The organism is Streptomyces sp. NBC_01314 (genome assembly GCF_041435215.1).
GTDB lineage: Bacteria > Actinomycetota > Actinomycetes > Streptomycetales > Streptomycetaceae > Streptomyces.
In genome coordinates this window covers 516261-631603 of record NZ_CP108394.1, presented here as the reverse complement: position 1 = coordinate 631603, position 115343 = coordinate 516261, and the positions used below count along the sequence as shown (strand labels likewise).

General features: G+C 70.1%; 102 protein-coding genes and 11 pseudogenes (2 of these 113 cut by a window edge). 61 read left to right on the top strand and 52 right to left on the bottom strand.

Going from position 1 to position 115343, the window contains the following annotated elements:
- The 3 genes in view from OG622_RS02920 to OG622_RS02910 are tightly spaced (at most 25 nt apart) and all read left to right on the top strand, a layout consistent with a single transcriptional unit that may run on beyond the window.
- Positions 1-49, top strand: the 3' portion of a protein-coding gene (locus OG622_RS02920) for an amidohydrolase family protein (protein WP_371572976.1). It extends 1115 nt beyond the left edge of the window; the window shows 49 of its 1164 coding nt (coding positions 1116-1164); its start codon lies beyond the left edge, outside the window; its stop codon occupies positions 47-49.
- 25 nt (positions 50-74) lie between these two features.
- The gene (locus tag OG622_RS02915; RefSeq protein WP_371572974.1) at positions 75-848 is read left to right on the top strand and encodes an HpcH/HpaI aldolase/citrate lyase family protein; all 774 of its coding nucleotides are present in this window, start codon (positions 75-77) and stop codon (positions 846-848) included.
- Positions 845-1201 (top strand): cupin domain-containing protein, encoded by a 357-nt coding sequence (locus OG622_RS02910; RefSeq protein WP_371572972.1) that lies wholly within the window; start codon positions 845-847, stop codon positions 1199-1201. Before OG622_RS02915 ends, OG622_RS02910 begins: the two co-directional genes overlap by 4 nt.
- 277 nt (positions 1202-1478) lie before the next feature.
- Here OG622_RS02910 and OG622_RS02905 read toward each other — a convergent pair whose 3' ends face one another.
- The 3 genes from OG622_RS02905 to fdxA form a co-directional block, all read right to left on the bottom strand.
- The gene (locus OG622_RS02905; RefSeq protein ID WP_371572970.1) at positions 1479-2276 is read right to left on the bottom strand and encodes an IclR family transcriptional regulator; all 798 of its coding nucleotides are present in this window, start codon (positions 2274-2276) and stop codon (positions 1479-1481) included.
- A 223-nt stretch (positions 2277-2499) separates the two neighbouring features.
- Positions 2500-3501: an NAD(P)/FAD-dependent oxidoreductase gene (locus tag OG622_RS02900; protein WP_371572969.1), complete on the bottom strand. Its 1002-nt coding sequence runs from the start codon at positions 3499-3501 to the stop codon at positions 2500-2502.
- The gene (gene fdxA / locus OG622_RS02895; RefSeq protein WP_371572968.1) at positions 3498-3839 is read right to left on the bottom strand and encodes a ferredoxin; all 342 of its coding nucleotides are present in this window, start codon (positions 3837-3839) and stop codon (positions 3498-3500) included. The genes OG622_RS02900 and fdxA overlap by 4 nt, the downstream gene beginning before the upstream one ends.
- A gap of 188 nt (positions 3840-4027) precedes the next feature.
- Here fdxA and OG622_RS02890 point away from each other — a divergent pair, with 188 nt between their 5' ends.
- The 6 genes from OG622_RS02890 (at position 4028) to OG622_RS02865 (ending at position 9838) form a co-directional block, all read left to right on the top strand.
- Positions 4028-5380 carry an SRPBCC family protein gene (locus OG622_RS02890; protein ID WP_371572967.1) on the top strand — a complete coding sequence of 451 codons (1353 nt, stop codon included), beginning with the start codon at positions 4028-4030 and terminating at the stop codon, positions 5378-5380.
- A complete protein-coding gene (locus tag OG622_RS02885) occupies positions 5377-5901 on the top strand; it encodes an aromatic-ring-hydroxylating dioxygenase subunit beta (RefSeq protein ID WP_371572966.1) in 525 nt (174 codons plus the stop codon). The genes OG622_RS02890 and OG622_RS02885 overlap by 4 nt, the downstream gene beginning before the upstream one ends.
- 21 nt (positions 5902-5922) lie before the next feature.
- Positions 5923-7134 carry a Dabb family protein gene (locus tag OG622_RS02880; RefSeq protein WP_371572965.1) on the top strand — a complete coding sequence of 404 codons (1212 nt, stop codon included), beginning with the start codon at positions 5923-5925 and terminating at the stop codon, positions 7132-7134.
- Entirely contained in the window at positions 7131-8294 is a 1164-nt protein-coding gene (locus OG622_RS02875; RefSeq protein WP_371572964.1) for a hypothetical protein, read from the top strand. The genes OG622_RS02880 and OG622_RS02875 overlap by 4 nt, the downstream gene beginning before the upstream one ends.
- Before the next feature lie 126 nt (positions 8295-8420).
- Complete coding sequence (locus OG622_RS02870) at positions 8421-9191, top strand: CoA transferase subunit A (RefSeq protein WP_371572963.1); 771 nt, start codon at positions 8421-8423, stop codon at positions 9189-9191.
- Positions 9191-9838, top strand: coding sequence for a CoA transferase subunit B (locus OG622_RS02865; protein ID WP_371572961.1), 648 nt, complete (start codon positions 9191-9193; stop codon positions 9836-9838). Before OG622_RS02870 ends, OG622_RS02865 begins: the two co-directional genes overlap by 1 nt.
- 453 nt (positions 9839-10291) lie before the next feature.
- Here OG622_RS02865 and OG622_RS02860 read toward each other — a convergent pair whose 3' ends face one another.
- The 4 genes from OG622_RS02860 to OG622_RS02845 all read right to left on the bottom strand — a co-directional run bounded on the left by OG622_RS02860 (position 10292) and on the right by OG622_RS02845 (position 14489).
- Entirely contained in the window at positions 10292-11365 is a 1074-nt protein-coding gene (locus OG622_RS02860; protein ID WP_371572958.1) for a TauD/TfdA family dioxygenase, read from the bottom strand.
- A 123-nt stretch (positions 11366-11488) separates the two neighbouring features.
- On the bottom strand, positions 11489-11629 hold the full coding sequence (locus OG622_RS02855; RefSeq protein WP_371572955.1) for a hypothetical protein: 141 nt from the start codon (positions 11627-11629) through the stop codon (positions 11489-11491).
- A gap of 1242 nt (positions 11630-12871) precedes the next feature.
- Entirely contained in the window at positions 12872-14146 is a 1275-nt protein-coding gene (locus OG622_RS02850) for an FAD-dependent oxidoreductase (RefSeq protein WP_371572953.1), read from the bottom strand.
- A 64-nt stretch (positions 14147-14210) separates the two neighbouring features.
- A complete protein-coding gene (locus tag OG622_RS02845; protein WP_371572951.1) occupies positions 14211-14489 on the bottom strand; it encodes a hypothetical protein in 279 nt (92 codons plus the stop codon).
- A 40-nt stretch (positions 14490-14529) separates the two neighbouring features.
- Between OG622_RS02845 and OG622_RS02840 the strand changes: the two genes are divergently transcribed.
- The 4 genes from OG622_RS02840 to OG622_RS02825 all read left to right on the top strand — a co-directional run bounded on the left by OG622_RS02840 (position 14530) and on the right by OG622_RS02825 (position 16556).
- Complete coding sequence (locus tag OG622_RS02840; RefSeq protein ID WP_371572949.1) at positions 14530-14850, top strand: SDR family oxidoreductase; 321 nt, start codon at positions 14530-14532, stop codon at positions 14848-14850.
- 34 nt (positions 14851-14884) lie between these two features.
- Positions 14885-15103: a ferredoxin gene (locus OG622_RS02835; protein ID WP_371572948.1), complete on the top strand. Its 219-nt coding sequence runs from the start codon at positions 14885-14887 to the stop codon at positions 15101-15103.
- Complete coding sequence (locus OG622_RS02830; RefSeq protein ID WP_371572945.1) at positions 15100-15822, top strand: class II aldolase/adducin family protein; 723 nt, start codon at positions 15100-15102, stop codon at positions 15820-15822. The genes OG622_RS02835 and OG622_RS02830 overlap by 4 nt, the downstream gene beginning before the upstream one ends.
- A gap of 299 nt (positions 15823-16121) precedes the next feature.
- Complete coding sequence (locus OG622_RS02825; RefSeq protein ID WP_371572943.1) at positions 16122-16556, top strand: hypothetical protein; 435 nt, start codon at positions 16122-16124, stop codon at positions 16554-16556.
- Positions 16557-17057: 501 nt separating this feature from the next.
- Here OG622_RS02825 and OG622_RS02820 read toward each other — a convergent pair.
- Both OG622_RS02820 and OG622_RS02815 read right to left on the bottom strand, forming a co-directional pair.
- Complete coding sequence (locus OG622_RS02820) at positions 17058-17957, bottom strand: alpha/beta hydrolase (protein ID WP_371572941.1); 900 nt, start codon at positions 17955-17957, stop codon at positions 17058-17060.
- 152 nt (positions 17958-18109) lie between these two features.
- Positions 18110-19093, bottom strand: a complete 984-nt coding sequence (locus OG622_RS02815) for an aldo/keto reductase (protein WP_371572940.1) — start codon at positions 19091-19093, stop codon at positions 18110-18112.
- 274 nt (positions 19094-19367) lie between these two features.
- Here OG622_RS02815 and OG622_RS02810 point away from each other — a divergent pair, with 274 nt between their 5' ends.
- Positions 19368-20249: a helix-turn-helix transcriptional regulator gene (locus OG622_RS02810; RefSeq protein WP_371572939.1), complete on the top strand. Its 882-nt coding sequence runs from the start codon at positions 19368-19370 to the stop codon at positions 20247-20249.
- A gap of 24 nt (positions 20250-20273) precedes the next feature.
- Positions 20274-20762 carry a recombinase family protein gene (locus OG622_RS02805; protein ID WP_371572937.1) on the top strand — a complete coding sequence of 163 codons (489 nt, stop codon included), beginning with the start codon at positions 20274-20276 and terminating at the stop codon, positions 20760-20762.
- A gap of 125 nt (positions 20763-20887) precedes the next feature.
- Here OG622_RS02805 and OG622_RS02800 read toward each other — a convergent pair whose 3' ends face one another.
- The 8 genes from OG622_RS02800 to OG622_RS02765 all read right to left on the bottom strand — a co-directional run bounded on the left by OG622_RS02800 (position 20888) and on the right by OG622_RS02765 (position 29985).
- Positions 20888-21895 (bottom strand): hypothetical protein, encoded by a 1008-nt coding sequence (locus OG622_RS02800; protein ID WP_371572935.1) that lies wholly within the window; start codon positions 21893-21895, stop codon positions 20888-20890.
- 854 nt (positions 21896-22749) lie between these two features.
- Complete coding sequence (locus OG622_RS02795) at positions 22750-23715, bottom strand: ADP-ribosylglycohydrolase family protein (RefSeq protein ID WP_371572933.1); 966 nt, start codon at positions 23713-23715, stop codon at positions 22750-22752.
- Between the two features lie 376 nt (positions 23716-24091).
- Entirely contained in the window at positions 24092-25333 is a 1242-nt protein-coding gene (locus OG622_RS02790; RefSeq protein WP_371572931.1) for an NAD(P)/FAD-dependent oxidoreductase, read from the bottom strand.
- A 171-nt stretch (positions 25334-25504) separates the two neighbouring features.
- Entirely contained in the window at positions 25505-26449 is a 945-nt protein-coding gene (locus tag OG622_RS02785; RefSeq protein ID WP_371572929.1) for an RNA polymerase sigma-70 factor, read from the bottom strand.
- 360 nt (positions 26450-26809) lie between these two features.
- Positions 26810-27406, bottom strand: coding sequence for a hypothetical protein (locus OG622_RS02780; RefSeq protein ID WP_371572928.1), 597 nt, complete (start codon positions 27404-27406; stop codon positions 26810-26812).
- Between the two features lie 185 nt (positions 27407-27591).
- Positions 27592-27981: a fic family toxin-antitoxin system, toxin component gene (locus OG622_RS02775; RefSeq protein WP_371572926.1), complete on the bottom strand. Its 390-nt coding sequence runs from the start codon at positions 27979-27981 to the stop codon at positions 27592-27594.
- Entirely contained in the window at positions 27978-28274 is a 297-nt protein-coding gene (locus OG622_RS02770; RefSeq protein ID WP_371572924.1) for a DUF1778 domain-containing protein, read from the bottom strand. The genes OG622_RS02775 and OG622_RS02770 overlap by 4 nt, the downstream gene beginning before the upstream one ends.
- A gap of 1006 nt (positions 28275-29280) precedes the next feature.
- A complete protein-coding gene (locus OG622_RS02765) occupies positions 29281-29985 on the bottom strand; it encodes a DUF4386 domain-containing protein (RefSeq protein WP_371572922.1) in 705 nt (234 codons plus the stop codon).
- Positions 29986-30107: 122 nt separating this feature from the next.
- Here OG622_RS02765 and OG622_RS02760 point away from each other — a divergent pair, with 122 nt between their 5' ends.
- Positions 30108-30791, top strand: coding sequence for a TetR/AcrR family transcriptional regulator C-terminal domain-containing protein (locus OG622_RS02760; protein WP_371572921.1), 684 nt, complete (start codon positions 30108-30110; stop codon positions 30789-30791).
- A gap of 746 nt (positions 30792-31537) precedes the next feature.
- Positions 31538-33001 (top strand): FG-GAP-like repeat-containing protein, encoded by a 1464-nt coding sequence (locus tag OG622_RS02755; RefSeq protein WP_371572919.1) that lies wholly within the window; start codon positions 31538-31540, stop codon positions 32999-33001.
- 91 nt (positions 33002-33092) lie between these two features.
- Here OG622_RS02755 and OG622_RS02750 read toward each other — a convergent pair whose 3' ends face one another.
- Positions 33093-34562, bottom strand: a complete 1470-nt coding sequence (locus OG622_RS02750; RefSeq protein ID WP_371572917.1) for a hypothetical protein — start codon at positions 34560-34562, stop codon at positions 33093-33095.
- 17 nt (positions 34563-34579) lie between these two features.
- Positions 34580-35236 (bottom strand): hypothetical protein, encoded by a 657-nt coding sequence (locus tag OG622_RS02745; RefSeq protein WP_371572915.1) that lies wholly within the window; start codon positions 35234-35236, stop codon positions 34580-34582.
- A gap of 423 nt (positions 35237-35659) precedes the next feature.
- Here OG622_RS02745 and OG622_RS02740 point away from each other — a divergent pair, with 423 nt between their 5' ends.
- Entirely contained in the window at positions 35660-36559 is a 900-nt protein-coding gene (locus tag OG622_RS02740) for a nuclease (RefSeq protein ID WP_371572913.1), read from the top strand.
- 12 nt (positions 36560-36571) lie between these two features.
- Here the strand turns inward: OG622_RS02740 and OG622_RS02735 are convergent, their stop codons facing one another.
- Both OG622_RS02735 and OG622_RS02730 read right to left on the bottom strand, forming a co-directional pair.
- Complete coding sequence (locus OG622_RS02735) at positions 36572-36958, bottom strand: fic family toxin-antitoxin system, toxin component (RefSeq protein ID WP_371572911.1); 387 nt, start codon at positions 36956-36958, stop codon at positions 36572-36574.
- Entirely contained in the window at positions 36958-37170 is a 213-nt protein-coding gene (locus OG622_RS02730; protein WP_371572909.1) for a hypothetical protein, read from the bottom strand. Before OG622_RS02730 ends, OG622_RS02735 begins: the two co-directional genes overlap by 1 nt.
- Positions 37171-37587: 417 nt before the next feature.
- Between OG622_RS02730 and OG622_RS02725 the strand changes: the two are divergent.
- From OG622_RS02725 to OG622_RS02710, 4 genes and pseudogenes are all read left to right on the top strand, one after another.
- Positions 37588-37818 (top strand): annotated as a pseudogene (locus OG622_RS02725) (hypothetical protein); the annotation flags it as partial.
- Between the two features lie 237 nt (positions 37819-38055).
- Positions 38056-41301: an FtsX-like permease family protein gene (locus OG622_RS02720; RefSeq protein WP_371572907.1), complete on the top strand. Its 3246-nt coding sequence runs from the start codon at positions 38056-38058 to the stop codon at positions 41299-41301.
- Positions 41298-44072, top strand: a complete 2775-nt coding sequence (locus tag OG622_RS02715) for an FtsX-like permease family protein (RefSeq protein WP_371572905.1) — start codon at positions 41298-41300, stop codon at positions 44070-44072. The genes OG622_RS02720 and OG622_RS02715 overlap by 4 nt, the downstream gene beginning before the upstream one ends.
- A gap of 290 nt (positions 44073-44362) precedes the next feature.
- A complete protein-coding gene (locus OG622_RS02710) occupies positions 44363-45358 on the top strand; it encodes an ABC transporter ATP-binding protein (protein ID WP_371572904.1) in 996 nt (331 codons plus the stop codon).
- A gap of 83 nt (positions 45359-45441) precedes the next feature.
- On the opposite strand, the gene OG622_RS02705 is transcribed toward OG622_RS02710, so the two are convergent.
- Both OG622_RS02705 and OG622_RS02700 read right to left on the bottom strand, forming a co-directional pair.
- Entirely contained in the window at positions 45442-46134 is a 693-nt protein-coding gene (locus tag OG622_RS02705; protein WP_371572902.1) for an ABC transporter ATP-binding protein, read from the bottom strand.
- Between the two features lie 686 nt (positions 46135-46820).
- On the bottom strand, positions 46821-47711 hold the full coding sequence (locus tag OG622_RS02700) for a LysR family transcriptional regulator (protein ID WP_371572901.1): 891 nt from the start codon (positions 47709-47711) through the stop codon (positions 46821-46823).
- A 149-nt stretch (positions 47712-47860) separates the two neighbouring features.
- On the opposite strand from OG622_RS02700, the gene OG622_RS02695 reads away from it, so the two are divergent.
- From OG622_RS02695 to OG622_RS02665, 7 genes and pseudogenes are all read left to right on the top strand, one after another.
- Positions 47861-48307 (top strand): nuclear transport factor 2 family protein, encoded by a 447-nt coding sequence (locus OG622_RS02695; RefSeq protein WP_371572899.1) that lies wholly within the window; start codon positions 47861-47863, stop codon positions 48305-48307.
- Positions 48308-48382: 75 nt separating this feature from the next.
- Positions 48383-49579: an NAD(P)/FAD-dependent oxidoreductase gene (locus OG622_RS02690; protein ID WP_371572897.1), complete on the top strand. Its 1197-nt coding sequence runs from the start codon at positions 48383-48385 to the stop codon at positions 49577-49579.
- Between the two features lie 151 nt (positions 49580-49730).
- Positions 49731-50564 carry an NAD(P)H-binding protein gene (locus tag OG622_RS02685; RefSeq protein WP_371572896.1) on the top strand — a complete coding sequence of 278 codons (834 nt, stop codon included), beginning with the start codon at positions 49731-49733 and terminating at the stop codon, positions 50562-50564.
- On the top strand, positions 50561-51229 hold the full coding sequence (locus OG622_RS02680; protein ID WP_371572894.1) for an NAD(P)-dependent oxidoreductase: 669 nt from the start codon (positions 50561-50563) through the stop codon (positions 51227-51229). Before OG622_RS02685 ends, OG622_RS02680 begins: the two co-directional genes overlap by 4 nt.
- A gap of 147 nt (positions 51230-51376) precedes the next feature.
- On the top strand, positions 51377-51889 hold the full coding sequence (locus tag OG622_RS02675; protein ID WP_371572892.1) for an anthrone oxygenase family protein: 513 nt from the start codon (positions 51377-51379) through the stop codon (positions 51887-51889).
- A gap of 700 nt (positions 51890-52589) precedes the next feature.
- The gene (locus OG622_RS02670; RefSeq protein ID WP_371572890.1) at positions 52590-52742 is read left to right on the top strand and encodes a hypothetical protein; all 153 of its coding nucleotides are present in this window, start codon (positions 52590-52592) and stop codon (positions 52740-52742) included.
- Positions 52743-52890: 148 nt separating this feature from the next.
- Positions 52891-53179, top strand: a pseudogene (locus OG622_RS02665) (hypothetical protein); the annotation flags it as partial.
- Between the two features lie 932 nt (positions 53180-54111).
- Here OG622_RS02665 and OG622_RS02660 read toward each other — a convergent pair.
- The gene (locus OG622_RS02660) at positions 54112-55665 is read right to left on the bottom strand and encodes an MFS transporter (RefSeq protein ID WP_371572888.1); all 1554 of its coding nucleotides are present in this window, start codon (positions 55663-55665) and stop codon (positions 54112-54114) included.
- A 93-nt stretch (positions 55666-55758) separates the two neighbouring features.
- On the opposite strand from OG622_RS02660, the gene OG622_RS02655 reads away from it, so the two are divergent.
- Both OG622_RS02655 and OG622_RS02650 read left to right on the top strand, forming a co-directional pair.
- Positions 55759-56424 (top strand): TetR/AcrR family transcriptional regulator, encoded by a 666-nt coding sequence (locus OG622_RS02655; protein WP_371572886.1) that lies wholly within the window; start codon positions 55759-55761, stop codon positions 56422-56424.
- 283 nt (positions 56425-56707) lie between these two features.
- On the top strand, positions 56708-57886 hold the full coding sequence (locus OG622_RS02650; protein ID WP_371572884.1) for a hypothetical protein: 1179 nt from the start codon (positions 56708-56710) through the stop codon (positions 57884-57886).
- Positions 57887-57997: 111 nt separating this feature from the next.
- Here the strand turns inward: OG622_RS02650 and OG622_RS02645 are convergent, their stop codons facing one another.
- From OG622_RS02645 to OG622_RS02620, 6 genes are all read right to left on the bottom strand, one after another.
- On the bottom strand, positions 57998-58501 hold the full coding sequence (locus OG622_RS02645) for a transposase family protein (protein ID WP_371572882.1): 504 nt from the start codon (positions 58499-58501) through the stop codon (positions 57998-58000).
- A gap of 434 nt (positions 58502-58935) precedes the next feature.
- Positions 58936-59817 carry a dioxygenase gene (locus OG622_RS02640; protein WP_371572881.1) on the bottom strand — a complete coding sequence of 294 codons (882 nt, stop codon included), beginning with the start codon at positions 59815-59817 and terminating at the stop codon, positions 58936-58938.
- 44 nt (positions 59818-59861) lie between these two features.
- Positions 59862-60977: a maleylacetate reductase gene (locus OG622_RS02635; protein WP_371572879.1), complete on the bottom strand. Its 1116-nt coding sequence runs from the start codon at positions 60975-60977 to the stop codon at positions 59862-59864.
- Positions 60974-62266 carry an MFS transporter gene (locus OG622_RS02630; RefSeq protein WP_371572877.1) on the bottom strand — a complete coding sequence of 431 codons (1293 nt, stop codon included), beginning with the start codon at positions 62264-62266 and terminating at the stop codon, positions 60974-60976. The genes OG622_RS02635 and OG622_RS02630 overlap by 4 nt, the downstream gene beginning before the upstream one ends.
- On the bottom strand, positions 62263-63813 hold the full coding sequence (locus OG622_RS02625) for a bifunctional 3-(3-hydroxy-phenyl)propionate/3-hydroxycinnamic acid hydroxylase (protein ID WP_371572875.1): 1551 nt from the start codon (positions 63811-63813) through the stop codon (positions 62263-62265). Before OG622_RS02625 ends, OG622_RS02630 begins: the two co-directional genes overlap by 4 nt.
- Before the next feature lie 16 nt (positions 63814-63829).
- Positions 63830-64816 (bottom strand): amidohydrolase family protein, encoded by a 987-nt coding sequence (locus tag OG622_RS02620; RefSeq protein WP_371572874.1) that lies wholly within the window; start codon positions 64814-64816, stop codon positions 63830-63832.
- Between the two features lie 342 nt (positions 64817-65158).
- Between OG622_RS02620 and OG622_RS02615 the strand changes: the two genes are divergently transcribed.
- Positions 65159-65941: an IclR family transcriptional regulator gene (locus tag OG622_RS02615; RefSeq protein WP_371572872.1), complete on the top strand. Its 783-nt coding sequence runs from the start codon at positions 65159-65161 to the stop codon at positions 65939-65941.
- 4 nt (positions 65942-65945) lie between these two features.
- On the opposite strand, the gene OG622_RS02610 is transcribed toward OG622_RS02615, so the two are convergent.
- A complete protein-coding gene (locus OG622_RS02610) occupies positions 65946-66107 on the bottom strand; it encodes a hypothetical protein (protein ID WP_371572870.1) in 162 nt (53 codons plus the stop codon).
- A gap of 294 nt (positions 66108-66401) precedes the next feature.
- Entirely contained in the window at positions 66402-66920 is a 519-nt protein-coding gene (locus OG622_RS02605) for a hypothetical protein (protein ID WP_371572869.1), read from the bottom strand.
- A gap of 120 nt (positions 66921-67040) precedes the next feature.
- Here OG622_RS02605 and OG622_RS02600 point away from each other — a divergent pair, with 120 nt between their 5' ends.
- Positions 67041-67778, top strand: a complete 738-nt coding sequence (locus tag OG622_RS02600; protein WP_371572866.1) for a TetR/AcrR family transcriptional regulator — start codon at positions 67041-67043, stop codon at positions 67776-67778.
- Positions 67779-68184: 406 nt separating this feature from the next.
- On the opposite strand, the pseudogene OG622_RS02595 reads toward OG622_RS02600, so the two are convergent.
- Positions 68185-68373, bottom strand: a pseudogene (locus tag OG622_RS02595) (ACT domain-containing protein); the annotation flags it as partial.
- Between the two features lie 127 nt (positions 68374-68500).
- On the opposite strand from OG622_RS02595, the gene OG622_RS02590 reads away from it, so the two are divergent.
- The 12 genes and pseudogenes from OG622_RS02590 (at position 68501) to OG622_RS02535 (ending at position 77585) form a co-directional block, all read left to right on the top strand.
- Positions 68501-68686 carry a hypothetical protein gene (locus tag OG622_RS02590; protein ID WP_371572865.1) on the top strand — a complete coding sequence of 62 codons (186 nt, stop codon included), beginning with the start codon at positions 68501-68503 and terminating at the stop codon, positions 68684-68686.
- A gap of 138 nt (positions 68687-68824) precedes the next feature.
- On the top strand, positions 68825-69709 hold the full coding sequence (locus OG622_RS02585) for a hypothetical protein (RefSeq protein WP_371572863.1): 885 nt from the start codon (positions 68825-68827) through the stop codon (positions 69707-69709).
- 318 nt (positions 69710-70027) lie between these two features.
- The gene (locus OG622_RS02580) at positions 70028-70588 is read left to right on the top strand and encodes a hypothetical protein (RefSeq protein WP_371572862.1); all 561 of its coding nucleotides are present in this window, start codon (positions 70028-70030) and stop codon (positions 70586-70588) included.
- A 20-nt stretch (positions 70589-70608) separates the two neighbouring features.
- Positions 70609-71115, top strand: coding sequence for a hypothetical protein (locus OG622_RS02575; protein ID WP_371572860.1), 507 nt, complete (start codon positions 70609-70611; stop codon positions 71113-71115).
- A 24-nt stretch (positions 71116-71139) separates the two neighbouring features.
- Complete coding sequence (locus OG622_RS02570) at positions 71140-71499, top strand: 4a-hydroxytetrahydrobiopterin dehydratase (RefSeq protein WP_371583987.1); 360 nt, start codon at positions 71140-71142, stop codon at positions 71497-71499.
- Positions 71445-71888, top strand: a pseudogene (locus OG622_RS02565) (XRE family transcriptional regulator); the annotation flags it as partial. The gene OG622_RS02570 and the pseudogene OG622_RS02565, both read left to right, overlap by 55 nt.
- Before the next feature lie 414 nt (positions 71889-72302).
- A complete protein-coding gene (locus tag OG622_RS02560; RefSeq protein WP_371572858.1) occupies positions 72303-72848 on the top strand; it encodes an AAA family ATPase in 546 nt (181 codons plus the stop codon).
- A 420-nt stretch (positions 72849-73268) separates the two neighbouring features.
- Positions 73269-73970 carry a hypothetical protein gene (locus OG622_RS02555; RefSeq protein WP_371572857.1) on the top strand — a complete coding sequence of 234 codons (702 nt, stop codon included), beginning with the start codon at positions 73269-73271 and terminating at the stop codon, positions 73968-73970.
- Positions 73967-74647 carry a DUF4166 domain-containing protein gene (locus tag OG622_RS02550; RefSeq protein WP_371572855.1) on the top strand — a complete coding sequence of 227 codons (681 nt, stop codon included), beginning with the start codon at positions 73967-73969 and terminating at the stop codon, positions 74645-74647. Before OG622_RS02555 ends, OG622_RS02550 begins: the two co-directional genes overlap by 4 nt.
- Complete coding sequence (locus OG622_RS02545; RefSeq protein WP_371572852.1) at positions 74644-75285, top strand: TetR/AcrR family transcriptional regulator; 642 nt, start codon at positions 74644-74646, stop codon at positions 75283-75285. The genes OG622_RS02550 and OG622_RS02545 overlap by 4 nt, the downstream gene beginning before the upstream one ends.
- 320 nt (positions 75286-75605) lie before the next feature.
- Complete coding sequence (locus OG622_RS02540; protein WP_371572850.1) at positions 75606-76001, top strand: transposase domain-containing protein; 396 nt, start codon at positions 75606-75608, stop codon at positions 75999-76001.
- 225 nt (positions 76002-76226) lie between these two features.
- Complete coding sequence (locus OG622_RS02535) at positions 76227-77585, top strand: DUF4157 domain-containing protein (RefSeq protein ID WP_371572848.1); 1359 nt, start codon at positions 76227-76229, stop codon at positions 77583-77585.
- 41 nt (positions 77586-77626) lie between these two features.
- Here the strand turns inward: OG622_RS02535 and OG622_RS02530 are convergent.
- From OG622_RS02530 to OG622_RS02520, 3 genes and pseudogenes are all read right to left on the bottom strand, one after another.
- A pseudogene (locus OG622_RS02530) lies at positions 77627-77999 on the bottom strand (DUF1684 domain-containing protein); the annotation flags it as partial.
- A gap of 334 nt (positions 78000-78333) precedes the next feature.
- On the bottom strand, positions 78334-78501 hold the full coding sequence (locus tag OG622_RS02525) for a hypothetical protein (protein ID WP_371572847.1): 168 nt from the start codon (positions 78499-78501) through the stop codon (positions 78334-78336).
- 326 nt (positions 78502-78827) lie between these two features.
- Positions 78828-80009 carry an FAD-dependent monooxygenase gene (locus tag OG622_RS02520; protein WP_371572846.1) on the bottom strand — a complete coding sequence of 394 codons (1182 nt, stop codon included), beginning with the start codon at positions 80007-80009 and terminating at the stop codon, positions 78828-78830.
- 234 nt (positions 80010-80243) lie between these two features.
- Between OG622_RS02520 and OG622_RS02515 the strand changes: the two genes are divergently transcribed.
- Positions 80244-80510 carry a hypothetical protein gene (locus OG622_RS02515; RefSeq protein WP_371572844.1) on the top strand — a complete coding sequence of 89 codons (267 nt, stop codon included), beginning with the start codon at positions 80244-80246 and terminating at the stop codon, positions 80508-80510.
- 437 nt (positions 80511-80947) lie between these two features.
- Positions 80948-81164: pseudogene (locus OG622_RS02510) on the top strand ((2Fe-2S)-binding protein); the annotation flags it as partial.
- Positions 81165-81670: 506 nt separating this feature from the next.
- On the opposite strand, the gene OG622_RS02505 reads toward OG622_RS02510, so the two are convergent.
- Positions 81671-82303, bottom strand: a complete 633-nt coding sequence (locus OG622_RS02505) for a DUF2461 family protein (RefSeq protein WP_371572842.1) — start codon at positions 82301-82303, stop codon at positions 81671-81673.
- Positions 82304-82330: 27 nt separating this feature from the next.
- On the opposite strand from OG622_RS02505, the gene OG622_RS02500 reads away from it, so the two are divergent.
- Entirely contained in the window at positions 82331-83524 is a 1194-nt protein-coding gene (locus OG622_RS02500) for an RHS repeat-associated core domain-containing protein (protein ID WP_371572841.1), read from the top strand.
- Positions 83525-83724: 200 nt separating this feature from the next.
- A pseudogene (locus OG622_RS02495) lies at positions 83725-84688 on the top strand (transposase); the annotation flags it as partial.
- Between the two features lie 18 nt (positions 84689-84706).
- On the opposite strand, the gene OG622_RS02490 reads toward OG622_RS02495, so the two are convergent.
- From OG622_RS02490 to OG622_RS02480, 3 genes are read right to left on the bottom strand one after another with little or no spacing between them, the layout of a single operon-like run.
- The gene (locus OG622_RS02490; RefSeq protein WP_371572839.1) at positions 84707-86944 is read right to left on the bottom strand and encodes a bifunctional serine/threonine-protein kinase/ABC transporter substrate-binding protein; all 2238 of its coding nucleotides are present in this window, start codon (positions 86942-86944) and stop codon (positions 84707-84709) included.
- Between the two features lie 45 nt (positions 86945-86989).
- On the bottom strand, positions 86990-89134 hold the full coding sequence (locus OG622_RS02485) for a bifunctional serine/threonine-protein kinase/ABC transporter substrate-binding protein (RefSeq protein ID WP_371572837.1): 2145 nt from the start codon (positions 89132-89134) through the stop codon (positions 86990-86992).
- On the bottom strand, positions 89134-90006 hold the full coding sequence (locus OG622_RS02480) for a hypothetical protein (RefSeq protein WP_371572834.1): 873 nt from the start codon (positions 90004-90006) through the stop codon (positions 89134-89136). Before OG622_RS02480 ends, OG622_RS02485 begins: the two co-directional genes overlap by 1 nt.
- A gap of 423 nt (positions 90007-90429) precedes the next feature.
- Between OG622_RS02480 and OG622_RS02475 the strand changes: the two are divergent.
- Positions 90430-91160, top strand: a pseudogene (locus OG622_RS02475) (ISKra4 family transposase); the annotation flags it as partial.
- 196 nt (positions 91161-91356) lie between these two features.
- Here OG622_RS02475 and OG622_RS02470 read toward each other — a convergent pair.
- Positions 91357-91752 carry a hypothetical protein gene (locus tag OG622_RS02470; protein ID WP_371572832.1) on the bottom strand — a complete coding sequence of 132 codons (396 nt, stop codon included), beginning with the start codon at positions 91750-91752 and terminating at the stop codon, positions 91357-91359.
- A 91-nt stretch (positions 91753-91843) separates the two neighbouring features.
- Here OG622_RS02470 and OG622_RS02465 point away from each other — a divergent pair.
- Positions 91844-92128: pseudogene (locus OG622_RS02465) on the top strand (transposase); the annotation flags it as partial.
- Positions 92129-92592: 464 nt separating this feature from the next.
- The gene (locus tag OG622_RS02460; protein WP_371572830.1) at positions 92593-93198 is read left to right on the top strand and encodes a dihydrofolate reductase family protein; all 606 of its coding nucleotides are present in this window, start codon (positions 92593-92595) and stop codon (positions 93196-93198) included.
- Positions 93199-93634: 436 nt separating this feature from the next.
- On the opposite strand, the pseudogene OG622_RS02455 reads toward OG622_RS02460, so the two are convergent.
- From OG622_RS02455 to OG622_RS02430, 6 genes and pseudogenes are all read right to left on the bottom strand, one after another.
- Positions 93635-93997, bottom strand: a pseudogene (locus OG622_RS02455) (TetR/AcrR family transcriptional regulator); the annotation flags it as partial.
- Positions 93998-94102: 105 nt separating this feature from the next.
- Complete coding sequence (locus OG622_RS02450; RefSeq protein WP_371572829.1) at positions 94103-94918, bottom strand: oxidoreductase; 816 nt, start codon at positions 94916-94918, stop codon at positions 94103-94105.
- 650 nt (positions 94919-95568) lie between these two features.
- Positions 95569-95802 (bottom strand): hypothetical protein, encoded by a 234-nt coding sequence (locus OG622_RS02445; RefSeq protein WP_371572827.1) that lies wholly within the window; start codon positions 95800-95802, stop codon positions 95569-95571.
- A 107-nt stretch (positions 95803-95909) separates the two neighbouring features.
- Positions 95910-98024: an NACHT domain-containing protein gene (locus OG622_RS02440; protein ID WP_371572825.1), complete on the bottom strand. Its 2115-nt coding sequence runs from the start codon at positions 98022-98024 to the stop codon at positions 95910-95912.
- Between the two features lie 189 nt (positions 98025-98213).
- On the bottom strand, positions 98214-99485 hold the full coding sequence (locus OG622_RS02435; RefSeq protein WP_371583971.1) for an IS256 family transposase: 1272 nt from the start codon (positions 99483-99485) through the stop codon (positions 98214-98216).
- A gap of 305 nt (positions 99486-99790) precedes the next feature.
- A complete protein-coding gene (locus tag OG622_RS02430; protein WP_371572824.1) occupies positions 99791-101242 on the bottom strand; it encodes an MFS transporter in 1452 nt (483 codons plus the stop codon).
- 132 nt (positions 101243-101374) lie between these two features.
- On the opposite strand from OG622_RS02430, the gene OG622_RS02425 reads away from it, so the two are divergent.
- Together OG622_RS02425 and OG622_RS02420 are read left to right on the top strand one after the other, a co-directional pair.
- On the top strand, positions 101375-102316 hold the full coding sequence (locus tag OG622_RS02425; protein ID WP_371572822.1) for a LysR family transcriptional regulator: 942 nt from the start codon (positions 101375-101377) through the stop codon (positions 102314-102316).
- Between the two features lie 757 nt (positions 102317-103073).
- Positions 103074-104051: a replication-relaxation family protein gene (locus tag OG622_RS02420; RefSeq protein WP_371572820.1), complete on the top strand. Its 978-nt coding sequence runs from the start codon at positions 103074-103076 to the stop codon at positions 104049-104051.
- Positions 104052-104205: 154 nt separating this feature from the next.
- On the opposite strand, the gene OG622_RS02415 is transcribed toward OG622_RS02420, so the two are convergent.
- The 3 genes from OG622_RS02415 to OG622_RS02405 form a co-directional block, all read right to left on the bottom strand.
- Complete coding sequence (locus OG622_RS02415) at positions 104206-104883, bottom strand: HAD-IA family hydrolase (protein ID WP_371572818.1); 678 nt, start codon at positions 104881-104883, stop codon at positions 104206-104208.
- An 11-nt stretch (positions 104884-104894) separates the two neighbouring features.
- Complete coding sequence (locus OG622_RS02410) at positions 104895-105932, bottom strand: hydroxyacid dehydrogenase (RefSeq protein WP_371572816.1); 1038 nt, start codon at positions 105930-105932, stop codon at positions 104895-104897.
- Between the two features lie 466 nt (positions 105933-106398).
- Positions 106399-107268 carry an aldo/keto reductase gene (locus tag OG622_RS02405; protein WP_371572814.1) on the bottom strand — a complete coding sequence of 290 codons (870 nt, stop codon included), beginning with the start codon at positions 107266-107268 and terminating at the stop codon, positions 106399-106401.
- A gap of 302 nt (positions 107269-107570) precedes the next feature.
- Here OG622_RS02405 and OG622_RS02400 point away from each other — a divergent pair, with 302 nt between their 5' ends.
- From OG622_RS02400 to OG622_RS02385, 4 genes and pseudogenes are all read left to right on the top strand, one after another.
- Positions 107571-108452, top strand: a complete 882-nt coding sequence (locus OG622_RS02400; RefSeq protein WP_371572812.1) for a helix-turn-helix transcriptional regulator — start codon at positions 107571-107573, stop codon at positions 108450-108452.
- Positions 108427-108930, top strand: coding sequence for a JmjC domain-containing protein (locus OG622_RS02395; RefSeq protein WP_371572810.1), 504 nt, complete (start codon positions 108427-108429; stop codon positions 108928-108930). The genes OG622_RS02400 and OG622_RS02395 overlap by 26 nt, the downstream gene beginning before the upstream one ends.
- On the top strand, positions 108867-109163 hold the full coding sequence (locus OG622_RS02390; RefSeq protein WP_371572808.1) for a winged helix domain-containing protein: 297 nt from the start codon (positions 108867-108869) through the stop codon (positions 109161-109163). Before OG622_RS02395 ends, OG622_RS02390 begins: the two co-directional genes overlap by 64 nt.
- A 1094-nt stretch (positions 109164-110257) precedes the next feature.
- Positions 110258-110314 (top strand): annotated as a pseudogene (locus OG622_RS02385) (hypothetical protein); the annotation flags it as partial.
- Between the two features lie 250 nt (positions 110315-110564).
- On the opposite strand, the gene OG622_RS02380 reads toward OG622_RS02385, so the two are convergent.
- Positions 110565-111179 carry a TetR/AcrR family transcriptional regulator gene (locus tag OG622_RS02380; protein WP_371572807.1) on the bottom strand — a complete coding sequence of 205 codons (615 nt, stop codon included), beginning with the start codon at positions 111177-111179 and terminating at the stop codon, positions 110565-110567.
- Positions 111180-111334: 155 nt separating this feature from the next.
- Here OG622_RS02380 and OG622_RS02375 point away from each other — a divergent pair, with 155 nt between their 5' ends.
- Both OG622_RS02375 and OG622_RS02370 read left to right on the top strand, forming a co-directional pair.
- A complete protein-coding gene (locus tag OG622_RS02375; protein WP_371572806.1) occupies positions 111335-112174 on the top strand; it encodes an alpha/beta fold hydrolase in 840 nt (279 codons plus the stop codon).
- Between the two features lie 508 nt (positions 112175-112682).
- A complete protein-coding gene (locus tag OG622_RS02370; RefSeq protein WP_371572804.1) occupies positions 112683-113516 on the top strand; it encodes an enoyl-CoA hydratase/isomerase family protein in 834 nt (277 codons plus the stop codon).
- Positions 113517-113734: 218 nt separating this feature from the next.
- Here OG622_RS02370 and OG622_RS02365 read toward each other — a convergent pair whose 3' ends face one another.
- Positions 113735-114097, bottom strand: a complete 363-nt coding sequence (locus tag OG622_RS02365; protein WP_371572802.1) for a hypothetical protein — start codon at positions 114095-114097, stop codon at positions 113735-113737.
- Positions 114098-114295: 198 nt separating this feature from the next.
- On the opposite strand from OG622_RS02365, the gene OG622_RS02360 reads away from it, so the two are divergent.
- Positions 114296-115343, top strand: partial view of an MMPL family transporter gene (locus OG622_RS02360; protein WP_371572800.1) — the 5' end (the start) only. 1157 nt of this gene lie beyond the right edge of the window; the window shows 1048 of its 2205 coding nt (coding positions 1-1048); its start codon is at positions 114296-114298; its stop codon lies beyond the right edge, outside the window.

Here is a 115343-nt window from a genome sequence, read left to right as displayed (position 1 = left end):
CGGCGCCGAGGTCGACATCGTGCCGTGGCGCGGTCTGCCGTCGGCATGAGACACCGGCCCGCTCGGAGGACGCGATGACCGTCGTCGACGTCCACCTGCTGCGGCGCCGACTGCGCGCGGCCGTGACAGCGGCGGACCCCGCCATCGGCACGTTCGTCAAGCTGGCGTCCCCCGACGTGGTGGAGCTGGCTGCGGCGGCCGGGTTCGCGTTCGTGGTCGTCGACCTCGAACACTCCGCCCTCACCGAGCAGAACGCCGTCGACCTGGTGCGCCACGCGCACATGTGCGGCCTGCCGGCCCTCGTCCGCGTGCCCGAGGTGGACGCCGCCGCCGTCAACCGGCTGCTGGAGGCCGGGGCGGCGGGGATCCAGCTGTCCATGCTCACCCGCGTCGCCCAGGTCGAGGCGCTCGTGGCGGCGGCCCGGTTCGCGCCTGCCGGCCGCCGGTCGGTCAGTCTGGCCAACAGGGCCGCCCTGTTCGGTGCGGTCCCGCTGGCCGGGTTCCTGCGTGCCGAGCAGGACGACCCGCCGGTGCTGGTCGGCCAGATAGAGACGGCCCGGACGGATCCTCTGCCGGATCTGCTCGCCCCGCTCGACGTGTGCTTCGTCGGCAGCACCGACCTCGCCGTCGACCTGGGCCTGCCGGCCGACCCCGCGGTGCTGCGCGCCGCGGTGGACCGGGTGCGTGAGGCCGCCCGTTCGGCGGCCGTGGCGTTCGGCGGCTGGGTGCCGACCCGGGATGCCACAGCACCCCTGGGCCTCGGTGACGCCGACTACCTGGTCGTCGGCTCGGACCTGCAGATGTTGGCGGCCGCCCTGCGCGCGGCCGCCGGAGAGGAGAACCAGTGACCACACGCAACGCAGCACTGTTCAGCACCGTCCTCAACTGGGACGAGCTGCCGGTGACCCAGGTGCGGCCGGGGGTGCGCCGTCGCGTCTACGCGACGGACGAGATGATGATCTGCCACCACGAACTCGACGTCGGCATGACGCTCAACCCGCACCGGCACGAGGACTTCGACCAGCTGGTCCATATCGCCCAGGGGCGTGCGAACTACTACGTGGACGGTGTCGCGCACGACATGCGTGAGGGGTCGTTCCTGCTCGTCCCCCGAGGCAGCGAGCACTACGTGGAGCCGACGGAGGCCCCCTGCGTGAACATCGACTTCTTCGTCCCGCCGCGGGCCGACCTGCTTCCCTGACCGAAGGGTGGGCTCGCCGCGGCACCCGGGGCGTGCGGCAACCCGTGCCAGGACAGGAACCGTCCCTCCACGCACGGCTTGCGCAAGCACCTTGGTGAACCGGCTGTTGGAGCGGGGCAACGCAGGCATGAGCCGACGAGGGCCTCCGGGCGCGAGTGCCAGACACATCCACTCCGCCCGGAGGCCCTGACCATCTGTCACACCGTCAGCAACGTACAGGTCACAACAGCCGGCCCACCGCCCGTGCGATGAGTCGGCTGTCGCGTCGGCACATGGGTCAGCCGCCGTTGGGTTCGCCGTCCGAGGGACCCAGCCGCTGCGACAGCGCGCGGGCGGTCTCCAGCAATGCCTGGGCCATCGGCGCCTTGACGTCGTCGGGGACCGTCGCCGTCGTGCCGACGACCGCGAGGGTCCCGCTGATCTTGTCGCCCTCGAAGATCGGTGCCGCGATGGTGCGGACCCCGTTGACCGCGGGGGAGTTGACCGACAGCCCGTGGTGCCGGATGGCGGCGAGTTCCTCGGCGAGCTCGGCCGACATGCGGATCGAGCGCGGCAGCGTCGGTACCTGGTCCGGGGGCAGGAAGGTGAGGAAGATCCGTCCCTGTGCCGAGGATGTGAGGTCGAGCCGCGAGCCGACCCGGACGCTGATGCGCACCATGTGGTCGGTGTTGTCCACCGAGCGCACCACGGTTGCCGACTCGCCGTCCCAGACCGACAACACGATCGTCTCGTCGATGCGCCGGACCAGAGCCTCCATGTACGGCTCGGCGGCGGCGACGATCGGCAGGCCGGCCCGCGCGGCCGCAGCGAGCGTGAGCACCTGGGAACCGAGGGAGTAGAGCGAGGTGCGCTCGTCGTACCGCAGCAGGTTCGCCGCCCGCAGTGCCTTCGTGTACCGGTGCGCGGTCGCCTTGCTCGCCCCGAGACGTGCGGTGATCTCGTTGAGAGTCATGTGCGGCTTGCCGACCGTGAACGAGCCGAGGATCAGCGCCGCACGCTGCACCGTCTGGATGGTCGGCGCGGTCGTCTCGGGACCGCTTCGTTCACCGGTGCCGGGCTGCGCCTTCGTGGCCATGAAATCTTGCTCCTGTCCCGTACTTAGTAAGGTGGTAAGACGTTGAATGGAACGCCGTATCGAATAGCGTAACGGTGAGGGTCGGGTAAATGTGCGGGAAGAGCCGAGGTGCTCCGCCACCACCGCGAGCTGCGCCGTCGGGACCGGCCGTCGGGACCGGCCGTCCGCGCGGGAATCCCACGCGGACGGCCGGCGTCAGGTCTGCCGGCTTGGTGCGACGACCTCACATGTCGGAGGAGTGCCCCGGTGTGAGAGAGCGTGCCGGGTCGAGCAGGGAGGCGATGTGGTTGACGGCGAGGGCCGCCTCGCCGAAGCCGATCGAGATCAGACTGACCTTGCCGTCGTGGTCGGCGATGTCGCCGGCCGCGAAGACACGTTCCCGGTTTGTGCGCATCGTGCGGTCGACGAGGATGCGCCGGCGGCGCAGCTCCAGTCCCCACTGTTCCATGGGGCCGAGATCGGCGATGAAACCGAGCGCGGCGACCACGCATTGGGCGGGCAGGCTGATCCGGTCGCCGTCGGAGCCCGTGACCACGACCTCCGACACCGCCCCGTCGCCGGAGATCTTCTCGACCTCGTAGGGCGTCAGGACCCGCACGGAGGACGCGTGCACCTGCTCGACGGTGCGTTCGTGCGCCCGGAACCGCGTACGCCGGTGCACCAGTGTCACCGACGAGGCGATCGGCTCCAGCGACAGCGCCCAGTCCAGCGCGGAGTCCCCACCGCCGACCACCACGACGTCCTGTCCGGCGAGTTCGTCCAGCCGCGGCACGAAGTACCGCAGCCCCCGGCCCAGGTAATCGGAGCCCACGGGGAGCTCGCGGGGGACGAAGTTGCCGATCCCGCCGCAGACGAGTACCGCGCCCGCGGTGATCCGCGCGCCGGCGTCGGTGATGGCGACGATGCCCTCGCCCGCGTCGTCGAGGTGGGTGACCCCGTGCCCGAGCAGGTAGGTCGGGTTCCACCGCCCGGCCTGCTCGGCCAGCCGGTCCACCAGGTCCTGGCCGCGGACGGCGGGGAAGCCGGCCACGTCGTAGACGAGCTTCTCGGGGTACAACGCGGTGATCTGTCCGCCCACCTCGGGCAGGGCGTCGGCGACCGCGACGCTCAGGCCGCGGAAGCCGGCGTAGTACGCGCCGTACAGCCCGGCCGGGCCGGCGCCGATGACGAGCAGGTCGACGGACACCTCCGGGCCGACGCCGGTGCCACTCTGGAAGCCACTCACGCTCCCACCTCGGGGTGGTCGTGGCCGACCCGGCCGACCTTGCGCGCGCCGCCGGGTGACCCGAGCGGCTCGGCTCCGACGATTCCGAGGGTGAAGAATTCGGCGTTGATGCGCTCGGCCTGCTGGGACTCGGCGGGTAGGTCCTCGTGGTGGAAGATCGAGATCTGCGGGCAGACGGGTTCGCAGCGCCCGCACTCGACGCATTCGTCGGGCTGGATGTAGAGCATCCGGTCGCCCTCGTAGATGCAGTCGGCCGGGCACTCCTCCATGCACGACTTGTCCATGATGTCGAGACATGCCTGAGTGATGACGTACGGCACGGGCTTCTTGCCCTTCACACGGTCGCACGGAATGCGAGATGGTGTCTTCTAATGTGGAATGGATGATGGCGGCGTAGGCCCAGAGTGTCAACCATCAGGCAATTGCTTGACACTGTCGCCTGTGCTAGGAGAAGCTGATGCGACATACGAGATGGCGTCTCGCAGCACGCCACTCGGGTCGGGACTTGTGAGAGGCATACGCCGTAATGGGAAGCAACCCCCGGACCGTCCCAGCACCGATGATCGTCGAGGACTGGGACCAACTCACCTTCCGGGTCAACCGCGAGGCCTACCGCAGCGCGGAGATCTTCACCCGGGAACGCGGCTGGGTATGGACACACACCTGGCTCTACCTCGGCCACGAGACCGAGATCCCCAACCCCAACGACTTCAAGGTCCGCACCCTCGGCGGCCGACCGCTGATCTTCTGCCGGGACACCGCCGGCGAGGTGCACGCCTTCCTGAACTCCTGCCCGCACCGCGGCACCGTGCTCTGCCGTGAGAGCGAGGGCTCGACCAGGCTCTTCCAGTGCTTCTACCACGCCTGGACGTTCCGCAACAACGGTGACCTCGCCGCGATCCCCGACGCCGACGCGTACGAGTCGAGCGACGAGTTCAAGGCCTCCATGGGGCTGCGGAGTGTCCCGCGCCTGGAGATCCACGAGGGGTACGTCTTCGTCGCCTTCGACCCCGACGTCCCGCCGTTGCTGGAGCACCTCGGCGACGCGGCCGACTACATGACGATGATCGAACAGCAGCACGTCGGCGGCATGACCACGCTGCCCGGCACGCAGCAGTACAGCGTGCGCGGCAACTGGAAACTCGCCGTCGAGAACGCGATGGACGGCTACCACTTCGCGCCGACCCACAACACGTTCGTGGGCTACCTGCGGGAGAGCGGCTTCGCCGTCACCGACGACAACCAGTACGCGTACAACCTCGGCAACGGCCACGGGCTGCTGGTCCTGACCGGGCACGGCGGGCGGATCAGCATGCTCTGGGAACCGCGCTTCGGCGAGGACGAGCGGGTGCGCACCGAGCAGCACCGGGCCGAGATGACGCAGCGGCTGGGCGAGAAGCGGGCGCACTACGTGGCCGACGAGAGCCACATCCTGTTCGTGTTCCCCAACCTGCTCCTGTTCGACATCGAAGGGCTGTCGATCCGGCAGCTGGAGCCGGTGGCGCCCGACCAGACCGACGTGCGCGCCTGGCAGCTGGTCCCACGCGACGAGGACCCCGCCGCGCGCGCCCTGCGCATGAAGACGGTCGTCAGCTTCGTCGGCCCGGGCGGGCTCGCCACGCCGGACGACATCGAGGCGTACGAGGCGGTCCAGCGCGGCATCCAGGCCACGGCCGGCACCGCTGCGCCCGAGCTGGACTACAGCGACATGTCGCGCGGCATGGCCGACGAGGTCAAGGGCGCACAGGGCAGGTCGACCGACGAAGGCGCGATGCGGGGCTTCTGGCGGCACTGGGTCGACGCCGTCGGTATCGATGACGGCCTCGCCGTCCACGGCGAGCGGCCGACGACCTTCCTCGAAGGCAGGGACGTGCGATGACCGCGATCACCGGCACCCACTCCGTACATTGCGGGGGACGCACCATCACCCGGCCGGAGGTGGAGGACTTCCTCTACTCCGAGGCGGACATCCTTGATCGCTGGGACTACGACGGCTGGCTGGCCCTCTTCGAGCCCGGCGCCCGCTACGAGATCCCGACCACCGACTACCGTCCCGGCTGGTCGCCGCACGAGACCGGATCGTTTGTCGACGACGACTGGGACCTGATCCTTGCCCGGGTCAAGCGCCTGAAGTCCCGCAAGGCACACGCCGAGAACCCGCACTCGCGTACCCACCGGCTGGTGTCCAACGTGCGGCTGTCCGAGCACACGGAGGATTCCTTCCGGGTGGCGGCGTCCTTCGTGGTGCACCGCGCCCGCGACGGACGCTTCGACGCCTACGTCGGCTGGTACGAGCATGTGCTGGTGCCGACCGGGGACGGACTGCGTTTCCGGTTGCGTCGCTCGATCCTGGGCCACGAGTCGCTGGCGGCAGGCGCCCGGCTCAGCTTCATCCTCTGAACGGCGACGGACGGTGACCCGATGATCCGACACACCCTCTCCTTCCGCTTCGCCGACGGAATCGACCAGGCCACACGCGAGTCAGTGCTGGCCGAGCTGCGTACCTTCCCAGGCCGGTACACGGCCATGCGCGGCTTCGTCCTCGGCGAGAACGTCAGCACGCGCGACCAGACCTTCACCCACACCATGGCCGTCGACTTCGACAACCTGGACGACCTGTTGGCCTATCTCGGCAGCGAGTCCCACGAGCGCTTCGTGCACACGCGCTGGCGACCGGTCATCGGCCGACAGGCCATCACCTCGTTCGAGTACGCCGAGCATCCGTCGCTCGCCCCCGGAAGGACAGCGCCCGTGAGCACCCGCCCGCACGGCCCGTACGGCATGGAGTACGCCCGGATCGAGGTTCCGGACATGCAGGCCACGATCGACTTCCTCGAGTACCACGTAGGACTGCAGCTGGAGCAGCGTACGGACGAGTACGCCTACCTGCGCGCGGACATCGAGCACCACGCGATCGAGCTGATCCACGCGCCCGAGCGCACCGACGGGTGGACGACCGCGGTCGGCTACAGCGTGGCGAGCGAGGAGGTCCTCGACCAGCTGCGCAAGAGCGTCGCGGACGCCGGCCTCGAAGCCCTTGAGCTGCAGGAGCGGCAGCAGGCGCTGTGCGAGAACGGCTTCGCCGTGAAGGACCCGAACGGTCTCATCATCGAGCTGTTCACCGAGTTCCAGGAGTACGCCGAGCCGCCGCACATCGAGATCCGGCCGCTCGACCTGGTGCACCCCTTCATCGCCACCGCGAAGTACGAGGAGTCGCTGGACTTCTACCAGAACGTCCTGAAGTTCGTGCCCTCGGACTACGTCGTCGGCTCGACCACGTTCCTCCGCGGCGAGGACCGTTACCACCACAGCCTCGCGATCCAGAACAACAAGGAGTACTTCACCGCGCACCTGTGCTTCGCGATGAAGAGCCTCGACCACGTCATGCGGATGCGCGCCCGCGCGCTGTACAAGGGCGCGCCGATCGCCTCCGACATCGTCAACCACTCGGCGTCGACGTCGATCGCGTTCTACCTGCACGACACGCGCTTCGGCCCGCGTTTCGAACTGTGCGACCGGCACCGGGTGTTCACGCCGGAGGAGCACGAGACGCACCGGGCCCGCAGGATGCCGGCCGACCCGCGCAACATCGACGTGTGGCGTCCGGCGTCCGACGACTGGGGACGTTTTTGAGACAGCAGTTGCTTGACGTCCTGCACCTGCTCGACGTGACCCCCGCTCCACGTGGCGAGGAGCGGACGGCGGCCCACCGGCTGCGCGCCTGGTGCGCCGACCGGTGGCCGCGCGTCGAGTGGCAGGTGGTGGAGCACGGCCCCGCGGGCGGCAGCCTGATCGCCGCGCACGGGGCCGGGCCGCTGCTGTACTCCCACCTCGACACGTCGCTGGACGACGCCGGGGCGTACAACCGGCTCGTCACCGGCGACGCCGCGCCCATCGCTCCGCTCGGCGTGGACGGCGACGTGGTGACCGGCTTCGGTCTCGGGGTCGCCCGCGGGCCGGTGGCGGCCGCGCTGGTCGCGTTCGCCGAGGCGGGTGCCGGACGGCTGCTGCTCGCCGGCTCCGGTACGCACCGCCGCGCCGGCGGGGCCACCGGCCTGGAGGCCTACGCCGACACGTATCAGCTGCCGCGGTCGGCGATCGTCGCCAAGTGCGGCCCGCCCACGTTGCTGTGGCACGAGCCGGGCGCGCTCTACCTGAGCGTCCGGGTGACCGGTCGCTCCGGGGCCGCGATGACGGCGGAGTCGGCCACACCACCCGGGGGAGTCGTCGCCGGGGCCGGCGTCGTCCTGGACGAGCTGGCCCGCTGGCGCACGGACTACCTGGCCGCCGACCCGCGGGAGGGGCAGACCGGCCGGGCGTGCGGCATCGGCGCGATCAGCGGGGGGTGGCCCGACAAGCCGGACCTGCTGCCGGCCCAGCTGCGGATCGATCTCTACGTCGTCGCAGGTGACCGGGTCGAACCGACGGCGCTGGCGTCCGAGCTGGCCGACCGGCTGCGGGCACGGTGTGCGCGGTCGGTGCTGCGCGACTGCGCGGTCGAGGTGGAGGCCGAGCCGGTCGCGGCAGCCGCGGCCACGCCGGCCGACGCCCCGGTGGTGACAGCCGCGCGGGCGGCCTGGCTCGACGAGTTCGGTGCGCAGCCGCCGCCGATCACCGGCTGGACGGGATCGACCGACGGCGTCGTACTGCGCGCCCGCGGCGTCGAGACCGTGCGCCTCGGCCCGCAGGCGAAGCCGGCCGCCGACGATCCCCGTCGAGATGCCCTGTCGTTGGGGCAGCTGACCGCCTACGCGCGCATCTACCGCCGGCTGTTGACCGAGCTGCCGGCGTAACGCCGCAGATCCCGGTGCCGACCGGACCTTTCATTTCAATCAGCGAACAGCCACTCAGCGAACAACTGCTGAGCGAACAGCCAATCAGCGCAGGGCGCCTCGCCCTGCAGAAAAGTGGGCAGGCGGATGGACAAGGTGGTCGCTTCCGCGGCCGAGGCGGTGGCGGACGTCCCGGACGGGGCGTCCCTCGCCGTCGGCGGCTTCGGGCTCAGTGGAATTCCGGGAGCCCTGATCCAGGCCCTGCACGACCACGGCGTCACGGGACTCGACGTCGTCTCCAACAACTGCGGGGCGGGGGAATCCGGCCTCGCCGTGCTGCTCGCCGCGGGCCGGATATCCCGGGTCACCGGCAGCTACATCGGCGGCAACAAGGAGTTCGCCCGCCAGTACCTGGGCGGCGAGATCGAGCTGGAGCTGATCCCGCAGGGCACCCTCGCCGAACGGCTGCGGGCCGGGGGCTGCGGCATCCCGGCCTTCTACACCCCGGCCGGGGTCGGCACCCAGGTCGCCGACGGCGGTCTGCCCTGGCGCTACGACGGCGGGGGCGGCGTCGCCGTCGCCTCACCGGCCAAGGAGGTCCGCGACTTCGACGGCGCCGCCCACGTCCTGGAACGCGGGATCACCACCGACTTCGCCCTGGTGCGGGCGGCGAAGGGCGACCGGCACGGCAACCTCGTGTTCAACAAGTCCGCCCGCAACTTCAACCCCCTCGCCGCCATGGCCGGCCGTATCACGATCGCCGAGGTGGAGGAGCTCGTCGAACCGGGCACGATCGACCCCGACCACGTCCATCTGCCGGGCATCTTCGTCCAGCGCGTGGTGGTCCTCAGCCCCGCACAGGCTGCCGACAAGAAGATCGAGAACCTCACGGTGACGCAGAGGGAGGTGCGGGTCTGATGGCCTGGACACGCGACGAGATGGCGGCCCGCGCGGCCCGCGAACTGCGCGACGGCGAGTACGTCAACCTGGGTATCGGGCTGCCGACGCTGATCCCCAACCACCTGCCCGAGGGTGTCCACGTCGTGCTGGAGTCGGAGAACGGCATCCTGGGCACCGGTCGTTTCCCGTACGAGGACGAGGTCGACCCGGACCTGATCAACGCGGGCAAGGAGACCGTCACCGTCCTGCCGGGCGCGGCCTTCTTCGACTCCGCCCTGTCGTTCGGCATGATCCGCGGCGGCCACATCGACGCGGCCGTACTCGGCGCCATGCAGGTCTCCGAACGGGGCGACCTCGCCAACTGGGCGATCCCCGGCAAGATGGTGACCGGTATCGGCGGAGCCATGGACCTCGTGCACGGTGCCCGCCGAGTGATCGTCACCATGACCCACACCGCCAAGGACGGCACCCCGAAGATCGTGCGGGAGTGCGATCTGCCGCTCACCGGAAAAGGCTGCGTGGAGCGGATCATCACCGACCTCGGCGTCCTCGACGTCACCGACGACGGCCTGGTCCTGGTCGAGACCGCCCCCGGCGTCACCGCCGAGGAGATCACTGTGAAGACGGCGGCGAAGGTGCTCATCCCTGACGAACCCCGCTCGTAGCCCTCCGCGACGCGTCGAAGCGGGCCCGCATGCCCGTGTCTGCCTGCCGGTCACCGTCCCCGTTGTGGACGGCGCCGATCGCGCCCGGTGCGAGTTGTCCGCGACAACCCTCCGCTGAGTCGCCGACCAGGATCAAGGCCGTGTGCACACGGCCCATGTCCGTCGGCGACCGGTGCACATCGCCCCGCTCGCGCCCACATCCAGGCCCGGCGCGTGGAGATCACCGGCCCGTCGGCCGTGAGCTGACGGGCCGCTCGGCGTGCTCGACTCGGCTGCGTGGGTGCGCTCGTGGACTTCTCCTCGGGGATAGACGACCGCCGCAGCCATAGGTCGCTATGGCTGCGGCGGTCGGGACTTCTTCAGGGCGGCACCACGACGGTCAGCGGCGCTGGTCGAGCGACGGGCGTCCGAGGGGCGTCCGAGGGGCGCCGCCCTCACCGACAGGGCGCGGGGTCACACTCCCCAGTCGTCGTTGACGGTGACGGCATCGGTGATGCGGAACCGGCCGCCGGGCACCAGGGGTGTGGTGGGCTCACCCATCACGACCACATGCTTGCCGAACCGGGGAGCCAGCGGTCGGCCGACGTCGCGCTTGAGCCACAGACGCAGCAGGTGCCGGCGGCGCTCCGGTTCCGGGTGGTCGAGGTAGCTGGTGCGCGAGTGCAGTGCGGCGTAGTTGAGCAGCCACTGCACGTCCCCCGGCTGGAAATCCATGTCGATCGGCAGGCCGGGCTCCTGCGAGATCTCGTCGAAGAGGGTGATGGCCGCGGCCTGGTCGGGCGTGAGTTGGGGGACGCCGGGGTACTCCTGGGCGCTGAAGATCATCGAATTGCCCGCGTAGGTGCTGAAGACGCCGTTGACGTGGCTGATGATCGGCGAGGTGTACGTGAGTTCGGGGGAGTCGGGGTCCTGACGCCGCCAGTCCCAGTGGTAGGTGTCGAAGAGCCGCGCGGCGAGGTCCGGCCGGCGGCGCAGCATCTCGTTGTAGATCGTGGTGCCGCTGACCAGGCTGGAGGCTCCGCCCTCCTTGGCGCCGCGCAGGCACATGAGGGCGACGACGTCGGAGCTGTCCGAGTGGAACGGGAGCCGGTCCCGTATACGAGAGGGCAGCGCGCCCTCGTCGGACATCGTCTTGTTCGACGTGGCGATCACGTGGTCGAGCAGGTCGCCCCTCTGGTTCTGCCCGATCGGCTGGCCGAGGTGCAGGCCCATGATGACGAAGATGGCCCCGGCCATGGGGCCGCCGTACTCCTCGGTGCGCAGCCCACGCACGAGGATGAAGCCCCGGCCGGCGTCCATCTGGTGGGCGCACTCCTCGTTGAGGGCGCGACAGGCCTCGAACGGGTAGTCGGCGGCGGTGACGGTGCGCAGGTCGGGGTTGTCGGCGACGAAGCGCCGTCCCAGGTCTTCCAGCTCGGTGCGTTCGGCGTCGCTGAGTACGTAGATCCAGTCAGTGGACTTCGACAACTCGTCGCCGCGCCATGCGGAAGGCCCGGAGATCGGCTGAAGGCCGACAGTGGTGGTCACGATGATGCACTCCTCGAGAGTGTGATGGAAAGGCCCGTCGGCGAAGACACGACGGACGACGAACGTTGACGGACGACGAACGTTCAGTGTGGCGGGGGCTCGTCGCGCGGCGACGAACCGCACTCAGAAGGGAGTCTGAGGCACGCCGACAGCCGTGCCGGGGCGCAGTCCCTCCCGGGGAGGGAAGTGGCTGAGCGGCTCGTCGTAGGTCCGGCGGCCGGCGCATGACACGAGCAGGACGCCGATCAGAGCGACTGGCCTCATGCTGGTCCCGTCCTTTCGAGAAGTACCCCAACCATAGGAGACGGCTGAGGCGAGGTCAATATGCGAGATGTCGTCTCGTGATGCATTACGGCAAGGTGTATGGGTGCCTGTGTGGAGCTTGCAGGACGGCAGGGGACCTGACGGCCGCAGCGCCGGCAGATGTGCTGCGGCTGCGCGGACAGGTCCGCGAAACGCTGCGCCGCGACGCGACCCACGGACACGACGAGTCGTTGGGGAACAGGCTTGAGCTTGCTGACGATCTCCCGCCCGTCTGCCATCGAGGGATGGAGCTCGCCAGCAGATACTTCGCCTGCTGGCGGTAAAGCTCTGTCCTGCACCTGACCTGTATGAACACCGCGACCAAGGGGAGTGACGCTCCGCTTGCCCGTGGTTGGTCCGGATCTTGGCTGGGCACCTATGGACCGGCGCGTCCGTGCGTCGGCGCACGGCACAGCAACGTTGTGGTGCCGACCCGTTCGGTGGGCGATCAGCTGGCGTGCTGTTCTGTCCGACGGTAGGAGCGTTGACCGGCTCTGGTTGCAGTGAATTGGCGTGCCGTCGCGGCCCACGGGTTTGGCGGGGGCTGATCTGACACTGGTGATAGGAGGCCCCGCGATTGTTGCCTGACCAGCTGCCCCTGGCCCGACCGGTGCTCCAACGAGGGAGGCCGCCTTTCACGAGCGCGCCCGACGCGTCCAAGGCGTGAACTACCGGCTCACCGTGGCGACCACGACCCTGCAACAGCTCACCACGCACGGGCCTGCCCGCGCCTCGTTGCCGGACGCGGGCACTGTCCGCACCTGGTGGGCCTGGGGATCGTCACCTATTAGGTACCTTCCATGTGCCTAGCGTCACATGCGTGCGAAGATCGCCGTCAGCTCGCCAGGAAGGCGGCGGGGGCTATGACGGCCAAGGACGATCAGTTCGAAGCATCTGCTTCAGCGCGTGGGTACCTCTACCAGTCGCCAAGGCGCTGCAACTGTGTATTGAGCAGTAGGTGGGCCAACTCATCGAGAAGCGTGCTGGCTCCCTGACAGAGCTGCTTCAGTGCAAGCAGTGCAAGCAGTGCAAGCAGTGAGCAGAGGGAATCCGTCCGGCTGACCGACTCCGCCACCGATTTGTGGAAGACACTCCGGAGGTGATGTGAGGCGGCCAAGACCGGGCGACCGACACGGCCGGCGCGGGTTTCCACAGGTGCGTGCGCCGCGGGTCTTGCCTCCCGCGGCGCACGCACCATGTGAGTCAGATCGGTCGCAGTGTCACGGAGCCCAGTGGAATCGACGGATACATCTCGGGCTCCTGGTCGGGCGTCAGTGCCGTGGGACCGTAGATCCAGTCCATGAAGGAGTAGTCGTACGTGTCGCGGGCGCGCATCACCGCGTTGCGCTGCTCCCGCTCGACCCCGACGTGGTGCCACAGTTCGCCCCAGGCGCGTGCGGTGAGCACCACCCGGCGGCAGTGTTCGGGACGTACGGCCTCGTATGCGGCGAGCGTCACCTCCCAGTCGACCCCGGAGCCGTCCTCGGATCGCTTCGCGTGCTGCGCGCCCACGTGCTCGCCCAGCACCCAGCCGTCCTCGATGGCCATGACGGCACCCTGGGCCATGTACTGCAGCGGCGGGTGGGCCGCGTCGCCGAGCAGGGCGATGCGGCCGGTGACCCACTTCATGAGCGGCTCGCGGTCGAACATCCGCCACCAGCGGTCGCGCCACATCAACGGCAGGCCCTTCTGGACCTGCTGGCACGTTCCCTCGAAGGCGCGGTCGAGCTCGTCCGGGGTGCCCCAGTCGTCCTCGCCGGCCAGTGCCTTCGGCGACTGGAACACCGCGACCTGGTTGAACATGTCGCCGCCGCGGAGCGGGTACTGGACGAAATGGCAGCGCGGGCCGACGTACAGCACCACGTCCTTCTCGTGTACGGCGTTGGCGCGCACCTGCTCGAAGGGGACCGCGCCACGGTAGGCGACGTACGCCGAGTTGACGGGCTCGTCTTCGACGAGGAGCTTGCGTGCGATCGAGTGCAGCCCGTCCGCGGCGATGACGATCTCGGCTTCGTCCGTTCCGCCGCCGTCGAAAGTGACCCGCGCGCCGCCCTCGATGTTCTCGTACGCCACACAGCGCGCGCCGGTCATCAGTTCCACGCCCGCCCGCTCGCAGCCGCGCAGGAGGACTCCATGCAGGTCGCTGCGGTGGATGACCATGTACGGGAAGCCGTAGCGGCGTTCCATGTCCTTGAGGTCCAGTCGGGTCAGCTCGGCTGCGTCGAGGGCGTCCTTCATGATCATGTGCTTGGGTAGCACACCGAGCTGGACGGCCTCGTCCAGGAGCCCGTACTCGTGCAGGATACGTGTGCAGTTCGGTGCGATCTGCAGGCCCGCGCCGACCTCGCCGAACTGGGACGCCTGCTCGTAGAGGCGGACTCGAAGTCCCTGCCGTGTGAGAGTCAGCGCGGCCGAGAGCCCGCCGATTCCGCCGCCGACGACGAGGACGTCGGGGCGGTGGGTGTCTGTGGTCTTCATGCCACTCTCCTGCGTGGTCACAGCCACGGAGTCAGGGGCTCGGCCGCGGAGCCGTCCCGGGTTGTCACACCCGTGTACGGGCGGCCCGCCAGGTAGGCGGTGATGTCGGCGTCGCTGCCCCGGACGGTGGGACGGTGTCGCTGCCGCGCTGGCCGACGATGTCGTGGCGGAGCTCGGCGAGGAACTCCTCGGGCAGGTCCGCGAACTGGATACCGGTGTCGAGGTCGACGGCATGGACCATGACTTCCCTGGTGCGCATCCACGGAACCTCACTCGCCGGCACGGTCCGCCCCTGCGCGGTCACCACCGGCGCCCGCCACTGCTCCTCGGTCAGTTCGGCCATCGCGTAGGCCAGCAGCTGCGCCGACCCCTCGAACCAGGAGGTGAGCCAGCCTCAGTTCGCCGTACGCGGAATGGTCACCTCCCTCGCCCACGAACTCGCCCCGGACGTCCGCGTCAACGCGGTCGCCCCCGGCGGCACCCTCGGCACCGACCTGCGCGGGCTCGACAGCCTCGGGCTGGCAGGGCGCAGCCTGGGTGACACGCCGGGCCGGGCCGGCGAACTCGCCGCCCGGGTCCCGCTCCGAACGGCTCTCTCCGCGACCGACCACGCCTGGAGCTATGTCTTCCTCGCCTCCGACCGGTCGCGGGGCATCACCGGCCGTGCCGTCCACCCGGACGGCGGTATCGGCGTCAAAGCCTGAGCCTCATCCGATCTCATGTGAAAGGACAGCACCCGTGCCTCTCCTCAAGGCCGACCTCGCGGCCTGCCAGGGATACGCGAACTGCGTCATCGCAGCACCTGACACCTACGACCTGGACGACGACGGCGTCGTCGTGCTCCTCAAGACCGAGATCACCGACCAGGAGCTGCCCCGCATCCGGGAAGCGGCCCGCACCTGCCCCGCCTCCGCCCTCACTGTCGTCGAGGGTCCGCCCCCCGGAGCCGCCTCGTGACGACACGGAATTTGGGTGCCCAGCGCCGACTCGTCTCGGACGCCTGTCGCGTACTCGCGGCACGCGGGCTCGCCGACGGCATTCTCGGCCACGTCAGCCTGCGCGTCGACGAACGTACCCTGCTCGTGCGATGCCGCGGGCCGCAGGAACGCGGCCTGCTGTACACCGAGCCGGACGACATCCGCCTCGTCGACCTCGACGGAGCTGCAGCGGGAGCCGGGGAGTTGGACGGATGGACAGTTCCGAACGAACTCCCCTTGCACACCGAGATCCTGCGCACTCGGCCGGAGGTGGCGTCCGTCGTCCACGCACATCCCCCGGCGGTCGTCGCCGCCGATCTGGCAGGGCTGGGAATCCGCCCCGTGGTAGGCGCCTTCGACATCCCCGGCACACGGCTGGCCGCCCGCAGCGTACCGGTCTATCCGCGTGGGGTTCTGATCAGCGAGCGTCGACTCGCGGCCGAAATGGTGGCCGCGCTCGGTGACCAGGACGCCGTCGTACTCCGCGGCCACGGACTGACCAGCACCGGCACCGGCGTCCCCGAAGCCGTCCTGCGCGCCATCTCCGTCGACACGATCGCTCGCGTCTCCCTGGACGTCGTCACGGCGGGCGGGACTCTGAGAGATCTTCCGGAAGAGGACATGCGCGAACTCCCCGACCTGGGCGGTTCGTTCAACAACGACACGGCCTGGCGACACGAGATGGCACGGCTCGGGTGACGTAGCGACGCCCGGCCCTGTCACCCACCGCATCGGGTCCCCGAAGTTTCGTGGCGCCCGCCGCGAGCCACGGCAGCCCGTTGGTTTGGTACGCGGGATCGCGGCAAGGTGCGAAGCTCTGTGTGCAACGCGATCCGAACCTGGATGAACCGGGGGATTTCCTCAAAGCGCGCCGTGCACGGGTTCGCTGACCTACCGGCAGGGCATCGCCGCCGACGCCCCCGAGGCCTTGCACGTCAGCGACCGCTTCCACATGTGGCAGGGGCTGTCACTTCGCGTTCAGGACATGGCAGGAGGTCGTGCGTCGCCCACCCCGCAAGCCCTCCACCCTGGATCCCTACCACGACTCCCTGCAACAACGCTGGGACGAGGGTGAACACAATGCGATGGTCCTCCACGAGGAGCTCAGCACCAAGGGCTACCTCGGGCATTACCAGCGCGTGAAGATGGCCATCGCGCCCCTGCGACGCGGGCTGCCGCTGGACCAGCCCCGCGAGCGCCCGGCGTCCCACGCGAGACCGCCCGCTGGATCGCCACCCACCCGGACCGCCGCGGCCTTACACGTCACCCATCGCCTGCACCGGCTCCTCGAGCACTGTCCGGAACTCAAGCACGCCCACGACCTGGTCCGCCGGTTCGCCGCCATGCTGGACAACCGTGACGCCGCACCCCTGCCGTCCTGGCTCGACGAGCTCTCCCACAGTGGACTGCCACCACTTGCCGGTATCGCCTGAGCCCTGCGCGAAGACCAGCATGCCGTCGCCCAGGAAATCTCCACCACCTACAACTCCGGCGTCAACGAAGGCCGCATCACCGACGCCAAACTGCCAAAACGCCTGATGGCAGGACGCGCCGGCGTTCCGCTCCTACGCCACCGCGTCGTCCTGATCGCCCACCTCCGCCGCCGATGCACGGACCGGCCGACCACGGCACCCAGATGATCTCCGCCCACGAAAATCTTGCCAGAGCCAGACCAGGTTCGTCCGGCCTTCCCCGACCTCCCGCCCGCCGTCGTCGCCCTGACCCTGCGCATTTGGGGCCACCTGCACAGCCTGACCAGCCTGGAGGTCTACGGGCACCTCCCCACCCGCACCACCCTCTTCGACAAGCCCTACGACGACGAAATCACCCAGCTTGTGTGCTCCTTGAATCTCGACCGGCACCCCGCGGCGAGCGGCGGTCCGGACGGTCGGTGGGGCGGTCGGCGAGACCGGGCCGCGTCAGCGTGGACCGGCTCAGTTCTTGAGGTGGGTGCCGTAGAAATCGGCGAGCCGGTCCACGGCCTGGGAGACGTACGCGTCGCGGTGGTAGAGGTCGAAGTGGGTCGCCCCGGTGATGTCGAACAGCTCCGCGCTCTCGCCGGCCAGGGCCACGCCGTTCTCGCTGAAGACGCGGGTGTCGGCCTTGCTCCCGACGATCATCAGCAGCGGGCGCGGTGCGAGCCAGCTGTTGTTGCGGTAGGGCTCGAACTGGGCGATCAGATCGAAACGGGCCACGGCCCAGCCGGAGGAACGGGGGTGCTGTCCGGTCGGTGTGCGGTAGTAGCCGTAGCTCTGGCCGAACATGCTGCCCGCCGGGAGGGCGTCCGCTTCGGCCTGCGTACTGGGGAGCAGGTTGGTGGCGTAGGCGCTGCCTTCGCGGGCCTCAAGGGTGCGGAACACCGCTGCCTGGTCGAGCAGGTGGTCGCGGACCGCGGGCTCGGCGAGGAGCTCGGCGCCGGGGTCGACGGCGCTGACGGTGGCGACGGCCTTGATGCGCCGGTCGGTCTGGGCGGCGTAGGGGACGTAGGCGCCCGAAGCGCAGATGCCCAGGGCGCCGATGCGCCGTGGGTCGACCTCGCTGCGGGTGCTGAGGAACGACACTGCGGAGCGGACGTCCTCGGCGTGCTGGAAGGGGTCTTCCAGACCGCGCGGCTCTCCCTCGCTCTCGCCTTGGTAGGCCGCGTCGTAGGCCAGGGCCGCGAATCCCTTGTGGGATAGCTCCTCGGCGTAGCGGCCGGCGGTCTGTTCCTTCACGCCGCCGGCCGGGTGCCCCACCACGATGGCGGGTCGCGGGCTGCCGTTGTAGTCGTCGGGCAGGTACAGCACGCCGGAGATGGCCAGGTTGTTGCTCTTGAACGTGACAGGAGTGCGCATAGGAATCCTCTGACGGGTCGCTACTCACCGAGGCTGAACCGGCCTGCAGGTGAAGGGTCTGTGTGAGGCCGGCCACCGTGGCCGGCGGTGATGGGCGGCACGATCGGTACGGTCCGTGCCGTGGACCGGTGTGGAGGACGCCGCTGGGCGGGTCAGCGTTCGATCGTCTGCCGCTCGGCCTCGTTGTGGTCGTGGCCTGAGGCCGGGGGCAGGCTGTCGAGCCGGGTCAGCTGCTCGGCGCTCAGCAAGACCGCGTCGGCGGCGGTGTTCTCCTCCACGCGGGCCACACGCTTGGTGCCGGGGATCGGGACGATGTGCTCGCCGCGGGTCAGCAGCCAGGCCAGCGCGATCTGGGCCGGGGTGACGTCGCCCTCGTCGGCGATGGCCCGCACCTCGTCGGCCAGGGCCAGGTTGCGCTGGAAGTTCTCGCCCTGGAAGCGCGGACTGGTCCTGCGCCAGTCACCCTCGTCGAACTGCTCGGGCGAGCGGAGAGTGCCGGTGAGGAAGCCGTGGCCGAGCGGCGCGTACGGCACGAAGCCGATGCCAAGCTCGCGCAGCGCGGGCAGTACCCGCTCCTCGACTTCGCGGGTCCACAGCGAGTACGACGACTGCACCGCCGAGACCGGGTGCACGGCGTGGGCGCGGCGGATCGTGTCAGGTCCGGCCTCGGACAGGCCGAACGCGCGGACCTTGCCCTCGGCCACCAGCTCGCCGACCGCACCCGCCACGTCCTCGATCGGCGTGCCCGGGTCGATGCGGTGCTGGTAGTACAGGTCGATGTGGTCGGTCCCGAGGCGTTTGAGCGAGCCTTCGACGGCGGCGCGGATCGTGGTCGGGCCGCTGTCCAGGACGCCCATGCCGCCGTTCGGGGCTCCGTGCGAGATCAAGCCGAACTTGGTCGCCAGGACGACCTCGTCACGGCGGCCCTTCAGCGCCCGGCCGAGAAGTTCCTCGTTGGTGTAGGGGCCGCAGACCTCGGCGGTGTCGATGAGCGTGACGCCCAGGTCGATCGCCCGCTGGACGGTGCGCACGGACTCGGCATCGTCGCTGCCGGCGCCGGTGTAGAAGACCGACATGCCCATCGCGCCCAGGCCGATGCGGGAGACATCCAGATCTCCCAGAGTGGTGTGCTTCAAGTGATCATTCCTCGGGTCGGAGCTCGGTCGGCACGGCGCGCGACTGACGGCGTCGCCGACGCTGCCAGCAGGGATCAGAGCCGGGTCGGCCACGTCCTGCACGTCGTCATCGCTGCTCAGGTGCCTCAGGCGGGACGGGGCCCCAGGTGGGGCCCGGCCGTCGTGAACGGCACGTCCTCAGGAAACGCCGTTTCGTCCGGCGGGGGCAGTGACGGGTTTTCCGGGTAACGCCAGTACCTCCCTCATTCCAGGGCCCTCGCCTACCGTTGAAGGCATGGACGACCGCGCCGAGATCAGGGAATTCCTCGCCTCCCGCCGCGCCCGCATCACCCCTGAGCAGGCCGGACTGCCCGCCTGGGGCGGTCACCGGCGAGTCAGGGGGCTGCGGCGCGAGGAGGCCGCGACGCTGGCCGGCATCTCGGTCGACTACTACGTACGCATGGAGCGCGGCAACCTGTCCGGGATCTCCGACAGAGTCCTGGACGCCGTCGCCCGCGCCCTGCAGTTCGACGACGCCGAACGCCGACACCTGTACGACCTGGCCCGGCGCGCCCCCGCCCCCGCCGCCTCCCGCCGCCGTGCTCCCACCCACCGTCTGCGGCCCGCTGTGCAGTACATGCTGGACGCCGTCCGCGACGCCCCCGCCTGGATCCACAACGGGCGCCAGGACCTGGTGGCCACCAACCATCTGGCCCGCGCCCTGTACGCGCCCCTCCTGGCCGACCCGCGCCGCCCCGCCAACGCGGCCCGGTTCATCTACCTCGACCCCGCCGCCCACGACTTCTTCCCCGACTGGGAGCAGACCGCCGACGGCATCACCGCCATGCTCCGCACCGAAGCCGGCCGCAACCCCCACGACAAGGACCTCACCGACCTCATCGGGGAACTGTCCACCCGCAGCGAGACCTTCCGCAGTCACTGGGCCGACCACAACGTCCGCCGACACCGCACCGGCAGCAAGAAGCTCCACCACCCGGTCGTCGGCGACCTGGAACTGAACTTCGAGGCAATGGCCCTGGCCTCCGACCCTGACCTCACCTTCGTGATCTACACCGCCACCCCCGACACCCCCAGCGCCGACTCCCTCCACCTCCTTGCCACCTGGGCAGCCACCCAAGACCAGCCCGAGCCCGATCTCCAGAACCATCAACTCTGACCAGCCACAGCCAAATCTCCGCCGATGAAGCGCCTTGGCCGCGACGCCGCCGAACTCACCTCGCTCGCCGACCACCTCACCGCCCACGGGCTGGTCCTGGAGACGCTCGCCGGCCCCCTGCCCGGGATGTACGACCCCAGCGACCCCAGCGGGCCCGGCTGCCCGCTGTTCGTATTCTTCGCAGCGATGGCGGAGACCGAACGGAAGAACATACGCGAGTCGACCCTCGAAGGACTCGGAGCCGCGTCTCGCAAGGGAGAGCACGGCGGCCTGCCACCCGTCATCACCGGGGACACGCTGCACACCGCGCTCCGCCGTCGCGCGAACGGCGAGTGGGTCGAGCAGATCCAGCCCGACTTGATCATTCCGGCCGGCAAACGCAAAGGGCAGGCCCCCGCTTCCGTGGTCGCCCGCATGCTCGGCTGCCACGACGACACCACCGCCCAGCTCGCCGCTGAGGCTGGCGGAACCTGGCGGAACTATGCCCCAGGCGACCACTCATGGTCACCGTGAGCCCTCGCCGACTGGTGAATACGCGACTCCGTATCACTCGAGGTCGCCAGTTCGATCCCCCGTTACGGGCCCCACCGCTCGCGCGCGAGCGGTGGGGCAGGAGGAGAGCGTGGCGGTCGGGGCGATCAGTAGAAGCGGCGGATGAAAACGTCCGACTTGCCGTTGGTGTCGCCGGGCACGATGTCGTCGGCCGTGGAATGGAAGACCACGTCGCGCCCACCGGCGCTGACCGCGTCGGTACCGGCCGAGGCGGGCTGGTTCGAGACGATCTCGTCGGTGCCCGTCTCCAGGTCGCGCAGCGTGAGCGACGGTCCGTTCGTGTCGTGTGGGGCGTACAGCAGATAGCGGCCGGTGGGATCGATGGCCACGCCCCGCACGTTCGGCACCAGTTGGTCGGTGCCCGAGCGCTCGTCGTGGATGTAGGTGTCGGAGCCCGAGAGGTAGACGACCTTGCTGCCGTCCTTGCTGAGCTGGACGAGTGTCGCCGCCTTGGACGGGCCCTCGATCGGGCCGGAGGAGGTGTCGTCGGTCCGGTCCCACACGAAGACGTCCTCCGCCCGGCCGTCCTGGTAGGCGACAAAGCGGCCGTCGCCGCTGATGGACGGCCGGGCCGAGACGGCGTGGCCGAACTCGGCGACGGTCTCCATGGTGTCGGCCTGCCAGTCCCGTACCTCGATGCGCTGCCGGGACGGCGGTCGAGTGAAGGTGGCGACGTGGGCGATGTAGCGGCCGTCCGCGCTCAGCGACGGCTGGCTGCAGCTGAGGCCCGAGCAGTTGATGCCGATCGTGCTTCCCGAGCTCACCTGGGACAGGAGGACCTTCGTGTCTCTGAACAACTGCCCCCACCAGGCAACGTATTGCCCGTCACCACTGATCAACGGGCGCTGGTTCGGGGAAGTGTTGGAGCTCATCAGCGTGGTCTGGCGCGTCCGCTGGTCGCGGACGAACACCCTTTCCCCTGTCACCGGGTGGGCGGGTATGAGGTTCTGCGCCAACGACGAGAAGGCGATACGCCGGCCGTCGGTCGTGATCGTGGCACCGGCGGAGTCGCCGTCGCCCTGGGTGCCGTCGGTCGCGACACTGATCCGCTCGACCCCGGCTCCGCTGTCACTCGCGACGCCCGGCACGGTCATGGGCTCAGCCGAAGCGGCTCCGGGCAGCACGGTCGTGACCGCGCAGACCACGACCGTGGCGCTTAAGGCGACCCGCACACGTCTGGTGGCGCTCCGATTCGCGTTGCCCCTCATTTTCCCCCTAAGACAGGACATGGTCCTTCTCCCCGGTTGCCCACCGGAGGGCCACAAGCATGCAACCGCGATGGCGCTGTGGGGTCAATGCGTCGCATGACTATTGAGAGGCGCGGTTCCGGTCAGGTGAGCGCGGTCGGCTTCGCAGCGCGCAGGGCCAAAGGGTCACAGGGGCCCGATGAGACGCCGGGTGGGAAGGCCGAGCAGGGACATGGAGCGACGAGCGGAGACGACATGGCGAGTGGATGTCCGCGCGAGGACCTCAGCCCTCCCCGTAGCAGCTGAAGAATCCGACCAGCATCTGGTGGTCCGACAGTCCTTCGGGGCTGTGGACGCCGACGGTTTCGCTGAATACGTCGGCCTCCAAGCGTCCGCACCGTGCCCTCGGGTCCACCGGGCGCTCCTCGACCGATGCCAGCCTCTCAACAGTGCCCCTGCCACCTCGGCGATCCCGGCACGCGAAAGGCCCAGCTCGAGTACGAGCACCGCGTCAACGCGCTCACGACTGACCCCCGACGCTCGGTGGCTCTTTCCCTGCCGCCGGGCCGGACAGCCCATGACCTCGCACGCCCTCGAACTTCGCCCCCGCCGCGTGGGCTTCCCCACCCGGAGAGGACGCACGGCGGCGATCCGCCACCTCGTGCTTCATGCCCCCGCTTCCGTGGTCGCCCGCATGCTCGGCTACCACCACGACACCATCGCCCAACTCGCCGTTCATGCGGGCTGCCACCCCTGTCTCGTCAACAGCCCCTGTCTGTCAGCGGATCATCGGCGTGAGTGGTTTCGAGGCGGTGTGCAAGATGGAGCAGATCCGCCAGGTGCAGCACCCGTTCGTTGAATCCTGGGAGGGGGACATGGAGCGGCTGGGTCCAGCGGGCGGGGATTGCATCCAATCCGTAGTGCGCCCCCGCGAGGCCTCCGGTCACCGCGGCGACGGTGTCGGTGTCACCGCCGAGGTCGATCGCCGTGCGTATCGCGTCCTCGAAGCTCGTGGTGGTGCGCAGGGCCCAGACGGCGGAGCCCAGGCAGGGCCAGACGGCACCGTTGAACTCGGTCGCCTGATCGGGGTGCCAGTCGGGCGCGAGGACTGTGGCGTAGCGGCCGCGGTGGTCGGGGTGGACAAGAGCCAGGATGTCCGGGAGTGCGGTGAGGGGGTCGGTGTCCTCGAACGTGACGCGGATGAGTTCGTGGAGGATCGCGGTGCCTTCCCAGGCCGCGCGGTCACCGTGGGTGAGAGCAGCGATGCGGCGGGCCGCGTCCATGGTGGCTTCTTGGCCGGCGGCCGCGAAGTGGACCGCGGAGGCCGATGCCCGCATCAAGGAGCCGTTTCCCGCCGCTCGTTGGTTGACCTGGAAATGGATCGCGGCGGCGAGGTCCCAGGGCGCGCCGTTGGTCAGGACGTCCTCGGTCTGCAGGCCGATGTCCTTCGGTTCTGATGCCGCCCATCGCTGGAAGCGGGCGAAGATGTCCGGCAGATCCAGTCCGCCCCGCTCCAACAGCGACTCCGCAACCAGGACAGCCATCTGCGTATCGTCAGTGGCCTCGCCGGGGTCCCAGCCACCACCTCCGCACATCTCGCCACCGACACCAGGCGCCGGAAACCGCGCGGAGAACGCTCCCTGGGGACCGAACTCGAAAGGACCGCCCAGGGCGTCACCCACCGCTGAACCGACGACCGCGCCGGCGGCCCGCTGAATCCGCTTCATTCGCGCAGGCTATCTGCGCCCCGCCGACGGCCACGCGGCCCTGTTCCTTCTTCAACTCCCCGAACCATGGGCGGCGAACGCGTCCCTCTACGGAGGCGCGCAGCCTGAGGCGGGGATGTGAGGGCGACTCGGCAGGGAGGGGGTGGGCAGACAGCCTCTTGGGCTCTTCGCCGTCCATGGTCGGTGAAGAGCCCCTCCCGCACCCATGTGATCTTCGCACCGCACTGAGTTTCAGCGCGGTTCCGTTGGCGCGGACCGTCTCGCCAGAGGGCGGAGGCGGGGCTGGACCCTCTTGTCGAGGGCCCGTTCCGTTGTACGGCCAGGCCGCGCCGTACGGGTCGAGCCACGTTGTCCGGGGCCACCCGCACCGTAAGGCTCAAGCCGCGGCCTTCACCGCCGAGTCCGCCTGCTCCGCCGGGCTCCCCGCGCCCGTCCGACCCACCTGGTCTGCCCGGCCCGCCGGCTGTACCGTTCGGCGGCGGACCGGCATGCCCACTGTCGGGTGGGCGACGGTCCAGGCCGCGCCCTTGCAGATGAGTTCCTTGTAGACGGCGGCGAGGCGGCCGGTGAGGGCCTTGGGGACGGCCTGGTCGTCCGCGGTGACGAACTGGATCAGGCCCTCCTTGCGGCCGAGCGAGATGCACTGCTGGAAGTAGCGGATCGGAACCTTCGGGAGCTTTCCGCCGGTCAGGCGGGCCGCGATGGCGTCGGCGGCCTGCCACGCGGTGGGGACGCCAGAGGCGCACGACATCCGCAGCGGCTTGTCGCCGGGGCCCGTTACGAGGGCCGCGTCGCCGACGGCGTACACCTCGGGGTGCGAGACCGAGCGCATGGTCCCGTCGACCACGATCTGGCCCGTGCCGGAGACCTCCAGCGTGCTGGCCTCGGCGATCGGGTGGACGGCGAAGCCGGTGGCCCACACGGTGACCGCGGCCGGGACGGACGTACCGTCGGTCAGGACGCGGTCGGCCTCGACGGCGGTGACGGCGGTGTGCTCGTGCACGGTGATGCCGAGCCTGGCGAAGACCTTCCGCAGATGTCCTCGGCCCTTGTCGGAGAGCCAGTCGCCGAAGCCGCCGCGGGCCACGAGGGCGACGTCCAGGTCAGGGCGGGTCTCGGCGATCTCGGTCGCGGCCTCCAGGCCGGTGAGTCCGCCGCCGACGACCACCACGGGCTGTCCCGCGTCCAGTCGGGCCAGCCGCTCGCGCAGCCGGAGTGCTCCTGGGCGGCCGGAGATCTCGTGGGCGTGCTCGGCGGTGCCGGGGACGCTCTGGGGGTTCCAGCCGCTGCCGAGGGCGTAGACGAGGGTGTCGTACTCCAGTTCCTGCTCCCCGGCGTCGTGCGCGTCGACGACGGTGACGGTCCTGCGGTCGGCGTCGATACCGGCGACCTTGGCGAGTTTCACCTCGACGCCCGTGCCCGCGAACATCTCGTCGAAGGGGCGGGGCTTGAGCTCCTGGCCGACCGCGAGCTGGTGCATCCGGACGCGTTCGACGAAGTCGGGCTCGGCGTTGACGAGGGTGATGGCGACGTCTGCGCGGTGCAGCCGCTTGGCGAGGCGCCCGGCGGCGGTGGCTCCGGTGTAGCCGGCTCCGAGGACGATGATGCGGTGCTGCATTTTCCTGCTCCTGTCTGCGCGGTCCGACGCTTGCCCTTGCTCGGTCACGCCCCTTGAACCGGGCAGCCCGCGCTTTCCTGACAGCAACAGGATGTGATCCAGGTCACAGTCTCGCTGGAAAATGTGACCTGGTTCAGCGAGGGCGTCGAGAAGGCCCTCGGACGGCGTTCGTCAGAAGGCGTGGAACAGGGGTTCCCCGTGCTCGGTGGCCGCCCACACCTCGGTCGCGCGTTCCAGCTTGTCGGGGTTGACCTGAGTGCGGAACGCGACGATGCCGTCGGCGCCGATCTCGAGGCAGATGACCCCGACGACCCGGCCGTCGACGACTGCCAGGATCGCGGGGCCGCCGTTGGCCGTCGAGATGTGGATCTCGGGTGAGCCGCCGACCATGGCCCGCTTGACCGGAGCCGGCTTGAACAGGCCCCGCATGAACTTCGCGACCGCCAGGGCGCCCTCGAACGCCTTGGCGCGGGCCGGGACCTTTCCGCCGCCGTCGCCGACCGCGATGGCATCCGAGGTGAGCAGCTTGACCAGCGGCTCGGTCTTCCCGCTGGTGGCCGCCGCGAGGAACTCCTCGACGATCCGCCGGGCCGCCGCCGTGTCGATCTCCGTACGGGCCTTGCCCGCCGCCACGTGCTTCTTCCCGCGGTGGAAGATCTGCTGGCTGGCGGCCTCGCTGAGGTCGAGGATCTCGGCGATCTCCCGATGCGGGTAGTCGAAGGCCTCCTTCAGCACGTACACCGCCCGCTCGTTGGGGGTGAGGCGCTCCAGCAGGGTGAGGACCGCGTACGAGACGGATTCGCGCTGTTCGGCAGTGTCGGCCGGGCCGAGCATCGGGTCGCCGGTGAGCAGCGGCTCGGGCAGCCACTGGCCCACATAGGTCTCCCGGCGTGCGCGGGCCGAGGTGAGCTGGTTGAGGCACAGGTTGGTGAGCACCTTCGTCAGCCAGGCCTCGGGCACCTCGATCCGGTCGACGTCGGCCGCCTGCCAGCGCAGGAACGTCTCCTGCACGGCGTCCTCCGCCTCGCTCGCCGAGCCGAGGAGGCGGTAGGCGATCGCCTCCAGACGGGGCCTCGTCGCCTCGAACCGGTCCACGTCGTGCGTTGTCAGCGCCATGCCCTGGATTTTAGACGCAGCACTCGGGCGACCTTCCGTGCGAGCGTCACGAGACGTGGAGCGGCAAGTAGCTGTCCAGCGCGTCGACGTCGTCTCACCCAACTCACTTCGTCTGTGGGCTACTACGACAATTCAACGGAGCCTCGCCTCTCGGCGGGGCCGGATACGCCCCCAACCAGGACGAGCTCGACTTCTGCCGCCAGTTCGTCATCACGGTGGCGCTCCGCTTCACCGAGAGCAACGCACGGGTTGAACCACCGCCTTGGCGGTGACCCGCCACCCGAGGACGCGGTGCGCACCGAACCGATGAACGGCATCGTGTGCACCGAGGCGCGCCACGATGAACTCAGACGTCGCTTCCTATGGTGCAGGTGAGGGCTCGGCGGCCTGAGGGAAGCCCAACTCGTCGAGCAGTGTGCTGAAGAGGTCTTCCACGGGGGTCTCGTGTGAGCGAAGCAGCTCTTCGATCCTGACTGTCTGTGGCGTCGCGGGAACGTCGGCGGCCGCGGCCCATACGACTGCGCCCTCGGCGTCGGTGGGAATCTCCGCGTCGAGCTCCGCGTGCTTGTGTCCGACTGCGTCATGGAACTCCGGTGTGTCCAGCCACAGGAGCTGATCTTCGAGCTCTTCGGGCTCCTCGGCCAGAAGCCTGGCGGCGATGTCCAGGTTGAGCCATGTCTGCCAACGCCGGCCGGTGACGTTCAGCCCGGTCACGAGAGCGAGGTCACTGTCGGAGACCTCGGCGACGCAGGCCGGTGCCCTGCTCCACTCAACCAGGGCGGGTAGGTCGGCGTCGTCCCATGTCCCGGAATCGAACTGGAGCGTCTGCCAGCCTCCCGGCCGTGACTCCCATGTGCCCACGGTGGTCTTGAGTTCTTCGTCGAGGCTGTCGAACACGGGAGCTGCCAGCAGAGGCCGGCTACTGCGAGCAAAGACCAGGTGACCCGAGAATCCCACGGCAGTTTCTCCTTCGAGATGTTGGGCGCACCTTATGAGCCGCCGCTGACAACGCAGGCGCGGCTGGCATCTGCTCGCGGTCAGTCCGGCTCATCTGCTGCAACGGCGATACCCGATGAAGGCTGCGGCGATGGCAACGAACGCGAGGAAGTGCTCGGCCTTGCGCTCACAGGTTCTGGGGAGGGTCAGGTGGCAGTGGTCCAGTCGCGCAGTTGCCGGGCGATCCGGGCGACGCCGAGCACACCGGAGGCAGCATCGCGTACCAGTGAGACGGCCGCCTTGGGCGGGTAGTCCAGGGCGGCCGCGTTGAGGATCAGGTAGGCCTCGGTCGCGTGCCAGGCGAAGGCCTCGTTCGAGTGCTCCAGGCACGGCAGCTTCGCCAAGGTCTGCAGCAGGGCGGCGGCCTTGAGGTACATCGATCCGTAGATGTCCCGCTCCATCGCCCGGGCGTTGACCCGGGCGACGGCCGCATACAGCGGCCCGTAGTCGTCGACCTGTGGATCACCGTCGAGCAGCTCGGCGGCGTGCAGCAGGAACGTGACGTCGACGGGGTGGAGAGGTTCCTGCTCGCTCACGCGGCGTGGCCCTGCTCCTGCTGCTCAAGCTCCCGCAGCGCCTCCTGCTCGATCGCCCGCTGCTCCGCGCCGGCGTCGATGCTGCTGGGCTCGGCCGCGAAAGCCGCGCCGCTGCGGGCCATGGACACCTTGAAGCCTTCCAGGAACCGCTGCTCCACCGCGGTTGCCCGGTCGTAGGCGGCCGAGAGGATGTACTCCTGCATGCTGACCCCCGCCTGCTTGGCGGCCGCTGCGATGGCCGCCCGCTGCGCGGGGTCGGGGAAGCGCAGATTCATCGCTTTGGGATCCGACATGACACCTACGGTACCATCGGTACCATCCGCGGCCGACGCGGAACGGCACGACGCCAGGCCGAACGGGATGGAAGACCGCGGCCTGCTATCAGAAGCCGGATGATCCCCGTGCCGCTGGACAGGCGCGTCATCGACCTGACCACTCCTCACCCGGCCGGGAACCGGCCGCTCGGCGTGCCGGAGACGGCGGCGTCGAGGCGTCACCCCCAGGCGACCGTCGGTGGGCGGGCCCAGGGTGCGCGCCCGGTCGCCCTCCGGGCTCGGCTTGCCCCGCCTGCCGTGCTCGGTGGACCTTCACCCAGACGGTTCAGCTCCTTAAGCGCTTCCTCCACCGCGAAGGCCGCACCCCCCGCCGCCCTTGGAACCTCTTCCCGGCCTCCAGTCGGAGCCTCTCGCACGCAGCCCGCCACTCAGCCGTCAGGCCCCCGCCCTCCGCACACCGCAAAACACCGGCATACCGCAGGGATCGCCATCGTCCCCACCCGAAGCCAAACCGAAAAGGTCAGTAACCGGTGTGGTACTGGTCGGCCCGCAAGGCTGGCGGATCGACCCGTCGCGCGGCGACGCGCGCGGACCGTGATCGAAGCCGAGTGGCGGCCTCGGGGCCGAGTCATACGCGGCTGCGGCAGCCGCCTACAAGCAGCACGCGCTGGTGTCGGCCCTGCAGACCACCCCAGCAGCTTCGGATCGTCCGCGGGAGGCGGCTGTATCGGCATTCCCGCTGATCGCCGGCCGCGACGCGGTCCGGCCCTCAGGAGGCGTGCCCGCCGGCACTCCTCGCCCGACGCGGCGCGGTTACGTCATGGACGCCTTCCTGCGGTGGCTGTTCGACACCACCGGCGACCAGTCGCCGACGACCCCGCCGTGCTCCAGCGCCGCGCGACCTCGTGGAACGCCTCCTTGGCTCTGCTGACACCGTCGCCGCCACACCCCACCCACACGGTCCCGGCCGGGCAGCGCCGACGCGTTGCCCCGGACGGCTCCGCCGGTCGAGCTCGGGTCGGCCTCACTGGCGGACACCTGCCGGATCAGCCACCTCTCCATCCGCCCGGGACGCGACGTCTGAGCCGGGCCCGAACCCCCTGACGATCAGCCACCCGGCCAGCCCCAGCTCCCAGGCGAACACCGGGAGCGCGGCGGCCGACCCCGCCACGGAGAGCTGCGCATAGGCCCCGAACATCACGGCGACGGCCGAGGCGCAGATCAGCGGCCCGCCGACCAGCCCGAGCACGGCGATGAAGCGCGGCACCAGTCGTGCGCGGTACGCCAGGTACGCAAGCAGGACGGTGTTCAGGCCGAGGGCGATGTTGGGCCCGAGCAGGAACGTCCAGTCGTGCACGGCCGTCAGCGCGACGTCGGCGCCGGCCGCCGCCCCCGCGTCCCGCCGCAGGGTGACGAGCGCCAGGACGGCGACGATCCCGAGGGCGATGACGGCCGCCTCCATCAGCCGCCCGAAGGCGTACCCGAGCGCGAGCCCCTCGCCGTGGCGCCGCAGGACGGGGAACAGCGCCGCCCCGCTACCGGCCACCGCCACCACCAGCACCACCTCACAGAGCACCCCGAGCAGTGCCCGTGTGTCGGCACCCTGCGTGAGCCGGCCGTCCGCCGCGCCCAGCAAGGGGCGGTACAGAACCGCCCCGGCTATCGCGGCGGCCTCGGTCAGCAGGAACAGCGACCCGGCGGCCACCGCGGTTCTCCGGTCCGGACTCATCTTCTCGTACCCCTCACTCGATGCTAGGTGTACGCCGTACACCTAGCATCGGACCATAGGTGTACGGCGTACACTCGTCAAGGAGAGGGAGCGCTGTCGAGGAGGGAAGGGGCCGAACCGGAATGACCCGGCAGGAAGCCACGCACACGCAACGGATCCCCCTGAACAGGGACCGCGTCCTGCGCGCCGCCGTCGCGCTCGCCGACGCCACCGGCATCGACGCGCTCAGCATGCGCAGGCTCGCGCAGGAGCTGGACGTCGTACCGATGGCCCTTTACAAGCACCTGGCCAACAAGGAGGAGCTCCTCGACGGCATGGCCGATGCCGTCATCGGCGAGATCGACCCGCCGGCCGCGGCCCCCGACTGGCAGCGCGTGGTCCGCGGGCGGATCCTCTCGGCCCGGCGGGTCCTGCTGCGCCACCCCTGGGCGGCCCGGGTCATCGAGTCGCGGACCGGCCCCACCCCGGCCGTGCTGGCGTACCTGGACTCGATGGCCGGGAGCTTCCGGGTCGGCGGCCTCTCCGCCGACCTTACGCACCACGTCATGCACGCGATGGGCAGCCGCCTGCTCGGCTTCAGCCAGGAACTGTTCGACACCTCGGGCCCCTCCGGCCCGCCGGACCCCGGGCTGGCGGCGCGCTACCCGCACATCGCGGAACTGGCCGCGACGGCCGCACACGACGAGGGCTCCGCGGTCGGTGGCGGCTGCGACGACCAGTTTGAGTTCGAATTCGCCCTGGACCTCCTCCTGGACGGCTTCGAAAGCCTCCGCCGCCAGGGCTGGACGTCCGCGCGGAAGGCGTAGCGGGTGCGGGGGCGGGGGCTGATCCAGCGTCGAAGGGGGGAGCAGCACCGAGGGAAACCCAACCGGGCCGGGGCCAGTGGTTGCACGCGGGCCCGCGTGCGCTCGGTGCCGTTCCCACGCGGATTCGGCAACACTCAGCTCCCGGGCCGTGCGACGATCCCGGCGAGCGGGTACGCCCCATGCGCACGTCCATCCGTATCGCAGGTGTCCTCACCGGCCTGACCCTCGCGCTCGGTGGTGTGGCCGTCACGGCCCCCACCACCCGCGCGAATCGGAGAGGCGGCAGGTACCGGTCGACCGGCTCGGCGGCAAAGGTTCCGTCATACAGGCGCACGTCGGTGAGCTCGAACCGCTCCGGCTGTCCCCCGACCGGCCAGGCAATGCAGGTTCGGGCGGGGCGAGTCAGCGCCGTCTTCGCCATCCGGCACGTGCCCACCCTGCTGTCCTTCACCGGCTTCAGGGACCGATGGATTTGTTCACGGGTCATGACTCGTCAACAAACGCTGTCGCAGAAGGTGATCTCGAAGCCACGCTGCCCGTACTTCGCGTCCACCGCGTGCGGGGGGTGAGAGTGGTGGTGCGGCCGGTGTGCTGCAGGCGGCCGTGGTCGTCGAACGTCGCGTTACCCGGCCGCAGCGGTGTTTCCCGGTCCTGACCGACGGCACCGACGGTGCAGGGCAACCATCCAGCCGCCCCAGGAGTCACCTGTGCGATCACAGTCCCAACTTGAGGTGAAGAGGGTAGACGTGCGCAGAAGAGTTCTGGCAGCCACTGCCGTGGCCGTGCTCGCGGCAGGCGGCCTGGCCCTGCCGCTCGCGATTCCCGCCTCCGCCGTCGGCGCCACATCCGACGACTTCAACGGCGACGGCTACAAGGACCTGGTGGTCGCCACTCCCAAGGCCAAGGTGAACGGACAGACACAGGCGGGGCAGCTGACCGTCCTGTACGGCTCGGCCTCCGGCGTCTCGACCAGCCGTTCCGCACTGATCAGCCAGAACACCGCAGGAGTTCCGGGTACGGCGGAGGCGTACGACAAGTTCGGCACGTCCTACGCCGTGGGCGACCTTGACGGCGACGGCTACACCGACCTGGCTGTCGGCGCGCCGTCGGAGAAGGCGTCGGCCGCTCCCGACTTTGGCATCGTCCAGATCCTGTGGGGTGGCTCCGGAGGACTCGTCAACGGTGCGCTGACCGTGTACGCGGCGTCGGACTCGTCCTCCCGCTACTTGTACGGCTCCAACCTCGCGGTCGGCGACTTCGACGGCGACGGCCACGACCAGCTCGCCGTCACCGGCCACTCCGGCCTCTCGGTGTTCGACGACGGATTCACGCGGACCACGGCTCCCGCCCAGACCGAGCTGTCGACCGGCCCCTCCGGGGCGACCCGGGCGACCGGATCGATCGTGGCGGGCGACTTCGACGGCAACGGCGCCGACGATCTGGCCGTCTCGGGGGACGACGACTACGAGGACGACGAGCACGGGGAAACGGGCGTGTGGCTCGGCTACTACGCGGGCGGCGCCGACGGCATGACGTTCACCGACAATCCCGCGAGCGTGCCGCTCGCCGCCGCGCACGCACGGGCGGCCGGCGACTTCGACAAGGACGGATACGACGACCTGGTCACCTACGGGCAGGGGGCCTCGGGAGCAGGCACCATCGCTGTCCATTACGGCGGCCCCGGTGGAGTCCCGGGGAGCACGCGCAGCCGGCTGATCGACCAGGACACCGAGGGGGTCCCGGGCGTGAACGAGACGGGCGACGGCTTCGGCGGCCCCGTTTCGGTCGGCGACGTCAACGGCGACGGCTACGCGGATGCGGCAGTGGGCGCGTCCGCCGAGGCTGTCGGCACCCTTGAGTACGCCGGAGCGGTCTGGCTGCTCAAGGGTTCGGCCGTCGGACTGACCGGCACCGGTGCCCAGTCCTTCACGCAGAACACCACGGGTGTGCCCGGCACCGCCGAGTTCACGGACCAAATGGGATCGGGCCTCCGGCTTCAGGACCTGAACGGCGATGGCCGCGCGGACCTCACCGCCGCCGCCCGCGGCGAGGACGTCTTCGACGACGACGTCCACTACTCCGACGGTGCCGACTGGATCCTGCGCGGCAGCGCCTCGGGGCTCACGACGTCCGGCGCGGTGTCGTTCAGCGAGAAGGCGTTCGGCCTGACCTACCGCAACAAGTCCTTCGGATCGGTGCTCGGAGACTGACCGGAACGGCGGTCGGCCGGCCCTCCCGGGGTAGGCGTCGGGCCGCCCGGAGTTCTCGCTCCGGGCGGCCCGACCGTGTGGCGTTGGCCGGTCAGCGCAGGAAGCTGCCGAACAGGGCGTTCGTGTAGGGGGCCGACAGGTCCTTCGGGCCGAAGGCCTGGGCCGACTTGGTGGTGAGGCCGGACGCGGTGCCGCGCAGCAGCCAGACGGCGCCGTTGGATGTGTTCTCCGCCGTGGACGCGGCGGCCAGGTCGCGGTGGCCGTCGCCGTTGACGTCGAGCAGGGCGGTCGTGGCGCCGAACTGGTCGTTCTTCTCGGCCGCTCCCGGGACACCCGCCGTGTTCTGGTGGAAGACCTGGGCCCCAATACCGGTGAGCCCCGCAGCGCTGCCGTGCAGCAGGGCGACCGACCCGGCGTCGGCGACGCTGCCGACGTCCTCGCCCTCGATGCCGAGCGCGACGTCCGCGTAACCGTCGCCCGTGACGTCGGCGACGGACACGGCGGAGCCGACGTTGTCGCCCTCCTCCTGGGCGCCGGGGAAGCCCGGCAGGTCCTGGTCGAAGGCGTGGGTGTTCTCGGCGGTGAGGCCGGCCGCCGAGCCGTAAGTGATATGGGCCTTCCCACCGCCGGAGCCGGCCACCAGGTCGTCGTAGCCGTCGCCGTTCACGTCCCCGGCGGCGGTGTCGCTGTCCTCGCCGATGCGGAGGCGGGACGCGTCGTCCTGGGTGAAGCCCGTCGCGCCGCCGCCCATGAGCAGACGGTTCCCCCAGTTGCCGTCGCCGGCGTAGGCAAACTGGAGGATGTCGTCGCGGCCGTCGCCGTTGAAGTCGCCGACCTCGCCGGAGGCGATGGGGCCGGTGATCGACGCGGGGCCGTCCGCGCAGCCGCCGCCCGTCTCGCAGGAGTCGTCCTCCTCGGACCAGCCCCACCACAGGGACCTGTCCAGGAGCGGCAGTACGGCGGTGGGCTTGCCGTCGCGCTTGATCGGGCCCTTCCACAGCGCGGCCGGGGCACCCGACGGGTCGTCGCCGCTCACCCGCTGAGCGGAGAACAGCGCCAGGTCGGTCTTGCCGTCGCCGTCGAAGTCACCGGCCTGGGGCACGGCCCCGTACGCGATGCCCGTGCCGCCGGTCAGGCCGGACGCGGAACCCCACAGGATCACCGAGCCCTCCTTGCCGCCCGCGATCACGAGGTCGCCGTAGCCGTCGCGGTCCAGGTCGGCCCTGGCGAACGAGGCGCCGAAGAACTGGTTCGCGGTGGCGGCCCCCGGGATCCCGGCGGTCGAACGGCTGACGATTTTTTTGTTCGCCGTCGACAGCCCCTTGGCCGAGCCGTACGTCACGGCCACATACCCGGCCTTCGACTTGCCGGACACGGTCGCGTTCGGCGCGCCGACGACCAGGTCGGCGTAGCCGTCCCCGTTGAAGTCGTCCGCAGCGGGGACGGACGCGGGGGCGGCCGACGACGAGCCGGAGCCGGTCAGCACCACCGAGGCGGCCAGGGGTACGGCCAGGAGGGCGCTGCTGATCCTGCGTCGGGTGGCTCGGGGCGTTCGGGGCATGGGCGGTGCCTTTCGAGTCAGTCGTGAGAGCTGCTGCTCAGGAAGTGCGACTCGAACGGAGGGGCGAGGGTTGTACGGGACGCGTGTGGCGATCCGGCTCTGGCGTGATCAGTGGCCTGTGGCCGGATAGCCCCGCCCGCACCGATGTCGGTCAGGGCTTCAGGTGAGCCGCCAGTCCTTCGAAGCAGCCGCGGTGCACGGCGGTCAGGTCGACCTCGTCCGGGTCCAGGAGCCACAGCAGGTGGGCGCCCTCGATGAAAGCGGCCACCTGCTGTGGCCAGCACCGCCGGGTCCAGGTCGGACCGGGCCGTGCCGTCGGCCGCAGCCCGTGCGAACAGGGCGTTCAGATGGGCCCGCAGGGCCCGGCCGCGGTCGCGGTCGCGGAACCAGGTGTGCTGGGCCGAACCCGGCTCAAGGTTCTCGGCGGTGAGGGTGGTGTGCAGGGCGGCCGGCTCGCGTTCGGCGGCCGCGGTGTGCTCGGCGTCCCGTACGAACCAGTCGAAGGCCTGGTCGAGGGTGGTCTCGGCGTCCGGGGGGACGGACAGCCGCTCCAGGGCGCGCCGGTCGGCCTCCTCCAGGACGGCCTGGACGAGGCCGTCCTTGCTGCCGAAGTGGTGGATCAGGGCGGAGGGGGGCGCCGGCCCGCTCGGCGATGGCGGCGACGCCCGTGCCACGGACGCCCTGCGCGAAGAGCTTGATCGCCGCGTCGACCATCGCGCGACGGCGTGCCACGCCCCGATGGGGCACGCGCTACATGGCCCGAGACAAGGTCATCTGGACACGAACAGCCCACCCAGGGCCCGACGACCGACTCCGGCGAAATCTCGGCCGACGCTCTGCTGGACCAGTGGGAGGACGCAGCCTGGTGATCCAAGGACGCGGCTTCGCGCTCGCCCTGCGCCGAGCCACCCCGCCCCACTCCACCGATCGGCACACCCCTGGGTAGCGCGACTGCGGCGACCAGCCTGCTCACCCTTTCGCGCGCGTGGCCACCTTCCCGCTCGCGCGCCCCCTGGCCGTTCCCGCATTTCATGGTCCTGCGGAATAACAATGGCGTCCGAGGCTCTCCCTCGCCCCCCACGCCACTGGAGACATCCATGCCCACGCCAACGCCCACGCCCATGCTGGCCATCAAAGGGACGTATCGAATCATCAGCACTCGGCCGGACGGCGACACCGTCTCCTTCCTGCCCCAGGATGCGGGCTTCTGGTGCGACGTCCCCGGCAGGAACCGGGTCAAGCGCAACAGCCGCGGCGGCGGCACGGTCCGGATGGACGCCATCGACGCGCTGGAGACCCACTACAAGGGAGTTGGCCCCGAAGAGGTACACCAGCCACTGAACCTCGGAGCGCGCGCCGCCCGTGACGAGTTGCTGTCCTGGCTGGGCTTCCACAACATCCTCATGGACGAGAGGGAGAAGGTCACTGCCTCGACCCCGGAGACCGTGCCCGGCTTCGTCCTCGCGAGCGGTGCCGACATCTTCGGCCGCTGTGTCGCTCTGGTCGGCCGCGGCGACCTGCCGCCGGGCGTCAAGAACGGCAGGCGCACCATCGTGACCACCGACCACCTGCGCCAGACCGCCAACCACCGACTGCTCGAACTCGGCCTGGTCTACCCGACCTTCTACAGCAAACTCCCCGAAGAGCTGCGCGAGGACATGGCCGAGACCACCCGGCGGGCACGCGCCGCCAATGCCCCCAACAGCGTGTGGGCCAAGGACGTGACCTTCGAGGACGGCGCCAAGATCGAGGACCTCACTTCCATCACCGCGCACCAGGTGATCCTGCCGAAGCTGTTCCGCCGACTCGCGGACTACATCCGCCTCTTCGGTCCGTCCCTGACCTGCTTCCCCGCCTATCTGGCCGGCGAATACGAAGAGTTCCGCCTTGCCGGGCAGGAAGATTCCGTCCATGGGCTGCAGCACGTCATCGAGATCAACGACAACACCATCAGGATGACCCGGCCGATCGAGGACATCACCATCGTCGAGAAGTGACGTCTGCGGGCGTCAGGTGGCGGTGGGCCAGGTCCGCAGCGGAGCGGCGATCTTCCCGGCGGTGCGGGCGAGGTCGAGGAGCAGGTCCTTGAGGGCGACGGCGTCTTCGCGGGCGGACTTGACGTGAACCCCCGCGGCTTCGAGGTACATGACGCCGGAGGCGGCGGCGACAGCCATGTTGGAGCGCTCCAGCCAGTGGCAGCGGTCCAGTGTGTGCACCAGGGCGGCGGCTTTGGCGTAAGGGCCGTCCCAGACGGACTGCTCGAACAGTGCGGCGCGATGGCGGGCGGCCGCCGAGACGGGAACGCCGTAGTCGTCCGGGGCGAAATCGTCCGCCCCGGCGGCCCCGGAAGCCCCGGCGACCTGGAGGATCCAGGGAACGTCGATGTGCAGATCCATCAGGCCGCGCGCACTCCCCGAGCCGTCTGCTGGGCTTCCTCGGCCTCGTCGAAGACCGTCTGGTGTTCGGCCAGGAAGCGGGCTGCCGCGTCCACCGCACGGGCGCGCAGGCCGCCGGCATCGTCCTGCACCAGCCGGGCGAGGTAGTCCCCGATGCTCAGCCCCAGGTCCGCGGCGCGTCGCTTCGTGAGTTCGGCAACGTCCTCATCCACGCGCGCGCCCAGCTGTGTCTTCGCCATATATCAGCGCGGGAACAGCTGTTGCCGAGGTGAGGGGGCTGCCGTCGCAGGAGCGGCGGCCTCGGTCGTCGGCCGGGCTTGCCGGCCTCGGCCGCCAAGCCCCGCCGAACAGGGCAACACCAAGATCCGCAACATGAGCAAGGCCCCGCATCCAGACCCGACCACGACCGGCCGGGCACCTTCCTGCCCAACGGGGCCGCCGCCAAAGCCGGGCTCAACAAGTCGGTCAACGACGCCGGACGGGGGGTGTTCCTGACGATCCTGCACGCCAGGGCTGAAAGCGCCGGACGGGAAGTGATCGCCGTGGACCCCCGCAACACCTCCCGCACCTGCCCCGAATGAGGGCACACCGCCAAGGAGAATCGGCCCACACAGGAAAAGTTCCACTGCGTCGCCTGCCGACACCATGCGCACGCCGACACCGTGGCAGCCACCAATGTTCTACGGGCCGGGCTGGTCCCGTCGCAACGCCAACCCGGCATAGCGAGAAGCCCCCAGCTTCAGCCGGGGGAGGAGTCACGGGCCACCGCAGCCGTCGCCGACCACGCCCCGCCGAGGCCGCCCGACACCCTGCTGACCCGAACCACCATGAAGGGGCACGTTGTTTGCGGAACGGCATGACAGTGCGTCGCGTGTGATCGGTCTCCTGCTCAACGGGCCACGGTGCCGCGCCGCTTCCGACTGAGCATCTGTATCGGGCCTGTCCGGATTGAGACGACCCTCAAGGCCTGACGACTTTCGATCACAAGGCGACCAAGGTCAGTCCTAGAATGCTCTCTTGCACCCGCACGTTGCCGACGCCGCGTCGCATTCCGGTCCGTGTGGTTGGAAACGGGGGGCTTGGTGGGGGAACGAGCTGTGCCGACGGGCGTGTTGCGGTTCATCGCGCTGCGGGCGTGGGTGTATCGCGCGCTTCTCGGTGCCGTGCTGCTGACCGTGCTGCTGACCACGGCTGTGCTGGCCGCGCTCACCTCCTACTCGGGTGCGATAGGCGATGCGGCGCTGCGGCGGTCACTCGCCGAGCAGCGCACCGCTGCCGAGGCCGCTTTGGTGGTCAAGGCCAACGTGCCGGCCGACGAGCGGCAGGAGGCCGACGACGCCGTGCGGGCGGGGGCCCGCACCATCTTCGCCGGCCTGCCCGTGCGGGTGCGTACTCTGCTGCGGTCCGGCCCCTACGCCCTGCCGCTCGCGCTGCGGCCGGCCTCCGAGCGGGACGGGAACCCGAACCTCACGTATTTCGCGGCCCTGGATCGCACGCAGGTGCGGATCGTCGCCGGGCGGCCTCCCCGTGAAACGGTGACCGACGGGTCCATCGAGGCCGCACTGCCGCAGAGCGCCGCCCAGCGGCTCGGGGTGGCGCCCGGCGCCCGGCTGACCGTCACCGACCAGATGGACGGCCCGGCGGTGCGGGTGCTGATCACCGGCGTGTACCGGCCGGTGGACGTCCGGGCACCCTACTGGCAGTTGGACGATCTGGGCGGCCGCGGCGAGAAGGCGTCGAGCTTCACGACGTACGGTCCCCTGCTCACCGCTGCGGGCGTGCCGACGTCGGGCCGGGTGAGCGTCGGCGCGTCGGGCTGGTTGGTGTCGGCCGACTACTCCTCGCTGACGACGGAGCGGATCGGCGCGCTGCGCGAGGCTGCCCGCTCGGGGCGCGCGGAACTGCGCGAGCGGCCCGCGCTCAGCAGTGCGACCGCAGCGGACACCGCGTTGCCCGAGGTACTGGACCGCATCGAGCGCTCCCTGCTCGTCACGCGGTCCAGCATGCTGATCGTCGCTGCTCAGCTCGGACTGCTCGCGGCCTGCGCCCTGTTGCTCGTCGCGCGGTTGCTCAACTCCGAGCGCACGGCCGAGACCGGGTTGCTGCGTGCGCGCGGTGCCACCCGGGCACGGCTGGCGGGCCTGGCCGCGTTGGAGGCCTTGCTGATCTCCGTGCCGGCGGTGGTGGTGGCACCACTGTCGTCGGGGCCGTTGACGCGGCTGCTGGTCGGGCAGGGTGCGCTGGGCCGGACGGGGGTGCGCGTCGACACGCCGGTCGGGGGCCGGCCCGAGGCGTGGGCGGTCGCCGCGGGGGTGGCTGCGCTGTGTGCGCTGGCGGTTGCTGTCCCGGCGTGGCGGGCGTCCTTCGCGAACACCGTCGCGGTGCGGGCGAGGGCGCTGCCCGCACCGCTGCGCGCCGGGGCGGATGTCGGGTTGCTCGCCGTGGCCGGTGTCGCTTTCTGGCTGCTCGGCAGCCGGCGCTCCGGTGCTGTCACCGCCGACCGCGAGGGGGTCCTCGGCGTCGACCCGCTGCTGGTGGCGGCGCCCGCTCTGCTGCTGCTCGCCGGAACGGTTCTGGCGCTGCGGCTGCTGCCCTTACTGGCCCGTGTCGGCGAGCGGCTTCTGGCCCGCGGGCACGGGCTGACAGCGGCCATGGTCGGCTGGCAGTTCAGTCGCCGACCGATGCGGGGGGCAGGTCCGGTGCTGCTCCTGGTCATCTCCGTGGCGCTGGGTGTGGTGGCGATCGGACAGGGCGCATCGTGGCACCGTTCCCAGGCCGACCAGGCCGACTTCCGCGCGGGTGCCGAGGTGCGCGTCCTGACCTCCGGGGGCGGCGATGTGGGCCGCACGGACGTCTACGCGGACCTCCCGCACGTCGATGCGGTCGCCCCCGCGGTCCGTGGCACAGTGTCGCTCTCCGGCAGCCGTACCGCGACCGTTGTGGCCCTGAACACGGCGGAGGCGGCCGGGGCGGTGCTGGCGCGGCGCGACCTGACGGACGGTCCGCTGCTCGCCGGGCTCGCGCCGCGTGGAGCGCCCGCGGGCATGGAGATACCGAAGGGCACCGCGCGGCTCACACTGACCGCTGCCCTGCACAGCACCACGCCAGGGCCGGGAGCGGACGTCACACTCACGGTGCGGGACCGTCACGGCACCACCTACGACATACCGTCCGGCCACCTCGCCTCCGACGGCCGCTCTCACCGGCTGACCCCGGATCTGAACGGCGCCCGGGGCCCGTTGGCGCTGACCGGGCTTGAACTGAGTACGCCGCAGCCGATCAGCCGTCCACACCGGCACCGCCTGGTCCTCGGCGCGTTCACGGCGACAGCGGGTGACGGCGACATCCGGCAGTTGACCTTGCCGACGAGGTGGGCGACCGCCGTCGAGGCCGACCCGGTCGCCGTCCCCGACGACAGCGCCCGGCCGACTCGCCCCCGGCTCACGTCGACGACGCCCGTCACCATGACGTACAGCACCGGGTACCAGCCGCCGGACATCTCGCCGCCCGCCTCGCCGCTGGAGGTCCGGCTGAACGTCGCCCAGCCCGCGGCGCCCGAGATCGCCGCGGTCGCCACCGACCGGTTCCTCACCGCGTCCGGTGCGCGCGAAGGCCAGCGCGTGGAGGTGACGTTCGACGGCCGTTCCGTGCCTGTACGCATCGTCCGCACCGCGAGCGCCCTGCCCACGACGGAAGCCACCGCGCAGGACGGCGGGGCCCTGCTGGTCGATCTCCGGGCCGTCAACCGGGTGCTGCAGGCCCGCTACGGAACCAGCCTCAAGCCCACCGAGTGGTGGCTGCGCACCGCCGAGCCCGGTGCCGCGGCAGCGGCCGTACGCGCCCTGCCCGACGTCGATCCGGAGCAGGTGATGGTGCGCGACGAGATAGCGGCGGAGCTGCGCGACGACCCGTTCGGGGCGGCCCCGGAAGCAGCGCTGGTCGGGGCAGCCGTGGTGACGGTGCTCTTCGCCTCGCTCGGCTTCGCTGTGAGCGCGGCAGGGGCGATGCGGGCCCGGGACGGAGAGTTCGCCGTGCTGCGCGCGCTGGGGACACCACGCCGTCGGCTGGCCCGGCTGGTCGCCGTGGAGCACGGCGTACTGGTGGCCCTGGCGCTGCTGGTCGGCACGGCCCTGGGCACGGTGCTGACGCACGCGATGGTTCCCCTCGTCGTCCTGACCGGGCAGGCCACCCGGCCGCTCCCACCGGTGCTGGTCGAACTCCCGCTCCCGCGCCTGGCCGCCCTGCTGGCGGCCCTCGCGGCGGGACCCGCCCTCGTGACCGTGGCCCTCGCCCTTCGACGGGCGAAACCCGTGATGGCTCTCAGGGACGAGGTGACGCAGTGACCGCGAAGCCGGTACCCCCTCAGGACGGGGGGACGAGGGCGGTGCCGCCGCACGCACGGGCCGGGTTGCGGACCCGGCTCAGGGCCTTCGCCGCCACGTCCGTGGCCCTCGCGCTGCTGGTGGCCGTGACCGCGGCGCTGGCCGCCGCGTACCCGCGTGCCGTCGACCGGTACGGGGACGCGGGGCTGCGCCGGGCGGTCGAGCAGGCCCTGCCCGACCAGACGACCGTGGAGGTGCAAGTCCCACTGCCCCATATGGACACGGTCGAGGAGATGGAGGCTGCCCTGCGTGTCGGTCCGCTGACCGCCGCGCGGGCCGAGATTCTCGCCACCGCCAAGGCGCCGCTGGTTCCCGACCCCGCGCAGTCGTCGTACGGCGTGCGCACGACCGTCGCCCTCGAGGCGTCCGACCCCTGGCTTCCCCGGCCCGCCGGCCTGCCCGCCCAACTGGTGCTCGCCGCCCAGCAGGACCTGGCCTCCCACGCCCGGCTCAGCGCGGGCCGGTTGCCGCGCACCACGGGCGCACCGGTGACCGCGGCGACCGCGCAGGTCGAGGCCGCCGTCACCGTGGACACCGCCCGCACGCTCGACATCCGGGTGGGCTCGGTGATCCACGTACCAGGCTCGGCACGCGACCCGCTCGCCGTCCGGGTCACCGGAATCGTCGTCCCGCGCGCCCCCGAGGGCGCCTACTGGTCGGCACTGCCGGTGCTGCGCACCCCCGCGCTCAGCCGCCGACCCGACCTCTTGCCGACGGACGTCAACTGGCTCGGTGGCCTGCTTCTCGCCCCCGATGCCGGCCCGGCCCTCCTGGGCACACCCGGCCGCCCGGACCGGTACTGGAATGTGGCCCCCGATGTCGCCACCCTGCGCGGCCACGACCTCGACCGTCTGGCGTCCGCCGTAGCCGCCCTCGAGTCGGGGCCGGGAGTGCAGCGACTGCGGGCGGTCGTGGACGAGAGCCTGGAAGCCCAGACGAATCTCGACGAGATCCTCGCGGACCATGCCCGACTACGGTCGGGGATCGAACCGCTGCTTCTCCTCGCCGCCGTCGGGACCGGCAGCCTCGCTGTGATCGTCCTGGCCATGGCCGGCGGCGTGGCAGCCGATCGCCGACACAGCGAGCTGGCCCTGCTGCGTGCCCGCGGCGCCTCACTGCCCGGCCTGGCCGTACGGCTGCTGGCGGAGACGGCGGTGGTGTCCGTGCCGGCCGGCGCCCTCGGACTGACCGCCGCACTGCTCGTCCTGCCCGGTGCCCGCACCGCGCCCGCCCTCGCCGCCGCCCTCGCCGTCACCCTGCTCGCCTGCGTCGCGCTCCCCCTGCGCGCCGTGGTGGCGCACCGCACGGTACGGATGCACGCCGGGCGGGAGGACCTCACTGCCGTCCGGCCGTCGCGGCGCCGAACCGTGGCGGAACTGACCGTCCTGGTGATCGCATCGGGGGCGATCGCCGCACTGCGCCGACAGGGATCCGGCAGCACCGGTCTGGTGGCCGCCGCTCCGCTGCTGACGGGCGTGGTCGCGGCTCTGCTGCTGGCACGCCTCCACCCCCTCCCGCTGCGTGCGCTGAGCAAAGCGACCACTCGCATGCGCGGCCTGGTGATTCCCCTGTCGCTGGCCCATGTGGCCCGCGCCCCCGGCTTCGCCGTGCTGCCCCTGCTCGCCCTGCTCAGCGCCCTGACCACGGCCGCGTTCGGCGGCTCGGTCCTGGCAGGGGTCACGGCGGCCCGCGACCAGGCCGCGCTCCTCGAAGTGGGCGCTGACGGCCGCGTCGAGACCATCACCGGTGAACTCCCTCGAGCCCTGCCCGACCGCGTACGCCGACTGCCCGGCGTACGGGACATGACGCAAGCGAGCGTCACCTACGACGCGAAGCCAGAACAAGGCAGTCAGCCGGTACCGCTGGCCGGTGTGGACCCCGACGCCTATGCGCACCTGTCCCACCACACGGGTCTGGGGCCGTTCGACGCGGCGAGCCTTGGGCAGGAGGGCGCCGGTACGACGGGCAGCGCCGACCGGCCCCTGCCCGCGCTGGCCTCACCTCGCGTGGCCGACGAGTACGGCACCGGCCCCTACTCCGTCCTGCTCCCGGACGGCACCTCTGTCACTGTCCGGATCGTCCTGGTCCGAGACCGCACCCCGGCCGTGTTCGGTGACGACTTCCTGATCGTGGACCGTGCCGGCCTTCCCCGCGGCGCAGCGCGTACGACCACCCTGCTGCTGACCGGCGACGCCCTGAACGGCCGGGCGCTGCGCTCGGTTGCCGAAGGCACAGCGGCAGCCGTCCGGCTGCGCACCGAGGAACGCACACGGCACGTCGAATCACCGCTGCAGTCCGGCGCGGAACGCCTGTACGGTGTCGCGGTCGCCGCGGGCGCCGGGTACGCGATCCTCGCCCTCGTGCTGACCGTGCTGCGCACCACACCCGAACGCAGGGCCCTGCTCGCCCGGTTGCGCACCATGGGCATGACCCGGTCCCAGGGCCGCCGACTGCTGATCCTCACAGCCCTCCCGCAGGCGTTCCTGGCCACGGCCGGTGGCATGCTGACCGGCTGGATCGGCATTCACCTGCTGTCGCCCGGCGTCGACCTCACGACCATCGCCCTGGCCTCCCCGTCCGCTCTCGAGGGGGCCGCGCTGCGCACCGATCCGCTCTCGCTGGTGGTTCCGGCGCTCACCGTGCTGTTGCTGGCCGTCGGTGTGCCCGCCGGCCAGGCCTGGTGGACCAGCCGACGTGGCTCGGTGCGCGAACTGAGGCTGGGTGACAACTAGACAGTGAGCAGACCCTTGAGACCTGGGACCTGTCGTTCGGATCACGCCGGCTTCGGAATCGGCGCCGTCCGGCCGCCGGTGAGCGGGGCGCGGGGCGTGCGACCGCACGGCGGAGGAGAGTGTGAACGCGGAGCGCCGGCAACCGACGACAACGCCGCCGGGGATCCCTCCACGCCTTCAAGGCAATGGGGGAGTGATGCCACGCCCCACGTCCCAGGCGTGATCCGAACGACAGGTCCCAGCCCCCTCCGGCACCGGCCCGTGTCCCTCCGTCCGCCAAGGAGCAGCCGATGACCAGCAGCCCGACCTTCCACGAGCTCGCCGACCGTGCCCTCGCCACGCGCGACGCCGCTGTCTACGGGCACGACGCCCTGATCACCTGCGACCGGCTGGTACGGATCTTCTCTGGCGACGGCGTGGAGGTCCAGGCACTGCAGGGCCTCGATCTCCTCGTTCGCAAGGGCGAGCTCATGGCCCTGGTCGGTGCCTCCGGCAGCGGCAAGTCCACCCTCATGAACATCCTGGCCGGACTGGACAGACCCACCGCCGGCGCTGCCCGAGTCGCCGGCCACGACCTGGTCACGATGTCTTCCAAGGAACGCCTCGCCTACCGTCGCAGGACCGTCGGCTTCGTCTGGCAGCAGACCTCCCGCAATCTCCTGCCCTATCTCACCGCCGCGCAGAACGTCGCCCTGCCCCTGCAGTTGGCTCGCGCCCGAGACCGGCGCCGAACCCGGGCCGACCGCGCCATGGAACTCCTCGGCCTGCTGAAGGTCGCCGAGTGCCGCGATCGTCGGCCGCAGCAGATGTCCGGCGGCCAGCAGCAGCGCGTCGCCCTGGCGGTCGCCCTCGCCAACGATCCCGCGGTCCTTCTCGCCGACGAGCCCACCGGTGAACTCGACTCCCACACCGCCGAACAGGTCTTCGCCGCGTTCCGCACCGCGAACGAGGAGCTGGGGACCACCATCGTGATCGTCACCCACGATCAGTCCGTCGCCGGTGAGGTCCGCCGTACGGTCGCCATCCGGGACGGCCGCACGTCGACGGAAGTCCTGCGCCACAGCGAAGTCGACTCCGCCACCGGCCAGGAGAACCTGGTCGCCCGTGAATACGCCATGCTCGACCGGGCCGGCCGCCTTCAGCTTCCCGCCGAGTACACCCGGGTCCTGGGAATGCGCGACCGTGTCGCCCTGGAACTGGAACCCGACCACATCGCCGTCCGCCCGGACGACGCACGGAACGACCGTCACGGCCAGGGCTCAGCCGCGGAACAGTCGGGGCTCTGAACCGAACCAGGTGTTGCTCCTGCCGCCTGACGCTTGGATCAGGCCGCAGGAAAAGCGACGTGGCCTGATCGCTGCCGGTCGCTTCAAGACTCGGTGATCTCGCCGTCCTTCAGCTCCAGCACACGATCGGCGAGGTCGAGAAGCGTCGTGTCATGGGTGGCCACGAGAGCCGTGATCCGTTCGCTGCGGACGACCGCGCGCAGCAGTTCCATCACGGAGTGACCGGTGTCCGCGTCCAACTGGCCGGTCGGCTCGTCGGCGATGAGAATCGAGGGACTGTTGGCCAGGGCGCGGGCGATGGCGACGCGCTGGCGCTGCCCGCCCGACAACTCGCTCGGGCGCTGCGCGGCATGGTCGGCGAGCCCCACGAGGGACAGCAGCAGTTCGACGCGCTCCCGGCGCTCGCGCGGGTCCGCCTTTCGCAACCGCAGCGGTATGCCCACGTTCTCGGCAGCCGTGAGGATGGGGATGAGCCCGAACGACTGGAAGACGAAGCCGATACGCTCCCGGCGCAGCGCGAGGAGGGCGTCCTCACTCTGGTCCCGCAGGTGCAGCCCATCGACGGTGACGCGTCCGCTGTCCGGCTCGTCCAGACCACCGATGATGTTGAGCAGAGTGGTCTTGCCCGAGCCCGAGCGTCCCTTGAGAGCAACGAGTTCCCCCCGAGGGACCTCGAAGGAAACGCCACGCAGGGCATGAACGGCGCCGGCGCCTCGACCGTACGACTTGCGCACATCCGCCACCTGCAGCATGGCTGCGGTCACCGCCTGGCCCATCGCGCCCCCGTATGCTCGCTGATCCTGCGGCGCGCCATCATCTCATCGGGCACCACAACCGGCAAAGCGTGGTGCGCCGAGGCGTTTCCGTTCCCACGCGTCGGACCTCCGGCGGGTGACGGTGTATCAAAGGCAGCGCCCCTCGGGCCTCCACCCCGCCCGCTTCCCTACCTGCCCGGTGCGTCGCGGCATACTTCCCGACGCCTCGCGACACGACCGATGGCGGGTGCGACGCATTGCCATCCGCGCCTCGACGGGACAGCCGCCGTTCGAACTGCCGCCGGGGTGACCGGAACCATGCCCGTAGGTGAACGACGTCGAGCCGTGCCCAAGTCGGCTCATCCCCGATGCAGTGCCGCGGCACGCTGATGGACATGCTTGAGCGTGGCTCGCCGGGGAGTTTCGAGCAGGGAACCCTGGCCGTGATCGCACCCCCTCGGGCGCCGATGCGGGCGCCGCCGCACGACTTCATGGACTACCTGGGCGACCGAGCCCGAGCGACCCGGGGTGCCGACCAGGCCTGGAGCGCATGTGCGGCACAGAGAAGCGGATCCTCCGCATCGCGCCGTAGAGCACTCGCGGTGTCGGCTCTCCCCAGTCGCCCGGAGCGGGGCCAGGCCGGCGCAGGCGACTCCGGTCGGACCGACGGGGCCTGTGCCATCCGATCAACTGCCCGTCATCCGCTGTCACATGGAGATGGGGCCGAGGTCGGCGGCGGTCTGGGCCAGTGCGCGGAGGGTGGGGCTGTCGGCGCTGGATCGCCACGTGAGGGCAAAGTGGATGGTCGGGGCGTCGTGAACGGGGAGGAAGACGATGCCGGGGGGACGGTTGTAGCGGGCGGCGATCTCGCCCAGCGGGTGGACATACCGTCCGGAGGCGACCAGGGAGAGGATCTCGTGGAACGTCCGCGCGACGGGCCCGCGCGGGATTCGGCGGCCGAGCGGCGTACGCGTGGGGACCATGGTCGTGACCCAGTACTCGGGGGCGTCGGGGCCGAAGTCGACGACATGGTTGTCGCCGAGGTCTTCCAGTGACGCGGTGCCGCGCTCGGCCAGCGGATGGTCTGCCGCCACGGCGAGTACGCGGCCTCCGGTCAGCACGGTCGGGCCGACGGTGAGGTCCGGTTCGGCCACCGGAAGCCACAGCACGTGCGCGTCGTGCGCTCCGGTGCGCAGCGCGCCGAACGGGTCGCAGCCGTTGATCTCGCCGAACTGGACATCGCTGCCGGGGTGGCGGGAGCGGAAGGCCTCGATGAGGGGGCGCAGTTCGTGGCCGGCATGGCCGAACACACCCAGATGCAGGGTCTGCCCCGTCCCCGCGCCGGCCGCTTCGGCGCGGGCGAGCCCCTCCCGGAGAAGGTCGACGGCCTGCTGGAGGTCCTCGCGCAGACGTCGGCCGACCGGGGTCAGGGCGACGCGTCGGCTGGTGCGGTCGAACAGGACGACGCCGAGACGCCGTTCCTGTTTGGCGATGGCCTGACTGACGCGGGCCTGGGACACATGGAGCCGTTCCGCGGTGCGGCCGAAGTGCAGTTCCTCGGCCAAGGTCAGGAAGATCTCGATGTCACGCAGCTCCATGCACAACCCCCGTCCATGCATAACTGCCACATTATGAATAGCCCAAGGAACCTTACATTGTTCCGCCTGCCCACCCCACCGATGCTGGATCCATCACCACCGGACAGGCGGCACACGCCTGACGCACACATGGATGGGGAGGGAAACCGATGGGCGACATGCGGGCCATCGCCGATCGCGTCGAGATAGAGGCGCTGCGAGCCGAGCTCACGGACGCGGTGATGATGCGTGACTTCGACCGAGCCGTCTCGCTGTTCACACCCGAGGGCGCCATGCGCTGGCCGCACATCGACAAGGAGTTCGTGGGCCGCGAGGAGATCCGCGAGGGGATCGAGTGGGGCCAGTCGCTCTGGGAGTTCTTCGTACAGAACGCCCACCCGGGCGTCATCCGGCTGGACGGCGACACCGCGGCCGGCCGGGCGCACATCCAGGAGTTCGGCCGGATGCGCGACGGCAGCTCGCACCTGAACTACGCCGTGTACCACGACCGTTACGAGCGAACCACCGACGGCTGGAAGTTCAGCGAACGCGTCTACGAGGTCCGGTACCTGGACTCCACCCCGCTCCGCGGCTCGGCGCCGGAGCGCCTCGGCTGATCCGTCCCGCACGCCGCCACGGAGTGCCAAGTCGACATCCTGCATGCGAATCCCTGAAGACGGAGGAAAGAAACCATGGCTGAGAACACCGAAGTCGTCGTGATCGGCGGCGGTTACGCCGGGGTCATGGCGGCCAACCGGCTGACGCAGCGCGACGACGTGACCGTGACGCTGATCAACTGCCGCCCGGACTTCGTCGAGCGGATCCGACTGCACCAGCTGGCGGGCGGAACGCACGAGGCCGTCAGCGACTACCGGAAGGTCCTGGGCGAGCGCATCCGGCTGGTGGTCGACACCGTGACCCGGATCGACGCGACGGGGCGCCGGGTGGAGCTGGCGAGCGGCGACACGGCCGGCTACGACTACCTGATCTACGCGGTGGGCAGCGGCAGCGCCGACCCGGGCGTGCCCGGAGCCGGCGAGTTCGCCCACCCGATCGCCACGTTCGAGGAGGCGCAGCGCCTGCGGTCGGTCCTCGACGCCGCTCCCGCCACGGCCCCGGTGACGGTGGTCGGAGCCGGTCCGACAGGCATCGAGACCGCCGCCGAACTGGCGGAGGCGGGCCGCACCGTGACCCTGGTCTGCGGCGGGCTGCTCGGCCCCTACCTGCACCCGAACGGCCGCCGCTCGGTCGCCGAGCGGCTGGCCGGCCTCGGTGTGACCGTGCTGCAGGGCTCCAACACGAAGGTCACGGAGGTGACCGGCGACACCGTGCGGCTCGGCGACGGCCGTGAGCTGCCGAGCGAGGTCACCATCTGGACCGCCGGGTTCGGCGTGCCGGACCTGGCCGCCCGCAGCGGGCTCAGCACCGACACCCTGGGCCGCCTGCTCACCGACGAGACCCTGACGAGCATCGACGACGAACGGATCGTCGCCGCCGGGGACTCGGCGGCACCGTCGGACATGCCGTTCCGGATGAGCTGCCAGGCCGCCGGCCCGCTGGGCGCACACGCCGCCGACACGGTGCTCAGCCGCATCGCGAGCAAGCGGCCCGCACCGATCGACCTGGGGTTCGCCGGCCAGTGCATCAGCCTGGGGCGCCGCGCAGGCACTTTCCAGTTCGCCCACAAGGACGACACCGCCACGCGGCTCCACCTCGGCGGCCGAACAGGCGCGAAGGTGAAGGAACTCGTGTGCAGGCTCACCATCAAGCAGCTGGTGAAGGAGGCACGCAAACCCGGCTCACACACCTGGGCCAAGGGCGAGCAGGGCCGCCGACTGCTGCGGGCCCAGCGCCGCGAGACGACGGCCACCGCCGAACAGTCCGCCTGAACCACACACCGGCAGCCGACGTGCGGCCGCATACCGATGGTCCTGGCACCCGGCTCGCCCGTGACGTCTTCCCGCGATACGAACCGCGATACGAACCGCGATCATCCACCGCGCAAGATCGACTTCGACACACCCACTTAGGGGTTCAGTCATGATCCTGATTACCGGGGCCACCGGCGTCGTCGGCCGGGAAACCGTCCGCCTCCTGGTCGAGGGGGGAGCGAAAGTCGCCGCTGTCACCCGCGACCCGCACGCCGAATTCCCCACGGGTACACAGCTCGTCCACCCCGCGAAGGTTCCCACCATCGACGGCGTGGAGGCCATCCTGCTCAGCCCGCGTGCCGCCGGAACCACCGCTGTCGACCTGTTGGCCCGCGCCCGCGAGACGGGCGCGGCAAGGGTGGTCGTGCTGTCCGCCGTGACCGTACAGTACCCGGCTGGGCACGCACGCTTCCGGCAGCAGTTCCACGCGGTCGAGGAGCTCGCCAAGGGGAGCGGCCTGGACTGGACGATCCTGCGCTGCGCCGATTTCGCCGCCAACACCCTGGCCTGGGCCGGGCAGATCCAGGCGACCGGGACCGTACGGGGGGCGTACTCGCACGCGAGGACCTCGACCGTCGACGAGCGTGACATCGCCGCGGTGGCCGCCCTCGCCCTGACCCACCCGCAGCACCGCGGTCAGACGCACCTGCTCACCGGAGAGCAGTCGCTGAGCCAGCCGGAGAAGGTCGCCGCGCTCGGCGCGGCGCTCGACCGGACACTGTCGTTCGTCGAGGCCGCACCGGACGAGATCCGCCGCGGCATGCTCGCCGCCGGCCTGCCCGACGAGGTGCCCGACCGGCTGCTCGGCTCGCTGGCCGACTACGCCCGTGAAGCCGGGCCCACCACCGACACCGTACGGCGACTGCTGGGCCGCCCGGCACGCACGTACGCCACCTGGGCGCAGGACCACCGTGCCGCCTTCACCGCAGGAGGACCCCGATGAAACTCACGATCGTTGCCGCCACCGGCGGTATCGGACGGCACCTGGTCGAGCAGGCGGTAGCCGGCGGGCATGACGTCACCGCCGTGGCCCGCCGCCCACGTGAGCTGCCGGGCGGCGTCCGGGCGGTCGCCGTCGACCTCACCCGACCCGACATGCGGACGCTCGCCGCGGCGGTACGCGGCGCCGACGCCGTACTGTCCGCGCTCGGCCCGCGAAACCCGCGCGCGGACGCGGGCATCACCTCGCTCGGCACCCGCGCGATCGTCGCGGCGATGCATGCCGAGCACGTCCGGCGGATCATCATCGTCAGCGCCGCACCCGTCGGGCCGGTGCCGGTGCCGGGCCGGCCGACACCACCCAGGCACGATCCCGGCGACGGCTTCTTCATGCGCCACCTGGGAGTCCCGTTGACCCGGGCGATGTTCGGCCGGCACTACGCCGACCTCGCCGTCACCGAGCAGACCCTGCGCGACAGCGGACTGGAATGGACGGTGTCGCGCCCGCCCAAGCTCACCGACAAGCCCCTGACCGGCACGTACCGGACCGCGTGGAACCGCAACATCCGGGGCGGGTTCTCCGTGCCACGCGCCGACGTCGCCCACCACATGCTCGCCCTGGTGAACCAGCCGGACACCATCGAGCAGGTCGTGGGAATCGCGACCTGACGAATACCAGCCACGCACGCGACCCGGGCTGCGGGTGAGAAAGCGAGCGACGACCCTGGGACGGAAACCAACAAGGTCAGGAAGATGCCTCGGCCGTCCCGCCCGCCCCTTCGCCGCCCGGGTCACCCATCACGAAGGAACGTGATCATGACGAAGTACGCCCGTTTCGTCAGCCTCGTGTTCGCGGGGCTGTTCGCCGGATTCCTCACGTCGGTCCTTGTCCTGGAACTCTCGCTGCGCGGCTTCGACAGCACCGTCTACACCCAGGTCCGGCTGGTCGAACTCGACTCACTCGACAAACTCGCCGTCGCCACACTCCTGCCGGCGCTGATCGCCACAGCGGTACTGGTTCACCAGACCTACCGAACAAACACCCGATGGTCGACCGTGGCCGCACTCGCCCTCCTGGTCCTCGTTCTCGGTCTCACGCTCATCGTCAACCTGCCCATCAACTCCGACCAGCTCCACTGGAACGCCCAGTCCCCGCCCTCCAACTGGACCAACGTACGAGACCGCTGGCAGATCGCCCACGCCGTTCGGACGGTGGCCGCGGTCCTCGCCTTCGCGGTCCTCACCTTTGCGGCGCCGTTGCCTCGTACACGTCGTTCAAGCTCGCCGAACACCTCGGTGCGGGAGGGATCGGCTGCGCGCATGAGGTGAGGGAGTCCAACGTCAGTGTGTGAAGGCAGAGTTGGACTCCCTCGCGACCGCACTCCATGTGAAGCCTGAGGATCTACCAAGGGACTCGCCGCATCTCGCTCCCTGGCGGCCGACGGTGGGGATCACCGCGCTGCTGAGCGACGCCGTGCTGGTCACGCTCGCGACGGTGCAGGCCATGCTCGGTTTCATCTCCGAGCCAGGTGGCTCTGCCACGCCCCCGCTCCCACCTGCGGCGTCCCTTCCCGTAGCTTCCCAAACAGTCCGGCTACAACAAGTGGCTGCGCAAGGCTGCCGAGCTGCTGCGTCGGGTCACCCGGCTACTGGTCGGCGACACCTCCGTGTGGAGCGACGACGTGTGGATCGTGGACTCCACACCGGTGGAGAGGACGACCCGGTCGGCGCCAGCGTCGGCGGCCGCTGACGCGAGACCGTGAAACGTTCCGACCTGGCCGGGCCCGGTACGGGTACTGCGCCCCAGCCAAAGCCGCTTCTTCTGGGGCCTGCGGCTGCCTCTGGTGTGCACCCTCCAGGGCCTGCCCGTCGCTTTCGCCCTGACCGGGGCCAAGGCCGACGAGCGCGAGACCCTGCTGGACCTGCTTGCGGCCGAACCGGGCCTCGTCGCCACCCGGCCTGGACAGACGCTGCGGGCGCGCCTGATCTTCCCGCAAACCTGGGCGGCGACGAGGTCCGGAGGCGGCGCATGGAGTGGATGGCCTTCCAGGGCCGCCACGACGAGACGGACACGCAGTCGCTCGTGCTCATGGTCGACGATGCGGCCCACGCAAATCACCTCCCGCAGTTGCACGCCCGGGCGGAGCAGTTCGCCTGCATCAACCCGACCGCCCTTCAGTGAGGAACTGACCGTCGAGGACGGCGAGACCGTGCGGTTCCGTTACGGGGTGGGTATCGCCGATGCCGATGCCGATGCCGATGCGAGCGCGGCTCCAGCGATGCGGTCGCCCACCCCCCTCTGGACACGGCCCAATCGCGGGAAATCACCGATGTACTCGCCTCCCCCTGACCCGGACACCGAACAGCGCATGCGCGCCCGCCACGCCCGCGCCGCCCGGGCATTGGACGGTGCAGACCGAGCCGGGCGGGGAGTTCTGGGGTTGGGCCGGGCGCACTCTGGATGCCCCGGCCCGCACCGCCGCCGGGCAATCTGCGTGGCTGCGGCTCGTGTCCTCCCTGCAAGAGGGCCTGCCGCTCTGCCTCATCGGCGACTCCGGCACGGGCAAGTCCCACCTGCTGATCGCGCTCGACACCGAGGCTGCCATGACGGCTTTCCGGGGCTGCTGCGCGAAGTGGTGCCGACGTTCCACAGGTTCCGCCTGCGCTCGGCGGTCCGATGCTGCCGTACGGAGGACGGCTCTGGCATGCTGTTCCCATGCAGCGATTCAGAAAGGGCGATGCCGCGTAGACGGCCGTCACAGCTCCGCGCCGCTAGCCGTTTCTCCCGGCAGCAGTCGTATGGAGCGTCAGAGCCTGGGTTCGCGCGCGGCTCCGGCAAGCTCGCAGCCGCAGCCGCTCGTCTTGAACGAGACCGGCTGTGGCCCGGCGCGATAGCTCAAGCCCTTCGGCAGTGGTCACGGATAGCCCATCGTTCGGGGCTTGCCCTTTCGGGTGGTTGCGGATGCCCGCTATGCCATCCCTTCCAGACGATCGATGAACGCGCAGTCCTCGAACTCGCCCTCCACGCTCTGCCTCCGCGAGTCGCCCGTGAACTGCGAGACATGGTCGAACCGCTCGATGAGCTCTATATCGCCAGCAGTTGGCCCGACCCGACTGCTTCACCGGACGACGGTTGGTGGGCACGCCGCTGCTGGGGGTGACAGTTGGACGTCACCTGTTTCTTGCGAGGAGGCCCCGGCGTTCACGCCGGGGAGGAATCGCATCCGGGTGTCGCGACGCGGAGCGTCGCCGCATCCGGTTCAGGGCGCGGAGCGCCCGTACCGCTGTCGGTGTCGCCGTGGTGATGCGAACGTGTGTTCTTGTGGTCGCTGGTGGGGTGGTGGTGGCGGGATCGGGGGGCGTTGTGCGGCTGTCGTACATATGGTCCTTCGCAGGGTTCGAGACGGCACTGTCCCGGCCGGGGAGCGTGAGGGGGCGAGATGGCGCAGGTGACGGCGGCTGCGGAGGCCGGGCAGGCCCGGTACACGTACCGGCTGCGCGTGTCATGCAGGATGCCATCCGTACGCCGAGCATCGCCCCGGCTTGAACTGTCAGTCGAGAACCCGTTCCTTGTTCGTCGTCACCTTGCTCGGGGCGGGAGGCTGCGGCCGGTCCAGCCAAACCAGGGCCGCGGCGGCGCCGAGGGCCGCGATGAAGGCGCAGACCAGCGTTGCTGTGTTCATGGCCGTGGTGAAGGACTGATGGGAGGCGTGGATGAGTTCTGAGGCCCGCCCCGGCTCCAGGCCGTCGGCTGCGACGTGGGCGGAGGTCAGGTCGTCGGCCGCCGTTGCGGGTGCGTCGGGGAGCGCATCGAGCAGGTGGGAGCGGTAGCCGGCGGAGACGACGGTTCCGATGACCGCGATGCCGAGTACGCCGCCCAGTTCGCGGACCACACTGTTCATCGCGGAGACCATCGGCGACTTCTCCCGGGGCAGCGCGGCCACGCTCGCGGTACTGGCCGGAGCCATGATCAGACCCATACCCGCACCGACCACGGCCATGATCAGAGCAAGCGGGACGAACCCGGTTCCCACGGTGGCCAACGACATGCAGGCGAGGCCGAGGGCCATGATGGCCAACCCCCCGGCGATCGTGTAACGGGTACCGAGGCGGGCGACGACTCGGTCGCTGGTGCCGGCGGTCAGAGCCATCGCCAGTGCGAACGGCAAGGCGCCGGATCCGGCCTTGAGCGGACTGTATGCGTGTACGAGCTGCAGGTACTGCGTGTAGACGAAGAGCAGACCGAACAGGGCGAAGAAGGTGACGGCGAGCAGCGCGGTGGTGACGGTGAACGCGCCGCGGGTGAACATCCGCAGGTCGATCATCGGCTGGTCCGTGCGCAGCTCCCACGCGGTGAACACGGCCAGGAGCACGGTCGCGGCGCCGGCCTCGGTCAGTGACCGCGGGGTGAGCCAGCCGCGTTCGGGACCTTGCACGATGACGTCGACGAGGGCGGCGAGTCCGGCCGCGGAGAGTAGCAGGCCCGGGATGTCGAAGCGGCCGGTCGGGTGGCCGGGAAGTGCGGGGATGACCGCCAGGGCGGCGGCGAGCACGGCGACGATCAGTGGGATGTTGACGTAGAAGACGCTGCCCCAGGCGAAGTGCTCCAGAAGTAGGCCGCCGGTGACGGGGCCCAGGACGATGCCGATGCCCGCGGAGGCGGACCAGACGGCGATGGCCCGGGCGCGGTCACGGCCGTCGAAGAGCGCGATGATGATCGACAGCGTGGCCGGCATGACGAAGGCGGCGCCCATGCCCATCACCGCCCGCCAGGCGATGAGCTGCCCGGCCGCGTCGGCCGTCGCGGCGGCGGCCGACGCGGCAGCCAGTACCACCAGGCCGCCGGTCAGTGCCCGGCGCTGGCCGAAGCGGGCTCCGAGGCTTCCCGCGGGGATCAACAGCGAGGCGAAGACGAGTGTGTAGGCGTTGTTTATCCACTGGAGGTCGGCGGTGGATGCGTGCAGCGCCCCGGCGAGCGCAGGCAGGGCGGTGTTGAGCATCGTGTTGTCGAGGGTGGTGACCACGAGCGCGGCGCAGAGCGCGGCCAGCGCGGACCAGGGCCTGGGGTGTTTCGTTTCCGGGTCTGTCGGGGTGTTCTTATGCACGTCCACGCAATCCTTACGGTCGTAAACTTACAGGCGTAGCCCTGAGGAGTGGGACGCTACGACACTCGACTAACAGCTGTAAAGTCAGGGGGTATGACGAAGGCTTCCGCAGCCCCTGGCGGCCGCTCCACCGGCCTGGGCGAACCAGTGTCCGCACGGCCCCGCAACCCCAGAGGCCAGGGCTCCCGCCTGCGGGAGGACATCATCCGCGCGGCGACCGCGATGATCGAACGCACCGGCTCGGACCAGAGTGTGACCCTGCGCTCCGTGGCGCGCGAGATCGGCATCTCCGCACCGTCGATCTACGCCCACTTCGAAGACCGGGACGCCATCGTCGAGGCGGTGGTCCTGGAAGCGATCGCGCAGCTGCACGAGTCGGTTGCCTCGGCCGTCGCCGCCCACGACGATCCCGTCGAAGGGCTGCTCGCCGGGTGCGCCGCCTACGTCGATTTCGGCACCCGCGAACCGGCGCGCTACCACGTGCTCTTCGACTGGGCCCGCCCCAAGCCCGAATCCGCCGGACATGACCTCTCCCGGACACGCGGGCTGAACGCGTTCCAGACCCTCGTCGACAACCTTGACGCATGTGTACGAGCCGGACGCTCAACCAGCGCGGACCCGTTCGGCGACGCGGTAGCTCTGTGGACGGCTCTGCACGGACAGGTCTCGCTCCGCGCGAGCCTGCCCGACTTCCCCTGGCCCCCGGCCAACACCGTCGAGCAAATGGTCTTCCGCCTCGGACACATCACTTCCGGTTGACCAGAGGCACCGAAGCTTTGGTGGGCGTCCTGGAGTCGCGCGGTCTGCCGGGGTGGACACCATGGTCGTTACGCATGGCGCCTGAAACCAGACCTGGCCCGCGGGTACGCAATACGGACGGGCGCCGACCGCCGACCGCCGGATACGCAATGCGGCGGGTGATCACGAAGGGGTAAGCACCGGTGCGGCAGAATCCCGCTACCCCGAAAAGACAGAGGACCTGACGACTGGCTGGCTGCGTCCCATCGATAACCTCCCTGCTGTGCGAGACATTGCAGCAACCTTGGGCAGGGTCCAAGCCGAGCACCGCGGCGACCTGGTCATCGGCCCGGCCTCGGAGAATCCCGATGTTGTCGTCGAGAGCGACGAGGCGGTGGACTGGTCGGTCTTCGAGGGAATGACCACTCCCTCAGGCGGCTTGTGGCCCCGGTGGATCCACTACGTCGGCAACGACACCTCGGTGTTCGCGTGGGCGGTTGAGCGTCCCATCGAGGCGTTGAGGTTCCAGCCTGAGACCCCGGGCTTGGTGATTGACGCCTCCGCCTCCCGCATCAACACGTTGAACATCACCCACGGCGAGCTCCCGGTCACGGTCAAGCCGCCGCCCGGGACCGGATCCAACGAGGTAATCTTCGCGGGGGATCCCTCCGTACTGACCGTGGTTCCCGCGCCCGGGCCGCTCCCACGGGTCGCGCTACGGCTTCCCAGCCAGCCGACACCGGGCAGGGTCCCGGCACCGGCTGACGGATCCGCCGGCGCACGGGCACTACCGCCGTTGACGGGCCTGGCTGATGCCGAATCCCTGGAGATCGCCGCCGGGCCGCTGGACGTACCACTGGACCTACGATCACTGACGCAGCTCCACAGTCTGCGGAAGCTGCGCCTGCAGGGCGGTGTGGCGCACCCGGAGGCGCTGGCGGACCTGCCACTGCACACGCTGGAGCTGCGGATGGTCCCAGACCTGACAGGGCTGCCGCCCCTGACAGCCTGGCCCGAACTGGCATCGTTCCTCGGCTGGAACATCGACGCCACCGTCGGCAAGCGCCTGCGAGCAGACCTCAAGAAGCGCGGCCTGGCCACTCGATGGGAGACAACGGCCCACGGGGGACGGACCACCTCGGCCGTGTGGCAAGTCAGCCACCTACGCACAGCCCCCTGGTTCGTGACCCAGTCCGGGCTTCCCTTCACAGTCTGGCCTCGAAGGACTGCCAAGCAGGCTGTGACCGCGTTCAAGACCGCCGCCAAGATCCTCGACCGCACCGACACAGCCGGCACCGACGGGCACACCGCCGCCCAACAGGCCATCGAGGAGTTCACCCGCGCGCTCAACCAGATCGACGGCATCTACACGGCCGAGCGTGAGGACGCCGCCACCGCCGTACTCCAGCTGGCCCGACTCGCCACCCCGCCGATCCCCGAACACGACGCTCTTGCCTGGTTCGACCGCAGCCGCGAGTTCTGACGCCAACGGGCACTCACCGTCCCCGAGCCCGTCATCACCGCCTCCGCGGACGAGCACGTGTGACGGTGTGTGGCCACGCTCATCGAAGCACCCCGCGGCCTCTACTCGAGATCATTCACGATAGAGCGGCCAGAGCCCTGAAAACGGCCGACGATGCTCTTTGATCAACCCGGCGATCATCCCACCCGCCCAGCCAACGTGACAGCGCCCCTTGAAAGCATCCGTCATGAGGGCGCCTGCCCGGCCTGCCGGCGCGAGACCGACCGGCACCAGCGTCGATCGCAACCGCTCGGTCCGTCGTCCGAACCGGCGCGTGAGCCCAGGGACTTGCTCAGCGAAAGTCTTGCGCGTGCAGGAGTCCTCCGCGCAGACGAGCCGCCGCACTCGTAACGACACCACGACCAGCTTGCCCGCTGTCGGAAGATCACGCGGAAAACGCAGGTAGGAGCCATGTATTCGCCCCGACCAGTATCCGCACTCCGGACAGTCCGCCCATCGTGCGGTCGTACGAGCCTCGACCCGGACGACCGTGTCGGTCACCTCGACCGACTCCACCAATACGCCCTCGACCGACGAGAACAGCAGCTCATCCAGCTGCGGCAGCACTTCGTTCACGGCGAAGGACTGTCGACCACACCACCTTCCAGCCGGGCGATTTTCGGGCGAACTGCGCAGCAACTCGCAGCGCTTCGCGGCCGGCAACGCGGCGCTCCGAGCCTGCTGCCCGAGCCGTCGACGCCCCGCCAACTGGACCCTGTCGCTCGCTACCTGGCGAAAATATCCGTTGAGTAGATGGAGAAGGCGAAGCGGACGCTGGACCAGGACCAATGCAGTGACTCTGCTGGTGACGCCGGTGGGGTCGGGGCGGCGGTGCGCAGAGCACGGGCGGTGATGTCGAGCCGGCCGAGCGTGGGGCTCGCGGGCCGCCGCTGCAACCAGCGGGAACACGGCGAAGGAAGAACGTAAGTTTTGCGTACGAAGACGAGGGACGGTCCGGGCAGCCTGAGCTTCAGGGCAGGTGAGTTCCAGAACGGCAGCGGCCGTGCGTCCTACTCCTTTCTGAGGACGATGTCGAAGCTTGCCGACGTCCACGGCCCTTCCAGCCGGCGGCTGTCCGGTGTCGGCGTTCCCGGTCGGTGGCGGTCGAAGGGGCGTACCAGTGACTCCTTCACGCCGAATACGGAGTCGCTGTCCAGAGTGGGGTCGCCAGCGACGAACATGTGCGTGATGAGCGGCTGGAAGCCGGGTGCCGTCACCTTGAAGTGGAGGTGCGGTGCCCGCATCGGGGAACGGCCGGCGTGCTGGAGGAGTCGGCCGACGGGGCCGTCGTCGGGGATCGGGTAAGGCGTGGGGGTGAGCGCCCAGAACCGGTAGCGGCCCTCGGGGTCGGCGAACAGGTGCGCGCGCCCGGCGAGGGCACCGTCGTCGTACTGGACGTCGTACATGCCGTCGTCGTCGGCCTCCCACACCTCGATGCGGGCCCCGGGGACCGGGTTGCCGTCGGTGTCCGTGACCGCGCCGGCGACCCACGACGGCTCGCCTTTCGCGCCGCCCGCGATGTCTCCGCCGAGTTCGATCTCGGGCGAGTCCTGGACGAAGAAGGGGCCGAGGACCGTGGACTCCGTCGACGCGCCGAGGCCCGGTTCGTTGACCGCGACGGTGAGCATGGAGATGCCGAGGACATCGGAGAGGAGGACGAATTCCTGGCGGGTGTCGGTCGTGATGTGACCGGCCGCGGTGAGGAACCCGATCGCCGCGGACCATTCGGCCTCGGTGAGCCGGGTCTCGCGCACGAACGCGTGGGCGTGCCGCACGAGCGCCTGCATGACCTCGCGGAACCGTTCGTCCTTGGCGGTGTCGAAGCTCGCGACGACGTTGTCGGTCAGCTCCTGTTCAGTCGTCCCCCTTGTCTCAGTCCCAGTCCCCGTCATCCCAGTCCCCGTCGTCCCAGTCCTGGTCGTCTCAGTCGTTTCAGTCATCGGGGTGGCTCTTTCGTACGGAGGGCGTTGAGCGGGACCGTCACCGGGGTGTCGCCTCGGTACGCGCGTCCCAGCAGGTCGCGCATCTCGTCGTGGGTGACCCGGCGCGGGTTGGAGTCCGGCACCTGTGGCATGACCAGGTCGGCGGCCCGGTCGAGTTCCTCCTCGGCGAGCCCCAACTCGCGCAGCGAATGCGGGGGGTCGAGCCGCGCGTAGAGGTCGAGCAACGCGGCGAACGGGTCGGTGCGTACGTCGAGCGCGGCTGCGAGGTGCCTGGCCGCGTCGGGTGCCATGGCGAGGTTGAGGCCGACCACATGTGGCAGGACCACCGAGTGCAGCGCGGCGTGTTCGAGGTCGTACGCGCCGCCCAGGACGTGACACACCCTGTGGTGCAGCCCGGAGCCGGCGCCGGCGAAGGCGACCGCCCCGAGGTAGGTGCCGAAGAGGATGTCACGGCGGGCGGCGACGTCCTGGCCGTCGGCGACGATGCGCGGCAGTGCGGACGCCAGCGAGCGGGCGCCCTCGACGGCCAGCGCGGAGCTGATCGGGTTGTGCCGGGGCGCCCACCACGCGTCGACGCAGTGGGCGAGAGCGTTGAGGCCGGACGTCACCGACAGCCGGGTGGGCAGCGACAGCATGAGCGTGGCGTCGTAGACGACGACGCGGGGGAGCACCTTCGGGTCGACGCCCGTGCGCTTGTGGCCGTCCTCGGTGAGGCCCCAGACGGGGGTGGCCTCGGAGCCGGCGTAGGTGGTGGGGACGGCGAGGATCGGCAGTCCGGTGGTGAGAGCCGCCGCTTTGGCCGTGCCCGTCGTCGACCCTCCGCCGACGCTCAGCAGCAGGTCGGCCGCGTGTTCGCGGGCCGCGGCCCGCACGGCCTGTGCCACTTCGGCCGGTACGTGCGGCCGGACGCCGCCGAAGACCGCTACGACCGGGAGGTCCTTGCAGATGTCCTCGGCCAGGGCCCGCTCCCCGTCGGCCGCGATCACCAGGACCCGGCTCGCGCCGAGCCCCGCGACCGCGGCCGCCACGTCCGCCCGAACCGTGCCCGAGCCGAAGACGACCCGCTGGCCCCAGGACTCGTAGACGACCGGCGATGGGACGACGGTCATGCCTTCACCTCTCGCGCCCGGGGCACGGCACCCGCCGCGAACGCTCCGACGAGGGCGGGGACGGCGAAGGCGTAGAAAGCCCACTTGACGTCGGCGCCCGAGGTGAGGACGAACGCGCCCAGGGACGGGCCGGCGATCGCACCGAAGCGGCCGATGGACAGGGCCCAGGCGAGGCCGTTGCCGCGCACGGCGTCCGGGTACCTGGTCACGATGAACGCGTTGCCGAGGATCTGCGAACCGATGAACCCGAACCCGCTGATGAACATGAGTACGAACATGACGGGCGTCGGCGGGCGGGTGCTCATCGCGATCAGGCTGACCGTGCCGACCAGGAAGGCGACGACCACGACACGCTTGGCGCCGAGCGCGTCCGCGACCCGGCCGCCGACGATGGCCCCGACACCGACGCCCAGCCACATCGCCGCCGTCTGGAGCAGCGCCGAGCCGAGGGAGAAGCCGGCGGCCTGCATGATGCTGGGCAGCCAGGTGCTGATGCCGAAGACGAGCAGGAGTCCGCAGAAGGACATCGCCCAGAAGAGCAGGGTCGAGACCGCGAGGCCGCCCGTGAGTAGCGATCCGAGGCCGAGCATGCGGCCCGGGTCCGACGTCGGCGCGGCCTCCGAGGGGGCGAGACCGAGCTGCTCCTCCACCGCTCTCGCCTCGGCCGTGCGGCCCGTGCGGTTGAGGTGGAACGGGCTCTCCGGGAGCCGCAGCACGAGCGGTATGGCCAGGAACACGGGGACCACACCGATCACGTACAGCCAGCGGTACGAGACGTCGGGCAGCAGGGCGGTGCCGAGCAGCGGGGACATCAGGGCGCCGGCCGCGTAACCGCTCATGATCAGGGCGACGTTGCGGCTGCGGCGGCCCGGCTCGCTGAGGTCGGCGACGTAGGCGTTGATGGTCGGCAGTACGACGCCGAGGCCGAGGCCGACGACAAGGCGTCCGGCGCCGAACGAGGGGACTCCACCGGCGAACGTGCAGACCGCCATCCCGAGCGAGAACACGGTGGTGCCGACGAGCAGGAGCCGACGCGGGCCGGTGCGGTGGAGCAGGGCTCCGGCGAGGGCCGCGCCGATCAGCATTCCGATGCCGACGAGGGAGCCGATGGTGCCGGCCTCGGCCTTGTCGATGCCGAGCGAGGGGTCGCCGAGGATCGCCGGGACGCTGACGCCGTACACGGCGAGGTCGTATCCCTCAAGGGATGCGACGACCCAGGCGGCGATCAGCATGAACGTGGTCGCGGACACTCTGCGGGCCTGCGGACGGACGGCGGACTGTGTGGTCATGGCCGGATCCCTTCTCCAGCTGTGGCAGGAGCCTGCACCGGCTCGACTGCTGTGGCAAGTGTGGTGAGAAGTGCCGGGATGTCCGAGAGGACTCCCGTGGTGCCGAGGATGTAGAAGTCGGGCCGCCACAGCACGGCTGCGCGGCCGGTCTCGTCGAACCAGCGCCCGTAGACGCCGCCGACATCGGTGACCCCCTCCGTGGTGAGGCGGCGGTCGGTGAGGTGGTGGACGGCCACGCCGAGCCGGGCGGCCGTTTCGGTGGTCGAGGCGTCGAGCGAGGCGCCGGTCCGGCCGTCGACGAGGAGCACGAATCCGCGGCCGAGGACCTCGTCGAAGAGTCCTTCGGCGCCGTGCGACTCCACCCGGCCCTGCGGCATCAGATGCCCGGCCTGCGGAGAATCGTCGCGCAGACCGGGGCCGAGGCCGGGGAAGCGCATCTTCTCGGGGCGCCCGTCCGCCTCGCGCAGGGCGATCAGGCGGGCGTCCCGCTCGGCGGCGGCCACCGGATCGCGCATGGTCTGTACCCGGCCCAGCTCGATGCCCTTGGCGATGATGGCCCGCACATGCGGCTCGCGTTCGCTCTGGTAGGTGTCGAGGAGCGCGTCGTCGGCGCCGCGCAGTACGGCGTCGAGCTTGAAGGCGATGTTCTGGGCGTCGCGGATGCCCGAGCACATGCCCTGCCCGAGGAACGGCGGCATCTGATGGGCCGCGTCCCCGGCGAGCAGGACCCGACCGCTGCGCCAGCGCTCCGCGACGAGCGAGCGGAACGTGTACGTGGCGACGCGGACGAGTTCGGCCTGCGAGCGGCCGACATGGTCGGCGACCCGTGCCCACACCCGGTCGGGCTCCCGCTCGACGGGGAAGGAGTCCGCCGAGTCGAGCATGAAGCTGAACCGGTGGTGCCGGGGGCCCAGCGAGATGATCGACACGGGCTGCTTCGGGTCGCACACCTGACGGGCCTTGGGAATGTCCGTGGGGCCGGTCAGGCGGAAGTCGCAGACCATCCACGGCTCGGAGAACCCGTAGTCGTCCTGCCCGACGCCCAGCCAGGTGCGGGTGAAGCTGTTGCCGCCGTCGCAGGCGACGACGTACCGGGCCGAGACGGCCGTGTCGCTTCCCTCGACCTGGATGTCCACGCCGTGGTGCGTGTTCCGCAGGCCGGTGACCGGGGAGTCCATCCGGATCTCGACGTTCTCGAGACCGCGGACCAGGCTGTCGAGGGTGTCCTCCAGATAGGGCTGGTACATCATGTACCACTCGGCCCAGCCCTGGCCGCCGACGGCGGCGAAGTCGTGCTCGATGAGGAGCTCGCCCGCGCCGTTGCGCCACTCGTAGTTCCGCTGGACATGCAGGGTGGGCAGCAGATCGCCTGAGATACCGAGGCGGTCGAAGGTCCGCATCGTCTCGTCGTCGAAGATGGCGGCGCGCGGAAGGTTGTAGAGGGTCGGGTAGCGCTCCAGCACGACCACGTCGTGGCCTGCCTGACCGAGCAGCGCCGCGGTGGCCATGCCGACGGGCCCGTACCCGATGACGGCGACGTCGTACACGTGCGTTCCCCTCCGCTCAGACACCCGCGAGCGCGGGCGTGGTGGCGAGGCCGAGCAGCTTCTCGGCGTTCTGGTGGCCGATCTTGAGCCGGTCGGCGTCGCTGATCGGGGCGTCCTTCAGGAACTTCGTGGCCGTCTCGATGTCCTCGAAGGGGTAGTCGGTGCCGAAGAGGATGTGGTCGGCGCCCATCGACAGCAGGGCGGTGAGCAGCGGGGCGGGGGAGCAGACGCCGCTGGTGGTGATGTAGAGGTTGTGCCGGATGTACTCCGAGGGGCGCCCGCGCTTGAGTTCGATGCCGTGGTGCGCGTGGAACTCCCAGCGGGAGTCCATCCGCCACATCACGTAGGGCAGTCCCTCTCCCATGTGGCCGAGGAGCAGTTTGGCGTTCGGGAAGTCGTCGAAGACGCCGCCGAAGATCAGTCGCAGGGCGTGGGTGGCGGTGTCGATCCCCCAGCTCCACATCGGTCCGACGAGTTCGGGGTGCCCGGAGAGCACGTGCGCGGTGTCGACGCCGTTGGCCGGGTGCAGATAGAGCGGTACGTCGAGGTGCTCGGCGCGTTCCCAGACGACGCGCAGGGCGGGGTCGTCCAGGTACCTGCCGTGGGTGTGCGCGTTGACGAGGGCGCCGCGCAGGCCGAGCTGGGTGACCGCGCGCTCCAGCTCGTCGGCCGCGGCCTTGGGGTCCTGGAGTGGCAGGGCGGCGAAGCCGGAGAAGCGGTCGGGGTGCTCGGCGATGACGCCGGTGAGGAAGTCGTTGACGGTGATCGCCTGACGTACGGCGGAGGCCGGGTCCTTTTCCGCCTGGAGGCCGGGGGAGTTGAGTGAGAGCACCTGCATGTCGAGGCCGGAGGCGTCCATGGTGTCGAGGCGTTCCTCGGTGAGGTCGAGGAGCCGCCGGGAGGCCTCGGCCCACGCATGGGGCTGGGCGATGGAGGCGGTGGAGGCGCCGTGGCCCACCAGGTCAGGGGTCACGAAGTGTTCTTCGAGGCCGATCAGCTTCATCGCGGAGTTCTCCTCGGAGGGATCTTGTATGCGGGATCTCGTACGCGGGCCTCGTTCTGCCGTTGAGGTCCCGTCTGCAAGGCGGGGTGCGGCGGCGCCCGGCTCGGTGTGAGTGGCCGGGGCGGATGGGATGCGCGGGTGTGTGCGCCGAAGGACGAGTGGCTCGGGGCGGCTGCGAGACGGGCAGCCGGTGGGGCGGGGCAGCTGAGGGAGGTGACCGCCACTGCTCCCGCAGTTCACCAGAACGTAATGCGTTCCGCAATAGTGAATGTAAGATCGGTTGTATCGGCCCTCTCGATAGGCTGACCGCGTTCGTCCACCGGCAGGGGAGAAGGCTGAGCTGTGACCACGACTGACCCCAGGGAGAGCGGGGAGCGGCAGGGCATCCAGTCCGTCGAGATGGCGATGAAGGTTCTGCTGGCGCTGGAGAGCGGCGGCGGTGCGCTGAGCCTGTCGGCGATCGCGCAGGCCAGCGGCATGCAGCCCAGCAAAGTGCACCGCTACCTCGTCAGCCTCGGCCGTATCGGTCTGACCTCGCAGGATCCCGCCTCGGGTCTCTACGACTTCGGGGCCGCCATGCGCCGTATGGGGGCCGAGTCGCTGCGCCGCACCAACGAGGTGGCGGTGGTGAGCGGCCACGCGATACAGCTCCGTGACCGCACGGGCCACTCGGTGAACCTCGCGGTCTGGGGCGACCGCGGCCCGATCGTGGTGAGCTGGGCGTACGGCACCCGCCCGCTGCCCCTGACGGTGCGCGTCGGCGCCACGCTTCCCCTGCTCACGTCCTCCGTGGGTCAGGTCTTCCTGGCCCACCTGCCCGAGAGCCTCACCGGCGAGGTGCTGGGCGGAGAGCTCCACGGCAGGGAGGGGGAGTGGACGAGCGAGCGCATCGCCGCCACCCGGGCGCGGATCCGCGACGACGGACACGTCGTGACGCACAGCGGCGTCATCCCGGGCATCATCTCGGTCGCCGCGCCCGTCTTCGCGGCAGGCGACCCGCTGCCGCTCGCCGTCTCCGTCGTGCTGCCCGAGAGCCTCGGCACACCGGACCACCTCGCCGAGGTGACCCGCGAACTGTGCGACACCGTGGCCGCGGCCTCGCGCGAGCTGGGTTACCTGTCATAGAGCCCTACGCGAAGGGGCGCGGGCCGACCGCCTCGTCGTAGTAGGCCTCGGCCGAGGGGCCGAGGACCTCCAGGAACAGTGCCGTCACCTCCCTGCGGGCCTGGTCGTCCGGCAGTTGCGCCATGACCTCGACCGCGAGTTCCTCCACCACCACGCTGTACCGCATCCCGCGCCCCCGTGTGATCGACTTGGGCAGCAGCGTACGAAGGAACCGCCGATCGCGTTTGGCCTGTGGATAACCCGGATCGGAGTCGGGAGCGCGGCGGGGCCTACTGCGTGTGACTGTTCGCGACAGCCGGCGGATGTTCATGCAGTTGGCGAGCCGGGCAGCGGACGAGTGGGGCCGGTGTGCGGGTTGTGGGCAGCGGCCTCCTCGTCGGTCTGGGCGCATGCGGCCGGAGAACGGCGCAGGCCTTCGCTGCGACCACATCGCCGCGAAGGCCGTACTCCATACGCGTTGTCAGATAAGGGAGACGGCGACCAGCGCGACGGCGGAGCCGCCGAAGACCACGGTGTTGCGCAGGTAGGTCTGGGCGCGCACCCAGTGGGGGAAGGCGTCCTCGGCGGCCTGGAGGAAAGGCTCGACTTCGACGCGTGCCAGCTCCGGGTCGTCCTTGCGGCGGAAGGCGGCCTCCACGGACTTCACCGCGGTGAGGTTGCTGTAGACGATCACCGCGTTCATCAGCAGCACCAGCGAGGAGAATATCCAGGTCAGCAGCTGGGCCAGGTCGGCGCCCGCGAAGTTCACGGCGGCGGTGGCGGTCATCACGGCGGCCACGGCCACCGGTGCCGCGGTCTCGTGACCGCCGGCGTCGAACCGGAGCCTGTTCTCCTCCAGCACCTCCGGGCGGACGTTCTGGCGGCGGAGCTCGGCCACTGCGGCGGCCTTCGCGGCAGGGCCGAAACGGTGGCGGACCAGCGGGATGCTGATGAAGGCGGCGGCGACGAGCAACTGCATGACGGCGGCGAAGGTGTTCACGGGGCTCTCCCTGGACTTGCACTTAGTTCAACTGGCTGGCTTGGGAGACGTTAAGCCCAGACTTGAACAGCGTGCAAGTGCTTTCTTGAACTTTGTGCAAGTGCTGAGTACGGTGGAGCCATGGCACGCGACACCCTCACCCGGGACCAGATCGTCCGCACCGCCGTCGAGCTCCTGGACGCCGAGGGCCTCGAGGGGCTCAACATGCGCGCCTTGGGCAACCGGCTCAACTCCGCCGCCACGGCCATGTACTGGCACGTCAAGAACAAGGACAACCTCGTCCTGCTCGCCACCGACCAGGTGTGGAGCGAGCTCACGCTGCCCGACCTTGATGCGGTCGACTGGCGCACCGCGGCCACCGCCATGGCCACCGACCTGTACGCGATGTTCACCCGGCACCCATGGCTGGTGCAGGTCTTCGCCGCACACGTCGTCTACGGCGAGGGCAAGGCCCGCCACGACGACCACAGCCTCGCCGTCTACGAATTTGCCGGCTTCACCGGCGCCCAGGCCGACCAGGCCGCGGCCGCCGTCTTCACCTACGTCCTCGGCAACGCGGCCGGCGTCGCCGCGACCGCCTCACTCACACGCAAACTCAACGAGGCCCACAGCACCGCCGAAGAGCAGTTCCAACACGCCATGACCAAGGCGCAGGAGATCGCCATGCGCTATCCGCGCCTGCGCGCCCGGCTGGACACCCAGGCGGCTGCCGACTACGCCGCCGCTCCCGACAAGACCTTCGAGTTCGGCCTCCAAGCCCTCCTCGACGGCCTGGAGCAGGAACTCGCCGTACAGACCGACCCGAATCCCCATCGGTCAAGTCGGTCAGCAGCAGCCCACGGGCCCTGTCCTCGGTGAAGGGGCGTCGTACGGCATCGCACGCGACGCCTTCACCGAGCATCTCCCGCCCAGACCTCGCGGAACCGGCTGCTTCGGCCACGGACTCGCCAACTACCGTGAACTGCACTCGCCAACTGCGGTGAACACAAACGCCGTGACCAGCCAGGCGCACCCGCTCAACCGCCAACATCGCGAACAGTCACAAACCAGACCACGGCCCCGCTGATCGAGCCGTGCTGCCTGAGCCGGGGCAGCAGCTATGGAGGGGCCGACAAGCTAGGCGCGCCTCAGGGGCAGGCACCGTGAAGTCGGTGATGATGTCGGCGGATGCGGTCGGCCAGTCGGTGCCGAAGAGGATCCGGTCGGCACCGGCGGTGGCCACCAGAGTGCGCGCGCCGGAACGGAGACGCGGCGGGGCCGGGCCTCAAACGGAGCGCCGCGCGAGATCCTCCAGGAGGGCCACCGCCCGGTCGGTGTGCTGGTACGGAACGAACAGGTGGTCGTGGTGGAAACCGGCGACGACATTGCAGCTCAGGTCGGCTTCGTCGAGTTCCCGTGCGACCGACGCGGTCAGCCCGACCGCGTCGAGCGCGGAGTGCACGCGCAAGGTGATCCGCGCTGTCAGTGCCCCGCCATAGGGTGCCGGGTGTGGCCCGCTATCGGCCTCGACCCGCAGTTGTAACCCACCCACCGGCCCGCACCGCTGCCCGGAAGTCCCGACAGAGAGAGCAGATCCCGCCGTGTTCCAGGAGACACCCATCTTCAGCCGACTCGTCGCCGAGCGCGGCGACGTCCCCGCCCAGGTACGGGGCGAAGCCGAACGCATACGACACGACTTGGCCCGCGTCCTGCGCCAGGCGCCCGAATCCTCCCTGAGCACACCGCGCAACGTCCCGGGCCCGACGGCTCCCTCCACCGCCCTGTAAGGGTGCGAAGGGCCGACCGCTTGCCGTGATCCCGCGCAGCACGCCTCGCCCCTTCGGTCCTGGCCGCGCTGATGGCGTCCTGCGGCCCTGCGCCTGGAACGGCCCTTGCTGTCAAGGCCGCCTGGCATGGTTCGGATCATGTTCGAGGGACTTGAGGACATCGACTGGGCATCGATGGAGCACGCGTATGGCACCGCCGAGGAGGTGCCAGCACTGCTGTGGGCGCTGCGCTCCCCGCACACCGAGGAACGCCGCAAGGCCCTCGACCGCTTCTACGGCGCGGTCCACCACCAGGGCAGCGTGTACCCGTCGACGGCAGCCAGCCTGCCCTTCCTGTTCGAGCTGGCTGCCGACGGCACCACGCCTGAGCGGGCCGCCGTCGTCGCGCTGCTGGTCAGCATCGGCCGGGAGTCCCTCGACCTGGGCTTCGAGGACGACGGCACCGAGATCGAGTACTACCCACCGATGGGCTGCGGGCAGGCCGTCGCCTTCCTGCGCGAGCGGGGAGCGCAGTTCGCCGAACTCGCCCGCGACCCCGACCCGGACGTGCGCCTGGCCGCGATCGGCGGGCTCGGACTCTTCCTCGACGATGACGCCGACCTGGCCGCCGCCGTGCTGCGCGAGCGGCTGGCCGCCGAGCGCGACATCGAGGCGCGGCTGAGGATCATGGAGGCGGCGGCCACCCTGGCAATGCGCCTGCCAGCGGCCTCGCAACAGGTGATGGGCTGGCTCTCCGGGCTCGCCGCCGACCCGGCCCGGGGCCCGGTGACCCGGCTCGCAGCCGTGGTCCAGCGGGCCCGTTGCACCCCGGATGAGATCGGTGAGGACGCCGTGCCGGTCGCCGTCGGCCTGCTGCGCGAGACTGCCCACGCCCTACCCGTGCGGCCGATCGCACCGACCCCGCCGGTATCCACGGTCACCGCCGACGCTTCCGGCGGGCCGGGTGGTGGTTGCGGATCTCCACGTTGCGGTCCGAGACCCGCGACCCGTCACCCCGGCCCTTGGCCTCGGTCCGCTCCTTGACCAGCGCGACGCACACTCCGCAGTCGTAGGGTGGTGTCGGCTGATCGCCCCGCCCGCTCCGGCGAGGGCGCCCCAGATGCCGAGGGCCAGGGGGAGACCGACAGTGACCGGCGGCTCGGGCATCGTCTGTTGCCTCATCCGCCCGACCTCCACCAGCCTCCCCGATGGGAGGCTTACCGTCGCGTTCCGTGTACGTGCCGTCATCACAGTTGGATGATGGGCTGACACGCACAGACGCAAATAGGTCGTGCCGTGGCCATCCGTGGCCACGTGGCGGCCATGGCCGGGAGACGACGCGATGACACCCAGACTGGACAGGTGGGCCGCAACGATGCGCTGAGGGCCGCACGGCTACGGACGGGCTGGCGGACCATGGAGCAAGCCGCCGCCCGGCTCACCGAGCACGGGCAACGGCTCCTCGACGACCCCCACTTCACGGTGTCCCCGCGCACGTGGCGACGGTGGGAGGGCGACCGCCCCGGCTGGCCTCCGGAGGAGACCGCCATCGTCATCCACGACGCGCTCGGCAGTTGGCCCGAAGACCTCGGATTCACCACCCCGCCCGGATGGATCCGACCCGAGCACCACGAAGAGGAGCAGGTGAAGCGCCGCGCATTCGCCTCGGTCACCGCGTCAGCTCTCGTCGCGGGCCCGGTCGCGCCGCAGCACGTCGACCCTGCCCTGATCGACTACTTCCAGACCCAGTTGGAAGGCCACTACCGGGCGGACATGTTCCTCGGCCCGCACGACCTGATCGGCACCGTCTCCGCGCAGTATCAGCTGCTCGACAAGCTCGTGCGCTCCGTGAAGGGGGAGACCCGCCGCGGCCTCCTCCGGGTCGGGGCCGTGTACGCCGCCCTCGTCGGCTGGCTGGCCTGATCGGCTACTCCCTCGTCAACTTGGCCCAGGTACGCACCGACCTCGGCGACGGGCACGCAGTCATCGACCTGTGCGAGGCCGCGCTGGAGGACTCGCACCGCCTGGTGCCGAAGGTCCGCATCATGGCCATGCAGCAGCAGGCCCACGGAGTCAGCCTCACCCACGACCGGGACGCCGTAGACCGGCTGATCGACGAAGCGGACGGACTCCTCGCCCAGGTCGACGACGACCTTCCGTGGGGCAACGCATACAGGCGTACGCCCGGCTACCTCGAAGTGCAGCGCGCCACCTGCTACGGCAGGCTCGGCCTCGGCGTCGAGGCAGTCTCCCTGTGGGGCCAAGCCCTCGACGTCGTCCCCGAGACTGCGCGCCGTGACCGCGGCGTGTACCTCGCCCGCCACGCCACCGCGGCGGCCGGCGCGGGCGAGCCGGACCAGGCACTGGAGATCGCCCGCACGGTGGCGGACATCGCCGTCGAGACCCGGTCGGCCGGGACCTTGCCGAGGTCCTGGCGCCCGCGACCGTAGGGAGCCGACGTGGCAGAGGTACCGGTGCCGCTGACCGAGGACGAGATCGCGACGGCCCTGGCCGCAGTGCCGGGCTGGCGACGGAAGGGGGACGGGATCACCCGCTCGTACGCGATCAGGTATCACGGCGGGGTCGCGATGATCGTGCACGTGGCGGACGTCGAGCGGCTGATCAGCCACCACACGGACATCGATCTGCGGTGGGGGAAGGTCTGGTTCGGGATCACCACGCACGACGCCGGGCACAGGCTGACCGTCGCGGACTTCGACCTCGCCCAACGGATCGACGCGATTGCTGCGGCTCATGGGGCTGTGCCGCTCAACGACCAAAGGCAGTCGCCCAGATGCTGCGCATCTCCCGGCGCACCGTCGAGCAGTACGTGAAGGACCAGATCAAGAAGCCCCGACCGGACCTCGCCGCCCGTCTGGAGGCCCAGGTGAAGAAGCGGTGGCAGCCGCAGGTCCGGGCCAAGTCGCGACAGAAGGCGGCGACCACCGGCGGCATCGTCATCGACACCCGCGCCCGGATCGGCTACACCGCGCCGATCGGGACGACGGACGAGGACCGGCTCCGGCACCTGACGGTCGCCCTGCCGCCGCAGTACGCCGCCCGCCTCTTCGACGCCCAGGAGGCCGGCGCCACCGACCAGCAGCTCCAGCAGATCGCCGCCGAAGCACTCAAGGAGGTGTACTTCCAGGACAACGGACGCCGCGCGGGCCGGCTGGAGGAGGTCCGCTTCACCGACATCGAGCACCTCGAGTTCGACCTGTAGAGAACGGCCGTGACGACGTGAGCTCCGGGCCGCTGTGACTGAGCACTTCGGTTGGCGGATGAGCGCTTGAATTGGCGGAGCCACGTTCAAGGCGCCGCAGGACTGAGCCCGGTTCGCTTGACGCGCAGGTTGCTGACGGATCGACGTCCGGGTCGGCTATGGTGCAGGAATGTGCTGTTGCGCTGCTATGACTACCCGTGCCGCCGCTTTGCGGCGGTATCCGAGGGTGCCGTAACCACGGCCCTTTGCTGATGTACCGCCGGATCAGTGTTCTGTCGGCAGTCACACACTTGTTTCTGTGCTGCCGGGCCATCCTGCCTGATCAGGGGAGACATGTCTCAGTCGCAGCGTTTCGATTCACAGTACGAAAACCCATTCCCGTTCCCATGCCCGCATGCAGCCGGACCCGTTGTCATGCAGGACCCGGGTGTCGCCTCCCTGCTCCTGATGGTCGGGCTCCCTGGAGCCGGGAAGACCACCTGGGCCAATGAGCTCGCCGTAACGCATCTGGCGCTGCGGCTGACCCCGGATCACTGGATGGTCCCGCTCTTCGGCGATTCGATGGCCGACGGCAGGCGCTTTGTGCTCGAAGGGCGGCTCATCTCGGTAGCCCTGCAGGCGCTGCGGCTGGGGACCAGCGTCGTGCTCGACTACGGGCTCTGGGACCGCGATGAACGGTCTGCACTGCGCTGGCTGGCGCGGTCGGGCGGGGCAGCGTGCCAGGTGGTCTACCTGCCCGTGGACAAGGATGTCCAGCTCGCCCGCATCGCGCACCGCCAGGCGACGGCACCGCATCAGACGTTCCCGATGAGTGAGGCCGACGTAGACCGATGGCGGGAGAAGTTCCAGGTGCCTGACGCCGCCGAACTCCACGGCGGCGAGATCCCGCCCCCGCCGGCGGGCTGGCCGGGCTGGCCGGAGTGGGCGGCAGACCACTGGCCCTCGTGCACCGATAGCTGACCCGGCTGTCCCGCCTGGGAGCGTCTTGACGGCGTTCGTGCTGACCTGCGGGGCCGCTGTCGTGTTGCCCCAGGCCGGCACACGCGTCTCCGCAGGCGGCTGGCGTAGCTCAACTCGCCAACTGAAGCGCTCAGTCACGTGACTGAGCGCTGTAGATGGCCCCTGAGCGCTCTAGTTGGCCCTTACGCTCCTGGGGCGGGACGGCCGAGCCAGTCAGCGGCGCCCGTCCGCTCCCCTCCTCTTCCGCAGCCCCCGGCCGACCGACCGGGGGCGCTGTCGCGTGCGTGCGCGGTCGTGGGTGAGGGGCGTCCTGAGCGCACGCTCCAACCGGCCCGCCGATCTTCTTGAGCGTTCGCTCAAACTGGGCTACCTTGCGGTTTGAGCGAATGCTCAAACCGTGAGAAGGATGAGATGGCGGCCATGGGGTTGTACGTGGAGACCGTGATCGACGCCGATATGGACGTCCTCTGGGAGCGGACCCAGGACCCGGCGCGGCACCAGTCCTGGGACCTGAGGTTCACCTCGATCTCCTACCTGCCCCGCGTCGAGGGAGAGCCGCAGCGCTTCCGCTACGCGACCCGGCTGCTGCCCCTCCTGTGGATCGCCGGCACCGGAGTCAGCGCGGGCGAGCGGCAGCGGTCCGACGGCACGCGCGTCTCGGCGCTGCGCTTCGCCTCGGGCCACCCGCTCTCGCTGCTCGCCGAGGGCAGCGGCTACTGGCGCTACGTCCCCGGCCCCACCGGGATCCGCTTCCTGACCGGCTACGACTACCGCCCGCGCTGGGGCCGCTGCGGTGCCGTCGCCGACCGGCTGGTCTTCCGGCCGCTCATGGGCTGGGCCACCGCCTGGTCCTTCGACCGGCTGCGGCTGTGGTGCGAACGCGGGACCCACCCGCGCGCCGCCCTCGCCCGCGCCCTCGGGGAGAGCGCCCTGCGCCTGGCCCTGGTCCTTGCCGCCCTGCTCGCCTCTCCCGTCGCCCCGCTCGCCTTCGCGGCGGGCACCGCCGTCCTGGCCGCCCTGCTGCCCCCGCTGCCCGGCACCCCCGCCGCACGCCGCTGCCGACGTACGCCTCCCGTGCGCGTCCGCGCCCCCCGGCTGCTCGCCGTCCTGGAGTCCTCGTGACCTCGATCTTTCACACCCACATGGGCGCCGACTTCGGCCGCCTGCACCCCGAGATCCGGCGGCGCTTCTCCGTCGGGCTCGACAGCGGCGAAGCCTGCGTCGGGCGCGGAACGATGGAGCGGATCCGTCACGGTGCCCCTTTCGTCAAGCCGTTCCTCCGGCTCGGCGGGACGCGCAACATCCTCGTCCCGCGCGAGGGACGCCATGTGCCCTTCGTCATCGAGAACTTCCCCTACGTGGACTCCTTCGGCCGCGAGACCGTCACCTTCGCGCGGACCTTCCAGCTGCCTGACGGCCCCCACCGCTTCGACGCCACGATGGTCTTCAGCCCCGAGCGCGACTGCGTCCTCGACTACCTCGGCACCCACCAGCACCTCGCCAGCGACCTCCACATGAGCGCCGAACCCGACGGCTCGCTCCTCATCCGCTCCGGCGAGCACCGCTTCCGCGAGGGCCCCGTCGACGTTCGCGTTCCGTCCCTGATCGGAGGCGAAGCCGAGGTCCGCGAGTCGTTCGACGAGAGCACCGGCCGCTTCCGGATCCGGGTGCGGGTGACCAACCGGCATTTCGGCTTCCTCTTCGGCTACGAGGGCTCCTTCACCGCCGAGTACGTCGACGCGGGCGGGAGCGGACTCCGCGCCGGCCTGCGGCCCGTCCGCGAGGAGGCCCGCGCGTGAGCGCGTCCGGCGGGGCCACTCGCCTCAAACTCCTCGAAGGGGCCCTGCGCACCCTGGTCGAGCAGGGCATCGCCAAGACCTCGGCCCGCTCGATCGCGACCACCGCCGGGGTCAACCAGGCGCTGATCTTCTACCACTTCGGTTCCGTCGACGAGCTCCTCGCCGCTGCCTGCGTGCACGGCGCCGAGCAGCGCGTCTCCCGCTACCGCGAGCGGCTCGCCGCCCTGGACTCCCTCACGGAACTCCTGACCTTCGCCCGCGCGATGCACGCCGAGGAACGGGCCGCCGGCCAGGTGGCCGTCCTCGGTCAGCTGCTGGCCGCCGGCCAGACCGTGCCCGCCCTCGCGGCCGCGACCTCCGCCGGGCTCGCGCTGTGGATCGAGGAGCTGGAGGCCGTCCTGACCCGGCTGCTCGCCGCGACCCCCCTGGCCGCCTTCGCCGACCCCGCCGGGCTGGCCCGTGCTGCGGCCGCCTCCTTCGTCGGCATCGAACTGTACGAGGGCGTCGACCCCGAGGGCGCCGCCGGCGCCCTGGACTCGCTCGAACAGCTCGCCGTCCTCGCTCAGGCCCTGGAAGGACTCGGCCCCCTGTCCCAACGGGCAGTCACCCACCGGCTGCGCCGCCGCGCCCGAGACTGACCCGGCGTCGCCTCGCTCGGCCAACGCGGCCCACCCATTTGTCGGTGAGCGCAGGCTCGGCCGGACGGGCCAACTACGGTACTCAGTCCAATGCCGGTGATTTAGCGCATCGGTGCAGGTGGGACGCCATGCTGGTAGCGGTTTGGGTGGGTAGGACCCTGGGGTGCGTGAGGGGATTCGCCCCGATCTGATGATGCGCCGGATAATCTCGGGACACGGCGACGGGGCTCCCGGTAGGACAGAAGATCGACCAAGATCCGACTGCCTGCAAGGGAGCCCCGTCGGGCGCTCAGTCTGCCATCGCTGCTGCTTCAATCGTCATGTCGACGCCCCGTCCAGTGTCCCCTCGAAGCTCCCGAAGGCGGTTGGAGCCACAGTTCGGCGACCGGATCCGGCTCGGCGTACTCACTGAGGAGATCACCCCCGAAGTGGTCGACGAGGTACTGGAGTTGACCGGAAGGGCCGAGCGCCGCCGCAGGCTTCTGCCGGCCCGCGCGGTGGTCTACTTCGTCCTGGCTCTGTGCTTGTTCAGCAGCTCGCCGAAGTCAGTAACTGTCTCGCCACTGCCTGGACCGCCGGCCCCGCCCTGTCCGGGGCACGTCCGTCATCGCCGGCCGTTCGTCGCGGTCGAACGGCTCCGCGCTCTGCGTCGCGAACGAATGCGGGGCCGGTGCGGGCGAACCGGGCCTATGCTCGAACGCCGAGGCTTCTGTTGATCGTTCGAGGTATGTCCACAAGGGTGCAAGGGCTGCCCTTGCGACCATTCACGTACCGGCCAACTTGCCATAAGCCAGGTGGAACAAGGAAAGACACCTCCTGGCCATCGACGGAGTGGATGAATGCGTACACAGCGAGAGCCGGACCAGAAAGGCTCTTCCGACCGGCGCGCACGATCGGTGCGTACCGCCGTCACACCTCCGGCGGTCCAAAGAGCGCTCGCGGTGAGGGCCCCGATCACGGCCGCGCAGGCTCGGGCACTTCAGGGCCTTGCGGGCAATGCCGCGGTCGTCCAGCGGCTCGCGCAGGACCAGGAGCGGCAGCAGGGGCACGACACGGGGTGCGGTGACGGCTGCGGCCAGACGCCGTCCGTGCAGCGCTCAGCCGTCTCGGACGTCATCAGCACCCCCGGCCGGCACTTCGACGGCCCGATGCGCAAGGAGGCGGAGTCGGTCTACGGCGTGGACCTGTCGCACCTGCGTACGCACACCGACGCGACTGCGCGCCTATCCGCCCAGGGCATCGGCGCCGATGCATACACATCCGGCAACCACATGGTCTTCGACGGCGCCATGACGCGCTCGAAGGTGCTGCACGAGGTGGCGCACACCTTCCAGCAGGCGGCCGGGCAGGTCTCGGGCAACGACAACGGCGACGGGCTGAAGGTCTCGGATCCCAACTCTCCGGAGGAGCGGCAGGCCGCCGCCATGGAGAACGTCAGCGCGCCGACAGCCGGCATCCAGCGGTTGATCTCGGCCGCTGCCGCACCCACCCCCGCGGAGTCTGTCCAGCGCATGGCTCGTCGCTCCAGCCGTTCGAGCACCCAGCGGGACAGCGAGCGCAGGGCGAACGAGGACGCGCCCCGTACCCACGCGCGCAGCCGCGCGGGCGCCGCCTCCAGCGGCAGCGGCCAGCGGGACCCCCTGACGGAGGCCGCACAGGTCCCTCTCCCGCGCCTCGGCCCGAACGGTGAGCCACTGTGGAGCGGGACCAGGACCCAGCTCACCTGGCTGCCCGGCACCGAGGAAGCGGTGCTGGAGATGACTCACAGCAGGGAGAGTTCACGTACCGGTACCAACCGCTACGAGTGCCAGCACTGCGGCGACATGGTTCTCAGCAGGGCGGCTGCCGCCAGCGCCAGGGAGAGGAACTGGTACGAGATCGATCACATCGAGGGCATCCTCGCCTACGTGCACCGCATGGTGGACCCCATTGAATGGGTGGCGGAAGTAGGACACGGCATCGACCGCGACGTCACGGCGATCACGCTGGAAAGCGCGCGGGAAGCGGCGAGCCACCTGAACAACCTCCGTGTCCTGTGCCGGCGTTGCAACGGCGGCAGTCGAGCGGCCAACAGCGAGAGCCGCCACATGGACCGCAACGGCCCGCAATGGACCAGCCTCCCCTACTACAGGGAAGTCGCCGCGCCTGTGGAGACATACGACGCCCCGCCGCCCACGGGTGGGGACTACGACCCCTCGGGTGGCCAAGGCGGCTACGGCGGCTACGGCGGGTACGGTGGACAGTCCTCGGCCGATCCCGGCTACAACGTGGTCGACGTGGCGCCCCGGTACCCCTACTGACCGGACCCGCTGACCGGACCCGCGCGGGGCTCGCGGCCGGGTCAGGGGCGGCCGCCTCGTTCCAGGGGGATGCGTTCGCCCGCCTCGATCGCTGCCGGCAGCCGGTTCTCAGTCGGCGGCAGGCGGCAGGTCGCGAGGTCGCTGTAGGCGCAAGGGAGGTTGCCCGCGCGGTTGAAGTCCACCGTCACCCAACCCTCCGCGTCTGGCGCGCCGATCTCCAGGGCGCGGTTTGCGGCGTACGTCGTCACGCCGGAGGTCGCGTCGGCGAACAGCACCGTCAGGCTGCGCGGAGCCTTTCCGTTGAACGTGGTGAGCCGTGCCGTCCGGGTCGAACTCGACCTGTCCGGCGGAGTCGTAGACGTGCCCAAGGCCTTCGACGGCGGCGCCGACGGTCACCGCGCGCGGTTCGTCGAACGCTTCTACCACCAGGGCCTGTGCACCGGCTGCCACCCGTGGTCCCCCGAGCGCCGCGGCCCGTGCCCGGACTGCTACGCCTGGGGCACCAGCGCCACGTCGCGGTGGCGCTGTTGGGGCTGTCTGGGCTGGCACCGCAAATTCTCCCGGACCGGGCCGGGCGGCAGGACCTCGAAGTCAACCGCTGACGGATGATCTTCTCCGCGGACTCTTGCCCACGACGAGCACGAGTACCCCGAGGACCGATCACACCAGCCCTTTGACCTCGGACTTCAAGTTGGCGGCAACTCACTGGATGCGCACCACCCGCACGGCACCGGCCGGCGCGGTGCGCCTACACGCCGGTGGTGCGCGCCGACTGCGCACCCGGTGCACGGTGCGCATCGTGGGCCTGGCGCAGGGCGGCGGTCTCCAGCTGCTCCAGGATTTCCGCGACGTCCTGGCCGTCCTCGGTGAGGATCTCTTCGGCGAAGCGGATGATGGCCCGGGCGATGCCCGGCACCGAAGCCGGGCACAGGTCGTCCTCGGCACGCAGCGTGGTGAGGAAGATCCGCCCGAGTGCGTCCAGGGCGAAGGAGTCCCTGCACGGGTCGCCCTCGTCGGCGCTGGGCAGCGCGGTGATCGGGGTGACGATCCGGTCGGCGACGTCTGGCTAGAGGCCCTGTCGTCAAAGTCTCCCGATAGGGCACGTGTTGTCCGGTGCGTGCATCGCAAGGCGGAGGTTCGCTCGAGTACTGGACGCAGTTGGGCGGTCCGACAACGAAGCGAGCAGCGGTGCTGGGCCGCGCGGCCCAGCGGGACTTTGACGACAGAGACTCGCGGTCCCTGCTACCCGGGGAGGCGGAAGCCGTTGAAGAGGTCGTCCATGGCGCGCAGGGCCAGGCGGGCAGGGGTGGCACGGACAGCGAGGTCGCGGGCCGCCACCGCGAGCGGGTTACGCAGGGCGCCCAGGCGGCCGACCCGGCGGGCGCGGACGCGCACGGCGTCGGTGCGCCCGCGGCGGGCGGCGGTGTACGCGGCGAGGGCGGCCGGGACGGAGTCTCCGCTGTCTCCGCCGTCTCCGGCGGGAAGCAGGTGCGCGAGGAGCACCGCGTCCTCGATGGCCTGGCAGCCGCCCTGGCCGAGGTTGGGAGCCATGGCGTGGGCGGCGTCGCCCAGCCAGGCGATCCGGCCGTGGTGCAGGGTGGGGAGCGGGGTGGCCAGGTCGTAGAGGTCGTTCTGGAGGACGTCGGCAGGGTCGAGGCGGCGGACGCGGTCCAGCAGGGCCGGAATCGGGTCGTGCCACGAGCCGAAGCGGCGCCGGAGTTCGGCGCGGGGGTCGGCCGACCGGGTGCCGGCCGGGAGGACCGCGGTGGCGTAGAGGTAGAACCGGCCGTCGGAGAGCGGGGTGACGCCGAACCGCTCGCCCCGCCCCCAGGTCTCGCTCATGGCCGGTATCCGGAGGTCCGGGGCGTCCACGATGGTTCGCCAGGCGGTCTCGCCGATGTAGTGCAGGCCGGGGTGGGCGGGGAAGTACGCGCGGCGCAGCGGGCTGTGGATGCCGTCGGCGGCGACGACCAGATCGGCGGGAAGGTTCGGGCCGACTGCCGTACGGATGGTCGGGCGGCCCGCGGCGTCGTCGACGGCGGTCACGGCGGTGCCGTAGCGGAGGGCCTCCGGCGGCAGGGAGGCGGCCAGGGCGGCGGTGAAGGCCGGGCGCGGGACGGCGATCGGGGGCATGCCGTAGCGGGCTGCCATGTCGGCGGTGTCGGTCCGGGTGAGCCACTGGCCGTCGGAGCGGCGTACGCCCATCGTCGTGGGTACGGCGCTGCCGGCGGCGCGGGCGGCGTCGACGCCGATGGTGTCGAGTGCGCGCAGGGCGTTGGGGGCGAGGCCGATGCCGGCGCCGGTGGCGGGGGGTTCGGGGGCGCGTTCGCAGACGGTGACGTGCCAGCCGCGGCGGTGCAGTGCGACGGCGGCGGTGAGGCCGCCGATTCCGGCCCCGGCCACCACCGCGTGACGTTTCGGCATGGAACACCACTTCCGTTCGGTTCGAGCACCCTCTACAGCCGCAGAGCCCTGCCTCTGCAATCGTAGAGTCAGGGCATGTCAGCACGGGCTGCGCGTTACACGCCGGGATCACGGTAGCCCCACCCGTAGGCGACCATGACGGAGCTGCACCGCTCGGCGCCAGGCCGAGCGCGGCGTGGACAAACCGCAGGTGTGACGGGGGCCGTCGCGCGATCCTTCTGAGCGAAACCGGACATGACGCAGACGCGTGCTCTCCTCGACGACGTCGCGCAGAGCAGTGACAGCCGCTACCGTGTTGAACAGGCTTACGACCCGGGGGAAGTCATGAGCAGCGACAGCGACAAGCGGGACGACCACGACCAACACCCCAAGCGTCGTACGGAAACGCTCTGGCGCATCGGCATCGCGGTCGCCCTCATGGCCTGGTTCTTGTTCCTCATGTACATCGCTGAGGACCCCGGCCCGGTGTGCGGCACGGGCCAGGACAAAGGCCCCTGCTAGAGCCTGTCTCCTCGACCACGCGCCGGTTCTGAAACCTACTCAAGCACGGTTGCCGTACCAGGAGCAGCGTGAGCAGCCGCGGCTCGGCGTTCGCGAGCATGCCGGCTGTTTCGGTGTCACCTTCCTGAAGCGACTGGACGTAGTGGAAGGCGGTCATCACCGCGTTCGGGGACATCGGGGCGAGCGGCGCAGCGGCGGGGGTCTGGGACATGGACAGCTCCTCACAAGGGTGATCGCCGTGCTGGTCACGACGTCTTTGATCACCTTCTGCCAGGTCGCCTGTGGATAGAGTCCGTTGCCCGGCAGAGAGGCATCCCCGGTGCGACGCCGCGCCATATTGCCCCTAGACCAGGTTCGCTACATGCGACATACCACGCATTCCGGGTACTGGATCTGCGCCCCGGCCGTTCCCGCGAGTCGAGCCTCCTGATCGGAGTGCGGGCCGGACGTACGGCTTCCTGGGTCTCACAGCCGTCGGACTGGGCGGCATGCTGGGCGGTCACACGGCGTACCGGCAGGCCGGCGGGCGCCAACCACGGCGAAGAGGTCCCGCACGTCGTCTCGGAGGGCCGGCACCGGATCGGGGCCGTGGAGGAGTTCCCGGCCGGCGAGCCGGTGCGGCGCAGCGTGGACGACGTACCGGTCCTGGTTGTGCTGGGGCTGGCGGCGTCGATGGACGAGGACAAGTCCGAGCGCAAGGGGCTGAAGAACGGATCCACGACGACCGTGAACGGCAAGAAGGCCATCCGGCTGACCAAGAAGTCGGCGGGCGGTGAGACGCTCAGCCTGTTCGTGGCCACCGAGGACAAGCCCTACAATCCCTGCGCTCTACCACCAGCGGCGGGAAGAGCCCCAACACCGCCACGTTCAGCGAGTACGGCAAGGCCGTGGACGCTGAGAAGCCCGCTGCCGGTGACACCGTCGACCTCAACGAAGTGGCCTCCTCGGGGCAGAACAACTGACCTGCCGAGGGGAGCGGCCGGCGCCGAAAGTCGGCCCGCCGGGGAGTCTGTCGGCGCCGTAGGCCTGCACGTCGATGACGGGTCATCAGGGAGAGAAGCGTCCGGGGTCCGGTCGGCGCTGAAGGTGCGCATCACCTTCTGAGGGCGGGGCCGGCGGCACGGGTGTGGGGCCTCCCGTGCCGTGCGGCACCTTTGATGTCAGGCGGCGCGCTTCACGTGGCGGACCAGCCACATCAGCAGGGCATCCAGGTCGGCGGCGGACGAGAGGACCCGGTCGACCGCCTCGGGCGTGTGCAGCCATTCCTCGCAACCGAGGGGCCGGGCGGCGATCAGTGAACGGTGGCGCAGCAGGTGCGTGCGGGAATGGTCCGTCGGATAGCCGTGCGGAGGGCGTTTCATCATGTCCCCCGAGATCTCATAGCCCTTCTTCCGCACCTCCTCGACGATGCCGGACAGTTCGCGGCCGCTCCCCTCGCAGGCCACGGCCTTGCGGAACATGTCCACCTGGCCGGGATCGGGGTACCACCAGGCGCCCTGGATCCGCAGGCCGTCCAGGTCGAACCGGAGACCGATCTCGATCTTGCGGGCGAGCCGGATCACCGCGCTCTGGTGCTGCCACCACCAGGAGTCGGTGCGGTAGTGCCAGACGGAGAAGTCCTCGTACCGGGGGTCGGCGTCGGCGACCTCGCTCAGCAGGGCGATCATCGGCTGCCGGACCAGGCGCTCGCGGTCCGCGCGGTGGCGCTCGCGGGTCGCGTGGGTCGGTTCGCCCTGTAGCTGCCACAACACGTCCATGGCCCGCTCCGGCCAGCCGGTGAACTGTCCGCGCATGCGCGGAGGATAGCTCACCCGTGATCCGTGCGCCAACGGCCAGCAAGGCGTAGCCCCAGACGTGGTGGAGGTGTTGCGGCAGGGCTCGCCGGCCGGTTCGGACTCCTCGTCCAGCTCCGGGCCCCCGCCGCCCTGTTCGGCACCCGGCACGGGCTCCTCGACTCCGCCCTCCGGGTCGTCAGCGCAGGGGCGATCCTCGCCACCGGCTTCCTCTTCGGCCACTTCGTAGGCAGGCCGGTCCACCTCGTCTTCGGCGCGCTTCTCCTGCTGACCGCAGCCCTCTGGTCCACCTTCGGCACCCAGAACCGGCAAAACCTCGGCTCGCCCCCTGCACCCTGCACCCCGCACGCGGCGCCGCCCCCGCTGCGCCCACGCCGGGACAAGTCCGGCGGCCCGTATGCGAGTCGTCCCGGTCGGCGGGATGCGCACACTCTCACACCAACCGAAAACCTTGAACACGGCAACGGCGCCACCAAGGCACTGTCGGGCAGCCGCAGGTACACGGCAGGCAGCACGACCTTCGCGGTGCGCACCTCCGCCGCCGGGGGGTCCGGCACGAAGCTGACCTTCCTGGCCGGCAACCACCAGGGCACCTCAAGTCTGGCCATCGCCTCGGACACCCTGGCCTTCGTCAAGCGCTACACCAAGCCGTTCGGTGCCCCGCGTGGCGCGGCGGGCGGCAGCTGGCCCGACGACAAGGGCTTCCTGGGCAGGCCATCCGACCAGACGACGGGCCTCACGCAGCTCGGCGCCCGCCAGTACGACTCGGCGACGGGCCGTTTCCTGAGCGTTGACCCGCTGCTCGAACCGGACAAGCCGCAGACCCTCAACGGCTACGCCTACTCGAGCAACAGCCCCATCACCAATTCCGCCCCGACCGGCATGTCCGACGGCGTTGGTGGCATTCTCGGGGGCATCAGCGCGATCGTCGGTGGCGCCGTGCGCGGCCTCCGCAACATCATCGGGTCCACCGTCGACGCGATCGGCTCGTCCGGCGGCACCGCTCCGACGAACTCGTACCGCAACCCCTCCGGGATGCCGCTCCTCAACTACAAGCCCGGCGCGACGTACAACCTCATCACCGCCTGGGACACGCCCTTCAGTGTGAATGGCAGGCCCCTTAGCGAATACCTGGCCACCCTGCCCAACTGGGGGATCGTCAGCGACCCGAAAAAGGATCTCCTTTTCCGCCGACCGGGAATTCACCGCAACGGGCCTTGATTCCAAGAAGCTCGCCACGGCCAGCTGCCCCGGCGGGAAATCCGACGGCGCCTGGGGCTTCTTCGTCGACGACGCCAACGGAGGCCACATGCGCAAGAGGGCGAAGTCGGGCTCCTGGATCGGCCTCGGACTGGCGCGCGAGTACATGGACTGGGGCTGCGTGCTCCAGTTCGCGGTCGTGGACGGCGGCAAGACTCTCTGTGCGACCTACGACCCAGACGTCCCCTGCGGCCTCGACGTCCGCTTCCCTGTCATGCTTCCGGGGTGGGTTCTACTCCTGCCTGACCGCTCGTTCGGACGCGTTGTTTCGAGCTGGCTGATGCTGTCCTGTGCGGCGATGGGCCGGTGAGGTCGCTGGCCGAGCTGTCGCTGGTGGGGGAACACCGCCGGGGCCATGGCGGGCTCTACGCCGGCCTGGCCCGTGGATGCATTGATGCCGGCCGGCTGCAGCGGGCACTGGCTGAAGTGCCACTGCCGCGAGCTGCCGACGGCCGACTGGTCCTGGCCGTGTATGTCACCTGCTGGCTGCGGCCCGACGCCCACACCTCACCGGAACGGATCCTGTGTCACACCTACGGCCGGGGCAAGGACCAGCACATTCCGGTCCCCGGCTGGCCCTACTCGATCATCTGCGCACTGGAGTCCGGCCGAAGCTCATGGACCGCACCCCTGGACGCGCTTCGGCTGGCGCCGGGCGACGACACCGCAACCGTCACCGCCCGCCAGCTGCGCAATCTGCTTCAGCGACTGATCGCCGCGGGACAGTGGCAGACGGGCGACCCTGACATCCTCATCGTCGCGGACGCCGGATACGACGCACCCCGCCTCGGCTTCCTCCTGAGGGACCTGCCCGTGCAAGTGCTGGCCCGGATGCGATCAGACCGCGTCCTGCGCAGGGCTGCCCCAGCCCGGCTGCCGCACACCCAGGGCCGACCACCCCGGCACGGAGACGAGTTCGTCTTCGGGCAACCCGACACCTGGGGCACCCCGGACACCGAAACCGTCACCGACACACGCCTCTACGGCACCGCCAGAGCCCGCTCCTGGAACCGGCTCCACCCCAGACTGACCCACCGCTCGTCCTGGGCCGCGGCCGACGGCACGCTCCCCATCGTCGAGGGGACAGTGATCAGCCTGGCCATCGACCACCTGCCCAGCGGTGCGCACGCGGAACGAAGCCTGTCAGCTCACCTGGTCGTACCGGCCGAGGAAGCGGAACTTCCCGTCCTTGACCTGGTACAGGAAGCTCGTGTTCTCGGGTGTGAGGCCGTGGGTGATGTCCTGGGTGAAGCGGATGGGCTTGGCCACACCGTCGTAGGTGAGTTTGAAGAGGCGCTCCGCGACCTGCCCGGGGGTGATGCCGGCGCCGCCGCCGTGGGCGTCCAGGGAAGCGACGATCAGCCCCACGGCGTCGTAGGCCTCGGCGGCCCAGCGGGCGGGAGGCGCGCCGTAGCGGTCGCGGTACGCGGCGGTGAAGGCTTTGGCGGCCTTGCTGTCCGACGACTGCGGTTCGCTGTAGGGCGCCCCGAACACCCAGCCCTCGGCCGCCTCGCCCGCGGCTTCCAGAAAAGCCGGGCGCATGACGGATTCGAAGGTCACCCGGGGACCGGTGAAACCCGCGGTGGCCAGCGCGCGGGCACAGGCCGCGGCCCGGGTCGGCGAGGTGCCCGCGTAGACGATGGCCTCGGGGTGCGCGGCCAGCGCGGCGGCGACGGCCGGGCCGAAGTCGTCCGTACCGGACGCCACCGGGTGGACGGTGGAGGTGCCTTCACTGGGCGGTGTCTCGCGCAGGTCGCGGGCGGTCTCGGCCATCCCGGCCGCGGCCTGGTCCTGGACGACGGCGGTGCGCTCGACCTTGCGGACCCAGGTCAGGTAGGCGAGCACCGGTGTGGTCCGGTACCTGCTCGGGGCCGTGGTCACGCAGAGGGTGCGTTCCGTGGCTGAGGACAGCCCCAAAGCGTCGTAGTCGGCCGAGACGGGCAGGACCGGTGTGGACGCCTCCCCGTACAGGGGGACCGCCACGCGGGCGGCGGCGACGGTGGTGGGGCCGATCACCGCGCACAGGGAAGGCTCGGCGAGCAGACGGCGGGCCCCGTCCGTCGCCCGCCCGGCCTCGCCCCGGTCGTCGTACGAGGTGAGGGCGAGCCGGAAGCGGGTGTCCTTGCGGGCATTGTGAGCGGCCACGGCGAGCCGGGCGCCGCGCTCCTGCGCCAGTCCGACCTTCTTCTGATCACCCGTCAGGGCGCCCTGGAAGCCGATGACATGGGCGGGCAGATTCTGCGCCGCGCCGCCCTGCTTGGTTTCCTGGTGGTTCGTCAGCAGGATCGCGGTGCCGGTGCCGGCCGCGGCGAGGACCGCGACGGCCGAGCCACCGATGGCGAGGATCCGGCGGCGGGAGGGCGCGCGCCCCGCGTCGACGACGGTGGGTTCCTGTGGGGCCGCGGGTCCGGTCTGTCGGGGCGGCGGGTCCAGCGCGCGGGCGGAGCGGTCGGCCACCAGTCGTAGTACCGCGGAGGGCAGCCAGTCGGCCGGACGGTCGGGGGCGGTGGTGAACTGCCGGGCGGGGGCGGTCTGGTGATCGGGGCCGGTCGCCGTCCCTGGCTCCTGGTCGGCAGCCCGTAGGGAGCGGGCGAGTTCGGCCGCCGTGGGCCGCCCGGCGGGGTCCTTGGCCAGGCAGCCGGTGATCGCTGTACGCAGCGGGGGCGGCAGCCCGTCGAGGCCGGGCACGTCGGGTTCCTCGTGCACGGTGCGGTACAGCACGGCGGCCGGGTCACCGAAGCCGAAGGGCCGCTGCCCGGTGGCCGCGTACGCCAGCACACAGCCCAGGGCGAACAGGTCGCTCGCCGGGGCCGCTTCGCCGCCGGTCCGGGCCTGCTCGGGGGCGAGGTAGCCGGGGGTGCCGACGATCGCGCCGGGTTCGGTCAGCGCCGTGAGGCCCGGGGACTGGGCGATGCCGAAGTCGATCAGCCGGGGGCCGTCGAGCGCGAGCAGGATGTTGCCCGGCTTGACGTCCCGGTGCACCAGACCGGCTTCGTGCACCTCGGTCAGCGCCTCCGCCAGCCGGGCGCCGAGCGCGGTGACGGCATACGGCGTCAGCGGGCCGTGGCCGTCCACCGTCTCGGCCAGGGAGGGCCCTGGCACGAACGCGGTGGCCAGCCACGGCTCGCGGGCCTCGGCGTCGGCGGCGGTGACCGGCACCAGCCAGCGGCAGGTGAACTCCCTGGCCAGCCAGGCCTCGCGCCGGAACCGCTCCCGGAAAGCCCGGTCGGTGGCGTACTCGGCGCGGATGACCTTCAGGGCGACCAGGGTCCCGTCGGCGGTACGGGCCAGGTAGACCACGCCCATGCCGCCCGCGCCGAGCCGGGCGAGTAGCCGGTGCCCGCCCAGCTCGCCGGGGTCCTGTGCGTACAGCGCCCGCATCAGTCCAGATCCTCCGGTCCCACGGCCCCTCCGGCCCCTACCACGTCAGGATCCGGTGACGTCCAGGACGCCCACATAGGCGAACCGGCCGTCCTGGACGCGGAACTGGTGGAGCAGCCGTTTCTTCGTCCGCTTCTGGTCGTCGAAGGCGTAGGTCGCGGCCACCCCGGTGAACCGGGCCGCGGCGAGGGCCCGGGTGAGCCGGTCGTGGGTGGGACGCCTGCCGCCTTTCGGCGCGAGGGCGGTGAGCCGGTCGGCGAGCAGGCGCGTCACGTCGTACGCCTCAGCTGCCCACGGGCCCGGCGCGCTGTCGTACCGCTTGCGGTAGACGGCGGCGAAGTCGCTCACGGCTGGGGCGTCGGGTCCGATGTACGACGTATGTACCTGCCAGCCCTCGGCCGCCGGGCCGGCCAGGGAGGTGAAGGCCTCGGTGGCCGAGGCGGTGTCGAGGTAGCGGGGCCCGGTGAAGTTCCGCTCCGCGAGGGTGCGGGCGACCGCGGCAGCACGTTCGGGTGTGCCGATGTAGTAGAAACCGTCGACGCCGCGGCCGAGCATGTCGTCGGTGACGGGTCCCAGAGCGCTTGTGCCCGCGAGGGCGGGCACCACGCGCAGATACAGTTCCAGCAGGCCGCTTGCGGCGCTGCCGGCCACGATCACCGACTCCATACCGGCCACCCTGCCCGCCCTGTCTCCCAGCAGACCCAGCTTGCCGACACCCGCCGCGCCGAGTGCGGTGACGGTGGCGAAGGCACCGTACGCGGACAGCGTCGCGGCCCGGAAGTACGAGCGCGGGGCGGTGCCGGCGATGGCCGATTGCGCGGCACTGGTTGACAGCTCCGACACCGTCAGCAGTGGCATCCCGGCGCCGTCGTAGACCTCCAGCGCGGCCTGCGTCGAGGCGTAGCCGGTGGGGCCGAGCACGGCGAGGACATCGGCGGCGCCGGTCAGCCGCCGCGCCGCCTGGACCGCGCGGGCCGGCTCCCCTCGGTCGTCCTCGGTCCGCAGGGCGAGGGTGAACGGCCTGGCCCTGCGGGCGTTGAACCGCTCCACCGCCAGCCGTGCCCCCCGCTCCTGTGCCCGCCCGGTCCCCCCCAGCGAGCCCGTCAGATCCGCGTGGAGACCGATGACCCAGGGGCTGTTCGCGGTCTGTGCCTCCGGGGTGTCCTCGTCATCGCGGAGCGCCGCCCACAGCGCTGCGCCTCCGCCCGCCAGGAGCAGCGCCGCACCGCCGCCCAGGGCGAGGACCCTGCGGCGGCTGTGGCTCCGCGACTCCTGCGGCACCTCGGTAGGCTCGATGCCCGGCAGGGCGAGCATCTCCGCCGACCGTTCCGCGATCATCCGTACCACCGGGTCGGGCAGCCAGTCGACGGTGCCGGCCGGGGCGTCCTCCACCAGTTCCGCGTCCACCTCGGCGCCCGTTGGCCGCCGCTCCGGCTCCTTCGCCAGACAGCGGCCGAGCAGCGCCCGCAACCCGGCGTCCGCCACGCCGTCCAGCTCGGGCGCGTCGTTGACGGTGCGGTACAGCAGCGCGTCCGCCGCGCCGGTGCCGAACGGCAGTCGGCCGGTGGCCGCGTACGCCAGCACGCACCCCAGCGAGAAGACGTCGCTCGCCGTCCCCACCTGCTGCGCGCGTGCCTGCTCGGGAGAGAGGAAGCCGGGGGTGCCGACCACCATGTTTGCCGAGGTCAGCTCGATCTCGTCGGTCGCCGTCGGACGCGCGATGCCGAAGTCGATCAGCCGGGGGCCGTCGAGAGCGAGCAGGACGTTGCCCGGCTTGACGTCCCGGTGGACCAGGCGCGCCTCGTGCACGGCGGTCAGGGCGCGCGCCAGCATCTTGCCCAGCACCCGTACCGCACGGTCCGGCAGCGGTCCGCAGGCCGCGACCGCCTCGGCCAGCGAGGGTCCGGGCACGAACGCGGTGGCCAGCCACGGCGCCGCGGCCTCCGTTTCGGCGCCGAGCACCCGTACCACCCACGGGCTGTCGACCTGCCCGGCGGATGACGCCTCGCGGCGGAAACGGGCCCGGAATTCGGCCCGGCCGGCGTACTCGGGCTGGATCACCTTCACCGCGGTCAGGTCTCCGGTCTCGGTGCGGGCCAGGTAGACCACGCCCATGCCGCCGGCGCCCAGGCGCCCCAGCAGCCGGTTCCCGCCCAGGCGGGAGGGGTCGGTGGCGAGCAGGCGCTCCATCACTCGCCGCCCTTTTTGTCCTCGACGGTGGGGCTGCTGGAAGGGGTGGCCGGGGCCGGTGAGGCCGAACCGGCCCCGGTGGGGCTCCCGATCGCTTCCTGCACCCGCAGCAACATCCCGACCGTCACATCCAGCTCGCTCGAGGTGCCCTCCTCCTGCCCTCCGCACACGGACGTGGCGACCACGACCGAGCCGAACACCCACTGCGTCCACGAGTAGGGGTACGGCCCGCCCCGGGTGTCGCTGACGCACGTGCCCGTCTCCGACAGCGAGTCGTCGGTGGACGTGTTGGCGTTCTCGCCCCACGCGACGGCCACGGAGGAGAGATCGGTCAGCCGCTCGCCCGCCCGCAGGGTCTGCTCCGGGCAGCCGACGGCCTCCTCCAGCATCCCGGCCTGCTCCCAGGCGGCGTCCAGTGCCGTCCGGTGCACCGTGACCGTGGCCGACAGTCGCACCGGTACCTCGGCACCGCTCGCGGGCACCTCGAAGTGCCGGGTGAGCGTGGCCAGTACGTCCTTCGGCAGCCCCTCCCGCTGCCAAGCGCAGTCCTCGCCCAGCACGGCCCAGGTGCTCGGGTCGCTCTCGTACGGCATCGCCGGCACCGCCCCCGACCCGACCAGCTCCGGATCGGCGATCATCTTCCGGACGAACGCCCGCGCCTCGGCCACGGTCTGCGGCTGCTTCGCCGGGTCCGCCTGTTCGGTCGGCGAGGCCGCGGGTAAGGCACCGGCACCGGTGACCGTGCCTGTGGACGACCCGGTCTCCGCGTCACCGTCGCTCCGGTCGGCGGCCGGGCTCGACTCCCGCGTAGTCTCCCCGCCCGGATCGCTGCCGCCGTCCGTACAGCCGGCCAGCAGCGTCGCGCACGTCATCACGACTCCGCAAACCAACCGGGCTCTCGCATACGTCACGATCCCCTCCCGTTCGGCGCGTGCTCGTTTTCCAGTTCCAACGCCCCGCGTGACGGTCGCGCACACCGTGTCAACGGCCGTTCTTCATGCCTGTACCGATGCTGCGCCGGTACCGGACGGTTCCCCCAACACCTTCTTGTCTCAAGGTAGTTCAGAGTGCTCATGGCGTACGGGATATGCCTCGTGAACTGTCGGCAACCGGTGACGTCGGTGCCTCGCCGACGGCCTGCAGGAGCTCAGCCGAGAGCAGCAGGTCCAGCCGCGACACGTGGCACAACGCGTACCAGGCCGGGCAGGACCGGGGCCAACTCGCGGTGACCAAGGGGCTCTTCTCCGTAGATTCGAGGGTGCCAACCACATCGCGTCCACCGGAAGAAGAGCCCCGTGGAACAGTACGACGCCCTGCACGAACCTGATCCGTTCTCCTGCTCCCGCAGTGCCCCGAACGCCTTGTCTCGGCGCTGGCCGACGCCCCGGCGGCGGCCCTGGCCCACGATGAGCTGGAGGTTCTGCTCGAACAGCGGGACCGTGAGCTGCTGCGTCAGCTGATGCAGGACCACCTCGATCTGCGTGCCCGGTCGGAGGAGGATGCGGTGCGGGCGGGCGAGGCCGGGCTGGTGAAGGGCCCGGACGGCCGACCGCGGACTTGGCGGGAGCCGGGCAATTGCCGCTGGCTGGCCAGCCTGTTCGGGGTGGTGCGGGTGTCGCGTGTCGCACACCGGGGGCCGGGATCGTCCAATGAGTATCCGGCGGATGCGGCGCTGTCCCTGCCCGCGGGCCGGCACTCGCTCGGGGTGCGCCGGTTGGCGGTGCTGGAGGCGGTGCGCGGTTCGTTCGACCACGCCGGCGCCGCGATCGAGCGCCGCTGCGGGAAAGTGGTGGGCAAGCGGCGGCTGGCCACGCTCGTGGTCGAGGCGGCCATGGACGTCGCCGCGTTCTACGCGGCGAAGATCCCCGTGCCGTGTACCCGGGACATGCCGCTGGTGATCCAGGCCGACGGCAAGGGGGTGGTGATGCGTCCTGACGCGTTACGCGAGGCCACTCGCAAAGCGGCGGCGAAGAACGCGGCGGCCGGGCGGCGGGGCCGGCTCGCCCCGGGAGAGAAACCCAACCGCCTGGCCCCAGAGCCGCAGTGCGTTGCGTCATGGGGGGTATTCGGTGATGGGGTGAGGGTGTGGGCAGCGGGTCTGGGCGAGTTGCATGAGCGGTTCCTGCACCGGTTCGCCCGGTCGAAGCCGCGTGAGTCGGCGCTCGCGTATTTCCTTCCCGAGCACCACCGGCACACCGCCGGTGGTGCTCGGCGTGGAGGGCTTAACCCTCCGTAGGGGATGTGGAGTGCCTATTGCGCATGAGGGCGTTCACCTGGTCGGTCACCGAGCCGATGCCGAGCATCAGTTCCAGGGCGGTGCGGGCCATCGGTTCCATCGAGACGGTCTCGACCGCCGAGGACAGCATGACGTGCTGCATTTCCCCCTTGAACACCTCGATGAGGGAGAGTTCCGGTGCCAGACAGCGTACCGATCCCTCGATGTTGGCGAATGCTTTGCCGAGGACGGCGACGGTGGGGCTGGTCCGGATGCCCCGCTTGGTGGAACACGTCAGGACGCGGGTGAGGGTCAGGCCGAAGTTGAGGTCTTGGAGGGGGCGTCGGCGATCTATGGCACCAGAACCGCCATGTCGGAGGCGAAGGCACCGAGCTTCGCCCATAACGCTACGTCGCTCGCGAGATCTATGGTCAGATCCAGCGGACGCCAGCCGGCGCTTCGGCTGCTGCTGCTTGACGCAACACAGGGGCATCCTGAACGTGCACAAAGACCGCTGGCTATGGGAGTTCATCGACTCCCACGACTGGGTCACCTGCCATTTCCTGCCGGCCTACGCACCTCACCTCAACCTTGTCGAGGGCATCTGGTCCCTGCTGCGGCGCAGCAGCCAGGCCAACACGGCTTTCACCGACCCCGACCACTTGATGCACACCTTCAGGAAGGGCCTCCGCCAGATCCAATACCGCAGCAACGTCATTGACGGCTGCCTCATCGGGACAGGCCTCACCCTGACGACAACACGACAACAAGGTCAGTAACCAGGAGGCCGTGGTGGACTTCCAGACTTGTCCGCTGGCTCCGATCGCGAACAGATGGCCCCCGCTGTCGCTGGCGAAGACCAGCGCGATCGGTTCGCCGTCGATCGGAGTGGGGCCGTACTCACGGAAGTGCTCCGCCGCCGTCGCAGGTGAGTGGATGAAGTACCCGCGACGTCGGGCAGCGAAGCCTCACCGATCACCCAGTAGAGCGGGGTGGGCCGTTCGTGGCTGGGGCTGAGCTGGGGCTTTAACAGAACTCAAACCGCCGTTCTCAATCGCGTGGAGATCATTACCAGACTGCGTGCATAGTGCAATCATGTAGGCCTCCGGCTCCGCAGCGGTGCCGCTCCGCCGACCTGATCGGCTGCAGCGTCATGGGTTTTCTCGTTACTCCACAGCGCGGCCGATGAGTTTGTGGCTCCCGGCCGGTCCAAGCTCGTGACACCCCAGGAAAGGACACCACCATGTCGGAGCTTCTCGTCGACTTCATCACCTCCCTCGACGGCCACGCATCGGGAGAGGGATGGCCCGGGTTCTGGGGCCTCGAGGGCCCGGAGTACCTCGCATGGCTCGGCGAGCAGCCCGAGGCCACCTACCTGATGGGAGCGAACACCTACCGCCTGATGTCGGGCTTCGCCGCAGGCGAGGTCCCCCATGGCCAAGACGAGTTCAGGCCCGAAGAAGAGGCGTCCGTCGACGAGCTCACGCAAGCGTCCAAGGTGGTGTTCTCCTCCTCACTCGAGGAGCCACTGACGTGGGCCAACTCCGCTCTTGTCCGCGACGAGGCCGTCGAGGCGGTCCGCGCCATGAAGTCGAGTGGCTCGGGGCTCCTCAGCACGATCGGCAGCCTCAGCCTGTGCCGGTCCCTGCTACGAGCCGGACTCGTCGACCGCTTCCGGGTCGTGATGTTCCCGGTGATCACCGGAGCCACGGGCGAAGAACGCATCTACGACGGCTATCCGGACGTTGCCCTCGAGATGATCGAGCACCGCACCTTCGACGGCCGCATCCAGCTGGTCGAGTACAAGCCCCGCGTGCTCGAGCACCCGCCGCTCGGCGTTCCCGCGTGACGTCGCGCCGTCCGCCGGTCTGGACAGCCGCCAGGCCGGCGCCGGCGGCTTTGGGGCGCCGAGGACAGCGGGCTGTCCGACGAATGAGGGAGGGCGGGCTGGGCGGCGTGGACGCAGCCGGGGATCGGGGGCGCGCTCAGCCGGTTGCGCGTCGGCGGGGCCTCCGCTTGGCGGTGGCCTGAGCTGTTTCAGACATGGGGATATTCACTTCGGGACTTCGTGGCGAAAGACGATGAGAGAAGTTCAGAGAGACAAAGCTGGAGATGAAGATCGAGACAGCGAGGCGTCGGGACATCGAGACAGGGGCAGGGGCAGGGACGGCTCGTCATCGTCGACGGCCGAAAGCGTGTACGAGGTGGTTACTGGTTGCGACTACTGACCGGCGCCGAGCGCCGGGTGCCGAACTAATCGGTATCGATCTGACCGACCGGATCCGTCAAGCTCGTCGCATGTCCTCCACGGTCACGGCCGATCCGGGCAGTACGGAGTGGGCGGGTGCCCGCAGGCAGTCCAGGAGCATCTGCAGATGACGGTGCACGCAGCGGTCGATGCCCTCGCACTCGGTGCCTGGCAGCGGCCGGGTGAGCTGGCTGACGGCGACCATCAGATCGCCGGACTCCACATCGGGGCGCAACTGCCCGGCCTCTCGGGCGCGCTGCATCATTTGCCCGACCAGTTCCATCAGCCGCTCGTGTGCGACGAACAGATCGGGGTGGTCCGGGTCAAAGTTCTTCGCGAGCATCGGACACAGGGCGCCGATCCGCTCGTCAGCCGCCATGTGCACGAAGCCGCTCAGCGCCCGACCATGCCGTCCCTGGCGGCGTCCACGGGCTACTCGACTCCACCCAACTCGGGGCAGTCCAAAGCCTCCACCGATATCGGAGCGGTGCACTGTCTGCAGATCTCAGCCGGCGAGCTTGTTGATCTTGCGGATCTGTCCGTCGAAGACCCCGGCGGGAAGGATGCGGTGCGCCGCGCTGACGAGCCGGGCTTGCCGGCCTGCGGTGTACCGCACCTTCGGCTTGGAGTCGGTGGCGGCCGCGACGATCGCCTTCGCGACGATGGCGGGGTCGTCGCCTTCCTCGTTGACCGCCAACGCCAGCTTGTCGGCGATGCGCCGCTGCTCCGCGTAGATCTGCATGGGCATGTCGGGTGCGACGGTGTTCGCCTCGAACGAGGATTTGGTACCGCCCGGCTGGACGATGAGGGCCCGGACCCCGTGTTCGCGGATCTCGTGGTCCAGGGACTCGGTGTACCCCTCGAGGGCGTGCTTGGACGCTGAGTAGTTGGCCATGTAGGGCGCGGGGAGGAACCCGAGGACGGACGAGACGTTGATGATGCGCCCGCTTCCCTGGGCGCGCATGTGCGGGAGAACGGCCTTGGTCATGCGCATCACACCGAAGACGTTGATGTTGAAGAGGCGCTGGGACTGGGCGAGGGAGTTCTCCTCGTCGGCGCCCGAGGAGCCGATGCCGGCGTTGTTGACCAGGACGTCGATCCGCCCGAACCTCTCGATCACCTGCTCGACCGCGGCGGCGACCGAATCGTCGCTGCCCACGTCGAGGGCGAGGAACGTCACGCCATCGTGACGGTCGGCTCCCGACGTTTTCCGGCTTGTTCCCACCGTCTCGAAACCCGCTGCGGCGAGCGCGAGGGCGGCCGCCTTTCCGATACCGGTGGACGCACCTGTCACGAGTGCCACCGGCTGAGTTGTCGCCATCACGAGCTCCCTTGGGTTTGGAGTACGTCCGTATGGTCGTACGATCGTATGTCTTACGTTCATACGACCATACGGTGGTCGTCGGTCGATGGCAAGTGGTCGCGTCCGGCGATCCGGTAAGGGTCTGGGAAGCGTGGGGTGCTGTACGGGAAAGGCCACGAACGGACGACGAGCCGGAACCGCCGACTGACGTCTGCGCATAGTCTCCGCGCCGGCAAACCGTGAGCTCCGTTCCTGCGCCCCTACCGCCAGGAAACAAGGGGCGGCCTGCCGCGGGTATCGCATGTTCGAAGCTGGTGGTGGTGGGCAGGGCCCAGACGGCGGAGCCCAGGCATGGCCAGATGGCACCGTGATGTCTTTCGGTGCTGATGCTGCCCATCTCGCCACCGGCACCAGGCGCGGGAAACCGCGCGGGAATGCTTCCTGGGGACCGAACTCGAAGGGGCTGCCCACGGCGTCACGCACCGCTGAGCCGACGACCGCACCAGCGGTCCGCTGAATCCGCTTCATTCACGCAGGTCATCTGTGCCGCGCCGACGGCAGCGCGGCCTATTTCCTTCTTCGGCTCCCCGAACCATCGGCGGCGAACGCGTCTCGTCTGCAGGGGGTGCGCCGTCTGAGACATCTTGGGTCTGAGACACCCGTACAGGTCACATAACGCCGTCCAGCGCGGTCGCGTCCGGCAACTGCCTGCTCCCGGTCTCGATCTCCGGGAACGAAGCGACCAGGTCGGTGTCCCTCCGTGAGCGCATCATGATGTGCTCGGCCTCCACCGAGACCAAGGCTCGCCACCCGTCCCATTTCGGCTCGCCCGCCCACCCCGGCAGCAGCACCGGGTCGGGCACAGAGGTGGCGAGCATCGGTTCCGGCAGCGTCCACGTCACAGCCCCATGCCTTCCACCCAGACCGCCCTTCCGCAATCCGAGTGGCGCGTGCGTACCCGACCACAGGCCCGACCCTGGGGACCCGCGCCACTACCGGATTTGACGAACTACCGGTAGGCGTCGCGATGGGCCAGATGCTCCTGCAGCGTGAGGTGGCGGAACTGGTAGACGGCGCCGACGCGGCGCAAGATTCCACGGCGCTCGTGAGCGTCGGCCAGGAAGTGCATCAGCCGCCATGGGATACGTCCTTGGGCCGCCAAAAGAAGGCGAGCGGTGGTGTAGCGCCACCACAGTGCTCCGCCCGTGGCCACGAAGGCGCCGAACGCGAAGCCCGCGAGAGCTCCCAGGCCCGGGTGCGTGCGGAATCCGATGACGAAGCCGGCTGCGAGACCGAAGACCAGCCACAGCCCCAGGAAGACGCGGCGGTCCAAGGCCAGTAGGTCGACAGGGCTGACCGGATCGGCGGCATGGGGGATGTGGGAGCTCAGCCCACCTGCAAGCCCTCCGACCAAGCCGGTGCCGATGGCGGTGGTCACACCGTTTTCCAGTCCGAATGGCAGACCGACCGCGATACCGGCCACGGAGCCGGCGCCGGCTCCGATGGCGACGAAGGGGTTGGGCAGCCAGCCGATGCCGGAGCTGGGTCCCGTCTGTTCGTACACAGGCGTGAAGAAAAGTCCCACCACGGTAGCGATGCAGATGAGGGCGCCCGTTGCCAAACCACTGCCGACTCCCAGCATTGGCCTTCCCAGACTCAAGCCCGCGAGTAGACCTGTGGTCGCACCGGTGAGCAGGCTGCTCATGCCGAACGCGATCATCAGGAGGTAAGCGGGGAAAGACGCCGACAACTGCCACCAAGCCAGATGCGTGGTGCCGCCCAGGGAGTACTGCATGTGACGCGCCAGGAAGATCAGGTACCGCTCGGCCTGCTGTGGGGTCCAGCGGGAGGATCGGGAGGGGTGGGGGCGGTAGGCAGCCGGGACGAACGCACGGTACAAGTGACGCTCCACGGCAGCCCTCGTCGAGCCGATGCCGGCGTTCAGAAGGTCATGGGGGTGCGCAACCTCGCCGGTTGATTCCCCGGGACGCGGGTTATAGATGGCACGGGCCATGAAGAGCCCGAGCGGTGTGCTCAGCGCCTGCCCAACAGGCGAGTACGGGTCATGCAGTGCATCTGCGACACGAGCCCAGCGATCGGCGCCCTCCGTTTGCTGCCCCCCGGCATCGCTGCGCAGATACGTGATTGCCGTTTCCGCGTCTACAGGGTGAAGCCGGATCCCAGCGGCTCCGTCCAGCCGCACGATGATGGCGCCTCCGGTGGGGGCGAGGGCCTGACGGTACTCGGCGCTGCGGCTGGTCAGAACGAGTGGGGCCTTGGCATTGAACACCTCATTGATCGAGTTCAACACATGGCTTCGCAGCGCATCGGGCACTTCGTCCAGGCCGTCGAACAGCGGTAGAACGAGGCGGCGTTCCACCAGTGCGCGGGCCATCGTATGGTCCCGTCTGCCGGGTGCGATGCCAGCGCCGGGAGCGAGGGCACCGAGCGCTGGATAGTCCTGGATCAGCTGACTGGTCATCCAGGTGTGCAGATCTTGCCTCTGGGGATCGAAGGACGCCAAGGCGAACAGAACAGGTACGGCACCGCCGGGTTCGCGGTGTGGAGGGTCGAGCAGAGCCAGGAGCAGCCGGACCAACAGCATGGTCTTGCCGGAGCCCGGCTCGCCCAGGACAACCAGGCGTCGTGTGGGGACACGGTGGAAGAAGACCTCGTGGATGTCATTGCCGGAGCCGCTGAGCCCCTCCGGTCCGGCGGCCCATCGATCGGTTCCGTTCGAGGGGCCGCCGGCAACGTGTCTCGCAGCCTCGCACAACACGTTCCAATCCACCATTACTTCAGGGTCGGCCGCGGACCAGGCAACCGGCAGCGGGTACGGGTAGTTCAGCCGCCACACCTCTGCCTCCGCCTCCCACTGGTGCCGTATCGCTTCCGCCAGGGCGTCAGCCGTGACTTCCAGTGACTCACCGGCACCCGTTGCGCCCTGCTGGAGCCGGAAGGCGGTGACAACGAGCGGTGGCAGGCCGAACAGCGCGGCGACCACACCGATCACCTTGCCCATGTCGTCGACGCGATCCACACCCCACGCGTACAGGACCGCCGCCACGGCAAGCAGTGCTGCGACGGCGTAGAACCGCGTCCACCACCATCTCCTCCCACTCATGCTCAAGTCCTCCGCTCTGCATCCGTCGGTTCAGCCGATCTTGCCCTTCCCGGCGGCCGGAAGGGACAAGGATCAGTCAACAAGGGACCCAGCCCTCACCAGGCGCCCGACTACGGCTTGGTCGGGTCTATCAGGAATTAGGTGTGATTCGTCTGTTTGGCCTACGAGTTGGTGGGTGGGCTGTTCGGCCTACACTCGTCCGGCGGTAAGGCGGCCGTCGAAGAGGACGTCGAACTCGTTGAGGGCGGACTTCCAGCGGTTGTTCCAGCGCTGGCGGCCGCGGCCGGTGGGGTCGAGGGCGAGGGTGGCGAGGTAGAGGCGTTTGAGGGCGGCCTGCTCGTTGGGGAAGTGCCCGCAGGCCTGGGCCGCGCGCCGGTAGCGGGCGTTGAGGGACTCGATGGCGTTGGTGGTGTAGACGACCTGGCGGATGGCGTCGGGCAGGCCGAGGAAGGGTACGAACTCGCTCCAGGCCCGCTGCCAGGTGCCGGCGATCGAGGGGTAGCGCTTGCCCCACGTGGCGTCGAAGTCCGCGAGCCGTTGCCGGGCCTCTTCCTCGTTGACGGCGGTGTAGACGGGCTTGAGGTCGCGGGCGACCTCGGCCCAGTCGCGGCGCGATGCGTAGCGCAGGCTGGCGCGGATGAGGTGGACCACGCAGGTCTGCACGACGGTCTGGGGCCAGACGGTGTTCACCGCGTCGGGCAGGGCGCTCAGCCCGTCGCAGACCAGCATGAGCACGTCGCGGACGCCTCTGTTCTTGATCTCGGTCAGGATGGTCTGCCAGTACTTGGCGCCCTCGCCGCCGTTGCCGGCCCACAGTCCGAGGATCTCGCGGTAGCCGTCCGCGGTGACCGCGACGGCCACGTAGACCGGCCGGTTGGCGACGTGACCGTCCCTGATCTTGACGTGCACGGCGTCGATGAAGACGACAGGGTAGACCGGATCGAGCGGGCGGGTGCGCCATTCCGCCATCGATTCCAGGGCCTTGTCGGTGATCGTGGAGATGGTCTCCTTCGTGGTCGTCATCCCGTACGTCTGGGCGAGGTGGGAGACGATCTCGCCGGAGGTCAGGCCCTTCGCGGTCAGTGAGAGCACCAGGTCGTCCAGCGCGCCGGTGCGGCGGGCGTGCACGGGCAGCAGCCGGGGCCGGAAGGTGCCCAGCCTGTCTCTGGGGACCTGCACCGTCACGGCGCCGACCTCCGTCATGACCTTCTTGGCCCGGTAGCCGTTGCGCATGTTGCCGCCCGAGCGGGACCCGCGCCCGCCGACCCGGCCGGCCTCGGCGGCGAGGTGCTCGTCCATCTCGGCCTCCAGGGCGGCCTGCATCAGATGCTGGGCCAGTTCGGGCAGCAGCCCGCCCTCGCCCATCAGCCGCAGCCCTTCGCCGCCATGGACCTTCTCGGCCGCGAGCGCGGCCAGCTCCTCCAGCAATTCGCTGGACAGACCGTTCTCAGACACCGGCATCGACTTCACGTCGGCACCCTGGACACTGCCGTCGGCCACGGCAAGCGACACGCGGTCTACGGCCTCAATCAGGTGACCTGTCGTCGCATTCATCAGATGACTCCTTCGGGAAGGATCACACCTAATTCATGACACTCCCGCTTGGTCCGCGATTGAGGTCGGGGTGTGCCGGCGGGTCGGCTGGTGGTTGATCAGGCCGCCTGTCGGGCGACTTGATGTCACGCACGTAGCCGAGGAAGGTGTCTTGCAGGTCGGAGAATTCTCAGACTGTGGTGGGCATGGGGGCGCTCCTTGCCGGTGATGGATCAGTGCGAGGCGGGGAGTTCGTCAGCGGTACGGTCTGCGGGTTCGCCAGCTGCGACCACGGTGGCCGTCGGCCCGGTGCGCAGTCCGAAGGCGCTGATCAGCGTGGCGAGCAGGGCCGCGGCGAGGGGGACCCACAGGGCCGCCTGGTAGCCGTCGAGCAGCGCGCCGGGTGACGTCGATGCGGTGGCCGAGACATTGACGGCGGTGACCGTGGAGAGGCCGAGCGCGGCGCCGAACTGGAAGGAGGTGTAGAGCAGTGCGCCGGCCAAGCCCTGCTCCTCTTCCTTGACGCCCTCGGTGGCGACGATGGTGAGCGGGCCGTAGGCGAGGGAGAAGGCGATACCGAGGGTGATCAGGCTGGGAAACATCGCCAGGTACGTCCAGTCGGCGCCGACCGGCAGGAACAGGGCGTACGACAGCGAGGCCAGAAGCAGCCCGCCGAAGATCACCCGGGCGTTGCCGAAGCGGTTCACCAGCTTTGGGGTGAGGAGCGGGGAGAGGATCGCGTCGACGCCGATGACGATCATCGCGAAGCTGGTCTGAAGGGTCGACCAGTCGCGCAGCTCCTGGAGGTAGAGGACGACCAGGAACTGGAAGCCGAAGAAGCCCGCTGCGAAGAGCAGTCCGACGAGGTTGGCGCGGACCAGGGCGCCACTGCGGAAGATGCCGAGGCGGACCAGCGGGGATCCTGAGCGGCGTTCTGTGGCGATGAACGCGGCAAGGAAGGCGAGGCCCGCGCCGAGTGTGCCGAGGGTCCAGGCGAGGCTGGTGTGGGTGGCGCGCTCCACGCCGAGGACGAGCAGTACGACGGCGGCGGTGATGGTGATGCCGCCGACCAGGTCGACACTCTGTCCGGTGCGGTCGGGACGCGACGGCTTGGGCACGAAGGCGAGCGCCGCGAGCAGGATCAGCGCGGAGAGCACGACCGGGGCGAAGAACACCCAGCGCCAGCCGATCGAGGTGAGCAGCCCGCCGACGACCAGGCCGATCGAGAAGCCGCCGGCCGCGGTGCCGGAGTAGAAGAGCAGGGCCTTGTTGCGCTGTGGGCCCTCTTCGAAGCTGGTGGTGATGATGGACAGGCCGGCCGGGGTCATGAAGGCGGCGGCGACTCCCGTGACGAACCGGGCGACGATCAGCATCCAGCCTTCCGTGGCGAATCCGCCCAGGCCGGAGAAGAGCAGGAAGACCGAGAGCCAGAAGACGAACATCCGGCGGCGCCCGAAGAGGTCGGCGGCGCGTCCGCCGACCAGCATGAAGCCGCCGTATCCGAGAACGTACGCACTCATGACCCACTGCAGGGAGCCGGTGGACAAACCGAGGTCGGCACGGATGGATGGCAGGGCCACATTGAGCATGGCCACATCGATGCCCTCCAGGAAGATCGCGCCGCACAGGACGAGCAGGACGCCCCAGTCGCGTGCGCTCGCAGCCGCTGCTTTCTGTGGACTCATGTCAGTTCCTTGATGGTGTAGGGATGCTGTCGGCTCGATCACCATCAGTCAGGACGCCTTGGGGGAACAACGGTGAAGATCGCAACGTTCGTTCAGCCAGGCTTACCGATCCGATTGACCTGGGGAACGCCGATGGAACGCGATGAACTGGAGTGCTTTCTCCTCCTCGCCGAGGAGCTGCACTTCGGCCGCACGGCCGACCGGATGCGGCTGTCCCGGGCCCGGGTGAGCCAGCTCGTGCAGCGACTTGAACGCCGCGTCGGCGCCCCGCTGTTCATTCGTACCAGCCGCCGCGTCGCCCTCACCTCGCTCGGCCGGCAGCTGCGCGCCGATCTCGAACCGCACCACCGCGCGATCGAAGCCGCCCTGGAGCGGGCCGCCACCACCGCGCGCGGCATCGACACCGTGCTGCATGTCGGCTTCTCGAACCCGCTGACCGGCGAGATCGTCATGAAGACGACGGAGGCACTGCGCGTCAGCCACCCCAGGCTCGCCGTGGAGATATGTGAGGTCCCACTCGCCGATCCGTACGGGCCGCTACGCGAGGGCGAGTTCGACATCCAGATCACAGAGCTCCCGGTGCGTGAGGAGGATCTGGGCGAGGGCCCGACACTCCTCGCAGAGGAGCGCATCCTCGCGATCACCTCGGCGCATCCACTCGCCACTCGGGACTCGGTGTCCCTTGAGGATCTGGCCGACGTACCGCTGCTCACAATCGTCGGCAACGTACCCGACTACTGGCTCGCCCACCACGTCCCCGCCCACACACCGAGCGGTCGGCCGATCGCCCGCGGCCCCGGCATTACCAATATGCAGGAGGCGTTGATGCTGGTCGCCGGCGGCAAGGGCGCACTGCTCGCACCCGCGCACACGGCGACGTACTACACCCGCCCCGGTGTTGCCTACGTCCCCTTCGCGGACGCGGGGCCGACCGGCTACGGCCTGGTGTGGCGGGCCGGACACGCCACCGGCGCGGTGGAGGCCTTCGCCAGAACCGCCCGCGAGGTGGCGAGGGATGTGGCGCAGGGCGATCCCCGGATTGCAGTGCCGGGGGCCGCGCCTGCGGCTCTCTAGGGCGACCGCAGAAGGAACAACACCACCGTTGCGGCCGCCATGTCCTCCGCAACGGCACTACTGGCAGAACAGCATCCCATCAGCAACGACATCACTCCTCGCGCTGGCAGGATAACCGGCGGCAGGGACATACTGGCCAACCCAGCCAGCAACATCGGTCACGAACCAGACCTAGATCACCTTCCTCGGACCCTGGTGAGAACCTGGGGAATGACGCTTGATCGTCGACACGTGCCCACGTCAACGGGTGCCGTCGTGCCAGTGCAGCCAGAACGGCTGCGAGGCGATCCCCACTACCTGTGGATGGATCGCGGTCCATCAAGATCAGGTCCAACTTCTCTGACAATCGGTCCAGGTTCAGCTCAGAGGACACCGTCCTGCCGTCCGTGACGATCACGGCTCGGTATCGGCACCTGGTGGAGTGTCACACGGTCGGCTTTTTCGACACCTCTAGCAAGTGACGGCGGGATTCTGTCCGGAGTCCCGCGCCATCTGCGTGAGGAGTCTTCTCATGACGTACACCGGCAGTGCCCGGCAGCCCGAACAGGAGCCGCGCCCCACCTGGACAAGGGGTGCTGAGCGTCCGTCGGGCGACCCGGGAAGCAGTGCCGCGTCCAGTGCCGCGAACGATTCCAACGTCGTTCCCATCACCGCAGTTCACACCGTCCGCCAGGGGGCCTCCCGGCAAGCCGACACCTCTCTCCCTTCCCCTGAGACGTCGGCGAAGGGGAAAAAGTCCACTCCCACGGCCGGGAGGGTGCGGGCCGATGCGCTGCGGCTGCTGGCCACGGCCCGGCAGATGGCTCAGGTGATCACGGCGGAGGACCGGGACGGCCGGTCGTATGTGCGCAGGGCGATGAAGGAACTGGCGGAGCTGGGGCTGGCAGAGACGAACGGCAAGGTGGGCAAGCATCAGATCTGGAACCTGACCCCGGCAGGGCAGAAGGCTCTGGCCGACGGCAACGAGCTGCCGCCCCGCCCGAAGGCCGGCACCGGCGCGAAGGCCGTTCCTGCCGGGTTCGGACCGCACGGCGTCGCGGTGACGGACACGATCCTCGCCTACACCGACACGGTCCTCGACGGCGGCCGTGAGTATCTGACCGACTGGCAGGTGGAGGTGAACCACGCCATCAAGGAGACCGGCCTGAGTTTCAACACCGACGCCGTGCTTGTCGTGCCGACCAAGGCCAGCGAGGTGCGCCTCTTCGAGCTCGACAACGGCACCATGTCCCAGGCCCGCCTCGCACGTGAGGTCTGGGACTACGAGCGCTACGCCGGGCACCGCGTCTGGGAGGGAGCCCGCGGCACCAACGGCCGCACGTTCCCCTTCTGGAAGCGCCACCGCTACACCCGATCCCAGGCCTTCCCGCGGCTGCACGTCGTCCTGGCAGGCAAGCCGGAGCACCTGCTCGACAACCGCCGCCAGGCGCTCACCGCCGAGGTCCAGGGCATCGCCATCGCGGTCTGGGTGAAAACCCTGCCCCGGCTGAAGCGCGGCGAGCCCTGGTACGAGATCGGCGTCGACGACCCGGACCGGCGCCGCGACCGCTACCCGGAGCCCATGGGCCGCTGGGGGGGCGGAGCAGGCCCGTCCGCACCCCCGGCGACTTGTGGACCGTCGGCTGTCCGGTGCGGCAGCAGACCACCTGACCCAGGCCTGTCCGAGACGCGGCTGGACCCGTTGGGCCGCCCGGTGGAACGGCTCCCGAAGTCGCCGCCCCGCCCGACGGGATGACGAGGGCCACGGCGCGCACTGCGCCCCGGCCACGGCGTACTCAGATATGCCGACGTCATCAACCGGAGGCAGCCATGAGGCTCGGCAGACAGCAGACGTGCCGTTCAGGTACGGCGGCCCAGGCGACTGCCCTGGTCGGATGCGTAGGGCGTGGTCAGGACCGCAGCAGGTCCGCGGCGGTGAGATGGAGTACGCCGTCGTGCCAGGTCAGGCCGCGCAGGTCGCGGATGACGATGGTGGCGTCGGTGGCCAGTGCGCGCTGGCCGACTCCGATGACGGTTGCGCCCGCTGCGGCTCCGGCCTTCGCCCCCGCGGTGCTGTCCTCGAAGACAACAGTCCGCGCGGGGGAGAAGCCCAGCTTCTTGGCCGCCGTGCGGTAGCCGTCGGGGGCTGGTTTGCCGTGGCTGACGTCGTCCGCGGTGATGAGTACGGGTGGGGTGGGCAGTCCCGCCGCCGTGAGGCGGGCCCGGGCCAGGGCGGTGACGCCGGAGGTCACCACCGCCCACCGCTCGCGCGGCAGGCTTGCGAGGAAGTCGAGGGCGCCGGGGAGCGCGGTGGTGGTGGCCGCGGCCTCGACCTCCAGGCGGTCGATCGCGGCGAGTGCGGCCGGTCGCTCCTTCGGGTCGGTCACCAGGAGTGCGACGGTGTCGGCTGAACGGCGGCCGTGCACCATGGCGGTCACCTGCTCCGGCTGCAGGTCGCGGTCGCGTGCCCATTGGCTCCAGGCCTGGTCGACACCGTGGTCGGAGTCGACCAGGACACCGTCGTTGTCGAAGAGCAGGCCCTGGCAGGGGATGTCGAGCGCGGTGGCTGGGTGGGGCTGTGTGGTCATGGATCGTCTCTTCAGGTCACGGGGCGGTTGCGGTAGCGGCCGACCAGTTCACGGGCGGCGGTCTGCATACGGACAGGTGGAAGCCCCTGGGCGAGGAGTGTCAGGTCGTCGAGGACCATGTCGCCGATGGTCTGGAAGGCCTCCGGGATGCCGCCCGCGCGGTGGGCGGAGAGCACGAGACCCTCGAGAGCGCGGGCCGGGTCGTCGGCGGCGACCGGTTCGTCCGGCCATACGTCGATGCCCGCGAGCAGGCGTCCGCGCGCGACGTGGGCGAGGAGTGCCGGGTAGTCGACGACCGGGGCGCGGCTGACCAGGACGAGGCGGGCGCCGTCCGGTAGCAATTCGAGTTCGCGTTCTCCGATCAGGTGGCGGCTGTCGTCCGTGACGGTGGCCAGCACGAACACGAAGCGGCTGCGGGACAGGGTCTCGTCCAGTGAGGCGGGAAGCACACCGTGTTCGTGCAGGACGCCGGGCGGTAGCCAGGGGTCGTACACGCGGATGGTGGGCCGGAAGGGGGCGAGGAGCCGGTTGAGGCTGCGGCCGAGGTTGCCGAAGCCGACCAGGCCCACGTCGGAGCCTTGCAGCAGGACGGCGTCGGCGTTGCCGTCGGAGACGTACCGCTCCTGTCCGGCGCGGAAGGCGCGGTCCTCGCGGCTGATGCCCCGGGCGAGGTCGAGGGCGAGTCCGAGGGAGTACTCGGCGACGGCCTGTGCGTAGGCGGGTCCGCAGCCCAGGACGTGGATTCCGCGCTCGAAGCAGGTCGGGTAGTCGACGTTGGGGAAGAAGTTGCCTTCGACGTTCAGCAGCGCCCGCAACCTGCCCGCGCGGGCGAGCCGTCCGGCCGGCAGGTCTGGCTGTCCGATGATCGCGAAGGCGTCGGGCAGAACCTCCTCAAGTGCTTCTTCGGAGGGATCCTTCTCCAGGTCCACCACGGTGAAGCGGTCGCGGAGCGACTCCAGGGTGGCGGGGGTGAAAATGCGGTCCGTGCGCTGCGGGGTGGGGCGCAGGGCCACCACGGGCTTGGCGGGGGTGGGGGATGGGATGCTCACAGAACTCCTCGCATGTGTACGGGAATTGACTCGCCCGCCGATCACAGCTCGGCGGCAACGGTGGCTGATCGGTAGAGCGCAGCTCGGCACACAGGCCGAGGAGAACCTCCTCGACCTCGGTGCGCTCCCGCAGCCCCAGAGCGGCCGTGGGCTCGTCCATGATGACGAGTTGAACCCCAGGCGACAGCCACGGCCTGGCTCTGACCGCCGGACATCGAGCGCACCGTGCGCCTGGCGCTGGAAACATTGACGGTGAGCCAGCTGACCATTCCATCGCCACGCCGCCATCTCCCGCTTGGCCGGCTTCTTGGACATGGCGACGCCAACGATCGTCGTCCGGTTTGTGATGATCCCGGGCCGTTCTGTAGGCGGGTACGGCCCGTACAGACAGTCCCGCTGTGCGGAGCCGCCACCGGCTGACGGGGCGCCCCGCCGCTTCAGCGCATGCCGGACGCCCCGTTCACGGTCAGCCGAGGGCGCTCAGCTGCGCGACCTCGTCGTCGGTCAGCGAGATGGCCGCCGCGGCGACGTTGTCCTCCAGGTGGGCGACCTTGGAAGTGCCGGGGATCGGCAGGATCACCGGGGAACGGTGCAGCAGCCAGGCGAGCGCCAACTGTGCGGGAGTGGCCTCGTGGCGGGCGGCGGCCTCCGCGAGGATGCCACCCGGCTGCGCCAACTGCCCGGTCGCCAGCGGGAACCACGGGATGAACGCGATGCCCTCCCGCTCGCAGTGCTCCAGCACCGCCTCGGAGCCGCGCTCGGCCAGGTTGAAGAGGTTCTGCACCGACATGATCGGGACGTACTGCTGCGCCTCCACCAGCTGCTCGACCGTCACCTCGGACAGGCCGACATACCGGATCTTGCCCTGATCCCGCAGCTCGGCGAGCGCACCGACCTGCTCGGCCAGCGGCACGTTCGGGTCGACCCGGTGCAGCTGGTAGAGGTCGATGCGCTCCAGCTTCAGACGCTGCAGGCTTCCTTCCACGCACTGCCGCAGGTACTCGGGGCGGCCGTCGGGCACCCACTGGTCGGGCCCGGGGCGGGTGTTGGCGCCCTTCGTCGCGATCAGCAGGTCGTCGGCGTACGGGTGGAGCGCCTCGGCGATCAGCGTCTCGTTGACGTGCGGCCCGTACGCGTCGGCGGTGTCGATGAGTGTGACGCCGAGCTCGACAGCACGGCGCAGCACCCTGATCGCCTCGTCGCGGTCGGCGGGCTCACCCCACACGCCTTTGCCGGTGAGCTGCATGGCGCCGTAGCCGAGCCGGTGTACCGGCAGGTCGCCGCCGATGGAGAAGGTACCGCTCGCCTCTGCGGGGCGGACAGACGGATCGCTCATGTTGTCCTCGATCTTTCTCGCGTTGATGTGTGTCCGAGTCATTGGACCGGACTTCTCGCACGGACCCACCGTCCATCGAGGCAGGTGGCCGCCTGCCTTGCACGGCTGGGGATCCCGGCCGGGCGGCCACTGGGTCCGGATCAGCATGAGGGCTGCTCCTTGCGTACGGGGGACCGGCCGCGTCGGACGGCTGAGTGCCACGCCGTTCAGGTAACCGGCACAGCGCGCGGGCAACCAGGTACTGATGAGGGGTGTACTGGCAGTACATCGCTTCGGCCTGGCGGGCGGCGTACGGTCGGGGTGTGGACAACCGTGATGAAGTCCGCGAGTTCCTCACCTCGCGGCGCGCCAGGATCACCCCGGAGCGGGCGGGGCTGCCGGTCGGGAGCCGGCGCCGCGTGCCCGGACTGCGCAGGAGCGAGGTCGCCGCGCCGGCCGACGTCAGCGTCGAGTACTACGCCAAGCTGGAACGCGGCAACCTCGCCGGCGTCTCACCCGCGGCGCTCGAATCGGTCGCCCGCGCGCTTCAGCTCGACGACGCCGAACGGGCCCACCTGCTCCACCTGGCCCAGGCTCAGGAGGGCTCCGACACACTCGCTCGCCCCCGGTCACGTTCCGGCCGGCAGCGGGCCTTGCCCAAGAGCCTGCAGTGGACGCTGGACGTCGTCACCGCCGGACCCGCGCTCGTCACCAACGGCCGCCAGGACCTGCTCGCCGCCAACCAGCTTGGCCGCGCCTTCTTCACCGACCTCTACGACAGCGACACCCAGCCGCCCAACATGGCCCGCTTCCAGTTCCTCGACCCGGCGGCCCGCCGCTTCTACCCGGACTGGGAGCACATCGCCGACATGACCGTGGACGTCCTGCGCACCGAGGCCGGCCGCAACCCCCACGACAAAGGCCTCCACGACCTGGTGGGTGAGCTGTCCACCCGCAGCGACGCCTTCCGCACCCGCTGGGGCGCCCACAACGTCCGCCGTCACGGCACCGGCGTCAAACGCTTCCACCACCCCCTCGTCGGCGAACTCACCCTCACCTGGCACGGCTCGGCCGTGGACGACGAACCCGGCCTCACCCTCCTCATCTACACCGCCGAACCCGGCTCACCCTCCGAAGAAGCCCTGCGCCTGCTCGCCTCCTGGACCGCCACCCAGGACGGTGCCTCCCCTGCCGATCGCATCTGACGCCATCGGACGCCCGGCACCGCCCGTCTGGACCGGGTACCGCGTCGACGACCCGGACCGGCGCCGCCAGCGCTACCCGAGCCCGCTCTACCGCGACATCGAGGACCCCGGCGAGGCGCCCATGGAGCCCGTCGCCGAACTGGTCCTCCATCCCGGCGACGTGCTGTACGTGCCGCGCGGCGTGTGGCACGCGGTCTCCGCAGACCAGGGCACCCGCTCGACGGACCTGATGGCGTGGGTGTCCGAGCAGCTGCTCACGCACGAGGACCGGCGGCGCGACCTGCCGCTGCTCGCCGCACCGGACGTCCAGGCCGATGCCGTGGACGGGATGCGTAAGCGGCTCGCCGAACTGCTGGACGACCCGACGTTGCTCACCCGCTACCGGGCAGCGATGGACGGCCAGCCGTCGGCCGGATGGTGCCGAGCCTGCCGTACATCGACGGCATCCCGGTCGACGGCGGCCTGCGGGTGCGGCTGACGACCGCCCGCGCCGTGCTGGACGTCGGCGAGGACGCGGTGACGCTCTCCGCCGCCGGGAGCACGTTCGAGTTCGCCCCGGCAGCGGAAGCGGTGCTGCGCCCGGTGGTCGACGGCCGCACCGTGGACTTGGCCATGCTCGCAGACGCGGCCGGCCTTGCCCTGGAGGGCGTCGCCGGGCTGGTTCAGGAGCTGGTTGCCGGGCAGGCCGCGACGGTGGGGAGCCTGCTGTGACGGCACAGCTCGCTCCGGGGACCTACCGGTGCCGGGCGATCCCGGAGGCGGCCGTCCGTGCGGCCGCCTCCGGCGCGCGGTGGATCGACACCGCCCCCGACTACGCCACCGGCCAGGCGCAGACCCTCCTGGCCCCGGCCCTGGCCGCCCACCCGACCGTGCAGGTTTCCACCAAGGCCGGCTACTTCACCGCGGCTCGCCCCGGAAGCGTGACGCTTCCGCGAACGCTTCCCTTCGGACAGCATCAGGCAGCAGACTCACCCTCACGGCCTTCGTCGTGGTCACGTGCACCTTGGTCGGAGCACATGATCAGACGAAGGCCGCCCCCACGTCCGGCGAATCCCCATGCGAGCGAATCCGTTCGAGACGCCATTCGAGACCGTGGCACCATGTACCGCATGACGACGAACCGAAAGGTCCATGCCGCGTAGACGGCAAGGACAGATCCGTGCCGGCGCCCCCGGCAGCCACCTGACAACGGGTGCAAGGCCAGTCATCGACGGCCTGTCATCGCGTGCACTGTCCGAGATCGCCCGTCTCGAGCACACCCGCAACTATCTGCAGCCAGGCGATGTCAGCACAGCTGTGGGTCTGTGGAAGAAATACGTCCACCAGCCCGAGCGGGATCTGTGGCACGACTACGAGTGGGGCAACGCGCACTGGTACTGCTGCGGCAACCCCCTCGAAGCCCGAGCCCTGCTCGACACCGTGATGCAGGCAATATCACCCCGAAGTGCCCGCGAGCTTCAGAAGGTTGTCAGCCGGTCAGACGCCGTCTGGAACCGTCCATCCCCTCCCTATGACGCGGACGGTAGATAAAGAACAAGCTGAGTGCCTGTTTGTCATTTCTGAGCTCGGAGCGTCAGGACGTGGAGGTCACTCAGGGGCGGGCGGTTCGGGGGCGCGTGAGCTGATGGTGGAGGAGTACCGGGTCACCGGGCTGTCGCCGGATGTGATTGCTGAACTCATCGCCGAGATGCAGCAGTTGTGGCACGAGCAGCATCAGGCTCGGCTCGCATCTCGGCCGCGACGGCGGGCGTGGGAGCCGGAGCGAAGCACAAGTCGTCTTCGTCGACCCTCTCCTGGCCACACTGGTGAATCTGCGTCATGGCACCACTCATGACGTGCTGGCCTGCTGGTTCGGTGTGGACCGCTCCACCATTACGCGCGCCATCGGCGAGGTGAGGCCGCTGCTGGCGCAACGGGGCTGCACCGTCGCGCCGGGCATCCGGCTGCGCACTCTCGCCGAGGTCATCGAGCACTTGGGAGCGCAGGTCCTCGACGTACTCGATGGCCGCTCGTACACGGCGGGGTCTGGAAAGTGCCTCATCCATGAGCTCCTGGCCATGTTCCGCCATCTGGCGGCGCCACCCGTCGTGGGCTTGCGTCGATCGGCTGCGGTCAGGCTTCTGGGTTCCTTGCCGCCGACTGGTCGCTGTTGCCGTGTGCCAGTGACGCGAGAATTTCCTTGCGGCAGACATCGAGGATTTCGTCCGCCAGCGGAGAACCGTCTGGACATGCCCGCGACAACACGATCGCGCCGACCGAATGGGCGAGCATGTCGATCATCGTGGTGCGGGCCGCGCGCCCGTCCGCATCCCCGGGCGTGTCCCCTTGGGAGGCGAGCTGGAGAGCCGTCAGCAGGTTCTCGATCCCTGCCCCGAACTCCTTCTGGATGTCCCCCGGTTGACGTGCGGCGTCGCCGCTGAGGGCGGCGATGGTGCAGCCGTCACCGCGCCCGTCGCGATGCTCCCGCGTGACGTAGCGCTCGACGAACTCGGTGGCGTGCCGGCCCTCTGCCTGTGCCGCGGTCTGTGAGAGCCCGTTCTCGGACGCCTCGGCCATCAGGTCGGCCTTGGAGCCGAAGTGCTTGTAGAACCCGCCATGGGTGAACCCGGCGGCTGCCATCAGGTCCGCCACGCCGACACCGTCGTAGCCGCGCTCGCGGAACAGCCTGCCGGCCGTCGCGACGATGTGCGCACGGTTCTGCTCCGCCTGTGCCTTGGTGACCCGCATGTCCAGCCGCCCTGTCCTCGGTCGACGCTCCACTCGCGTCTCACGGCCAAGCATACATAGATGTCGATCGACATCAAAAGCCTTGACTTTTTAGATGACGATCGTCATCGTAATACTCACCTCCGGTACTCACCCCCTCCAGAAAGGCTCAGGCCATGAGTGACACGCATGTGACCGCACCGACTCGGTACATCGAGGTCGACGGCGACCGGTTCGCCTACCGCCGCTGGGGCAAGCCCTCCGGCGTGCCGATCCTCCTGGTCCAGCACCTCCGCGGCGGAATGGACCACTGGGACCCCCTGCTCACCGACGGCCTGGCCGAAGACCGAGAGGTCATCCTGCTCAACGGGCGCGGCATCGCCTCGTCATCCGGCAAGCCGCGTAACCGGATGGAGGACATGGCCGACGACATCGCCGCGGTCATCCAGGCGCTGGGGCTGGAGCAGGTCGATCTGCTCGGCTTCTCGATCGGCGGTTACCAGGCACAGGAGGTCACGCTGCGCCACCCCAAGCTGGTGCGCAAGCTCCTCCTGCTCGGCACCGGCCCCCGAGGCCTGGACCCGACGATGGACCCCAAGGTGCTTGAGGTCGCACCGCGTCCGGTCCCCGTCGTGGAGGACTTCCTCTTCCTCTTCTTCGGCCGCTCGGAAGCCGCGCGGGCAGCGGGCCGGGCCTTCTGGGAGCGCCGTCACCAGCGTGCCGACCAGGACCCGCCGAGCTCGCCCGAAGTCACACAGGCGCAGATCGAAGCGGTCATGGTCTACGGGGAACCGCTGCCGGGCGAGAATCCCTACGCCCACCTGAACGCGATCACCCAGCCGACGCTGGTCCTCAACGGCGAGAACGACGTGATGGTCGCCTCGATCAACTCCTGGCACCTCGCCCAGAACATCCCCAACGCTCAACTGCTGATCTACCCCGATGCCGGGCACGGAGCGCAGTTCCAGTATCCCGAGCGGTTCCTGAAGCACGCCATTCAGTTCCTCGACGAGTAACACCTGCGGGGCTTCGGTGTAGTCGCTGACGCCTGGTCGGTGATGATCGGCCAGTTCATCGGAACCCACGAATGTGACAGGCGCACTGCCCAGGCCATGGAGTCCTCTACGCCCCGTGGCCGAAACGGAAGACAGTCCCGCCGGCGGATCGTCGCCGATTTCGCCTGCTTGACCAGCGGCGCGAGAATCCGCAGGCCGGACCCGGGCCTGCCGGAGCGGTCGGCGGAGGCAGACGCATCCCGCGTGATCCAGGCGGGTGCGCTGCCGCCGGGGTGTCGTGCCCGCACTCACCGCCACACTCGGCTATACCGAGGCAAAGCCTGGACGCAGCGACAGAACCCCCGGATTGCTTGTCGCGGGCGCCGCCCACCGGTGCGTTGCACGCACTCATCCCGCCCGACCCCTCGGCGGTCAGGTCCGCAAGGTGCGACCGGACCGACAGCCGCCCTGACCGCCGGACCACCATGCCGCCACGCCCCCGTGGCGTACCACTCTTAAGGAGTACACGATGACGCAGCCCAGCACGATCAGCGTCGAGAGCCCGACCCCCCGGATCCGCAAGATCACATTCTCGAACCCGCCGGTGAACCTGTTGGTCCCGGAGACCTTCGCCCGGCTGCGGGAGGTCATCGCGGAGATGAGCGAAGACCCGGAGGTCCGCGTCGCCATCTTCACCAGCAGCACACCCGACTACTTCATCAACCACTTCGACATCGCCGCCGCCGGCGACGTTGCCGAGCCGCCGGCCGAGGGTGAGGTGCCGCCCGCCGTCGACGTCCTGACGCGGTTGACGAAGGCCCCGTTCATCAGCATCGCGGCCATCCGTGGACGAACCCGGGGTGGCGGGAACGAGTTGGCGCTTGCCTGCGATCTGCGCTACGCCAGCCGCGAGCAGGCACTGTTCGGCCAGCCGGAGGTCGCCAGCGGCCTGCTGCCCGGCGGTGGCGGCAGTGAACGGCTGCCTCGGCTGATCGGTCGCGACCGAGCGCTGGAAGCCATCCTCGGCAGCGACGACTACGATGCCGATCTGGCCGAGCGCTACGGCTGGATCACCCGCGCCCTGCCGGACGCCGAGCTGGACAGCTTCGTCGAGGGCATGGCTGCACGGCTCGCGTCCTTCGACAAGACCGTGCTGGGCGCCGCCAAGGCCCAGATCAACCGGGCGACCCTGCCGCCGGACGCCGACCTCCACGCGGCCTATGGGGAATTCCTGAACTCTCTGACCGGGCCCGGGTTCCAGGAGCGGCTGCCCGGAGTCGGCAAGCTCATCGCCGAACTGGGCGTCGAGGAGTGGCAGCGGAACCTGGGCAAGTACCTCGGCCTCGCCAACCAGCAGGCGTAGTCGTCCATGCTGGGACATGGAGCTGGGGCTGCTGTGCGTCTGGATGAGGTGTGCGGCCGTGGCGTCGTCGCAGCAGCTCTCGGTACCGGAGGGTGACTACAACGAGCTGATCCCGCCCTGCCCGCGTCCGTGAAGCGATCCGGTCGCTTCAGCAGAGCGGCGAGAAGATCACACACGCAGCCGTCGCTCGCACCCGTCGGCGTCTCTTCGTGGCTTACCTATGCCGACGGCGTGCGCGAACACGTTGAGGCCGCCATCAGCGGACAGGCCGCACCCCGCCACTCCAAGCGGGACAACCCGGCCGGCACGACCAGCCTCCGCTCGATCTCGAACTGGCCCGCGAGGAGATCCGCAAACTCCGCACCGAACGCGACCGGCTCCAGCACAACGCGCGCCTCCACCTCGGCCAGCGGCTCGACCAGATCGGCACCGCCGATCTCACCATCCGGGTCCATGAACTCAACCAGGACAAAGCCGGGTTGGAAGCACTCCTCGGCACCGAGACCGCCGAGGCCGACGGCCTCGCACGCCGGGTGACCGAGCTCGAAGACGAGCTCACCGCCGCCCGCACCAGCCTCCATCAGATGATGAAAGACCAGGGCAAAGGAGCCGCGTCGTTCACATGACTCCCCGGCAGACGTCACCTGCCCAGACAAACGTGACGGTCTTCCACATCCTCAGCTTCCATTGAGCCGGTCGGGGGTCCACCAGTCGGTGGACCTCAAGTTCAACCGGTCGCTGCTGTCGGCACCGCACCCCCGGCGAAGAGCATGGACGACATGAAGAATCTTCCCGTACGCATGGCTCGTTGGAGCGCCGCCCGCCCCTGGCGGGGCATCGTCGGCTGGTTCGTGTTCGTCGTCCTGTGCCTCGGTATCGGCATCTCCGTCGGCACCAACGCAGCGACCACCGAGGACTTCCGCATCGGAGAGGCGGGACGCGGCGAGGCGATCGCCGCGGAGGGCGGGTTACAGCAGCGCTCCGTCGAACACGTCCTGATCACCGCGAAGCCGAGCACAGGAAAGCTCGACATCGCCGCGGCCGACTTGGCCGCCGCCGACGTCGCCGCCCGGATGGCCAAGCTGCCCGAGGTGCTCTCCGTCACCGACCCGGTGCGCGGCGCGGGCAACACGGCGGTGCGGGTCACCGTCACCATGAAGGGCCCGGAGCTGGAGGGCAAGGAACACGTCGACCCGCTGCTCGAGCAGACCGCGGCCGTACAGAAGGCCAACCCCGGGCTGAGCGTCGAGGAGACCGGATCGCCTTCCATCAGCAAGGGCGTCGACAAGCTGCGCGGCGACGACCTCGCGCGCACCGAGATGATCGCCCTGCCGGTCACCCTCATCACCCTGCTGCTGGTCTTCAGTTCTGTGGCGATGGCCCTCGTACCGCTGCTGCTCGCCCTGTCCTCGATCGCCGCGGCCGTCGGCCTGACGATGGTGGCCTCGCACGTCTTCCCCGACAATGGCATCAGCACCAACGTCATCCTGCTCATCGGCCTCGCGGTCGGCGTCGACTACACGCTCTTCTACCTCAAGCGCGAACGTGAGGAACGAGCCCGCGCCGGCGGCAGGCTCAGCCCGCAGGCCGTCGTCGAACTCGCGGCCGCCACGTCCGGCCGGGCCGTTGTCGTCTCCGGCCTCGCGGTCGCCGTCTCCAGCGCCACCCTCTACCTCGCCGACGACGTCATCTTCTCGTCCATCGCCACCGGCGCGATCCTCGTCACCCTCGTCGCCGTCGTCAGTTCCCTGACCGTGCTGCCCGCCCTCCTGGCCAAACTGGGCATGCGCGCCGAGCGCCGTGCCGAGCGCCGGGCGGCCCGCGGGC

Coding starts and splice junctions, on each gene's coding strand:
- OG622_RS02520 (WP_371572846.1), bottom strand. CDS start 80,009: ATGCCGAAACGTCACGCGGTGGTGGCCGGGGCCGGAATCGGCGGCCTC.
- OG622_RS02800 (WP_371572935.1), bottom strand. CDS start 21,895: ATGACCGTGCCGGGCGTCGCGAGTGACAGCGGAGCCGGGGTCGAGCGG.
- OG622_RS02515 (WP_371572844.1), top strand. CDS start 80,244: ATGACGCAGACGCGTGCTCTCCTCGACGACGTCGCGCAGAGCAGTGAC.
- OG622_RS02785 (WP_371572929.1), bottom strand. CDS start 26,449: ATGGCGCTGACAACGCACGACGTGGACCGGTTCGAGGCGACGAGGCCC.
- OG622_RS02470 (WP_371572832.1), bottom strand. CDS start 91,752: ATGGGCGAAGCTCGGTGCCTTCGCCTCCGACATGGCGGTTCTGGTGCC.
- OG622_RS02855 (WP_371572955.1), bottom strand. CDS start 11,629: ATGAGGCCAGTCGCTCTGATCGGCGTCCTGCTCGTGTCATGCGCCGGC.
- OG622_RS02705 (WP_371572902.1), bottom strand. CDS start 46,134: ATGGGCCAGGCGGTGACCGCAGCCATGCTGCAGGTGGCGGATGTGCGC.
- OG622_RS02620 (WP_371572874.1), bottom strand. CDS start 64,816: ATGAAGCTGATCGGCCTCGAAGAACACTTCGTGACCCCTGACCTGGTG.
- OG622_RS02380 (WP_371572807.1), bottom strand. CDS start 111,179: ATGCGGGTCACCAAGGCACAGGCGGAGCAGAACCGTGCGCACATCGTC.
- OG622_RS02890 (WP_371572967.1), top strand. CDS start 4,028: ATGGGAAGCAACCCCCGGACCGTCCCAGCACCGATGATCGTCGAGGAC.
- OG622_RS02885 (WP_371572966.1), top strand. CDS start 5,377: ATGACCGCGATCACCGGCACCCACTCCGTACATTGCGGGGGACGCACC.
- OG622_RS02740 (WP_371572913.1), top strand. CDS start 35,660: ATGCCCACGCCAACGCCCACGCCCATGCTGGCCATCAAAGGGACGTAT.
- OG622_RS02790 (WP_371572931.1), bottom strand. CDS start 25,333: ATGCAGCACCGCATCATCGTCCTCGGAGCCGGCTACACCGGAGCCACC.
- OG622_RS02750 (WP_371572917.1), bottom strand. CDS start 34,562: ATGCCCCGAACGCCCCGAGCCACCCGACGCAGGATCAGCAGCGCCCTC.
- OG622_RS02490 (WP_371572839.1), bottom strand. CDS start 86,944: ATGCGGGCGCTGTACGCACAGGACCCCGGCGAGCTGGGCGGGCACCGG.
- OG622_RS02905 (WP_371572970.1), bottom strand. CDS start 2,276: ATGGCCACGAAGGCGCAGCCCGGCACCGGTGAACGAAGCGGTCCCGAG.
- OG622_RS02600 (WP_371572866.1), top strand. CDS start 67,041: ATGGCACGCGACACCCTCACCCGGGACCAGATCGTCCGCACCGCCGTC.
- OG622_RS02375 (WP_371572806.1), top strand. CDS start 111,335: ATGAGTGACACGCATGTGACCGCACCGACTCGGTACATCGAGGTCGAC.
- OG622_RS02845 (WP_371572951.1), bottom strand. CDS start 14,489: ATGGCCGAACTGACCGAGGAGCAGTGGCGGGCGCCGGTGGTGACCGCG.
- OG622_RS02915 (WP_371572974.1), top strand. CDS start 75: ATGACCGTCGTCGACGTCCACCTGCTGCGGCGCCGACTGCGCGCGGCC.
- OG622_RS02585 (WP_371572863.1), top strand. CDS start 68,825: ATGTTCGAGGGACTTGAGGACATCGACTGGGCATCGATGGAGCACGCG.
- OG622_RS02675 (WP_371572892.1), top strand. CDS start 51,377: ATGACGAAGTACGCCCGTTTCGTCAGCCTCGTGTTCGCGGGGCTGTTC.
- OG622_RS02540 (WP_371572850.1), top strand. CDS start 75,606: ATGTCGACGCCCCGTCCAGTGTCCCCTCGAAGCTCCCGAAGGCGGTTG.
- OG622_RS02805 (WP_371572937.1), top strand. CDS start 20,274: ATGAAGCGCCTTGGCCGCGACGCCGCCGAACTCACCTCGCTCGCCGAC.
- OG622_RS02640 (WP_371572881.1), bottom strand. CDS start 59,817: ATGACGGGGACTGGGACTGAGACAAGGGGGACGACTGAACAGGAGCTG.
- OG622_RS02850 (WP_371572953.1), bottom strand. CDS start 14,146: ATGAAGACCACAGACACCCACCGCCCCGACGTCCTCGTCGTCGGCGGC.
- OG622_RS02655 (WP_371572886.1), top strand. CDS start 55,759: ATGACGAAGGCTTCCGCAGCCCCTGGCGGCCGCTCCACCGGCCTGGGC.
- OG622_RS02880 (WP_371572965.1), top strand. CDS start 5,923: ATGATCCGACACACCCTCTCCTTCCGCTTCGCCGACGGAATCGACCAG.
- OG622_RS02365 (WP_371572802.1), bottom strand. CDS start 114,097: ATGGAGGCTGGTGCGGGCGGCGGTGAGCTCGTCTTCGAGCTCGGTCAC.
- OG622_RS02690 (WP_371572897.1), top strand. CDS start 48,383: ATGGCTGAGAACACCGAAGTCGTCGTGATCGGCGGCGGTTACGCCGGG.
- OG622_RS02485 (WP_371572837.1), bottom strand. CDS start 89,134: ATGGAGCGCCTGCTCGCCACCGACCCCTCCCGCCTGGGCGGGAACCGG.
- OG622_RS02370 (WP_371572804.1), top strand. CDS start 112,683: ATGACGCAGCCCAGCACGATCAGCGTCGAGAGCCCGACCCCCCGGATC.
- OG622_RS02760 (WP_371572921.1), top strand. CDS start 30,108: ATGACCCGGCAGGAAGCCACGCACACGCAACGGATCCCCCTGAACAGG.
- OG622_RS02710 (WP_371572904.1), top strand. CDS start 44,363: ATGACCAGCAGCCCGACCTTCCACGAGCTCGCCGACCGTGCCCTCGCC.
- OG622_RS02430 (WP_371572824.1), bottom strand. CDS start 101,242: ATGAGTCCACAGAAAGCAGCGGCTGCGAGCGCACGCGACTGGGGCGTC.
- OG622_RS02415 (WP_371572818.1), bottom strand. CDS start 104,883: ATGACCACACAGCCCCACCCAGCCACCGCGCTCGACATCCCCTGCCAG.
- OG622_RS02865 (WP_371572961.1), top strand. CDS start 9,191: ATGGCCTGGACACGCGACGAGATGGCGGCCCGCGCGGCCCGCGAACTG.
- OG622_RS02635 (WP_371572879.1), bottom strand. CDS start 60,977: ATGACCGTCGTCCCATCGCCGGTCGTCTACGAGTCCTGGGGCCAGCGG.
- OG622_RS02450 (WP_371572829.1), bottom strand. CDS start 94,918: ATGGCGACAACTCAGCCGGTGGCACTCGTGACAGGTGCGTCCACCGGT.
- OG622_RS02405 (WP_371572814.1), bottom strand. CDS start 107,268: ATGAGCGATCCGTCTGTCCGCCCCGCAGAGGCGAGCGGTACCTTCTCC.
- OG622_RS02610 (WP_371572870.1), bottom strand. CDS start 66,107: ATGCGGTACAGCGTGGTGGTGGAGGAACTCGCGGTCGAGGTCATGGCG.
- OG622_RS02695 (WP_371572899.1), top strand. CDS start 47,861: ATGGGCGACATGCGGGCCATCGCCGATCGCGTCGAGATAGAGGCGCTG.
- OG622_RS02735 (WP_371572911.1), bottom strand. CDS start 36,958: ATGGATCTGCACATCGACGTTCCCTGGATCCTCCAGGTCGCCGGGGCT.
- OG622_RS02685 (WP_371572896.1), top strand. CDS start 49,731: ATGATCCTGATTACCGGGGCCACCGGCGTCGTCGGCCGGGAAACCGTC.
- OG622_RS02700 (WP_371572901.1), bottom strand. CDS start 47,711: ATGGAGCTGCGTGACATCGAGATCTTCCTGACCTTGGCCGAGGAACTG.
- OG622_RS02820 (WP_371572941.1), bottom strand. CDS start 17,957: ATGCGCACTCCTGTCACGTTCAAGAGCAACAACCTGGCCATCTCCGGC.
- OG622_RS02670 (WP_371572890.1), top strand. CDS start 52,590: ATGGAGTGGATGGCCTTCCAGGGCCGCCACGACGAGACGGACACGCAG.
- OG622_RS02765 (WP_371572922.1), bottom strand. CDS start 29,985: ATGAGTCCGGACCGGAGAACCGCGGTGGCCGCCGGGTCGCTGTTCCTG.
- OG622_RS02480 (WP_371572834.1), bottom strand. CDS start 90,006: ATGACGTGCGCGACGCTGCTGGCCGGCTGTACGGACGGCGGCAGCGAT.
- OG622_RS02460 (WP_371572830.1), top strand. CDS start 92,593: ATGTCGGAGCTTCTCGTCGACTTCATCACCTCCCTCGACGGCCACGCA.
- OG622_RS02870 (WP_371572963.1), top strand. CDS start 8,421: ATGGACAAGGTGGTCGCTTCCGCGGCCGAGGCGGTGGCGGACGTCCCG.
- OG622_RS02795 (WP_371572933.1), bottom strand. CDS start 23,715: ATGAAGCGGATTCAGCGGGCCGCCGGCGCGGTCGTCGGTTCAGCGGTG.
- OG622_RS02390 (WP_371572808.1), top strand. CDS start 108,867: ATGGTGCCGAGCCTGCCGTACATCGACGGCATCCCGGTCGACGGCGGC.
- OG622_RS02440 (WP_371572825.1), bottom strand. CDS start 98,024: ATGAGTGGGAGGAGATGGTGGTGGACGCGGTTCTACGCCGTCGCAGCA.
- OG622_RS02425 (WP_371572822.1), top strand. CDS start 101,375: ATGGAACGCGATGAACTGGAGTGCTTTCTCCTCCTCGCCGAGGAGCTG.
- OG622_RS02770 (WP_371572924.1), bottom strand. CDS start 28,274: ATGTCGGATCCCAAAGCGATGAATCTGCGCTTCCCCGACCCCGCGCAG.
- OG622_RS02810 (WP_371572939.1), top strand. CDS start 19,368: ATGGACGACCGCGCCGAGATCAGGGAATTCCTCGCCTCCCGCCGCGCC.
- OG622_RS02560 (WP_371572858.1), top strand. CDS start 72,303: ATGCAGGACCCGGGTGTCGCCTCCCTGCTCCTGATGGTCGGGCTCCCT.
- OG622_RS02435 (WP_371583971.1), bottom strand. CDS start 99,485: ATGCCGGTGTCTGAGAACGGTCTGTCCAGCGAATTGCTGGAGGAGCTG.
- OG622_RS02680 (WP_371572894.1), top strand. CDS start 50,561: ATGAAACTCACGATCGTTGCCGCCACCGGCGGTATCGGACGGCACCTG.
- OG622_RS02505 (WP_371572842.1), bottom strand. CDS start 82,303: ATGCGCGGACAGTTCACCGGCTGGCCGGAGCGGGCCATGGACGTGTTG.
- OG622_RS02630 (WP_371572877.1), bottom strand. CDS start 62,266: ATGACCACACAGTCCGCCGTCCGTCCGCAGGCCCGCAGAGTGTCCGCG.
- OG622_RS02555 (WP_371572857.1), top strand. CDS start 73,269: ATGGGGTTGTACGTGGAGACCGTGATCGACGCCGATATGGACGTCCTC.